The following is a 115,343-nucleotide window of genomic DNA, read 5'->3' as shown; positions in this document are numbered from 1 at the left end:
AGCTGATCGAAACCTCGGCGTCAATCCGGGGAGTGGAAGCGGCCGCAGCCGCGGCGGCTATGCCGACTCGCGGCAAGGAGAACGCTGCGGGCGGAAGGATCCGGAGAAATCTGGCCTCAGGAAAGAAAAAAGAGGAACCTGCAAAATAGTGCAATAGAGAGACAGAATGGTAACGATAAGAATGAAATGACAGAAAAACGGGGGTACGCGACATGGTTGACTTGTCAGACGGATATGTTGGATCTTCCTGTGTGATAAAGGCCAAAAACAATGATTTAATCACCATGGGGGTCATGCACCGGATTGGAAAGAATTTTATTGATATCGGCAGTTCGAGAAATGAACTTCCTTCCATACCGTATAATCTACTGGTCAAGATCGAGATTTATAACACACAGATCGGTTTTAAAGTGCTGATTGGGCGTGTTTATTTATCATCTCCAAAGCTGGCCCGTGTGATCGATTTGAACGAGGCGACAAATGATGAGCGCAGGGAGTATTTCCGTATCAGTACCAGGGACACGGGTGTCATCTATAACTGCATGCGAGGGGATGATATCCTCGATATGGAAGAGGAATCCACAGACTATAACGGTTTAAAAGTACATCTGGTAGACATCAGCCTGGGCGGACTCATGTTCCGCAGCCGGGAGGTGTTTAAGGTGAATGACCGTTTTAATATTGTGATACCTGCCATGGGAGACTCTATGCTCTTTACCTGTGAGGTGCGCAGAAGCGTGGACCGTCCGGATGGGGAATTTGGGTACGGCTGTGAGTTTATGGAGATGGCCACGAAGCAGGAGGATCTGCTTTACCGGTATATTTTGAAGCGGCAGAGTGATCAGTTGAGACGGATTCGGTAGATAAAAAGGACGCAGTGCGGGAAACGATAGGGCTGGCTGATTACGGACCTGTTAAAAAGGTGTGGCGGCTATGATAAATGGGCGTTAGTCTGGCAGGCAGGAGGAAGCGTAATAGATGGGAAAGAAGAAGCCGGAAGACCGGAAGGTGGTTAGAAACCGGCGGGTTATGATATATACATTTTTACTGATTTTTATGCTTCTGTATATTTCTGCGCATTTTACTGTGCAGGAGCGGAAGACAGCGGAGGCGAAAAAGAGCACAGAAATTGTGGCTGAAGCGGCGGTGGTTGATGGTGATAAAATGCTGGCGGCGTGTCCTGAAGAGGTTGTTACCGGTGATAATGCTGTAAAAAATGATATCAGGGAAGATGGTACCAGAGGTAACGAGATAGAGGAATCTGTGGATTCAGCAGATTATGAAATGGAACGGCAGGAAGAATTGGTAATTAATCCGGAAGATATGTGGTGTCTGATCCTGACAAATGCTGAATACCCGGTTCCGGAGGATTATGCGGTAACACTGAAAGATGTGCCGGGAACGGATCAGAAGGTAGATGAAAGGATTTATGAACCGCTGATGAATATGTTAGAGGCCATGAAGGAAGAAGGCCTGTCCCCTGTGGTATGTTCTGGTTACCGGACGCTGGATAAACAGGAGAAGCTGTTTAACAGAAAAGTCTCCGCTTATGTGAAAAAGGGCCGTTCGAAGGAAGAATCGTATACGCTGGCACGCCAGACCCTGTCAATACCCGGATCTGGAGAACACTGTCTCGGGTTGGCAGTTGACTTTTATACCCGGTCCTATCACCAGTTGGAACGGGCATTTGAGAAAACTCCGGAAGGAAAATGGCTTCGGGAACACGCACAGGATTATGGATTTACTCTGCGATATGATGAGGGAAAAGAAGAAATAACAGGGATTGGATATGAGCCGTGGCATTTCCGCTATGTGGGAATTGATGTGGCTCGGTATTTGAAGGAGCATAATCTGTCACTGGAAGAATTTTATATTGAAGAGAGCCTTTATGGATAGAGTGCACAAAAATCAAACTGATTTTTGTGCACTTTTACGATGAAGGAAAAGGTAAAATCGTCCGATATATATTACAGAGTGGAAAAGATGGTATGTTTTGGAAGCTCGGTCCGGTGTCAGACAGGGCCCGTCCGACATTGGAGATACTTATTTATTATGAGGGACAGGGAAGTCCCAATATAAAATTACATGGAGGTAATATTATGAGGATTCAGCACAACATTATGGCACTCAATTCCAACAGACAGTTGGGCGTAAACAACAGTGCAGTAGCAAGATCACTGGAGAAGTTATCTTCCGGTTACAGAATTAACCGTGCAGGTGATGATGCAGCAGGTCTGGCAATCTCGGAGAAGATGAGAGCGCAGATTAAGGGACTGGAAGCAGCAAGCGATAACTCTCAGGATGCTATTTCTTTAGTTCAGACAGCAGAAGGTGGATTACAGGAAGTTCATTCTATGCTTAATCGTATGACAGAACTGGCTACTAAGTCGGCAAATGGTACATATACTGATGATGTTGACCGTAAAGCTTTGCAGGATGAGATTTCCGCATTAAAAGATGAGATTAACCGTATTGCCGATGGTACCGACTTTAATGGAATAAAGTTGCTGGATGGTACGATGGGTGTTGGGACTACAGGTGCTCACCAGAACTTTACAGCTGCTGATAGTTTAAGTAACTTCGGCTGGACTATTTCTGGCGGAGAAGGTGTAAAAGTTACAATTGGGTCTGTAGCTAGTACTGGTACTAAGAGCGTGGTAGCAGGTTGGGGGGCAGATGGAAACTTAACATTAACTATTGATGCAGCTACTGGTGATAAAATTACACAGGAAGATATTAATGCGGCATTAGCAAAAGTTGCGGCGCCAGAAAGCGGAAAAGATTTAAAAATTGCGCTTGATAACGATATTACTATGACAGGTAACTCCACATTGAAGGCAAGTATTACAAGCCAGACTTCAGCAAAAGCATCACTTGCAACATCTGTGGATAGAACTGCCGGAAGTGGTATTGTTCTTACAGCTACGAAAGCGGGAGTTAATAACAGTGTTTTGGCAGTTACGAATACTGCAGGCGATCCAGTGGGAGCTACGGCTGCTGCAAACGGTGATGTAAAACTTAATCTTGATGCATCTAAATCATATTCTGCAAGTGAAATTAACAAGATGTTATCAGATGCTGGCGCAGAAATGAGGATAAGTTTTGATGGTAATAAAACTGGAGCAGATATTTTTGCTGTAGATTCTGGAACAGCACATCAATTACAGCTTGGTCAAAATGGAACGGCAGGAACGGGATTATCTGCAGGCGGTGGACTTACTCTGCAAATTGGCGACACGAATGAAATTTATAATCAGTTGGAGCTTAGCATAGGTGACATGCATGTTGATGCCTTAGATTTAACATCAGTAAATATTAGTACTAGAGATGGTGCTTCAGATGCCATGGCCAAAATAAAAACAGCCATCAACACTGTATCTACCAGCCGTGGTAAACTTGGAGCTATTCAGAACCGTCTTGAGCATACCATCAACAACTTAGGAGTAACCACAGAGAACATCACTTCTGCAGAGTCCCGTATCCGTGACGTAGACATGGCAAAGGAAATGATGAATTATACCAAGAACAGCGTGCTGGTTCAGTCTGCACAGGCGATGCTTGCACAGGCAAATCAGCAGCCACAGTCTGTATTACAGTTATTACAGTAATAAATGAAATTCTTTATTGTAATTGTTAATGTAACAGGAATGTGAACTATAGTTTAATCGTATTATTATAATCCTAAAAACGGGAGTGGTTTGTTTAAAACAGGCAGCTCCCGTTTTGAGGATTATTATTGTTTAAATACTTTTACATCAGAGTGAGATAAACATAAATGCTGTTTTTCTGATATACTATATGTTTAAATATTACATGTCAAAGTTAATTGATATTCCTATGATATATTTGGGTTATCCAGTCTATTTAAAAATTATTATGCATTATCAGCATTTCCCCTATCTGCAAGTCTGTCCAGTCCGGATGCTCATGAATCAAGTCTACCACTTCTTTTACATAGGAGTAATCCAGTTCCAGTTCATCAGAGATAATTTGTAAATTTTTCTTCTTAATGTATTTTTTCCTGATTATAGCTACAATCTTAGCTTCTCCGTGAGTCCGTCCCTCCACTCTTCCCGCCTCAATCATTCCCAGTATTGCCTCACACATATTGATTTTCCCCCTTTCATCCCTATATTCATTCTTCATAAGTTCCAGTTCTTTCGAACCGGTTACCGTTGTTATGACGTCAAAGGCCTCCTCGTCCATTTTTTGAAACCTTTCTTTGTTCTCAAATGTAAATTTTTGTTCTTCAGCAGGGTCGCCGGAGCGTTGAATAAATCCGAATACTTCACGTAAATCGGTTTTAAATCGATCGATATCATGAAAACTTCTGATTTCGAGGACGTGTATTTTGTAATTGTTTAAGAAAACTTTCAGTTTATCCGGCAAGGTTTCGTATTCCATGATTTGATAGAGTTCTTTCGCACCATCATAAGGTTTGTCACCATAATAAATGCAGATGGTGATGACTGGGTAAACCTTATCGCGGATAGAGAAGCCGCCCAGAAATTCATCGCCATGTAAATCTTTTCTGTTCCGGTGATGCTTCTGGATTCGACGCATCTGTTTATCGTAACCAGCTGCGTCTTCCAGCATAATTCGAATGGGCATGGCGTGATGCACTCGATCCTGATTTTCAAGGCCAATGATGGCAAATCCCAGACCCAATACTACTTTTCTTACAGAATCCCGGTATTTCTGAATCTTAAATCCGTCTTTGATTTTTGATAAAAATCCTGTTATACGGGAATCCAGCTCCTGGATATCAGCGCCCGAAACAACCCGTTCTCCGCCAAATATAAAGCCATTAATTAAATCCGCATAGCGGTCCTCGTCTTCAAAGTAACGAACCAGAGAAATATCCTTTTGCCCCATAGAATTCCCCTTTCCTGTTTGGCAGGGAAATAGATCGGCAGACTCCTGGCACATGGCAAGCAAAATAAAAACATTTTCTGGTTTTGTTTTATAAAATACCGTAAAATGCAGCTGTCAGCGGGCCTTTTCCCAGTAACCATTTTTGAAAATACCCGGCGATACTGCCGGTATATGAAATATCATGATTTGTGTATTTGGCAGATGAAATGCCAAAGATAATGTAAACATAAGTATATTATACCATAATTAAGAGTAAAATACAATGGCTTTTGTTATTATTTTAAACGTAATTTTATAAGACATTTTATTTTTTCCTATATTTAGAGTGAAAATATTATCGTGCTATATTTCAAATTTCTGGAATTATCTATCATTTCTCATCTGCCTATCTGCCCATCAGCGCATCTCTCCTCTCAACATTTAATTTTTCTATTCCTGCAGGCCGCCGCTATAACTGGACTGGTTATTTTCATACGCTCTGGGTATTTATGACCAGTCCAATATTTGTTATACTTCACTGTAATAAGAATACATATAAGGAGGATTTGATAAATGAAACGAATTATTACTCTACAGGATATATCCTGTGTTGGCTGCTGTTCTATTACCGTTGCGCTTCCTGTTATTTCTGCTATGGGAGTGGAATGCGGTATCCTCCCAACGGCGGTGTTGTCCACGCATACGATGTTTAAGAATTTTACCTGTAAGGACTTATCCGATCAGATTGCGCCGATCTCCCAGGCATGGAAGACGGAACAGATTTCATTCGATGGTATTTATACCGGTTACCTTGCATCTGCGGAACAGTGCGGGCAGATTTGCGATTTCTTTGATCAGTTTGCCACTGGGGATAATCTGGTGCTGGTTGATCCGGCTATGGCGGACAATGGAAAGCTATATCCTGCATTTGATGAGAATTTTCCAACGGCTATGGCGAAGGTTTGCGCGAAGGCGGAAGTGATTCTGCCCAATATTACGGAGGCCAGTCTGCTTACTGGTATGCCTTATCGTACGGATTATGATGAGGCTTATATTCGGGAAATGCTGGAGCGGCTGTTGGAACTGGGATGTAAAACTGCTGTTCTGACCGGTGTCAGCTTTGAACCTGAAAAATTGGGAGTGGCCTATCTGAATCGTGACGGAGAGAGCTTTTCCTACTTTACTCATCGTTGTCCTCAAAGTTACCATGGAACTGGTGATCTTTACTCATCTGTGGTATTGGGCGGTGTAATGCGTGGATTGAGCCTTGCGAGCGCGTTGGCACTGGCTGCAGATTTTGTCGTTCTATGTATTGAGGCAACCGCTGCTTCCGGCAGCTCCAGATGGTATGGCGTGGAGTTTGAGTCTCAGATTCCGAGGCTGTGCGAAATGCTGGAGAAACACCTGAAGGAAGTATAAGTGTGCCAAAACAAGCGGTAAATACCTCTTACCGGAAGAAAAATCCAATTGTATGTTTTCCTGTTTCTTGCTATAATAACAATAATGTCATATTGTGTGGAAAATTGTAAGTTATGGGGGAATTCTCATGGCAGCTACCATTGCGTTGTCAAATCAAAAGGGCGGTGTCGGTAAGACGACATCGGCGTATGTGCTGGCCTCGGTATTTAAGTCAAAAGGCTACCGGGTACTGGCGGTGGATATGGATCCACAGGGGAATTTAAGTTTCAGTATGGGCGCTGAAACAGATGGCTGTGCAACGATTTACGATGTTTTGAAGGGAGAATTAAAGCCTAAGTATGCGGTTCAGAAATCGTCTTTGGTGGACCTGATTCCTTCCAATATTTTGCTCAGCAGTATTGAACTTGAATTTACAGGGGCAAGAAGAGAGTTCCTTTTGAAGATGGCCCTGGATTCGCTGAAGCCCTATTACGATTACATATTTATTGATTCTCCTCCGGCATTGGGAATTCTGACGGTAAATGCATTTACAGCAGCTGATTATATTTTGATGCCGATGCTGTCGGACATTTTCAGCCTGCAGGGAATTATGCAGTTAAACGAGACAATTGAACGGGTGAGAAGCTACTGTAATCCCGATATAAAGGTTTTAGGGGCTTTTTTAACGAAGCATAACCCGAGAACCCGGTTCAGCAGAGAAGTGGAAGGCACGCTTAATATGGTGGCTGCTGATTTGGATTTCCCGGTCATGAACGCCTACATCCGGGAAAGTGTGGCACTTCGTGAAGCCCAGTCGCTGCAGAAATCAGTGCTGGAATATGCTCCTGCCTGTAATGCAGTAAAGGACTATGAGAAACTGGCGGACGAACTCTTCCAAAGGGGGCTTGAAGCAAATGGCTAAGAGCAGATCAGAAATAGATAAAGAGATGATGTACCGGAAGATTATGCCTTCTGCCGCGAAAAAGGGAGGAAATGTCGTTGACGGGGCAGATGAAAGCGCCGTCACCATGGAAGCGGGAGCTGCCGGTCTTATGGGAAATATACCTCCCGTTCCGACTGCCGCCAGTATGGCGAAGGCTATTCGCCGGCCAGCTGTTTCCATGCCGGTAAAGGTAGAACAAAATATGGTTCTGGTCAACCTGATGGAGGAACTGGTGATATCGAAGCTGGATGCGACACTCGACCGCTTTAACTGCTGCAAATGCGATAAGTGCAAAAAAGATATTGCTGCGCTGGCATTGAACCGCCTGAAACCGCACTATGTGGTTATGAATGAACAGGATGACGAACGCAGAAGAAAGAATGAGGAGATGTTCGCCTCAGAGGTGACCAGCGCACTGATTCAGGCAATCCTGATGGTGAAAAAGGAACCTCGCCACTAAACCACTTTAAAACAAACTATCCTATAAAACCTTACTAAACCAAACTATCTCAAAAACGAACCAGTCAAACGGCGCCGGCCTTAGAATTCATTCTCAGAGCCCTCCCGCAGCAGCAGGTTCGTTTTTTTATTCATAAAAGTACGTCAACCCGCCAATAAATTCAAAAAATCTAAAAAAATATCCCTCAAACTATAAAGTTTCCGGGATACCGTCCGATAAATATTATAGAGTTAGCAGAACAATCAGTGAGAGAAAGGAAGTCGGGGATATGGATGTGAAGGTTACGAGGAATTATTCCGTTTATCAAAACGCGGTAAACAGTGGCAGGCATGCAGAAAAATCCGTTTCTGTCCCGGCATCGGCCGATAAAAAAATGCGTGGTGACGCCATCTGCATCAGCAGTGATGGCGCGAAAAAGAGCGAAGCATCGTCATTTGCGGCGACGCTTAGGAAGTCCATGGACGAGGGCGCCCCGGCGGATAAGATCGCGGCGTTAAAACAGCAGGTGTCCGAAGGCACGTACCAGGTGTCGGCGGAACAGATTGCGAAAAGGCTGATGAGCGGTTTATAGAGAGGGAAAAAAATTGGAAGAGATAATTCGTTTTCTGACGGAATATACAGAAATGCTTGAAAAAATGGAACAGAAGCAGGTGGAAAAACTGGGGCTTCTGATGACAAAGGAACTTGACAAGATCGAGGAATCCATCATGATGCAGCAGGCTATGGATAAACAGCTTCAGAATATGGAGCAGAGACGTCAGGAACTGTTTGAGAGAATGGGGCTTACCGGAAAGACGCTGCAGGAGGTCGCGGAGTCGTGCGGCGGAGAGGAACGGAAGCAGCTGACAGACTTATACCGGCGTTTGGATGGGGCGATCGGTAATATCCGTTTTTATAATGAAAAGGCGGAAAGCCTGGCAAAGTCGGAACTGGAGAAGATGGGACTGGACGCGCGGATGGTGGGAAATCCAACCGGCATCTACGGGAAGACGGTGGGACCCAAAGGCCAGCGGTTTGAGAAAAAGGTCTGATGGGGGACCGGTATAGGAGAGTGAAGAATTGAGACCGACATTTATGGGGCTGGAAACGGCCAAACGCGGGCTGATGGTGAACCAGAAGGCTCTCGATATCATTGGCAACAACATCAGCAATATCAATACAAAGGGCTATACGAGACAGCGTCTCGATACCGTTTCCGTACAGGTTTACGGAAGCGACAGGTTCCAGTACAGCTCCATACCGCTGGCTGGCCAGGGCGTGGACGCAAGCGGTGTGAGCCAGATCAGAAATCCCTATTTGGACACGAAATTCCGGGAGCAGTATTCGGACGTGGGTTATTTTGACCAGAAGGCCGCTGTTATGGAGCAGATGGAAGGTATCTTGAGTGATCCGGAGGTGGAAGGGACCGGTATCAAGGATGCACTTACCGTGCTTTCTCAGGCGCTGGCGGATTTCAGCCAGCATCCGTACCAGGAGACCAACGCCAATATCGTGCTGAATGCATTTAAGGGCATTACCCAGGTGCTGAATGAATACGATACCAACTTAAAGAGTCTGGAGGAAATGACGAAAAATGATCTGTCTATCGCTGTGGATGACATTAACACGAAGTTAAAACAGCTCAGCGATTTGAATAAGTCCATCGCCCACGAGATATTTGTCAACGACGATTACGACGGCGTGAACTACGGTCCGAATGATCTTCTGGATCAGAGAAATACCATTCTCGACGATTTGTCACGATACGGGAAGCTGGAAGTCATTTCACTGGATCAGGGAAGAATTCAGGTGAAGCTGGGCGGGAAGCTGGTGGTCGACGCCAACGGCGGAAATTACAGCAACGATGCGGTGAGAATCGGACTGGACGGAACCTCGCTTTCCTGGGGAGACGGGACGACGGCCAATCTGGGGGCCGGAGCGATCAGGGGATTCGAAGATATGCTGACCGGCAATAATTCATTGAACGCAGGAATTCCCTACTATGAGCGCAAACTGGACGATTTCGCGCAGACCATGGCAAATGTATTTAACAGCATGGTTCACGAGGATGATCCGAATAAGCCGGGACCGTTTAAGACGCTTATCCAGGGGGATTTTAATGGAAAGGTCAGCGCCGGCAATATCCGGATCAGTGATATGTGGACAAAGGATTCCGCCTATATTATCCGAAAAAAGAATCCGGATGGAGATCTCGATAATGAGGATATTCTCGCCATGAAAGCGGCTCTGGAGAAGGATTTTGAGTTCGGGGAAGGCAGTGACAAATTCACGGGGACCTTCAGTGAGTTTATCACAGGATACACCAATACACTGGGAACCGATAAAAAGACCAATGACTCCAGGCTTAAGGCGTCTCTTGCAATTGCGGAGAGCGTGGAATCGGACCGCATGGGAGTATCGGGAGTGTCACTGAACGAAGAAGGCATTAACATGATGACCTATAACAAGGCATACTCGGCACTGGGAAGACTGATGACAACCATGGATGAACAGCTGGATATGATTATCAACCAGATGGGGTTGGTAGGAAGGTAAAGAGGGGCATATGAGAATTACAGAAAATATGATGACGGCAATGTATAACAGGAATCTCCAGAGAAATGTAGCGAATCTGGCGTCCTCAAACCTGAAGCTGACTTCTCAGAGGCAGTATAATCACGTTTCCGAGGACCCGGCCGCCGCAGCCAAGGCATTTACCGTGCGTGATCAGATCGCCAGGAGCGAAGAACATATCAATACAGTAAAAAATGCAGTGGGAGAGCTGGACACGGCGGATTCCAATATTGCAACAATTAATTCAATACTGGAGACCGTTTTCGAGAAGGCAACCAGGGCGGGCGGCGCCAGCAGCCAGGACAGTCTGGATGCGATTGCCGAGGAGCTGGGAGGACTGAAGGAAGAGATTCTTCAGACCATGAATGCCAGATATGGAGATAAATTCCTGTTTTCCGGTTCGGCAAACGGCGACGCGCCATTTACGCTGGACGCAGACGGAAATCTGCTGTTTAACGGCAAGGCGGTAGACGCCTATGATCCGGAAGATCCGGCTACTCATTTCAATGAAAACAAACCGGTTTATCTGGATATTGGCTTCGGAACCTACGCCAGCGGCACGAACACGGCGGGAACCGGAATCCGGATTTCCACATCGGGTGTCGATGTGCTGGGCTACGGTACCGATGATCAGGGACTCCCCAATAACCTGTACAGCCTGATCGGGAAGATGGAAGGCCAGTTGAAGGACGGAGATAAGAGCGGTGCCATGGACACGCTCACACAGCTTAAGAAGAAGCAGAGCAATATATCGATAGCAACCTCTGAGATCGGTACAAGGGAAAAGCTTTTAGACCGCACGAAGGATCGTCTGGAGAGCGGCCTTGTCAATCTCAAAGAGACCCAGAAAAATCTGGAGGCGGTAAGCGTGGAGACGGAGGCCGTTAATAACAAGTCTTATGAAACTGCCTGGATGGTAACTTTGCAGCTTGGATCCAGCATCATACCACCCTCGATTTTTGATTTCATGAAATAATATCAGGAGAAGAGGTGTCATAACATGAATGTATTGAAAATTACGACAACGCCCATCAGGTTGTCTATGACGTCGCAGCGGGCCAGACTGGACAGCGAGATCCCAGACCCGGAGATCGGCATCATACAGAACCCGGGGCGCCTGAATATGAAATCTGAAAATATTAAAGTAAATATTGATACCTCACGTTCCAGAGACAGCATGGGATTTAAGACGGCCAGGGGACTGATGAGCGATGCGGCCCAGGCGGGGCTGAAAGCCGCCGCCGATGCGACAGCCCAGTATTCGAGAGTCGGCAACCAGATGATGCAGATTCAGGATGGGGTCACCGTGGCGGATATCATGAAAAATCAGATGCTCGCGCAGACGAATGTGACGACAGGAATCGGATTTATCCCTTCCGTGGGAGCGGATATTTCCTGGACTCCGGCGGATCTGGCCATTGATTTCGCACCGGCCTCCGTGAATTTTGAGCCGAAGGTACAGAAGACGGAATCGGTCTACGTGCCAGGCGAGCTGAATGTAAATGTGGAGCAGTATCCAAGAGTGGATATCGAGTACATAGGTGAGCCCATGTACGTTCCGCCGAGTGCAAATCCGGCTTATGAAGAATAACATGGTGAAAGATGCGGAGGGAAAAACTTGAAGATAGAGACAAGAGATTTTGGAATCCTCGAAATAGAAGAGAAAAATATCATAACGTTTAAGCAGCCGATCTTTGGCTTTGAGGAGTTCACCCAGTTCGTTCTGGTCAATGATTCCAACATGGGAAATGGAATCTGCTGGCTGCAGTCGATTGAACAGAAGAGTGTCTGCTTTATCATGCTGAATCCCTTAGAGGTAAGGCGGGATTACGCACCGGTGGTCATGCAGGACGTTCTGATCATGCTTCAGGCAGTGCCCGAGGACGATTTAGACTGCTGGGTCCTCATGGTCATAGGGGAAACCTTCCGCAAATCTACAGTCAATTTAAAGAGCCCGATTATCATCAACCACAAGACGAATCTGGCGGTACAGGTGATTCTGGAACAGGATTACGCCATACGACAGCCCATTTTCAATGAGGAAGCGGGGGATGACGTATGCTGATACTATCCAGAAAAAAGGGCGAATCAATCAAAATCGGCGACGATATCGAGATATTCGTTACCGAGGTAAAGGGAGACAAGGTGCGTCTGGGAATATCGGCTCCGGAGGATATGAAGATCTGCCGTACAGAGCTGTATTTGACGGTTGAGAATAATAAAGAGGCATCGGATAAGGTCGATTTATTAAAGGTGTTCCAGCTGTCCAGAAATTTACGGGCAATGACGGCCGAAGAAGAGGAAGAGAAGCAGGAGGAAAATCATGGAGATGCTTGATGAGATGCGGAAACTTCTCCATGAGAAGAAAGCCTGCTTTCTTCAGTATGAGGAGGAGACCAGCCGCATCGCCTCGCAGGAATACAGGGAGGCGGAAGAGTTTGAGGCCGGGATTGCAGCCCGGCAGCGCCTGATCGAAGAGATAGACGGGATTGATGAGCGGATGAAGGCGATGAAGCATTTTTCTCCGGAGGGCAGGCGGCTCTATGAGATTTCGAAGAACAGATGGGATTTCAGGACGTTAAATGAAGAGGAACAGGCACTTTTTTCGGAGGGGCAGGAAATCTTCCGTGTGATATCGAGAATACAGGAGCTGGAGCCCGGCGCGCGGGCCGAGATGGAACGGGTCAGGGATCTTCTGCAGGAGAAAATCAGGAAGAACAACACAAATACAAAATTTACAGGATATTTAAAACAGATGGACCAGGGAGCGAAGGGCATGCTCTATAATCAGAAAAGATAGGGGGAGGCGCGATGTCATCGACGTCATCGATTAATACCGTCAGCAACAGCGGCAATAAAAACTATATAGCGGGGCTTGCCTCCGGCATGGATACGGAAAGCATGGTACAGAGCATGCTGTCAGGAACCCAGTCCAAGATCGACAAGCAGACCGGACTAAAACAGCAGCTGGAGTGGAAGCAGGATATCTACCGCAGCCTCATAACGAAGATCAATACCTTCAGCGATAAGTATTTCTCTTATTATGGAAGCGGCGACACGAACCTGATGAGCAGCAGCTTATACAATACCATGACCGGTGTCAGCAGTTCGTCGAATATCAAGGTCACATCGGTTTCAGGAAATGCGGTCAGCAGCATGAAGATTGATTCGATTGACCGTCTCGCCACGGCCTGTACTGTGAAAACGGCGGGAAATGTGACCGGAACACCGGTTGGCAGCGGCGCGGATTTAAGGCAGTTTACAAATGGCAGTACATATTCGTTCTCCGCTACGCTGGATGGGGTGAATCGTACAATCACATTTACGGCAGGTGCAAATGATACGGACACGTTAAAGAATATTAACCAGGCGCTGTATCGGAATTTCGGTACTGCGGTTGGTATGAAATATACACCGGCATCGGGAAGCAATAGCGGAACCATGGAATTAGTGCAGTTGGATGCAGCGGGAAATCCAACCTCCAATTCTGTGGACTCTTCGAGAAGAGTGATTATTCAGTCCTCAGGAGATGCGGATACCGTGAAAAATCTTGGATTTGGGACTGGATTCTCCAATAAGCTCGATTACGGAACTTCCCTGAAAAATATGAACTTTGCCAATAAACCCCAGGGCGGGAGATACGAGTTTGAGATTAACGGTGTGTCAATCAAGGGGCTGACGGATAATTCCACGCTGAGCGATGTCATCAGTGCCATTAATAACAGCGATGCGGGAGTGAAAGTGTCGTATTCTTCAGCGGCGGATAAGTTTATTATGGAATCGACTTCGACTGGTGCGATATCAAATATTACGATGAAGCAGACCTATGGAACTCTGCTTACTTCAATGTTTGGTGTGGAAGCTACCGGAGTTCAGTCCTCTCTTTTTTCAAAGGAGCTGACGGGAAGCACTGCAATCGGTTTAGACGAGGTCAGGAGAGTATTAAACAGCGGAAATGATGAGAAGCTGGTGTTTCAGGTCGATGGAAAAGATGTAGAGATTACGCTGGAGGGGAAAACCGGAAACAGTAAATATGAGACCTCACAGAGTGTTTTAGATGCGATTAATTCACAGCTGGACCGGAAATTTGGGACAGAGGCGGTACGATTTAGTACAAGAGAAAATCCTGCTGTGCCTGGAACCGATATGGTGGTGTTGACGTCTGCGGAACATAGGGTTGGTTTTACTGCGGATAATTTGACCAAAGGATTTGCGGCCAGTCTCGGATTCGGCGCGGGTGATAACCTGTTATCCGGGTCTGATCCGGTAGGGCTGCGGGGCAAAATTACGGTAAAAGGAACCGCAGGAGACGTAACAATTGATTTAAACAGAAGTATTGATTCACTGGTTCAGAAACTGAATGCAGTGGCAGGAGTCAGTGCCTCCTTCCAGGATGGAAGGCTTAATATTACCGGAACTTCCGGTCCTCTGGAAATTAAGGCAGGCACAGATTCTACGGGAACGGACAGTGAGGGGAAAAAGTCGCTTAAAGCCCTGTTTGGTTCGGAAAATATTTCTTTGGTGCAAACGGCTCGTACCGTTCAGTCCAATGTAGTGTCACCCAGGCCCAATTCTGGATCCATTCAGATTACTTCACCGGATGGCACATTGCAGGTCATTGATCTGTCCGGTTCGAACGCGGATACGGAGATTGTGAATGCGATTCAAGCTGCATCCGGAGCCAGTGTGACATTTTCGAATGGAAAACTGGAAATCTCAGGCGGAGGAGGCAGTGTCTCCATATCCGGCACGGATGATGCGACAGACCAGTACATCAAAGATTTATTTGGTACGTCTGTTTATACTTACGACCCGAAAATGACCGCCCAAATCACCGCTGGCCAAAACGCTAAAATCACCGTCGACGGCATTACCATGGAGCGGAATACCAATACCTTTGAATTGGATGGAATTACCATGGAATTAACGGGCACTACCGGTGCCGGTGACCCCCCAATTAGCTTGACTACGTCTCGGGATACTGATAAAATAATAGATAGTTTAAAGAGTTTTGTAGAAGATTATAACACTCTGATTGAAGAGCTGAACAGCTATGTGGCGGAGGAGGCAACCTACAAGAAGTACGCCCCGCTGACAGACGCCCAGAAGAAAGAGATGAGCGACCGGGAGATCGAACTCTGGGAGGAAAAATCGAAGAAGGGGCTTCTTCATAACGATTCCAACGTCTCCAGCTTTTTGAGTGATATGAGAATGGTGCTTTACAGCAGTGTAGAGGACGCGGGGCTTGCGCTTTACGATATCGGGATCGAGACCTCCGATAGCTGGCGCGACAATGGCAAGCTGATCATCGACGAGGAGACGTTAAAGTCCATGGTGGCGACGAATGCTGACAATATCCGGAAGCTTTTTACGGATAAGGAGCAGGGCGTCGCGGTAAAGCTGCAGGAGGCGATCAAGGAAGCTGCGAATGTCAGCAGCGGAAGTCCGGGAAGCATGGTTCGCTACGCGGGTACCAAGGATGTGCTGATTACCAGCAACACGATCTATGATGAGATGAAGCGCATATCCGAGACACTGTCGAAGTTAAATACCAAGTATGAACTGGAGAGGACCCGTTACTGGAAGCAGTTTAACGCCATGGAGCAGGCCATTTCCAACATGAACAGCCAGAGCTCCTGGCTGACCCAGCAGTTCTCATCATGATAAAGGAGTAATCATTATGCAAAACCCATATGCAAGATATAAAGAACAGTCTGTCATGACCATGACACAGGGCGATATGATCAATCTGCTGTTTGACGAGGTGATCAACCGCTTGAACAAGGGGCTCGTGAGCCTGGAACAGAACGATTATGAAGGAAGCAACGCCCATTTTAAGAAGGCGCAGGCTATCGTCACCCACTTATCAACCACACTGGATCACCAGTATGAGGTGTCGGGAGGGCTGGCTTCCCTTTATGAATATTTTAACTATCAGATCCTTCAGGCGAACATTAAGAAGAGTCCGGAACCGGTGGAGGAAGTCCTCCCCATGATTACCGAACTGAAGGAGGCATTTTCCCAGGCGGATAAGCAGGTTCGGATGGGACATACCGGATGAGATAAGGAGCGTACATATGCCATTATTTGAGGACGCAGCGTTTCGGGCGCTGCAGAGCGGGCTGGATGCGATGTGGCTGAAGCAGCAGGTCGCCAGCCATAACATCGCTAACGTGGAGACACCGGATTTTAAGGCGAAAAAGGTGGAGTTTAAGCAGGTCTTAAAAGAGGCGGCAGATGGGAACGGTCCTGTGTACCAGGCGGTTGTCGGTACAGATAACGACACGGAGGCCAGGCCGGACGGGAATAACGTACAGGTGGAAAAAGAGGAACTGGACTTATGGAAGGCGTACACCGAGTATTCAGCGATGACGTCCCGGATGTCGGGAAAGCTTTCCACGCTCAGATATGTGATTAACAATACGGGTAAATAAAAGGAGCGGCTTATGGGGTATTTGGATTCTCTCAATATAACGGGTTCGGCCCTGACAGCAGAACGGTTCCGCACGGATATCATCCTGCAGAACCTGGCGAACCAGAATACGACAAGAACGGCAGAGGGAGGCCCCTACCGTAGGAAACAGGTGGTGCTGCGGGAAAATCAGCTGGATTTTAAGTCCGAGCTGGGTAAGGCTATGACGAAGGCAGACCGCGGCGGAGTCTATGTGGAGGAAGTGGTGGAGAGCCAGAATCCTCTCGTTCCGGTGTACGATCCGGATCATCCAGACGCCAATGAGGACGGGTATGTCATGATGCCGAACGTGAACAGCGCCGAGGAGATGGTGGATTTGATGGCCGCCACCCGCGCCTATGAGGCCAATGTGACAGCGCTGAATATTGCAAAGAGCATGGCATTAAAAGCCCTGGAGATTGGTAAATAACATGAAGAAACGAAGAGAAGAAGGAGGCGGTCAGGAGTGGTTAAATACCTACGCGGATATGATAACCCTTGTCCTGACCTTCTTTGTACTGCTATACAGTATTTCCAATGTAAATATCAGCAAGCTGGAAGAGATCGCGGCGGCGATGCAGCGTCAGCTGGGAATTGAGACAACCAGCGACTTAGAGGATGTACCGCAGGATCTGAAGTATCCCAGCATCAGTGAGGGCGCCAATGCCCCGGAGGGAGAAGGTTCCCAGTTTAACACCGGCAGCGGAGCGGGATCACAGTCTGCCTCATCTCTGGCCATGGCCGATATGGCGAAGGACATCCAGTCGTATTTCCAGGTGGAGAATCTGGATGCCGTTGTCTCCGACAGCGAGAACGCGGTCTACATACGGTTTAAGAATGATCTGCTGTTCGCCCCGGACAGCGCGGTCTTACAGGAGAACAGCAAATCCATGCTGGAGGCTCTGGGAATCATGCTGAGGGACAGACAGGATGAGATTATGGCCATCTATATTAACGGGCACACGGCTCAGGCGGCTAATTCCCTGATCAACGACCGGCTGCTTTCCTCTGAACGCGCCGATAACGTGGCGATCTACCTGGAGGAGAATGTCGGGCTGGAACCGAAGAAGCTGATCTGCCGCGGTTACGGCAAATACTACCCCATTGCGGACAACAGCACGAAGGAAGGGCGGGAGATGAACCGCCGGGTGGACATGATCATATTGGGAAATGAATATAAGGTTTCTGAGGATAACATAGACGGTATGGAGACGATGGATCCGCTGTTTCCGGTCGACATGCCGGCAGATATGAGCGGGGGACAGGAAGGTACAGCACAGTGATAAAGACATACGATTTTAAATCGCCCAAGAAATTTACAAAAGAGCGCATGAGCACGGTGGAGAACTTATATGACAGTTTTGCACGTGCTCTTGCACCGTATCTGACGGGACTGATGCAGTCCTACTGCGAAATAAGCGTAACGGGTATTGTGGAGAGACGGTATCAGGAATTCAGCAATTCAGTTCCTGACCGGTCTCTTTTTGGCATGATTACCCTAATCCCTGACAACAAGGATTATAATGAGGCTCCTCTGGTGCTCGAGGTGGACACCAGACTGGCCTTTTTCATGATTGAACGCCTTCTCGGCGGTGCAGGCACGGAGTATGAGCTGAGCCGTGATTTTACAGACATTGAAAAGGCGATTCTCCAGTATTTGCTGGGAAAGATCACGGAATTTATCGGTGACTCCTGGAAGGAATATCTGGACGTGGATGCGGCGCTGACCGGCCTTCAGACGAATCCTCACCTGCTTCAGGTGAGCGCGCCCGAGGACGTGGTGATACAGGTGGAGCTGGAGGTGCTGATCGACAAGCTTTCGGCGGTATTAAATCTGGTGATGCCGGCGCCCAATGTGGAGGAGCTGACTTCGAAGTTTGGGTATACCTACGCAGTCAGCCAGAAGAAGGACGAGGCGAAGCAGCTGGCCAAGAGAGGCTATATCGAGCAGCATCTGCTGGAATCGGAAGTGGAGCTGCGGGCGATTTTCCACGAATTTTCTCTGGATGCCCAGGATATTCTCCAGCTTCAGCCGGGGGACGTAGTGCCTCTCAATAAAAAAGTGGACAGCAGCATTGATATTTACGTGGAAGACGTGGCCTGCTTCGAGGCGAAGCTTGGCCATACGAAGCTGCGCAAGGCGGTCGAGATTAATAAGGTATTATAGCCGGGAGGAAGAGTATGGGATATTTGGATCAGGAAGCGTTGACAGAGCTTTTGGAAATGGAAGCGGTGCCTGTCTGCAATACGCTGGCTTCTCTTCTTGGCAGGAATGCCAGGGCGACGGTGACAGAGCTTGGCGAGACGGATATGGAGGCCCTGGTGGAATATCTGCCCCATTTCAATGTGGTGATCGAGGCAGAACGGACGGCTGAGGGGCTGCGTGTTCCGCAGCTGTACGTATTTGACAGGGCGGATATGGTGAAGATCTCCAATTTTATTATGGGGCTGCCGGTAAATACGGAGAGTCCGCTTGACGAGATCGCTTTAAGTACATTAAAAGAGGTGGCGTCCCAGTGTATGGGCGCGGCCATGGATGATCTGGGTGATTTCCTGGGGCGTGAGATGGGCGAGGTTCTGACCCGTGTCACGGCATTTGACAGTGCGGAACGGATTCTGGATACGATCCGCCGGTGGGACAGGGAGGAGCAGCTGGTGCTGATCCGCCTCCATCTGGAGATCGACGGTGTTCTGGCGGCCGAGGTCATTGGAATCGCCACGGAGGAGCTTCAGGAAATCTTCGGAATTCCGGTCATGGGACAGGAGACGGCAGCAGAGGAACCGGTGCAGGCGGAGGATCTGGCTTTTAAGAAAAAAGAGAAGACGGTATCGTTCCGGGAAGTGTCATTTCCGGAATTTAAGTATGTGCCTGTGGACAATCAGGTGGAAAACATCGGTGAGGAGAGGAAAAAACTCCGGGATATTACGCTTGACGTGTCTGTCCGCATCGGCGGCACGGTCTGCAGCGTAAAGGACATTCTGGCCCTGCAGAAGGGGCAGATTCTGACACTGGATAAGCAGGCGGGTTCGCCGGCTGATGTGGTGGTCAATGGTAAACTGATAGGAAAAGGCGACGTTTTAGTGACAGATGAGAAGTTTGCCGCAAGAATTATTGAGATAGTCGGCAAGAGGGATTAATATGGCGGTTCTTAAAGTGTTATTTTATCTGATTGTACTGATACTGGTTCTCGTTCTGGCATACATCACCACAAGGATGCTGGGGAGAGGGATGAACGGAAGGCAGCAGTCCGGCGATATGAAGATTCTGGACCGCCTGGCAGTGGGACGGGACAGCTACCTGATGATTGTCGATGTTCAGGGACGGATTCTGCTTGTGGGAGTATCTCCGGCCGGTATCACCAGACTGGAGGAACTGGAGACTTATGAGAAAAAGAGTCCGGCGGAGGTTTCGCCGGACTTTGCGTCTGTATTTACGGAGCAGCTCAAAACGCTGGTCAAAAAAGACGGACGGCAGCAGGACGGAAGACAGAAGAGAAACGGGAGAGACTTATGATGAAGGGGAAAAGGAAAATTGCCAGGGGACTTCTCTGTCTGGCGGCATTTATCAGGGTGTCCGCGGCATGCGGACAGATCGCATATGCGTCGGATATCTCTCTGACACTGGAGGGAAGCTCCGGAAGCGGAAAGCCCATGGATATGCTGGATATCATGTTCCTGTTTCTGTTTCTGGCTGTGGTGCCGTCTCTGCTGATTATGATGACGAGTTTTACCCGGATTATCATTGTTCTCTCATTTCTGCGCAATGCGCTGGGCACACAGCAGTCTCCGCCTAACCAGGTGATGATCGGACTGGCTCTGTTTCTGACGCTGTTCATCATGAACCCCGTGTTTGCCAAGGTGAATACGCAGGCTTACGAGCCTTATAAGGCAGGGGAGATCACGAGGGAAGAGGCGTTTACCCGGGCACAAGAGCCGATGAAGGAATTTATGTTAAAGCAGACGGAGAAGAAGAGTCTGGATCTGTTTCTCTCCATCTCAAAGTCTGAGGTACCAGATGTGTCGGGAGGACCGGAAGCTTACATGAAACTGGGGCTGACGGTGCTGGTTCCGTCCTTTATTTTGAGTGAGTTAAATAAAGCGTTCACCATGGGATTTCTGATCTATATCCCATTTTTGATTATCGATCTGGTGGTGTCCAGCACCCTGATGTCTATGGGTATGGTGATGCTGCCGCCTACCATGATCGCACTGCCATTTAAGATTATGATGTTTGTTCTGGTAGACGGCTGGAGTCTTGTGATCAAGACGCTGGTTGCCGGATTCCGATGATGAGGGGGTACATAGTATGACTGCGGACCAGGTGATGGAAGTGATGAAGGAAGCCATGATGGTTGCATTTGAAATAGCAGGGCCGCTGTTAATCGTCAGCATTGTCGTGGGGCTGATCGTCGCTATTTTTCAGGCGGCGACGCAGATTCATGAGCAGACGCTTACGTTTGTCCCAAAGCTTCTGGTGATTGCGCTGGTGCTTCTGGCGCTGGGGTCCTGGATGTTTAAGGTGATGGACGAGTTTGTGGTGGAGCTGTTTGCGATCATGGCGTCGCTCTAACGCGGGGAACAGGCGATGGACAGCGGCGTTTTAGAGTATTTCGATGTGTTTTTGCTGGTATTTGCGCGGATGGGCGGGCTGATCTTTGTCCATCCGGTGTTTGCCAGGAGGGGGATTCCTGCTATGGTGAAGACCGGCCTGGTGCTGACGCTCAGCCTGGTGATCGCGCCGGCGGCGGCTCAGGGAGTTACCGCCATACAGGCCTACAGCACCTTTCAGATGGCGGAGGCTCTGATCCGCGAGGTGATCATGGGGCTGGTGATCGGAAGCGTGTTCCAGCTGTTTTTCTATATGGTTTACGTGGCAGGAGATTTGATGGATACGGTGTTCGGACTGTCCATGGGCAAGGTCATGGATCCGGCGGGAGGTGTCCAGACCGCTATCTTAGGACAGTTTATCAATGTGTTCTTTTTTCTGTATTTCTTTGCGACCGGCTGCCATCTTTTGACGGTGAAGCTGTTTGCCTATACGTATGAGGTGATACCCGTGGGGGCGGCCAGACTGGTGACTCAGGATATTGCCTGGTATCTAGTGAGTATATTTGGCAGTGTTTTTCTGATGGTGATCAAGCTGGCCCTGCCTTTTGTGGCAGCGGAGTTCGTGCTGGAGGTGTCCATGGGCGTGCTCATGAAGCTGATTCCCCAGATTCACGTGTTTGTTATTAATATCCAGTCAAAGATTCTGCTGGGTATTTTATTAATGATGCTGTTCGCGCGTCCGATTGGGGCGTTTATTGACTCCTATTACGGGATGATGATGAGTGAGGTACAGAAGGTCATGATGATGTTCGCATCATAGGGCGTACCAGGTTTTATTCTGTATACAGAAGGGAGTGATGAACGTGGCGGCAGACGAAAAGACTGAGAAAGCCACCCCGAAACGGCGGCAGGACGAACGAAAAAAAGGAAATGTATTTCAGAGCAACGACGTCATCGCCGTCTGTTCTCTGCTGGTGCTGTTTAATTCCCTGAATGCGCTGGCCCCCAAGATCTACCGCACGCTGAAGACGGCTATGGAGCTGTTCTTTTCTTATGCGGCCTCCACGACGCCCCTGGCGGCGGACGATTTGTCCGACAAGCTGTTAAAGGCCATGCTCCTGTTCGGACAGGCGGCGCTTCCCTTGCTTTTTATCGGAGTGGCAGTCGCAGTGGTCACGACGTTCTTTCAGACCAGGATGTCATTCTCCACGGATGTCATGAAGTTTAAGATGGACCGGATCAGCCTTCTAAAAGGCTTTAAACGGATGTTTTCCATCCGCTCGGTGGTGGAGCTTTTAAAGGCGCTGATTAAGATTACCATCCTGGCCTGGGTGATTTACAGTTATATAGAGGGGAGAATCCACGAGTTTGCACGTCTGATGGACGGTACGGTACAGGCGGCTTTCGTGTACGTCGGGGACACTGCGGTGTCACTGGTGAACACGGTGGGGGTCGCCTTTATTTTTCTGGCCGCCTTCGATTACTTATACCAGTGGTGGGAGTATGAGAAGAATCTGCGCATGAGCAAGCAGGAAATCAAGGAAGAGTACAAGCAGACGGAGGGCGATCCGCAGATCAAGGGACGGATTCGGGAGAAACAGCGCCAGATGGCGTCCATGCGTATGATGCAGAATGTCCCGAAGGCGGATGTGATCATCAGGAACCCGACCCATTTCGCGGTAGCGCTGGGATACGATTCCAATGCGAACCGGGCTCCCGTGGTACTGGCGAAAGGCGCGGATCATCTGGCGCTCAAGATTGTGGAGGTCGGTGAGGCCAACGGAGTTTATATTATGGAAGACAAGCCGCTGGCAAGGGGGCTGTATGCCAGTGTTGAGGTGGATATGGAAATTCCTGAGGAATTCTACCAGACCGTAGCAAAGGTGCTGGCATTTGTTTATAAGCTGAAGAAGAAAGACATCTGATCCCGGAGAAAGGTATTGATATTCGGGGAAAGGTATTTGATTTCGTGGATAACCGTGATGGAAAAGAGGAGTACTGTGGATAACACCATGATTTTATTCGACAGAGTGACAAAGACATATGGAACGGGTCAAAAAGCCCTCGACGATGTGAGCCTTCAGATTGAAAAAGGGGAGTTCGTCTTTCTGGTGGGGAACAGCGGAGCCGGAAAGACGACGCTTCTGGAGCTGATCCTGAGGGAGACGGAGGCGGACCAGGGAAATATCGTGGTGAACGGCATCGATTTGAGGCAGCTGAAGGAGCGGCAGGTGTGCCGTTACCGCCGGTATATCGGCATGGTATTTCAGGATTTCTGCCTGTTTCCGGATTTTACGGTCTACGAAAATGTGGCATTTGCCCAGCGTGTCATCGAGGCGGACCATAAACGTATGCGGAGCCGGGTCATGGAGGTCTTAAGCCAGGTGGGCCTGGAGAAAAAGGCCGGATGTTATCCGGGACAGCTCTCCGGCGGGGAAAAACAGCGGACGGCCCTGGCGCGGGCGGTGGTAAACCAGCCGGTCCTTCTTCTGGCCGATGAGCCTACGGGAAATCTGGATCAGAAGAACGCGGAAGAGATTATGCGCCTGCTGGAGAAAATTAACCGTCAGGGTACGACTGTGCTGGTGGTATCCCATAACCAGGAGCTGGTGAAATACATGCACAAGCGTCAGATCGCGCTGCGGTATGGCAAGGTGATCAAGGATAACAGCAGGGGAGGTCTGATGTATGGCTTTTAGGACGTGGCTGTATTTATGCCGGCTGGGCTTTAAAAATCTATGGCATAACAAGGTTTACACGGCGGCCTCTGTTCTTACCATGGCGGCGTGTATTTTTCTCTTTGGCATCTTTTATATTGCAGTCTTAAATCTGGACGGCGTGCTGCAGAAGACGGAGGAAGAGGTCTATGTGGCCGTGTTCTTCGAGGAGACGGTAGCACCCGAACGGGTGGAGGAGATCGGGGGGTTAATCCGAAAGAGACCGGAGGTCGTAAGAACGGTCTATACTTCCGCGGATGACGCCTGGGAGGGCTTTCGAAATGATTACTTCAAGGACGGCGAGGTGCTGGATGGAATCTTTGATGGGGACAACCCGCTGGCGGCGTCCAATCACTATCAGGTCTACATCGGAGGGATCGAACAGCAGGAGGGCTTCGTGGAGTATGTGAAGAGTCTGGAGGGAGTCCGCAAGGTGACGCACTCGGCGGATACGGTGCGTGCGCTGCTGCGTATCAAGACGGTCATATCAAGGCTGATTGCGGGGAGCGCGGCGATTCTGCTCCTGATCTCCATCTTGCTGATTCACAATACCCTTTCTGTCGGTATTGAGTCTCAGAAGGGGAAGACCAGAGTCATGCGGCTGATGGGAGCCAGAGAAGAGTTTATCAGTGTGCCGTTTCTGGTAGAGGGTCTCGTTATGGGGCTGGCAGGAATGTGCATCCCCCTTTTTCTTCTGTTTGCAGGGTACCGCTGGGGGCTGGAGCTGGTGGCGGCCGGGCTTAATCTGTATGGCGGCGCAGTGAGTCTGCTGCCGCCGTCGGAGGTGTTTCCGAAACTGACCCTGGCGTCTGTGTTTCTGGGGCTGGCGACGGGAATTGCGGGGGGCTGTTCGGTAATGGGGAAATTGAAGAAGTGAGTAAATCAGCGGCAGGATAACCGGAGCAGGTTCCCTGCCGCTTAAAATATGATTGACGCCGGAGTATATATGTAGTATGCTGAATCTATCGTTTCGCACGGACATTCTGTCCGCGAAAATCTGATAATCTATATTTTAACAAGTCAAAAAAATTATCCCAATGCAGTGAAGAGATTGAGTAGAGGTGGGTGATGCGGTTTGGTGAATTAGGATGGATACACTTGAATCTGTTGTCGTATTAAAATATAATAAAAGGAGAACGGTATGAGTGAAATTGCATATCAGAATAAGGACGTTACAGCGAAAGTGATGGCCGAAACCCTGAAAGGAAAAAGTCTGGCGGCGTTCGGACTTCCGCACTTGAAGATCATGGATATTCTGCCGACGAATCTGCCTGCCATTGAGAGCAATGAATTAAGGCTGGCGAGAAATTTGCCGGAGAAGGAGGAGCAGTTAAAGGTTCTGGCGGGAATTTTAACCTTTACAGATAAAGTGATTGATAAAATGTATGCCAAACGGCTGAAGGAGGAGATGCAGATGACACTGGTTGGACAAATGCTTATGGATGAGGGAATTCAGAAGGGCAGAGAGGAAGGCAGAGAGGAAGGCCTCCGGGCTTTGATTCAGGATAATATTGAGACCGGGATTTCCAGAGAACAGATCCTTGAGAAACTGCAGAAAAGGTTTCAATTGAGTGAAGCTCAGGCAGAAGAGTATTACAACCGATTTTCAGAAGAGTCATGAATGGAAGGGACTTCCATGATAGAAAGTAAATAGAAGGAAGGCGGTATTTTTGGCGTTTGTTGAACTTAAGGACGTGAGAAAAAGCTATCATATGGGCGAGATCACCATCCACGCGGTGGACGGAATCAGCTTTACCATAGAGAAGGGTGAATTCGTGGTAATCGTGGGTCCCAGCGGTGCGGGAAAGACCACGGTGTTAAATATTCTCGGAGGGATGGACACTGCCACCTCGGGGGAAATCCGGGTGGACGGCGTCAACATTGCATCATATTCGGAGAAGAAGCTGACGGGTTACCGGAGGAATGATATCGGCTTTGTATTTCAGTTTTATAATCTGCTTCAGAATCTGACAGCTCTGGAAAATGTGGAGCTGGCGCTTCAGATCTGCAAAAATCCCCTCGACGCGGAGCGGGTTCTGATCGATGTGGGACTGGGGGAACGGCTTAATAACTTCCCGGCGCAGCTTTCCGGAGGGGAGCAGCAGCGGGTGTCCATTGCCAGGGCGCTGGCGAAGAATCCTAAGCTTCTGCTCTGTGATGAGCCAACGGGGGCGCTGGATTATCAGACCGGAAAGGCTATCTTGAAGCTGCTTCAGGATACCTGCAGGGAGAAAAAGATGACGGTGATTGTTATCACCCATAATTCGGCGCTGGCGCCGATGGCTGACAGGGTGATACAGATAAAGAACGGAAAGACGGGGAGTATTGTGCTGAACGAAAGGCCGCTTTCTGTGGAAAAGATCGAGTGGTAGGGGAATATACGTGTAAGACCGGCTGGAGCGGACTGCTGGTAGAGACTGCTGGAATGGACTGATGGATCGAGGGCGGATGGTGTTTGAATGAAGAACGCAAAACGCAAGGACTTTATGGTGGAAATAGGGCGCAGCATGAACCGGTTTTTATCGATTCTTTTTATTGTTGCGCTCGGAGTTGCGTTTTTTGCGGGAATCCGCTCCACAAGACCAGACATGGAGCTGTCCGCCGATGCCTATTATGATGAAACGAATTTGATGGATATCCGCATAGTCGGTACCCTGGGCCTGACGGAGGATGACGTGGAGGCGGTGCGCCAGCTCCCGGAGACGGAGTACGCGGAAGGCGCCTATACCACAGATGTGCTCTGCGAAGGCGCGGACCGGGAGAAGACTGTGCGGATTTTTTCGATGAGCAGATCGATCAACCAGTTTACACTGCTGGAGGGCCGGATGCCGGAGCGGGCCGGCGAATGCATGATGGACAGGGGAAAGGCGTATCAGGGACAGTTCGCACTGGGGGACACGGTAAAAGTCTATTCCGGCACGGATGATGCGCTTTCCGACACGCTGAAATACGATACGTTTACGATCGTGGGTATCGGCATGTCTTCCCGGTACCTGTCTCTGGAACGGGGGACGACGACCATCGGAAATGGAAGTCTCGATACTTTTATGGCTGTAACACCTGATAATTTCAGCATGGAGGTATTTACCGACATTTATGTCCAGACGAAGGAGGGAAAAGCTTTTCTGTCCTATTCGGATGAGTACCAGGACTATATGGACCGCGTAACGAAAGAGATTGAGGATACGCTCTCAGAACCGCGTTCTGCCGTACGGTACCGCGAGGTGACAGACGAGGCGAACCGAAAGCTGAATGACGCCAGAAGAGAGCTGACGGAAAAGACGGCGGAGACGGACCGGAAGCTCGACGACGCGGCCCGGCAGATCGCAGACGCGCAGAAGAAGATCGACGAGGGAAAGACAGACATTTTAAAAGGACGGGCGGATCTGGAAAAGGGAAAAAATGATTTAGAAAATGCAAAAAACGATCTGGAAGACGGAAAGCGGACGCTGGCGGAAAAGGAGCAGGAGTTAGAAGACGCCAAAGTGACACTGGCGGAGAAAGAACAGGAACTGGAAGACGGGAAAGTGACGCTGGCGGAAAAGGAACAGGAGCTGGAGGACGCCAGGAAGGAAGTTGCCGACAAGGAACAGGAGCTGGAGGACGCCCGCAGGAAATTCGACGAGGAGCTGCCGGGAGCCCGTATGGAACTGGATGACGGATGGCTGGATTACGAGATCGGGCTGGAAGAATACGAAGAGGGAAAGGAAGAGCTGGAGGAACAGCAGGAAACCCTGAAGGAGGGCTGGAAAGAGTACCGGAAGAACGCGCCGGAGGTGGAACGGAATTTAAAGAAAGCTTTAAATGGGCTTCTGTCCATGGGCATTCCCCTGGATATAACGCCTTCTGAGATCGGCCGCATCCAGGTGGAGGACTTTGAGATTGATGCGTATGCGCCTTATCTGGAGATGATACCAGGCGGTGAGGGGGCGCTTCTGGTGGAAGGAGTACATACGATACAGGCCTCCTATCAGGAACTGACTTACGGTGACGCGGCCGTGAAAGAAGGAAAAAAGGAGCTGGCGAAGGCGAAGAGGGAGCTGGCAAAGGGGAAAAAGAAGCTGGATCAGGGCGAGATGAAGCTGAAAAACGCCCGGCGCAAGCTGGATGAGGGAGAAGAACAGCTGGCGGATGCCCGACAGAAGATTATAGACGGCGAGCAGAAGGTGACGGATGCAAAACAGGATATTGCCGATGGTGAGGGAAAGATCGCAGATGCTCACCGGGACATTGCCGATGGGGAAGTGAAGATCGCGGATGCCCACTGGGACATAGCAGACGGAGAGGCAAAGATTCCAAAGGCGGAGAAGGATATCGCAAAGGGTGAGGCGGATATTGAGGAGGCGCAGAAGAAGCTGGACGACGGCGAGGCGGATTTGGCGGAGGCGAAGGTCAAGTACGAGGATTCCAGGCAGGAGGCGGAGGAAAAGATCGCGGATGCGGGTAAGAAGATTGACGACGCCCAGAAGGACATTGACGATATCAAGGAGCCGGAGTGGTACGTGCTGGACAGAAACGCGATCCAGACGTATGTGGAGTTTGGCAGCGACGCAGAACGGATCGGGGCGATCGGGAAGGTATTCCCCTTTATTTTCTTCCTGGTGGCGGCTCTCGTCAGCCTGACCACTATGACCCGTATGGTGGAGGAACAGCGGCTGCAGATCGGAACGCTAAAAGCGCTGGGATACGGGAAATGGAGCATTGCCTCCAAGTATATCGGCTACGCCCTGGCGGCCACACTGGCAGGAAGCATTCTGGGCGCGGCGGCGGGAGAGAAGCTGCTTCCCTACGTCATTATGACGGCGTATTTTATCCTGTATGAGAATCTTCCGGTTATGCTGACTCCGTTTAACCTCTATTACGCGTTTCTGGCCTCCGGTCTGGCTCTGGCGTGTACGGTTCTGGCAACCGTATTTTCCAGTTACAAGGAGCTGCTGTCGTCCCCGGCGGCGCTGATGCGGCCTGTACCGCCGAAGCAGGGAAAACGGGTGCTGCTGGAATACGTGACACCGCTGTGGAAACGGCTTAAGTTCATACAAAAGGCCACTGTGCGCAATTTGTTCCGCTATAAAAAACGATGCCTGATGACAATCTTCGGTACCGGCGGATGCATGGCGCTGCTCCTGGTGGGGTTTGGTTTAAATGACTCCATTTCCACACTGGGAGAGAAGCAGTATAACGATATCTGGACGTACGATGTGCTGGTACAGACAGACGACGAGGCGGATGAAGCGGAGCAGAAGGCGCTCCGGTCCTTTATCTCCCAGGGAGATGTGGACGCGTGGCTCCGGGTGGAGGAAACCATCCTCGATGTCTCGGAAGGCGATGTGACGAAGGAAGCCTATTTATTTGTTCCGGAGGACTTGGAGGAGGTGGACCGGTTCGTCCACCTGCGCAGCAGGGAGAGCCGGGAGGCGTATGTTCTGGATGACGACCACGTGCTGATTACGGAGAAAATGGCGGGGCTGTTGAATGTGAAGGAAGGCGATACCATTTATCTGAAGGAGGATGAGGGGGTGCTTTATCCTGTGGTGGTGGGAGGAATTGCAGAAAATTATCTTCATCATTACGTGTATATGACACCGGCTCTGTATGAGAAGGTCTATGGAAAGGCGCCTGAGTATAACACCATGTTTCTTGATATAAAGGATTTGAATGAGGAGACGCAGAACCGGCTGGGGACGGAGCTTCTGTCTTTCGATTCCGTGATGACGGTGACCTTTATCGGCACAATGCGGGGACAGATCAGCGATATGCTGGACAGTCTGAATGTGGTAATCTGGGTACTCATTATATCGGCGGGGCTTCTGGCCTTTGTAGTGCTCTATAACCTGAATAATATCAATATCAACGAGCGCCAGCGGGAACTTGCGACAATGAAGGTGCTGGGATTTTACAATCCGGAGCTGGCGGCCTACGTATACCGGGAAAATATTATGCTTACCATACTCGGGAGCATGGTTGGCATCGTGATGGGATATTTCCTGCACCGCTACGTGATGACCACGGTGGAGGTGGATATGCTGATGTTCGGGAGGCAGATCAGACCTATAAGCTACGCTTATAGTGTTTTGATGACTTATGCGTTTTCCGCGTTCGTAAATCTCGTCATGTATTATAAGCTGAAGGGAATTGATATGGTGGAATCGCTCAAGAGTGTGGAATAATCACGTTTTTTGTGTTATACTAAGGGCACTTAATAAAAAAACAGACCGGAACACCCCGGCAGGATGCGTCCGGCCCGAGGTGTTCCGGTCTGTGAAAGAACAAAAACAGAGGAGAAGCATTATGAAAAATACGGCATTAGTGATTATGGCGGCAGGCATCGGAAGCCGGTTCGGCGGCGGAATCAAGCAGCTGGAGCCGGTAGGACCCAGTGGTGAGATTATCATGGACTATTCGATTCATGACGCGCTGGAGGCCGGATTTAACAAGATCGTGTTCATCATCCGGAAGGACCTGGAGGAGGACTTTAAGGAGATCATAGGGAGACGGATCGAGAAGATTGCCCCTGTAGAGTACGCGTATCAGGAACTTACCGATCTTCCGGCTGGATATGAGAAGCCCGCAGACAGGACGAAACCATGGGGAACGGGCCAGGCGATTCTGTGCGCGAAGCAGGTGATCCATGAGCCGTTTATCGTTATCAATGCGGACGATTATTATGGAAAAGAGGGATTTAAGAAGATCCACGAGTACATGGTGAATCAGATGGATACGGAATCGGAGGTATTCGATATCTGCATGGGCGGATTTATCCTGGGAAACACATTGAGTGAAAACGGCGGAGTTACCCGCGGAGTATGCCAGGTGGACGATAACGGCGTGCTGGTCGACGTAACCGAGACGTATGAGCTTCAGAAGGACGGGGATGTGGCGAGAGGCCGTGACGATGACGGCAATCCGGTGGAAGTGCCGATCGGCCAGCATGTGTCCATGAACATGTGGGGACTCGCCCCGGCATTTTTAGAGGAACTGGAGCGCGGATTCCCTGTGTTTTTAGACGGCCTGAAGGAGGGCGACATCAAGACGGAGTATCTGCTTCCGAGGATTATCGACCGTCTTGTACGTGCGGGACGTGCCCGCGTGACGGTTCTGGAGACACCGGATAAGTGGTTTGGAGTTACTTACCGGGAAGACAAGCCAACGGTAGCGGCGGCGATTAAGGAGCTGGTAGCAGACGGCGTTTATCCGGAGAAGCTGTTCGAGGATTAAAAAGAGTTAGAAAAGGGTGCGGCAGGATGTGGATTTTGTTCATTTGTATCTGAGAAAACAAAATCTGAAGCCTGCAGCACCTTTTTTATCATCTTAAGGCAAAAAAGAAATGATTTGGAAGAGACGCCAGCCGGATTAACGGTTTAGTTCCGTATTATTCAGAATACTTCCCAGCAGCTTTCGGTCGGATTCCGTGGTGATGATTTCCGAGATTTTCTTCTTGTTGAACTTCTTTAAGATGCTGTGTACCTGGGATTTTACCGTGCTCATCTCCACGCAGCGCATCTCGCAGATCTGGCGTTTATTATAGCCGGTGGAGAGCAGATATAAGGTATCCAGCTCCTTTGGCGTCAGGGTGGAGAGGATGTTGAGCATGAAGAGAAAGCTGCTTTCATAAGTCTTGACCCGGCGGAATTCGCTGCGTATTTTGTCCGCGATCTCCGGGCGGATGGGGGACTGGCCTCTGTAGGCGGAGGTGACCGCGTTTACGATCTCCTCGTTGGAAGCATTTTTTAAGACGTAGTCGCAGGCACCTAAACGGAAGGCGGAAAAGACCAGCTCATCCTCCTCGTAAACCGTCAGGATAATGATCTTGATATCCGGCATCTCGGCCAGGATTTCTCCCGTGGCGCGGATTCCTGCGTCTTTGGCTTCCATCTCGATGTCCATGAGAATGACGTCGGGATTCAGTTTTCGGGCGGCTTTGCACGCCTCCTCTCCCGTTCCCACTTCGGCCACGACCTCGATCGCGGGACACTTCTTTAAGACCGCCGCATACCGTTTGCGGATGGGGGCCACATCTTCTGCAATAAGTACTTTTATCTTTTCTTCCATGAATGAAACCTCTTTTCCTATTTGGGGCGGATCTGTCCGCACATTGTCAGTGAATTTCAGACGCGCTCCGGTGTGATGTTCGGAAGCAGGACCTCCACGGTAGTGCCGGCGCCCAGGGTGCTGTTTACGACGATCTTTCCCTCGTGCGCGTGAATGACCTTATAGGTCAGAGTCAGTCCGATTCCCCAGTGTTTGGAATAGGGATGGGAGGAGTAGAAGGGAAGAAAGATGCTTTCTAAATTCTCCTTCGATATGCCCTTTCCCGTGTCCCTGATGTCAATCGCAATCCATTGTCTGGAGCTGCCGAGCGTAACGGCCAGCTCCTTTTTATCGTCCGGTGTGTCCTCCATGGCATCGATGGAGTTCTTGATGATGTTGTGAAGCGCCTGTTCCATGTAGACCGGATCCACCATGGCCAGAATCGGCTGGGGCGGAAGGTTCAGCTGGACATTTATGGACTCCAGCTCATGGGAGAAGATGGCGAGCGTCTCCCGGATCAGAGTCTGGAGAGAGTACTGCTTTAAGCTCAGCTCGCTGGTCTTGGTGCTCCGATGAATTTCGTCGATCCTTCCATAGAGCGTTTGACAGCGCTTCAGGATGCTGTCCGTCGTCTCCTTTACCCCATTCCCATCCTCTGCGTTTAAGGCCAGCGTCTCCACCTCGGACTGGATAGCCAGAATCTCATTTTTAATGTAGTGGCAGAAGATCTTCGATGTCGTCTCGGAGGAGCTGATTTCCTTGGAGATACTTAGCTCCTTGAGACTGGCCTGTCCGGAAAGCCGGGTAAGCATGTAGGCGCAGTAGGTGATGACGGCTGCGGCCGGAACCAGAATATAGGGCAGCGCCCGGTAAATGAAGGCATTGCTTCCGAGCTGCAGGGAACGGTAGGAATAAGTTCCTGCAATTCTGGAAACCTTTAAATAAAAGTCCGGTGAGGAAGAGATAAAGTAAATGTATACAAATGCCAGGGTGGCGTAGCTGATGGCCAGAAACAGGTGGTTATAGCGGAACAGCTTCAGCTTCGGTGCTTTGATAAACGCAGCCAGGAGCCCCAGAAAGCACAGGAGAATGACCGCAGTATTGATGGTGTGTGTGACTGCATATATTCTGTCCTCTAAATAAAGGTACTGCTGCACCGTCAGACGGGCCGGGTATAAGAAGTAGTAGGCCTTTAAATTCGTATAGGGATCATAGAGGATGAACTGCAGCAGGCAGTAGCCCCATACGACCCGTTTAACCGCCTTTTGAACCCGCAGGGAAAACGGCTCGTAAAAATGGAAGACGAGATAAACGCTGATGATTAAGATGCTTAAGCTGGAGGCATTCATAATCCGTATGATGTTGCTCTTGCCAATATCGATGAAGAACAGCCATCTCCACAGGAAGTCGGGAAGGTAAAAATAATCCTTAATGAGATTATAATAGTAGGTATCCTTTGAAACGTAGAGAATGATGCTGCAGAGTGCTGCGAAGTACGGCAGAATCAGAATCATGAGAAAATCATGATTTCCTTTCAGCCTCTGAACCAGTGTAAACAGAATCAGAATGAACAGTAATAACAGCAGATAGAACATAGTTTACCCCTCCCTTCCATGGCTAAATAGTAACACAAATCATTCCCGGTGAAAAGGAGGATAAAATTTCAACCTGTCCGGGGGTGAGAATACGTGATATCGTATGGGTATCAGAAAACAGGAGGGGATTTGAAATGAAGTTAAGAAGATTGAGCGCGGTACTACTGGCAGCGGCACTGGCAGCGGGAACACTGGCCGGATGCAGCGGGGGAAAAGAAGCGGGCACAGAGGCGGCTTCCGGTGAGAAAGTGAATTTAAAGTTCTATATCTGGAGCGATGGAGAAAACTACACGAAAGAGATTGTGGACAACTACAACAAGAGCCAGGACAGTGTCAATGTGGAAGTGATCAGCATGCCGAACGAGACGTACGACGACAAGCTGAAGGTCATGCTGTCCGCGGGAAGCGACGCGGATTTAGTCAATGTCCGTTCTTTGGACCAGGTTATGCAGTTTAAGGAAGCGGGCGCCATGCTGGATATCACGGATCTGGTGAAGAACAGTGACCTGGATATCAGCAAGTTTGGTTCCATGTGGGATACCTGCTATCCGGATGGCGTGATCACCGCACTTCCCATGAGATCCAGCTGCTGGATGCTGTTCTATAACGCAGATATTATGAAAGAGGCCGGCATTGACATGTCGAAGCAGATGACGTGGTCCCAGTATGGGGATATTGCAAAACAGCTGACAAGCGGAGACGGCACGAAGTACGGCGGCTGCTGGGTGGACTGGAATATCTACCAGTGTATCGGAACCCAGAAGGGCGTTTACTTAAATGACGACGACATCTCTGCGGTAAAAGACGGGCTGGCTACCCTGGGCAGATTCTTCCTGGAAGATAAGTCCCACGTGCCGTTAGCAGAGGTAAAAGCCAACGACAGCCAGTATTTATCCGACTTTGAAAACGGCAGAGTGGCCATGCTTCCCAACGGCGAGTGGCTGATCAATATGCTGATGACAGACGAAAAAGACGGCAAGACGGATGTCAACTGGGAAGTTGCTCCGCTTCCGGTTCCGGAGGGCGCGGACCCCGGCGCAACCTGGGGGGCATTCCAGTTCGCGGCGATTCCAAAGGATGCCAAACACCCGCAGGAGAGCTATGATTTCTTAAAATATTTATGCGGTGAGGGCGGTTCCGAGGTTCTTCCGAAATACGGCATGCTCCCGGCGTACGGCGGCGATGCGGCCAAGGATGCATTTGACGAGGTGGTCGGCAAGGAAAGCGTATCTTCTGTAGCTTTTAATTCCAAGAAGATTCCGGAGGCGCCTTCTTATGAGAAATACAACGATTTAAAAGTTGCATTTGCAGAGAATGCGGAATTATATCTGTACGGGGAAAAGACGCTGGAAGAGACCATGGATAAATTTGAGCAGCAGAGACAGGACATCATGAGTAAATAATCTGTCAGGCATGAATTTCGATACACGCTCTGACTGACAGATGCGGCATGGGGAAGCAATCGAAGATCTGATTGTTTCCCCATATGTGTTCAGCCGACACGCGCTAGAGAGGATATGGATATGGAAAAGAATAATAAGATTAGGAAATACATAAAAGGATATCTCTTCATCCTTCCGAATTTCATCGGTTTTTTCGTCTTTATGGCACTCCCCATCATCATGGGGCTGGTGATTTCCTTTACGGATTACAACGGATTCAGCCAGTTTAATTTTGTGGGGCTGAAAAACTATATCGACATGTTCCACGATGAATATTTCACGGTATCGCTGAAGAACAATCTGGTCTACACTCTGGTGACGGTGCCGGGAACCATCGTGTTTGCGCTGCTTTTGGCCGTGGGTGTCAATAAGGGGATTAAGGGAAGCAGTCTCTTTAAGACCATGTTCTTCCTCCCTAACATCAGCTCTATGGTTGCGGTCGGTATAGTCTGGGCCATGATCTTCAACCCGACCCAGGGACCTTTAAACCAGGTGCTGATGGCCCTCGGCGTGGCAAATCCGCCGCAGTGGCTGTCCGCGACGAAGACAGCGCTGGGCTCTGTCATGGTGGTGGCCATCTGGAAACAGGCGGGGTACTACATGATCATCATACTGGCCGGTCTGCAGTCCATACCGAGCCAGCTCTATGAGGCAGCTTCCATTGACGGTGCAAACAGCGTGGAAAAGTTCTTCAAGATCACACTGCCCATGCTGTCCCCGACCATGTTCATGGTCACCATTTTAAGCATCATCAACTCCTTCCAGGTGTTCGATCTGGTCAATATCATGACGCAGGGAGGACCGGGGCGCTCCACCAATGTTCTGGTTTACCGCATCTATCAGGAGGGCTTCCAGAAGCTGCAGTTCGGATATGCGTCCGCAATGGCATATTTCCTGTTCATCATCATCATGGTTATAACCCTGATTCAGTTCCGAGGACAGAAGAAATGGGTTAATTACATGTAAACCGGGGAGGGAAAAGAAATGATGACAAAATCGTATAAAACAAAGACGAAGGTATCAAACGGCATTCTGTTTGTGGTCATGCTGCTTTTGGGAATCTGCATGATTATCCCGTTTGTATGGACCCTGTCGTCTTCCTTTAAAAATAACAATGAAATTTTCGCCTACCCCATCAAATGGATTCCGGAGGTATTCCGGTGGTCCAATTACGCGGAGGTATGCGAGCGCATTCCGTTCGTTACATACTATTTAAATACTTTAAAACTGGCGGTGATCGTCACCGCCGGCCAGGTGATCACCTGTTCCCTGGCAGCCTATTCCTTTAGCAAGATGCAGTATCCGGGCCGGGATAAGATATTTCTGTGCTATCTGGCAACGCTGATGGTCCCGTGGCACGCAATCATGATACCGCAGTTCTTAATCATTAAGACCCTGGGACTGAACGACTCTCACTGGTCCCTGATCCTGATCAATATATTCAGCGCGTTCGGTGTGTTTTTACTCCGTCAGTTCATGATGGGGATTCCGGAGGAACTGTCCGAGGCGGCCAGAATCGACGGGGCCGGAGAGCTGAAGATCTATTCTCAGATCGTATTTCCCATGTGTAAGCCAGGGCTGGCGACGCTGGTCGTATTCACATTTAACTTTATGTGGAACGACTATATGGCCCCGATGATTTACCTGACATCCGATAAGCTTAGAACCATTCAGATCGGCCTGGCCTCCTTCCGTACCCAGTACGGCTCGGAGTACGGCCTGATTATGGCAGGCACGGTGTGCGCCCTGATTCCGATGCTGCTGATCTTCATTGTTGGGCAGAAATATCTGGTGGAAGGAATCGCATTCTCCGGTTTGAAGGGGTAAAACGTATGGCATTTTCTGATAAGGTATCGAAGATTTTATATGGCGGAGATTACAATCCGGAGCAGTGGACGCCGGATATATGGGAACAGGACATGGAACTCCTTGAGCAGGCCGGAATCGATGTGGTGACGTTGAATGTCTTCAACTGGGCGTCACTCCAGCCGTCAGAGGAGACGTATGACTTCGCGGAGTTGGATGCGGCGGTGAAGCGGGTGACGGAACAGGGGATGGCCATCTGTATGGCCACCTCCACCGGGGCTCATCCGGCGTGGATGGCCAAACGGTATCCCGAGGTCCTGAGAACGGATTTTGAAGGCCGCAGGAGGAAATTCGGAGGCCGCCACAATTCCTGTCCCAACAGCCCTGTATTTAAGCAGTATGCAAAGCGGCTGGCCGGGAAGCTGGCGGAGCGCTACCGGGAACAGAAGAATATCGTGCTCTGGCATGTGAGCAATGAATATGAAGGCGCGTGCTACTGTGAAAACTGCGAGAAGGCGTTCCGTGTCTGGCTGAAAAAGCGTTACGGAACCATTGAAAATCTGAACCGGCTGTGGAACACGAGATTCTGGGGGCATACCTTCTATGACTGGGATGAGATCGTGGCTCCCAGCATGGTGAGTGAGCATTTCGAGGAAGCCAGAAGCATGTATCAGGCCATAACACTGGACTACAAACGGTTTAATTCGGACAGCATGCTGGCCAATTACCGGGCGGAGGCGGAAGCCATCCGGGCGCAGATCCCGGACGCCTGCATCACCACCAACTTCATGGGCGCGTATAAGCCGCTGGATTATAAGAAATGGGCGGCCAGCCTGGATGTCGTTTCCTGGGACAACTATCCGGCGGAGGGGGCCGATCCTGCCGCTATTGCCATGAACCATGATCTGATGCGCGGACTTAAACATGGCCAGCCCTTCCTCCTGATGGAACAGACGCCCAGCACCTGCAACTGGCTGAATGACAACCGCCTGAAACGTCCCGGCGTCATGCGGCTCCTCAGCTATCAGGCCGTGGCCCATGGAGCGGACACGGTGATGTTTTTCCAGATGAGGCGCTCCAGAGCGGGCTGTGAGAAGTTTCACGGGGCCGTCATCGACCACGCAGGCCATGGAAATACCCGTGTGTTTAAGGAGTGTCAGGCTCTTGGAATGGAACTGAAGGCACTGGGCAAAGAGGTGGTCGGAGCCCGTGTACCGGCAAAGGCGGCGCTGATCTTTGACTGGGATACGTGGTGGGCGCTGGAGTGCTCGGCAGGTCCCAGCGTGAGGCTTAAATATCTGGAGGAGCTTCAGAATTACTATCGGGCCCTTTCGAAGCTTCACATTCCGGTGGATATAATCGGTATGGAGGACGGCTTTTGTGGATATGAACTGATAGCCGCTCCGCTTCTGTATATGGTGAAGGAGGGCGTCTCCGGGCGGCTGGAGGAATTCGTGAGGGCCGGAGGGACAGCAGTTTTTTCTTATTTAAGCGGATATGTGGATGAGAATGACCAGATTACTCTGGGCGGTTATCCGGGAAAACTCAGGGAACTCACCGGAATCTGGGTGGAAGAGACCGACTCCCTGCCGGAAACGGAGCAGAATTCGTTCTGCTATGAAGGGAAAATCTATCCGGCCGGACTGCTGTGCGATATTATGCACACGGAGGGGGCGGAGGTGCTTGCCCGTTACCGTGAGGACTTTTATGCAGGCACTCCCGTTATCACCAGGAACCAGTACGGAGACGGTCTGGCCTATTACGTTGGAACACGGTCCGGAGGGGACTTCTATCTCAGGTTATTCACGGATGTGTGTAAGGAAAAGGGGCTGCGAACAGCCTCCCATGATACGGTGGAAACGGCGGCCGCCTTATCCGAAAAGGGAATCGAGATGACTGTGCGTAAAAAAGACGGCGTGGAATACCTGTTTTTATTGAACCATTCCGGGAAGAAACAGGAGCTGGCGGTCTCTGTCAGCGGAACGGATTTGCTGAGCGGGAGGGAGATCTGCCGTGGAGAGGTGTTTTCGGTTGATGCGGCGGGGGTTATGCTGGTGAGAGTGTTAGAGCGTGTCTGAAGCGGCATATTGAGCCCTAATTCAGTCAGCTGCACGCTTTAGTATAATAGAGATGAGGACAGGAAAATGGAGCAGAGACAGCTGATAGATTTGTTAAATGATATGAGCCTGGAGGAGAAAGCAGGACAGCTCTTTCAGGTAACCGGTGACTGGTTTGACGGCATGGAAGCGTTGGAGCAGACAGGGCCGGAGGCGGAGGAGACCGCCAGGATCAGGAAAAGCTACAGCCATCTGGCCGGTTCTGTGCTGGGGGTCTATGGAGCAGCCAATATAAAAAGGATTCAAAGCGCATATATGGAACGGCAGCCGCACCATATTCCCCTGCTTTTTATGCTGGATATTATCAATGGGTATAAGACCATCTATCCGATTCCGCTGGCACAGGGCGCCATGTTCGATCCGGAATTTGCGGGCGACTGTGCGGCCATGGCGGCGAAAGAGGGGGCGGCGGGCGGGCTCCATGTGACATTTTCCCCTATGGTGGATCTGGTGCGCGACGCCAGATGGGGGCGCGTGATGGAATCCACGGGTGAGGACGTGTATCTAAACAGCCTGTACGCGAAGGCAATGGTGGAAGGCTATCAGAGGCAGCAGGGCGAAACGGATTTTCTGGCCTCCTGCGTCAAGCATTTCGCGGGATACGGCGCGCCGGAAGGCGGGCGGGAATATCAGACGATGGAGCTATCAGAGGAGACATTTCATGAATTCTATCTGCCTGCCTATGAGAGCGCCGTAAAGGCCGGAAGCAGATTGGCTATGACCGCGTTTCAGACGGTAAACGGGATACCCGCAACCGTAAACAGGGCGCTGCTCCGGGATATTCTGCGCGGTGAAATGGGATTTGACGGCGTACTGATCTCGGATTACGCGGCGATCGGAGAGACGGTGGTTCACGGTGTCTCTGAAGACGGGGCGGATGCCGCGCGCCGTGCGCTGGAAGCGGGAGTCGATATCGATATGATGTCCGGCGTATATCCGGAGTATCTGGCCGGACTGGTAAAAAACGGAACGCTGGCTGAGGCACTTCTCGACGAAAGTGTCCTGAGAGTTCTGGAGCTTAAAAACTGGCTGGGACTGTTTGAGGATCCCTTCCACGGAGCCGACGAGGCGAGGGAAGCCCGCACGTCTCTCTGTGAAGAGCACCGGAAGCTGGCGTATGAAGCGGCGGTGAAATCCTTCGTACTGCTTAAAAATGAGGACGCCATCCTGCCGCTTTCCCCGAATCAAAAGATCGCATTTATCGGTCCCTACACCGATTCTCAGGATATGCTGGGCAGCTGGTCCTTTACGGGAGGCGCCGAAACCGGGGCGGTAAAGACCATACGGCAGGCAGCGGAAGAAGCGCTGGCCGGCTGGTCCGTGACGTACCATACCGGCTGTCCCGTACTGGCTCCGGGGACGGTGCTGGAGGGCTTTGACCGGTATAAACCTTTCAGCGCGCCGCGGGAAGAGACAGACCGCTGGAGGGAGGAGGCGCGAAAGGCCGCAGAGGAAGCCGATGTGGTGGTCATGCCCCTTGGCGAACACTGCTTTCAGTCAGGGGAAGCCGCAAGCCGGGCATTTATTGAGATTCCAGAGATCCAGCAGGACTTATTCCGCGCAGTTTCCGAAGTAAATCCCAATGTGGTGGCGGTGATATTCAGCGGCCGGCCTCTCGATCTGCGCGTTATTTCTGAGCGGTCCAGAGCCGTGCTTTCTGTGTGGATGCCAGGTATGGAAGGCGGCCGGGCGATTATCGATGTGCTGACCGGAACGAGAACGCCCTCGGGAAAGCTTCCCATGAGCTTCCCTTACTGTGTGGGGCAGGTACCGGTTCATTATGACAGCCTGATGACGGGACGGCCTTACCGAAAGGGAAAGCCGGAACGGTACGTCTCCAGGTATCAGGACATACCCGCCGATCCGCTGTATTCTTTTGGGTATGGACTGACCTATACGAGCATGGAACTTTCTGAGGTCCATCTGAGCAAAGACGAGCTGATGCCGGGGGAAGAGATCGAGGCGTCTGTGACCATAAAAAATACAGGGAAGCGGGAAGGAACCGAGACGGTTCAGCTCTATCTCCGCGATGTAACCGGCAGCACAGCGAGGCCGGTGAAGCAGCTGAAGGGCTTGAAACGCGTCACACTGCAGCCGGGAGAGGAGGCAAAAGTGGCTTTCTACATCGGGGAAGACCGTCTGAAATTCTTTCAGAAACCGGGATTATGGGACAGCGAGGCGGGTGCATTTCTCGTCTTCATCGGAACGGACAGCAGGACGGAGCATTCGGCGCCATTCTGGCTGAAAAAACAGGAAGCACCAGAAAATACTTGAGAGGCAGGAGGCAGTGGAAAACCATGAGAACCGTATTGATCCTTATGGATACATTAAACAGAAGATTTCTAAAATCCTATGATGAGAATGCGGAGGGGATTACGCCGTGCATGGATGCATTTGCAAAGGAGGCAGTCCGGTTTGATAATCATTTTATTGCCTCCGCCCCCTGTATGCCTGCCAGGCGGGATATTTTTACCGGACGCATGAATTTCCTGGAACGCGGGTGGGGAGGAATGGAGCCCTTCGACCGGACGCTTCAGGGAGAACTGCGGAATCATGGAGTCTATACCCACATTACCACGGACCACGCCCATTACTTTGAACTGGGTGGGGAAAACTACTGTTCCCTGTTCGATACCTGGGACTACCACCGCGGCCAGGAGAATGATCCCTGGATTTCGAGGGTGAATCCCCCATTCGGAGAGCCGCAGGCCTACGGCCGCAAATCGGTCCAGCATCTTTTAAACCGGCAGGAATATGCGCGCGGGGAGGAGACGTATCCGACTCCGGCCACCTTCCTGTCCGCCTGCCGCTGGGCCGAGGAGAACCGGGGAGCGAATGATTTCTTTCTGATGGTTGAGGCGTTCGACCCTCATGAACCGTTCGATGCACCGGACGCCTACCATGAACTGTATGGGGATGATTACAGCGGAAAGGAGTTCAACTGGCCGGGGTATGCGCCTGTCACAGAACCGGAGGAGGCCATATGCCATCTGCGGAAATGCTATCTGGCGACCATGACCATGGCGGACCGGTGGCTGGGCCGTTTCCTCGATGCCCTGAAGGAAAATGGGCTGTATGAGGATACCCTGGTGATCCTGACCACGGATCACGGTCATATGCTGGGAGAACACGGATTTACCGGAAAAAATTATATGCACGCGTATAATGAGATGGCCCACATCCCCCTCTTCGTGAAAATGCCTCAAGGAGAATGTGCCGGAGAGCATAGAAAACAGCTGACCCAGAACATCGATCTGATGCCGACAATATTGAAGCACCACGCTGTTCCTGTTCCGGAAACCGTAAAGGGAAGGGATTTGTCAGAGATGATTCTCCGGCACACACCTTCCCGGGAAGCGGTAATCTATGGCTGGTTCGGCCGTGCGGTCAATGTATACGACGGCCGCTATACGTATTTCCGGGCGCCTGCGAGGCCGGACAATAAGCCGTGTTACCAGTACTGTGCCGTACCGACGACGCTGTGCCGGTTCTTTGGTGAAGAGTACGCGATGGAAATGGAGATGGGGCGTTTTCTTCCCCATACGAGATACCCGGTTTACCGGATACCGGTTCACAATGAAACGGACTGTATGGGGGATTTAAGCTTTATAAGAGACTCCTGCCTCTGCGATCTTGAGCAGGACTACGCCCAGGAGCATCCCATAGAGGACGAAGAGTTGGAGGCGGCCATGTGCAGGAAGCTGGCCGCGGAAATGAAAGAGGCCCAGGCTCCGTTGGAACAGTATGAGCGCCTCGGGCTGTCGGAAAGGGGGATTTGAGGAAATGGACAGAAAGCCCAACATCATCTTTTTCTTTTCTGACCAGCAGCGCTGGGATACGGCCGGATGCTACGGCCAGCGTATGCCGGTGACCCCGAATCTGGACAGACTGGCAGAGGCGGGCGTCTGCTTTGAAAATGCCTTCACCTGTCAGCCGGTATGCGGCCCTGCGCGGGCCTGTCTCCAGACCGGGATGTATGCCACGGAACTGGGCTGCTACAGGAATAACATCGCCCTGCCTCAGGGGGAAATGACTCTGGCCCACTACTTAAAAAAAGCCGGATACCGGTCCGGATACGTGGGAAAATGGCATCTCGCCTCCACCGGCGGTGATTCCAATGAACCGCTGGAGCCCGGTGTGGAATACGTCTGCCGGGGAGTTCCAAAGGAGCGGCGGGGGGGCTATGACGATTACTGGGTCGCCTCGGATGTGCTGGAGGCCACCTCACACGGTTACGGCGGCTTTCTATTTGACGCGGAGAACCGGCGGGTGGAGTTTGAGGGATACCGGACTGACGGGGTGACCGGTTTCGCCCTGGATTATATGAGGACATGGGATAAGAATCAGCCGTATTTCCTGTTCCTCTCCCATATTGAACCCCACCATCAGAATGACCACCGGCGCTTTGAGGGGCCGGAAGGCTCGAAGGAACGGTTCGCAGGATTTAATGCGCCAAAAGACCTGGCATTTGCGCCCGGAGACTGGGGAAGTGACTGGCAGACCCAGTATCCCGATTACCTGGGGTGCTGCAGCCGTCTGGACTACAATCTGGGGAGAGTTCTGGCGTGTGTGAAGGAAATGGGGCTTGAGGATGATACGGTCATTATTTATGCCAGCGACCATGGATCCCATTTCAAGACGAGGACCGTGGAATATAAGCGGTCCTGCCATGATGGCAGCATTCATATTCCGCTGGTGATATACGGAAAAGACGCCTCCGGCACCGCATTTCTGGGCGGAAGGAGAGAAGGGGGGCTTGTCAGCCTCATCGATCTGCCGTCTACGATTCTGACCATGGCGGGGGTGACAGTACCGGAAGGCATGAAGGGCCGTCCGATTCAGGCGCTGTTGGACGAGAAGAAGCGGGAGACGTGGCGGAATGAAGTGTTTCTGCAGATCAGCGAGAGCCAAGTGGGACGGTGCATCCGGACGGAACGCTGGAAATACAGCGTCCGCGCGTACGACAGGAAGCCATGGCTCGACGCGGGAGCGGACACGTACCGGGAAGAGTATCTATACGATCTGGAACAGGACCCTGCTGAACTCGTGAATCTGGTCTGCTCGCCAGGGCACGAGGCCGTGCGGGCGGAAATGAGAACCAGGCTGATCCGGAGAATGGCGGAGGCCGGAGAGAGGGAACCGGTGATTCTGCCGTCATTCGGCCACACCACCATCTCTCTGGGGGCGCTGGCAGTGCTGGAGGACCTCGTCTGCCATCCGTTTACCTCTGAAATGATGAAAGAACTGCTTCCGGAAGGACTGGTAGAGAGCAAAAGCTGGGAACGGGTCAGAAAAATGCGTGTGAAGGAGGCTGCGTAAACCGTTTTAACGCCTGGCGGACAGGAATTTACAGACCGGCTGCTGGAAGAGATGGAGAAGCTGGAATTTGGATGGAGACAGGAAACAGGTAAGTAAAAACCGAGGAGGAACCATGGAATTTGTAAGAGTAAAGGGAAATGAATTTATTTATCAGGGACAGAGCATCCGGTTCGCCGGGCTGGGCATCGGGAGCTGGCTGAATCTGGAACACTTTATGCTCGGAATCCCGACGCCGGAAAAGCAGATGAAGGAAGCATTTACAGAGGTGTTCGGACCGGCTCGGTCAGCCCGGTTCTTTGATGATTTCGTCTGCTCCTTCTGTACGGAGGAGGACTTTAAGCTTTTGAAGGATACCGGCATCAACCTGATCCGCGTGCCGTTTAACTACAGACTGTTTCTGGATGATCAGAATATGGAGCTGCGGAAGGAAGAGGGATTTCGCTATTTTGACCGTCTGCTGGGCTTCTGCCGCAAGTATGAGATCTATCTTCTTCCGGATCTGCACAGCGTTCCGGGCGGGCAGAATCCGGACTGGCATTCTGATAATCAGACGGGAACGCCTGCGTTCTGGCATTACGATGTATTTCAGCAGCAGATCATATCCCTGTGGCGGGATATTGCCGCCCGTTACAGGGATGAGCCGTATCTGCTGGGATACGATCTTTTAAACGAGCCGTTTCTCATGCCGGCGGCGGACGGAAAGCTTCAGCAGTTTTATGAGAGGGTGACGGCTGCGGTCCGCGAGGTGGATGAGAACCATATTATTTTCCTGGAGGGGGATTCCTTTGCCATGGATTTCTCCTGTTTAAAGGAAATCAGAGATGAGCAGACGGCGCTGACCTTCCATTTCTATCCCACCGTTTGGGAGGCAGACTTATGTGATCCGGGTTATCCGCGGGGCGAAAGGCAAAAGGTGTTTGAACAGCGTTTCCGTACCATGCTCGACGGCCTGCTGCCCTTTAACCGTCCGCTGCTCTGCGGCGAGGCAGGGTACGATATTGCGGGGCACAGCCTGGAGCATGTGATGGAGATGGTGGAGGACACGCTGGGCTTATTCTGCCGGTATGGCGTATCCTGGACCTTATGGTGCTATAAGGATGCGCAGTTTATGGGGCTGGTATACCCGCGGGATGACTCAGAATGGATGAGCTTTGCAGTGGAAATGCGGACAAAATGGACCCATTACAGGGAAATGGAGATGGGGAAGTCTCTGGTGGAGACCATGTGTGCCCTCTTTCCGGGGGAGGTCGATGAGGAGCTGAAATACAGGCTCCAGTTCCGCCAGCGCGCGCTTCTGTATACGCTTCAGAAGGAACAGCTATTAAAACCGCAGCTTCAGGCCTGGGGCTGGGAGAGAATCAGTCGTATGCCGGATTCTTTTCTGTTTGAAAACTGCGGTTATTATAAAGAGTATCAGAAGCTTTTGGCTGTTTACGCCAAAGCGCTTAAGGAGAGCGGGAGGGGAACGGAGATGGCGGACCGCCGCATACATGCCCTTTAGCTTCTGCGGAGGTATTTATCGCTGGCTGATTCTGTATTTGCGGGCGAAGTCTACGGGGCAGTAGGACAGCTTTGCCTGCCTCAGGCCGGGATCACCCAGATCATCCTCGCGGTTTATCAGGACGGCGTCGGGAAATTCGTGGATGAGAAACTGCTGGTTGATGAACTGGTACAGGCCTTTTATCTCAGGATTGGCTTTCTCAATGTGTATGACAGCCATCTGCTCCAGGGGATTGCAGCTGCCGATGGTAAATGCCTCCAGAGTACCGTCTATATAGACTCCGGCCATTGTGATATCGAGGAGAGAGCAGCAGCGCAGAATCTCATGGATGCCCAGAATCTCATGCTCCAGCTGGCCTTCCATGCGCTCTTCCCTGGCGACACCCCAGCGTGCGAGAAAACTCTTGATCTCGGCACCGTCCGCACAGGTCAGCCTGCGGTATTCGAAGCGTCCCTCCCAGGTCCTGACGAAGGAGTTGACCAGATTTTTCTTCTTGTGCAGCTTTCGGCCGGCGAGAGAACGAAGGGCATCTCCGGAATATAAGTAGTCACGGGCATCCTCCAGCTCTTCGACATCGAATTCGTCCTCCGGCAGGTTCAGGAGGCGGACAGCGGCCTCGTCGGCCAGGAAGATATTTAGCTTTAATCCCAGGGTTTGGTTAAAATAGTCCTTCAGCACGTCGAAGGAATGGGGCAGGCAGGCCGCTTTACAGATGGGAAGGGCCGCGTACTCCTTTCCGTCCGCGGCAATACGAAGGAAGATCGTATTATCATCTCCGACCGCATAGCGTACCTGATAGTAATCTTTCCAGAGGAAAAGGCCTAAGAATACGCTGTCGCAGGTCTTGTTTTCTCTGAAGGTAAAAAGGGGTGCCAGCGTTTTCAGCGCGCTGGAGTCCAGATCTTTAAATTGCAGTTCCATATAATTCCTCACTTTATCGTTCAATGTTCTTGCTATTCTCCTATCATTTCCAGATAAGGCATTTGCCATTCTGTAATTATGTGGACAGCCTGATTTTCCAAAAGGCCATTATATGACAAAAGTGCGATGAAATCCACTGCTTTTTTATGGCAGATCATTCAGAACGGCAGATTGGCCTGTCCTGGTATAACGTATCACAAGGACTTATGATACGTTATACCAGGAGGCGTTGGGGCGGAAATACTGGCAAACAGAGCAGCAACAGGAAAAAATTCGTTTTTTCCCATCACATCCCGATAAAATGCGCATAAGATGGTTATGTATAGAAAGAAGCAGGGAGTGATAACCGCTGTGCAGGATAATTTAGAGCATACTTATGGGAATAACTTCCAGGTGCTGGAGCCGTATATGCTGTACGGAGACAGAAGCGCTATGGAGAATCTGCCGAAGATGCAGAGGGAACATATGTTACAGGATTTAGAGTATCTGCAGGGAATGTATCCGGGACATATGAAGCGGATTCAGGAATATGTGATGGCAGCCTGCGATCGTCTGGATTATAAAAACAGTCCGCTGTATGATGAATTTCCGGACCGCCTGATGGTGAATCAGGTGTGCGATTCCGTATGCCGCCAGATTCTGGAGGACGGAATTATAAACGGAGCAGAGCTTGGACTGCAGAATACATCGGAACAGCCGGGAGAAGAGACTGCGGAAACGGTAGAAGAAGTGGAAGAAGTAGAAGTGTACGAGGTAAACAGCGTGAATACCCAGGATGCGGATTGGAGAATGCAGCAGGTAGTACCGCAGACTCCGACGACATGGGGCCCGCCGTCAGGCCAGCGCCCACCGTCAGGTCAGCGCCCGCCGCAGGGACCACCGCCGTGGGGCCCGCCACCCGGGCCGCAGCCGCCACGCCCGCCGCAGCCGCCACGCCCGCCGCAGCCACCGCGTCCGCCGCAGCCGCCACGCCCGCCGCAGCCGCAGCCACCGCGTCCACCGCAGCCGCCACGTCCGCCGCAGCCACCGCGTCCGCCGCAGCCACCGCGTCCACCGCAGCCGCCACGTCCGCCGCAGCCGCCACGCCCGCCACAGCCGCCACGCCCGCCGCAGCCGCCGCGTCCACCGCAGCCGCCACGTCCGCCGCAGCCACCGCGTCCGCCGCAGCCGCAGCCACCGTGGGGGCCGCCGCCATGGGGACCGCCGCCACGTCCGCAGCCGCAGCCGCGTCCGCCGCGCCCGCCTCAGAATCCGGGAAATAACTGGCTGAATGATATTGTAAAGATTCTGCTTTTGAATGAGATGCATCGCAGACGGTGCCGTACAGGGTTCTGTTTTTAAAGCTTCGCTTTTCTGAAAGAGTCACCTCCTGGACTGACCTTGGATAACGGATCAGGGATTACGGCAGCAGGATATGGGATAAGGCCCGGGATTTCCTTTTATTACAGGATATCCCGGGCCTTATTCCGTGTTACGTCTGCGAAGCTGATCGTAGATCTGCTGCCGTTGCCGCCGCCGTTGCCGCCGCCGTTGCCGCCGCCGTTGCCGCCGCTGTTGCCGCCGCCGTTGCCGCCGCCGTTGCCGCCGTCATTGTCGCTGTTATTTCCGCCGCTGTCACGTCTCTGGCGGAAAGCAATGTTCAAACATGCTCTAAGTGTGAAACAGGTGCGGAAAGGTGAGCTGCCTTCCCTTCCATATATTCTCTTTCCCCTTCAGCAAAAAGAGTGTGTCCCCCTTTTCTTCCGAGGGAACGCAGGTGTCCCCGGATACTGGCGAAAAGCCCAGATCTGCAAATGCAGTGTCTTCTTTTGCCGCCGCGGAGAGAATGGCATCCAGTTCCTGATGGGGATCGCAGAAGATATCGTAACACGTCATTACCGTATCTTCATACTCGGCTATTATAACCGCATCAAATTTTTTCAAATAAAATATACAGTTTTTCATAAAACTGATAGAATAAAACATTAGAAGCTCAAAATTGTTTACGACTGTCAGCTGTGAAAAAGGATTGGATTTCAAATAGCAGGAACGAAGCAGTTCCCTGTCGGCACCGCATTCCATATTCAGCCTTCTCATGCCGCCGGGATTGGGAATCACCGGCCGGCGGAACTGATACGTGGATTCCCTGATAAAGCCAAATCTGGGATAGAAGTCCAGAACGGAGTCATTGGCAAAGAGAAACATGGCATCGCACCGGTCCCTCCAGTCTTTTAAAATCTCACTGATCAGAATACGCGCCAGCCCTCTGCCCCGGTATTCCGGATCCGTCATGACAGTCCCCAGCTGCACATACCTCCGCATTTCCCCATTCCACAGGATATCCATGGGGTTGACGGATACATTTGATATCACTTTCGTCCCGTCGCGCAGCGCGTAAGGGACATTTTTGTCAGTCCAGAACCCCTGGCGGTACCATTCTTCAAACGTAAATCCGAATGTTTTCGCCGTCAGTTCATTGTAGGACGCCCGAACCGCGTCGTTTGTCCTCACAGACTTGTCCAGTACATAACGGTCAGTCATCATCCCATCCTTTCCGCGCAGTGCAGCACAATGGCACATGCGCCGGATTAACTCGTTGTTATCAACCGCGCTTCAGAAACCAGAGTCAGTTTTTTGCTGCGGCTTTCAGACTTATAGTATAGAATCCGGATCATGTGATGTCAAATATTTTATGTATATGGAATGTAAAATGGCCATCCGCTGCAGATTTCACCATCTTCCCAATTTTTTTCTTAATTCCTCCCTGATTTGTGGAACAATGTTCCTTTTTTTCATCTCCGCAATTATTTTTTCGAATTCACCTTTTGGAGCAGGCGGCATCACCGTGTCACAATACCTGTCCACACATTCAAATTCCTGCAGCAGCTCCCTTTCCTCTTTTGGTGTGAGTTCCCCTGTGTTTTTTCTTATCATGCCGTATCAATCCTTTCTATATCACTAATATATTACATAAACGGACAAAATATGACTGGATTAAAACAGTAAATGAATAATGCTCCGTATATAGAGCAATTATAGAACCTGGATACGATAGAATCAATTGAAAATGTTCGTTATAAGGAGCAAAACTGGATGGAGCAGAAGATTAAACAGGATATTGTAATCGGTTATAATATCAGAAAATTACGGAAACGGGCGGGGCTTACACAGGAACAGACTGTGGCGCGGCTGCAGCTGATGGAGTGCAATATAACAAGGGGAAATTATGCGAAAATCGAAGTCGGCCTGGCGAATATCCGTGCCACGGAAATGATGGCGTTAAAACGAATATTCGGAGCTGACTACAGCGAGTTCTTTGTACCGATTCCGGATCAAAGAAAATCCTGATATTTTCGGAGAATGCCGGCTTTATCCCCCTTCCCGGCTGCAGGTTAATAAAGTTTTAAGTTGTAGTTTTGTTGGATATTGTATAGAATAAAAGGGAAACATAGGGAAAATAGAGGAAGTCTGACATGAAACGATTAGGGAAAAAGATAGGAATACTATTTATTATATTTATTGCGGCGATCGCAATCTACTTTGTGTGGAATCAGAAAAGAACGGAAAAACCTGACTCCATTGTTTATACTGCCATGGATGAGGCGGCTCTTCCGGTGGTCTCGGCCACCATGTTCGGGAGAGACGTTAATTTTCTGCACGGTTATACGCAGGATATGAAGCAGGCGGTGGCGAGAGATTCGCTTACCGTCCTTCCGTCTGACCGCGCGTTAAATATCCGGATCGCGGACTTTGGCGGCAGCATACGCGGCATCAGTTACGAGGTGAGAAGTCTGAATCTGGAGCGCCTCGTGGAGCGCACAAGCCTGACTGAATGGGATACGGCGGATGGGAAGACGACGGCTGTGCTTCCTATTCAGAATCTTCTGTCCAAGGACAGGGAGTATTTGCTGATTCTCTCTCTGGACACGGCGGAACAGGGCGAGGTCCGCTATTACACCCGTATTCTGTGGACGGACAATGAGAATGTCAAGGATATGATAGATTTCGCCGTAAACTTCACCACGAAGACCTTTGACTACGATCAGGCGAGAGAGCTGACGACGTATCTGGAGACAAATGCGACGGAGGACAACAGCTCTCTGGGTCATGTGACCATACGATCCAGCTTTTCCCAGCTTACCTGGGCCGGCCTGGACGTGAAGCCTGTTGGGGATATCCGTGTGACGCTGAAGGATTTAGACGGAATTATGTGTACTGTCCGCCTGGATTACCAGTTGACGAGGACCGCGGAAAACGGAATCAACGAGCTCTACGAGGTGGAAGATGATTTCACCATGAAGTGGGACAGCAAGCGCATTTATCTGATGGATTTTGAGCGAAATACCAACCAGGTTTTTTCCGGACAGCGCGATCTGTTTTCCGGCAAGCGTATTATGCTGGGGATCATGAATGACAGTGAAGTCCGGACGGAAGCGAGCCCGGATGGACGCCATATTGCATATGTGGTCAACAGAGACTTGTGGTCCTATGACCAGTCCTCCGAGAAGGCAGTCAAGATCTTCTCTTTCCGCAGCGGCGACGAAGATGAGATCCGTAATGGCTACGACCAGCACGATATCAGGATTCTGTCCATCGGCGATAACGGCGATGTGAATTTTATCGTTTACGGATATATGAACCGGGGGATTCATGAGGGGGCCATGGGAATCGCCATGTACCAGTACAGCAGCGACGAGAACGCCATCAAAGAGAAATTCTTTACGCCCGTGACCCAGTCCTTTGAGATGCTGAAGGATGACATCGATAAGCTGGCTCATCTGGGAAGCAACGGTATGCTGTATATGATGGCGGACCACGCCGTCTACGGCATCGATTTAAACAGCAACGAATACATGGTTCTGGCAGATTCCCTGACGGATGGAAGCTTCGCGGTAAGCAGAAGCGAACGGCGTTTCGCATGGCAGGAGGGTAGTGATCCCTACGGCTCCAGGGTGATCCATCTGATGGACTTAGACACGGGAAGCAAGAAGGAGATTACCGGGGAAGACGGCAGTCTCTGCCGGCCTCTGGGCTTCGTCGGTGATGATTTCATCTATGGACTGGCGCGGGAAGGCGATATGTGGATTGAAAACGGACGCGTGAAGGATGCCCCCATGTACCGCCTGGAGATCATGGATGATATGGGAGCGATCGTCAACCAGTATGAGTATCCCGATACGTATATTGCCGATGTGGAGGTAGAGGAGAACCGGATTCGTCTGACGAAGATCGCGGGGACCGGAGACCAGTCCTATACGAAATTAAAAGATGATATAATTGTCTGCAATGAGGAGCTGAAGGAAGATCCGTTAAAGGGGATCGGCTGGTACGCATCTGAAGACCGGAGAAAGCTGTATTTTGTGCAGCTCGATAAGGAGGCTGCGTCTCACGACGTGAAGGTTTCCGTACCGAAGAAGATGGCGTATGAGTCCGCCGAGGTGGTGGAGTTAAAGTCAAATGCGGGGCCATCGGAAAGCCTGTTTTATGCCTATGGCGCCGGCCATTATCTGGGAAGCAGCCGGAGCTTTACGGAGGCGCTGAATCTGGCATACGATAAGATGGGCGTGGTGACGGACAAAAACCAGGAGATCGTCTGGAACCGTGTAAACCGTTCGCCAGCCCGCAGCATCAAGGATCCGGAGAACAAGGGAGCCCTGCTGATCCGCCATATGGACGAATTCAGCGGAAGCATGCATTACGATGACGGAATCCTGATGCTGGATGCCCGCGGCTGTATTTTAAATCAGGTTCTGTACTTTATCAGCAAGGGCTGTCCGGTGGCCGTCTATACGGAAAACGGCGGTTACGAGCTGATCAGCGGATACGATCAGTACAATGTAACCATTTACAATCCGACGACAAAGGAAGCCCGTAAAATGGGCTTAAACGACGCCTCTCAGTATTTTTCAAATGTCGGAAATGACTTCGTCTGCGGCGTTTTTACGGAATAAGAAAGTGCGTTCTCTTTACAAATCCGCAGGATATGTTATAATCATTAAAGACACAAAAGAAAAACTTAATAAATTTGTAATAGATTAGATCATAATCAGAGGTGTGGAATGGAACAATATATTATGAAAGGCGGCAATCCGCTGGCTGGAGAAGTAACCATCGGCGGAGCCAAGAATGCTGCCCTGGGTATTCTTGCTGCTTCCATCATGACGGATGAAGACGTTGTTATCGAGAATCTTCCTGACGTCAGGGATATCAATGTATTACTGGAAGCCATCGAGGAAATCGGAGCTGATGTTGAGCGTATTGACAGACATACCGTCCGTATTAATGGGAAGTACATCCACGAAGTTTCCGTGGATGACGAATATATCCGTAAAATCAGAGCCTCTTATTATTTTATCGGGGCTATGCTGGGCAAGTATAAGAGCGCTCAGGTACCGCTGCCGGGCGGCTGCAACATCGGCAGCAGGCCGATCGACCAGCATTTAAAGGGCTTTCGTGCGTTAGGTGCGGAAGTGAAGATCGAGCGCGGCGCGGTGATTGCGCATGCCATCGATTTAGTTGCCAGCCATATCTATCTGGATGTGGTCTCTGTGGGTGCGACCATTAATATCATGATGGCGGCAACCCTTGCAGAAGGACAGACCATATTGGAGAATGTGGCGAAGGAACCACATGTGGTTGACGTGGCGAACTTCTTAAACAGTATGGGAGCCAATATCAAGGGCGCCGGTACGGATACCATCCGTATCAAGGGTGTAAGAAAGCTTCACGGCACGGAGTATTCCATTATTCCGGACCAGATCGAGGCGGGCACCTTTATGTGCGCTGCGGCGATTACCCGCGGTGACGTTACCGTAAAGAATGTGATACCGAAGCATTTGGAGGCTATTTCAGCCAAGCTTCTTGAGATGGGCTGTGAAGTGGTGGAGTTTGACGACGCGGTGCGCGTGGTAGGCAAGACACTTCAGAGACATACCGATATCAAGACACTGCCGTATCCGGGATTTCCGACCGATATGCAGCCGCAGATGACGGTGACACTTGCGCTTGCGGAAGGCGCCAGTGTTGTAACCGAAAGTATCTTTGAGAATCGTTTCCGCTACGTAGATGAGCTGTCCCGTATGGGCGGCAACGTAAAAGTAGAAGGCAACGTAGCCGTTATCGACGGCGTCAAGAAGCTTACCGGAGCATCCGTGAACGCGCCTGACCTGCGTGCGGGAGCGGCGCTTGTGATCGCGGGACTTGCAGCGGAAGGCTATACGATTGTGGAAGAGATCGGATATATACAGCGTGGTTACGAGTGCTTTGAAGAAAAGCTTCAGGGGCTCGGCGCGATGATTGAAAAAGTGGATTCCGAAAAAGATGCGAAGAAATTCAAATTGAAGGTCGGATGAGTGAGTTAGACCAGCAGTAAGGGAAAAAGGGAGGAGCGCTGTGTTGAAAACAGATCATTTGATTTTCAATACGGCCGCTCTTGTTATGAATCGATATAAAAATCGTGCAGAAACAGGATTGCAAAATTTGGATAATCGTGCTATACTGTGCAAGGTAAGGGGCATTGGCGCAGCTGGGAGCGCGTTCGCTTCGCATGTGAAAGGTCGTGGGTTCGAATCCCATATGCTCCACGGTAAAGGTCTGGTAGATACCAGGCCTTTTATTTTTGTGCTGAACTTTTTAACAGCAGGTTCGGATTTTGCTTTTTCTGCTTTACGTGAAAGGGTCCGATTTTTCTTGCCTGTGCAGAAAGCTGTACGTGGAAATGCTTTTCTGTGCGTTGCAATAAAGAGAGTGTCACATCAGCCGATATCGTTGGTGTGACACTCTCTTTTTTTGCCTATTTCACTCTGTCAAGCAGGGCCAGTGCGCCCTGATAGTCAGCCTGTTTCTCCAGCAGTCCCCGGAAGAGTCCGGCTGCTTTCTCCTTTTCACCCAGTCCCAGAGCTCCGAGCGCCCGCAGATAATTGCAGTACTGTGTGCTGCGCAGCTGGATATTATCCTGGAAAACCTCAATTTCAGGAAGGGATACGGCAAAAAAGTCATAGGCTGCCTCATCAAATAAATGTTTTTCTCCATAAAAGATCAGCTGATGGAATGCCTTTCTGGCGGCTTCGGGCCGTCCCAGCTCAAGATTTGCCAGACCCTGGTAGAAAATAAAGTCTGAAGGCTGATCGTTATAGTATAGTACGCTTCCCGGTTCCTGAGGACCCGAGGCGGCCAGGAGAAAATACTCAGTGGCTTTTTCTTCTTCTTTCATTTGACGGTAAGCGATTCCCATGTAATAGTGGGCTTCATTGTCAGGCACGTTGGGCAGCTTTCCCTCACCCAGGTTTTCCGGATAGGAGAGCGTCGCCGTCAAACAGGTCAGGGCATCGTGAGGGCGTCCTGCCTCCAGCTCCCGGTGAGCCAGCCGGATCAGCGCATAACGGTACTGGGCGCTTGCCTTTCCTTCTCCGCCTTCCCATGGATGGAAACGGTGGGTACAGAGCGCATCCAGGGCAGTTTCCCATTTCCCGGTGCAGTTCAGCAGGGTAATATAGCGCAGATACAAATCGTCCCGGTCATGGACCAGATCAGGGTGGGACTCCAGCCGTTCCAGCCTCTCTGTGTTAGACTGGTTCAGTCTGGCCGCCAGCTGGTCGTATTCCAACAGAAAACGAGGATAATCAGGATCAATGGCGCAGGCCGTTTTCATCTCCTTTTCAGCCCTGGCCCCATCCTGCAGCTTGTTATAGCAGGCAATGGCCAGATTCCGGTGGGCTAAGGCTAAACCGTCTTTCTGTTCTACGGCTTTCTCCCAGTGTGCGATTGCGGATTCATACTGTTTCTTATCGTATAACAGGTTTCCAAGGTAGTAGTGAGCCATGGGCGCCTCAGGCAGTAACCCGACCGCTGTTTCCAGAATACGTATTTCCTCCACACGATTGGGGAAACAGTAGTCCGGCGAGGCCGCTTCCGCCTGGGTGAAGCAGGATATGGCTTTATCCGGATCGTTCAGTCTGGTATGGATATAGCCCTGATAGTACTGACACATGGGATTGCTGTCTTTGCAGGCATTGAGAACACAGAGCGCATCCTCATAGAAGCCGGCATTTACATAGTCCAGGGAGACCTCCAGGTAATTGTGGGATTCTCCGCGCATCTTTTCTTTCCAGTAGTCAAAACGGCCGTCATATACAGCCTGTTCATAAAGACAGCTCATATAAAGCGGATCGATCTCAAGACTTTCCTTTAACAGGGCGGAGGGATCCAGTCCGAGCTTACGGAGGAGAGCCGCTTTTAAGGATCGGGCCTTCATATTATGCCAGTTTCTGAGCATGGACTTAGAGGCAAAATCCAGTGCATCCTCGTACGCCCCCTTCTCCGAGGCCAGACAGGCCAGCCAGTAAAAGGCGGAGCTTTGTGTTTCCGCACTCCAGGTGGCCTTATAGAAGGCATCGTAAGCCTCTTCCTTCTGTCCGTCGGCCATCAGGGCCAGACCCAGGTTAAACCAGCACTCTCCCGAATAGGGATTCGGATTCTTCCACGTCTGCTTTTTAATGGCAGCCCGGAAATAAGGGATGCTGTCTTTGATGCGTCCTCTCTTATAGAGCAGAAGACCGTAGCTGTTGTTCAGACGGATATCCGTGGAATCCCTTTTCAGCCCCTCCAGATAATAATCCGCAGGTTCAAAGGTGGCGTGACGGTACTGCTCCAAATGAGTCCCGGCCAGATACAGCTCTTCCGTGGACTTCATTTCCTCCGGGGATTTCATCGGTTCCGCTGGCTCTGGTATCGGCTCGGGCTGTTTCTCATAGACGGTGTATTCCACTAATACTTTATTCCCGCAGGAAACCGTCACGGTGCAGCCGCTCAGCCTGTCCGGCGCGGGGAAGGAAGCTGCGTAGCTTGTTTCCGGGCTTAAGTCTGCGGTGTTCTCATAAAGAAGGGCCCGGGGATTTTTCTGTGTAACCTGGATTTTTGCCTGTTCATATACACCGGTCGTGTAAACTTTTAGAACGGCAGTCCCATCCGTGCCTTCAGACAGGCTTACGGCTGCCTCTCTGGTGGCGTTTCCTACCCGTCCCACCCCTTTATAGGGCATGAAATACTGTACAAAAGCCTTTTCCTCGTGAGGCTTCAGCCATGTAAAATCAGGCTGATTGTCGGTGAATACGCCGGTCATCAGCTCAATATAGGGTCCGTCGGTTTCCGTTAAATTCCTGTCCCAGGTACGGCCGAAGTCGCCGTTTCCCCAGGTCCACTGTTTTTTACCCGGAGAGACATGGTGATCCGCGACGTGGAGCAGTCCCGCTTCCAGATTCTCATCGTAATTTCCGATAAAATCATAATCGGAGTGAGCGGCCATGTAGGATGTCGGAACCTTTACATTCTTATAGCGGGAGATGTCCACTCCTGCGGAATAGTCGCATTTGTAATACTCACCGGTGGCGATGGGAAATGTGGAAACAGCCCGTTTTCCATGGTCCATGACGGCATGAACATCAGGAGGAAAGACAGAAAACGTATCATCATTAACCGGAACCGCGGGATTTGCCCACCACAAAAAGGTCTGGGGAAGATCCGTATGATTATAAAGCTGGCCTTTGATTTCAATGTAGGCCTTTCCTGGATAAAGGGAGATAGCGGCCATCCCTTTTGTGCCATACATCTTGTCCGTCTCACCGACATATATGGTGCAGGAACCGTCGTCATTGGAGGTAAATGTATAATCGACTGGTGAGTAGGTGGATGGCCTGTGATGCTGGGGCCAGTTAAACTCGATTCCGCCGGAGATCCATGGTCCGGTGAGCCCGACGAGGGCGGGTTTGATCACATGATTGTAATAGACAAAATCGTACCCGTTCGTCTTATCATAGGCCCTCTGGATTCTGCCGCCCAGTTCAGGAAGCACACAGACCTTTAGATATTCGTTTTCCAGATATACAGCACGATAGGATACATCCTTTTTATCGTCCAATACTTTTTCAGTGACAGGCAGGGGATATACCTTGCCTGTGCTTCCCTGATAAGCTCTTTTTTCAATAAATAAAGGACTTTTTTCCGGAGGAGCCATCGAATAGGTAGGGATGATACAATCCTCCTCCCAGATTCTTACATGTTTTGCCATAAATGAATCCCTCTTTCTACTTTATTATACCGTTATTTTATCATGGCAAAAATAGAAATAGAAATGCCTTATCATGAATAAAGATGGACAATATTCCGCAAATATGATATTCTCGATTCATGGATAATTTTATGGGATGGAAAAGAGACGGGTTTAAGGGAGAGCGGATGTTTGTGCTTCCTACGGAATCCTTCCGGGATTATGTGGAGCATCCTCAGGTAAGAAGAATGTATCTGACCGATGTGGGATTTTTCCCCTGTGCGGCGCACCATTACCGGGAGAGAAGAGATGGAATTGAAGAATTTATCTTCATTTACTGCACGGAGGGCAGTGGTACCATTGAAGTAGCGGGCAGCAAATATGTGCTCCATGAAAATGAGGCGTTCTGTATTCCGCAGTTTACGGGACACTGTTACTATGCGTGTGAGGAAGATCCATGGAGTATATTGTGGGTGCATTTTAAGGGAGAGGACGTCCAGTATTTCCCCCTGATGGAGTATCGTGTGGTAAAACTGAATTCTCAGAATGCTACGAACCGCATGCTGTTTCTGTTTGAGCTGCTGTTCCGGGTTCTGGAGGCGAACTATACTCTGGGCAATTTCATCTATATTTCACAGGTTCTGTCCCTGATTCTGGCGGAGACCTACGACCGGGAAAAGCACAATTCGACCCAGGAACAGAACCGGCACGTGACCAATGTGATCCGGTATATGTACAGGCATTTGAATGAAAATCTTACGCTTAAGATGATCGTGGATGAATTTGAGCTGTCCAGGAGTTATCTGAATTCTATTTTTCAGAAATATACCCGCCATGCGCCTCTGGACTTCTTTATACATCTGAAGATGAAAAAGGCGTGTGCCATGCTTCGCACCACCGACATGTACATCTATGAAGTGGCTCAGAATCTGGGGTACTCAGACCAGTATTATTTTTCCCGTGTATTTAAAAATGTAGTGGGGATGTCGCCGAAGGAATATAAAAACAGCGACTATTTTCATTATAAAGAATGACGGGTCTGGAGGGAGGAATGCTGCGTGAAAGTAAACGAAAACCGGATCGCGCCGGAATCGGAATATTTTGTTTATTCTCCCAGTGCGGTGGCGCGAAATACATTTTTCTATCCAATATGCACCGGACACTTTATTTATGAACCCCATTATGAGCTGCGCAGGACCTCCTACGACAGCTATTTGCTGATGTACGTACAAAAAGGGCAGTTTATACTGGAATATGAGGGGAAAAAGCAGACGGCCGGTATGGGCAGCTTTGTCCTCCTGGACTGTTACCGCCCTCATGCCTATTACTCAGACACGGGATGGGAGAGCATCTGGTGTCATTTTGACGGGCAAATGGCCAGGGCGTATTACGATCTGACGGTGTCTTATCTGGGTAATATTTTTACGCTTGTCGATGATTATCCTGTGCTGAATAAGATGACAGCCATTTATCAGACCTTTGCAGAGGGAAGGCCCATACGTGAGGCGCTGTTGTCCAAGCAGCTGACCGACATCTGGACCGCTCTTCTCCTGGATCAGGCGGAGCGGCCCGGATCCAGGAAGGTTGGGAGAGTCTCCGTGTGGGACGGGGATTCCATTGGAATGGAAAATGTAATTTCTTATATCAATGAGCATTTTACCGGAAAAATTACGATTCAGACGCTGGCCGAACAGGCGATGCTCAGCCAGTACCACTTTATCCGCATGTTTAAGAGCTATACCAGTTTTACGCCTCACGAATACATCGTAAATATCAGAATCAGCGCGGCAAAGTATATGCTGAAGAACACCGGCCTTTCGGTTAAGGATATTGGCCTGGACGCGGGCTTTCCCAGTGAGAGCGCGTTCTGCACGGCTTTTAAGAAGAAAATGGGGATTACACCTACGGAGTACCGCAACAGCATGGCGTAGGGAATAACCGCATTTTTTTGAAACAAATTCCGCAACATTAGGAAATACTTCTGCTTTTGTTTATAGTATAGTAAAAACAGTTGCAGCAGTTACAGAAAAAGGCTTAAGTATTTCAGCAGAAGGAGCGGGACATGTATTATTCATTAGAGGGGAATTGGAAAGCGGTTTTAAGCGACGGAACAGAGGGGGATATCAGACTGCCGGGAACGTTGGATGAAAACAGGCTGGGGCATAAGGATCTGGGGCTGAATCAGTGGCATTCTGACGCAGAGAATGGCGGCGGAGGGTTTAATCCCGATGCGCCCATAGCCACGCGTTTTACCAGAAAGTATACGTATGAAGGAGAGGCGCTTTTTTCCCGCAGAATATCCTTTAAGCAGGAGGATGGGGAACGGGTCTTTCTGGAGGCGGAGCGCTCACGCTGCCTGAAATTGCTGGTGGATGGCAATGAGGTGCCTCATTTTATTCCGGCCTCCATCAATACGCCTCAGGTGTTTGAGGTGACGGGAATGCTGGGTGAGGATACAGAGCTGACCCTTGTTTCGGATAACAGCTATCCCGGACTGCCCCATGATGCCATTGTATTTTCCTCGGCGGCCACGGACGAGACACAGACAAACTGGAACGGAGTTCTGGGATACGTGAGGCTTCGCACAGAAAAAGAGGTCTTTTTATCGTCGCTGCGGGTATACCCTGTGCAGCAGACCCTTACGGTGGCAGCCGATCTGTCTGTGAGTGGGATGGGGCTGAGGGCTGGCACGGGAATGGAGGATGGATCCGGTACGGCAGACCGTTCGGGAATGGCGGACGGTTCCGGCACGGCGAACGGTGCCGGTATGGAGGAAGGCACGGGTATGCCGGAGGCGGACGGTGCATGGCATGGGACGCTGACGATTCGGTCCGAAGCTCTGGCGGAGACGTGTATTACCACTCCCGTCACGTTATCGGAAGGCATGAATGAGATCAGAATAGAGGGACTTCCCCTCGCTGAACATGTAAAACGCTGGGATGAATATGAAGGAAACTTATATGAACTGTCGGCACTTCTGACCGGAGATGTAGAAAAAAGGGTGACCTTTGGTGTGCGGGATTTCGGGGATAATGGAAAGGGAAGGCTCGCTCTGAATGGGAGAACCATTTTCCTGCGAAGCGAGGCAAACTGCGCGGAATTCCCGGAAACCGGATATACGCCTATGACGGAAAATGAATGGACGGACATTCTGAATACTTACAAGGCTTATGGAATTAACTGCGTCCGTTTCCACTCTCACTGCCCATCGGAAGCGGCGTTTGCGGCGGCTGACCGGCTCGGTATGATGATGCAGCCGGAACTGTCCCACTGGAATCCCAATGACGCCTTTGAGTCCGGGGAGAGCTTTTCCTATTACCAGCAGGAGCTTGCCCTGACGATCCTCTGGCTGGCCAATCATCCCTCCTTTGTCATGCTTACCTTTGGCAATGAGCTGTGTACCGGCGAGACGGGGCGTGAGCGGATGAGCCGTATGCTGGAGCAGGCGCGCGCTTTGGACAGCACGCGGCTGTACGCGAACGGATCCAACGTACATTATGGAAGAATTGGCTGTGATCCGGACAGCGGCTTCTATACATCCCAGTCCTATTTTGAGGCGCCTCTGCGCGGAACCTTTGCAGGAGAAGCAGAGCCGCAGAAGAAGACCGGGCGTATCCGCGGATATATTAATAATCAGTACCCCAATACCAGAACTAATTATGACGCTTCGATGGAGAAACTGCGGCAGACATTCCAAAAGCCTGTGTTCAGCTTTGAGGTGGGGCAGTTTGAGGTTCTTCCGGATTTTGAGGAGCTGACCGCTTTCCAGGGAATTTCTGATCCGGCAAATTTCCGTATAATCCAGGAAAAAGCGGACATGCTGGGGCTTTCCCCTGTGTGGAAACGGTATGTGGAGGCATCGGGGGAGCTTTCCCGCATTGGATACCGGGAGGAGATAGAAGCAGCCATGCGCACGAAAGAGCTGTCCGGGATTTCGCTCCTGGGGCTTCAGGATTTCCCGGGACAGGGGACGGCGCTTGTAGGCATGATGAATTCCCATATGCAGCCCAAGCCATATCCCTTTGCCAGACCGGAGCTGTTCCAGTCCTTCTTCAGAGACCAGCTTCCTCTGGTACAGATGGAAAAATATACATACTGCGCGGACGAAGTGCTGAAGGCGGACATTCTGGCGGCAAATTTCGGCAAAAAGGATATCTGTGAAAGACCGGCATATGAGTTAAAAGGAAGCGGAATCTCAGTAGAAGGGACTCTGCCTGAGGCTGACTGCCGGATGGGAGAGCTGAGCCATGCCGGGACATTGGAAATTCCGCTGAATATGGTTAAAAAAGCAGCCCGCCTCGATTTGACCGTAAGGATTGGAGAGATGAGCAATACATATCCGGTATGGGTTTATCCTGCCGAAAATCCAGTGTGTCCTGAATCCGTCTATGAGACAGAGCGTCTGGACAGCAGGGCGAAAGAAGTTTTGGAGGCAGGCGGGCGTGTGTACCTGACACCGCCTTCCAGAGAAGAGAATCTGCCCCACTCCATTCGGGCTCAGTTTACTACAGACTTCTGGTCTGTCGGTAATTTCGCCGCTCAGGAGGGCGGCATGGGGCAGCTCATTGATGAGAAACACCCTCTATTTGAGGAATTCCCTACGGAATTTCATACAAACTGGCAGTGGTGGCCGATGGCCGGCCAGAGGGCGGTCATTCTGCCTCAGCCGATGAAGGCGATTATCACGGAGATGGACAGCTATGCCTATATGCGTCCCATGATCCAGCTGATGGAATGCCGCTGCGGGAACGGAAAACTGATGCTTTCTTCTCTGGGACTGCAGGAGCTGCAGCAGTACCCCGAAGCGAGGGCGCTTCTGTCTGCCATTTACCGTTATATGGACTCAGAAAGATTTGATCCTGAACAGAGTATGGAGGCGGAGATCATTGAGGAACTGGTAAGATAAATATAGTACGCGGTATTTAGTGGAAAAGGGCTGTCTCCCGGATTATGGGAGATGGCCCTTTTCTGATTGTGGTGATTCGTGCAAAGAGGGGGAACACGATCGTTTATAATGCTAAAATAGTAAGAAAAATATCTTATAAATAAGCAGAATGACGAATAAATGACACTTTTAAAAAATGGAGCAGTGTAAAATAATCCATCAAAAGGAAATATACATCATTTCTGTTGTGCATAAATGATGATATACTTGTTTTATTAAAAGCAGGCAGGAGCCTTCAGGGGTTCAGCAAAAATTAAAAAAATGGTAACTGTTGACAGGCTTTACAAGCCGCTGCACTAAGCGTCCAAAGGGCACCTGAAGAGTGACAGCGGCATGTATCGCACGTAAGAGACCAGAATGCGGCCTCTAAGTGCTCGGAACGAGGAGAAGGAAAGGAGTAATTGTTATGAAGAAAAGAATGTTTGCTATTTTGCTTACAGCGGCCATGGTGATGACGTCTCTCAGCGGCTGCAAAAGCTCTGACAGTGGTGACAGTAAAAAAACGACGGCTGCGGAAGAAAGTACATTATCTGATACCAGGGGCGGAGACGGGGAGGAAGTGACTCTGACCATCTGGGACTGGGACGAAGCTCATCTGACTCATATGACGGAGTGGTATCATGAGCGCCATCCAAATGTAAATTTTGATACACTGGTAGTCTCGACAGACGATTACTTCCAGAAGCTGCAGAGCGCTCTGGCCAGCGGAAGCGGCGCCCCCGACATTATATTGAGTGAGATCGGTTACAGAGGAAAAGTGTTCGATTTAGGTATTCTGGATGACCTCTATAAAGAACCGTACAATGTAAAAGCGGATGAGATGTTTGACTTTGTTACCCAGCTGGGAGCAGGGCCAAACGGTGAACTGTACGGCGTGGAACAGCAGATCTGTCCGAGCGGTTTTGCATACCGCAGGGATCTGGCCAAGGAATATTTGGGAACGGATGATCCGGACGAAATAAGCGCCATGATTTCCGACTGGGACAAGGTATTTGAAGTTGGTGAGCAGATCAAGGAAAAGAGCGGCGGCAAGGTAACGATATTCCCTGGAATGACGATTTTTCTGAATGGTATTTTAGTGAATCAGAATGTAAGCAATTATATTGATGGAGATACGGTGGACCTTACAGGACGGTATCAATCCGTTCTGGAAACGGCAGCCCGGTTTAACCAGGCGGGACTTCTGGGAAAACAGGAGGATAATACACCGGCATACAATAACAGCTATTCATCGGGAGAGATTATGTTCTACCCCTGCGCTCCATGGAGTGTAAAGTGGGGAATTGCCAGCAACGATCCCAATGGTTCCGGTAACTGGGGACTGACCAAGGCTCCGGGAGATGGATATACATACGGCGGCACATCGGTAAGTATTTATTCAGGAAGTAAAAATAAAGAAGCTGCATGGGAGTATATCCAGGAAGTCTACTGTACAGGAGACGGTGTGAAGGAAGCATACGAGCAGTATGGCTTCATGACAGGCTTCAAGGCGCCATATGAAGATGAGAATTCCTATTTCTTCTCAGAAAAAGGACAGTATGATGATTTCTTCGGCGGCCAGAAGCTGGCTGATTACTTTATCAATACAATCGCCGTTACGACTCAGGGCCAGGTTCAGACCAAGCATGAGGCGAATGTGAAGACCGCTCTGAGAAGTGTGGCTGCCCAGATGACTGCCAATTCATCCATGACAGCGGATCAGGCTCTGGAAATACTGAAAACAGAGACCCAGACACTGATTCCGGGCGCGACCTTAAAATAGAACGATTAAGGGAAAGCTGCCGGGAATGGCAGCTTTCCTGATTATCACGGCGGCTCATGCCAGTATACTGGTAATCGTTCAAACAGGAGCAAAATGTAAAATGCACAGATTGGAGCCAATCATGAATAAAAAGAAAAAAAGTGCCCTGCATAAAGCGGGTAAATGGCCTTATCTATTTTGCCTTCCCTTTCTGTCTGCCTATTTTCTGTTTAGCATGTTTCCCATGCTGTATTCTCTGAAAATCAGCTTTTATGACTGGAATGGTTTCGGGGCAAAGACCTTTGTGGGAATAAAGAATTACCTGGATCTGTTTACCAAAGACCCTCTGTTTCTCAAATCTCTTGGAAATACGATTATTTTAATGGCGTTTTCCACTCCCATTACCGTGCTGCTTGGTTTAGGCGTTGCCTATCTGCTCTTTGATATTGGGCGGGGCAAGAGAATCTATCAAACCGTAAACTTTTTCCCGTATATTACAACGCCTGTGGCAATCGGCTTCATCTTTTCTTACTTATTCGACTGGCAGTCGGGATACGTAAATAAGCTGTTGATCTGGCTGGGGGCTTTAAACGAGCCGTTTTTCTGGCTTGGAAGTGAGATCGCTTCTAAAGTAATTATAGTGATCATGATTGTGTGGCGGTATCTGGGATACTACATGACCATTTATCTGGCGGCGATGACGTCCATTTCGTCAGAGGTATACGAGGCCGCGGCTGTAGACGGAGCCAGTAATTTTAAGATATTTACAAAGATTACCGTGCCCATGCTGCGCAATACGACCAGATTCTTAATTATCACATCCCTGATCGGCGGCCTGCAGATGTTTGAGGAACCAAAGCTTTTATTCAGCGGATGGGCTTCTCTGGGGAACGGGCAGACCGGAGGCCCTGGCCACACGGCTCTTACTACCGTATGGAAATTCTTTAATGACGCATTCAGTCAGGATTCCAGACTGGGGTACGGTTCCGCCATGGCCTACACACTGTTTGTCATAATCATGCTGTTTTCTGTGGTTGGCTTCAGACTCAGCAGGGGAAAGGATGGGAAAGGTGAATAATAAAGCAAGAAGACGTATAGGTTCCGTTGTAAAACAGCTCCTTCTGATTTTTATGACACTGATCATGTTTTTCCCGCTCTACATCGTATTTATCATGGGTACCTATTACAGTGAAGATATATTTAAGGCAATGCCGATTCTGCCGAGCAGCTATCTGCTGAATAATCTTCGCATGGTCATCTCGAAGGGGTATTTTCAGGCGTATTTAAACTCTATCATCGTTTCTGTCTGTTCAGTAGCGATCAGTGTGCTCATTTCCACGATGATTGGCTTCGCCCTTGCAAAGTATAATTTCAAAGGGAAAAAAATCATCTTTGGGTTTGTCATGGCTATTATGATGATACCCGGACAGATTTCACTGATCGGCTACATGCTGGAAATGAGAACGCTGCGGCTTTCCAGTACGCTGCTTCCGCTGATCTTCACATGGGCGGCTCATCCGCTGGGCGTGTTTCTCATGACTCAGTTTATCAGTGACGGAGTACCGGATGAACTCCTGGAATCGGGACGGCTGGACGGCTGTTCGGAGCCGGGCATCTTTTTCAGGCTCGTTGTTCCCTGTGTGAAGCCGGGGATTCTTACACTCTCCACACTGGTATTTCTATGGTCCTGGAACAATTACGTGCTGCCGGTTATCATGATTAACAAACAGGAACTCTTCACGATTCCGCTGATGGTAAATAACCTGTCCAATTCCTTCAGAAGCGACTATGGCGCCATCATGTGCGCACTGGCGCTGTCTGTTCTGCCCATGATCGTGATCTTCAGCCTCTGTTCCAAAACATTTATTAAAGGAATAGCGGCAGGCGCGGTAAAAGGGTAGTGGGAACATTATAATATAAGGAGCAAAAATTATGGCATTGGAAAGAAAAAGCTTAAAAAACTGGAAGTTCAATCTGGGAGAGGAAATGATCTGTCCGGAACAGGCGGCAGAAGTGTCGGTTCCTCATACGTGGAATGTGGAGGAAGGGACAGAGGATTACTGGGGAACCGGGTGGTATGGTTATACCTTTATCCCGGAAGAGGACTGGAAGAATAAGAGAGTACAGATACTGTTTCACGCGGTCTATCATGACGCCTGTGTCTGGCTGAACGGCGAGGAAGTGGTCTGCCACCAGAACTCCGGTTATACGCCGTTTGCGGCAGAGCTTACGGATTATCTGAAGTTCGGGGAGGAGAATCTGCTTTCGGTGAAGGCGGACAATCGTTTCTCTCCTGACATGCTTCCTTATGAAAGGAGCTTCGACTGGGCGAATGACGGAGGTCTGATCCGGCCGGTGGAACTGCTGGTTACGGGCGGAAGTTTCCTGACCAGTCCCCAGGTGACGGCCAGGCCTGTGATTACGGTAAGTGACTGCCGCCAGGACGGAGGCAGCGCCGTATTTGGCTTAAAGGCCGGAATTAATGGGAGTACGTCTGAGCAGCATACTCTGGAATGGGAGCTGTACGAGGGCTGCGATGGTGCAGAGACCCTGAAGACCGAGGGCTGCGAGGTATGCAGGGGAAGCCAGGCAGAGATTTCCGGGAGACTTCTGGATTCTATAAGATTTTGGCATTTCGACAGTCCCAGCCTCTATACGCTGAAGCTGGTGCTGAAGGCGGAGGGCGCTGTTACAGACCGGCAGTCCATTGTCTTCGGTTTCCGGGACATTCATGTGAGGGGCAGCCAGATTATACTGAATGGAGAGCCGGTCCGTCTCGCCGGTACGGAGTGGATGCCGGGCTCAGACCCCGCATGTGGAATGGCAGAACCCAAAGAAGCGCTTGAAAAAATGCTGCTCTGCCTGAAGGAATCCAACAGTATCCTCACCCGCTTTCACTGGCAGCAGGATGATTGGGTGTATGACTGGTGTGACCGGCATGGTATGCTGGTGCAGGAGGAGGTTCCCTTCTGGGGGGCGACTCCTTCCGTAGCAGGGGAGCAGCAGTGGAAAATATTTAAGGAACAGCTTCAGGAAATGGTAAGTGCTCACCGGAATCATCCCTCTGTTTTTGCGTGGGGTGTCGGAAATGAGCTGGATGGCCAGGCGGAGGAAACGATCCAGTACATCAAGGATGCAGTGGCTTATACCCACCGTATGGATCCGGACAGGCCGGCAAACTACGTCTCTAACTCGATTTTCAAAGCTCCCGCGCTGGACGGAACTGCACACGGGGATATCATGATGGTCAATGATTACATCGGAACCTGGCACGGAGATCTGGATCAGTATGGAGAATGGGACCGTATTGTTGCTGCCAATCCGGATAAACCGGTCATACCGTCTGAATTTGGCCTGTGCGAACCAGCCTTTTCGGGGGGAGACAAACGAAGAGAAGAGATTTTCCTGGAAAAATTAAAGTGCTATAGGAGCTATCCGAGTATTGCAGGAACCATTTATTTCTGCCTGAATGACTACCGGACCCAGATGGGGGAAGACGGTGAAGGAAAATGGAAGAAGCGGGTTCATGGTTCCGCCGGGCTTAAGGGAGAGCCGAAGCCTTCCTATTACGCGGTGCAAAGAGAGTATGCTCCGGTAGAGGTATCCGTCCAGGAGGGTGAGATTACTCTGATATGCCGGGATACTCTTCCCTGCTATGAGGTAAAAGGATACCGGATGAGAATCGGGACACAGATGCTTGATATTCCGGATCTGAAGCCGGGAGACCGGTGGTGTGTGCCTTTGAAAGGGATCGGGGCAGAAGAAAGAATTGAAATATTCCGGCCAAATGGCGAACGGGTTAAGTAAGGGGAAATGGAGAAAGAGGCCATCTGATGGCTTCTTTCTCCATTTCTTCTTTTGTGAACTGTACCATGGCCTCCTTATTCCAGCCAGTGGTGGCCAAAGGTGTTTAAGAGCATTTCCGCCTCCCTGGGGCCGCGGGTTCCGGGGAGATAGGGGTACAGCGGCAGATTCCGGGAGGCCGCAAGCTGTTTTAGCTGTTCAATGTAGTTCCAGCTGATCTCGATCTGATCCCACTGGGAAAACCAGGAACGCTCGCCTTTGATGCAGGCGGTGAGGAGCCGTTCGTAGGCCTCCGGTGTATTGACCTGATTTTCTAAAATACAGTTCTGACAGAAATCCATGCTGGCGGTCATTACCTCTTCTGAATCGCCCGGCCGTTTGATGTTGAACCGGAGATAGATGCCTTCCGTCGGCTGAATCTTGATCAGAAGAATATCGGGCTCTGTTTCGGGATTGGGGCGGCGGAAGATGACTGCCACCTCGGTTTCACGCAGTCCGGTCTTCTTGCCGGTGCGGATATAGAAGGGCGTCCCGTTCCAGCGGTCATTGTCGATAAAGAGACGCATACAGGCATAGGTCTCCGTACCGGATTCCGGGGATACCAGAGGTTCGCTTCGGTAACCGTCGTACTGTCCCAGGATGAGGGACTGCTCCAGATCTTCCGGCGTCACCAGCTTAAGTGCCCTTAAGACCTCCAGCTGCCGCGCGTGCATCTCCTCGCTTGTAAATGCGCCGGGCCGTTCCATTGCCAGAATGGACAGTATCTGAAACAGATGGTTCTGCACCATGTCCTTGAGGGCTCCGCTGGCATCGTAATAGCCGCCGCGGTTTTCCACCCCCACGTCCTCCAGCGCGGAGATTTCCACTGCTTCGATCATTTCCCCGTTCCAGGCATTTGCGAAGACCGGGTTGGAAAAACGGATTGTCTGTATGTTTCGTATCATTTCTTTGCCGAGATAATGGTCGATGCGGTAGATGTTTTCCGGGCCAAAGCACGATTCCAGCTGGCGGTTTAACTCTTTCGCCGAGGAAAGTGTTTCTCCGAACGGCTTTTCAATGATGATTTTTCCTTCTTTTAAATTGGAAAACGTCTTCAGACCCGCCGCAATGACGGAAAAAAAGCGGGGGGCGACGGCAAGATAGAAGATATGGGACGCCGCCTGCATTGCCTCATACGATTGTTCCAGTCCTTCATAGGCCGTCCCGTCGGAAAAATCCATCCGGTAATACTCCAGATGCCGGGCAAAGTCTGCAAAGGACTCCTCCGAATAGGGGAGGCGGGAGAATCTGCGGATCCAGTCCCGGGCCAGGGCGGTATAGGAGGCGGTATCGTAATCACGGCGGCCGATCAGAAGGATTTTGCTGCGGGCGGGCAGCTTCCTGGTCCGGCTCATGGTATACAGAGCCGGAAGCAGCTTGCGAAAGGTCAAATCGCCGGTACCGCCGAAGATGGTAATGCAGGTGTCATACTTCATGGCCGGCCCTCCATTCGTGATGGAATATGCCTTTCCTGTCAGTGCGCTCAAAGGTATGTGCGCCGAAGAAGTCGCGCTGCGCCTGAATCAAATTTGCTCCGGACGCCTTCGCGCGGAAGCTGTCTAAATACGAAACTGCGTTAAAGAATGCCGGAACAGGCAGACCAGAGGAGACGGCCAGGCCTGTGGTCTTCCTTAAATTCTCCTGGTACCGGTTGATACGGGATAAGAAGAAGTCGTCGAAGATCAGACTCTCCAGCTCCGGATCCTTTAAAAAGGCTTTGGTAATGTCGTTTAAAAACTCGGCCTGAATAATGCAGCCGGCGCGGAAGATGGAAGCGATGGTGCCGAGGTCTAAATTCCAGCCAAAACGGTGGGAGGCATCCTGCATCAGCGAGAATCCCTGGGCGTATGCGATGATTTTACCCGTATAGAGCGCCTCGCGGACCATTTCTGCAAAAGCCTGCTTGTCTTCGACGGCCGTGACGGCTGGGGAATGGATGAGGGAAGATGCTTTTTGGCGCCGCTCCAGATGGTTTGACATGACGCGGGCATTGCAGGCAGCGGTGATCATGGAGATATCGACGCCCTGTTTCAGGGATTCGATGCTGGCCCAGCGGCCCGTTCCCTTCTGTCCCGCACTGTCGAGAATATGATCGATGATATCCCCGTCAGCCATGTCGTCGGCTTCGAGGAAAATGTCGGCGGTGATTCCGATGAGATAGCTGTGCAGTTCTCCCTCGTTCCAGGTGCGGTAGATGTCCGCCAGCTCCCGGTTGGTAAAGCCGCCGGCGTACTTGAGCAGGAGGCAGGATTCGGCGATCAGCTGCATGTCGGCGTATTCGATGCCGTTATGAACCATTTTTACGTAATGTCCGGCGCCCTCAGGGCCAATATAGGCGCAGCATGGTTCATTTTTTGCCTTAGCGGCAATGGTTTCGAGGATCTGATGAACCGATTCATAGGCTTCACGGGAACCGCCGGGCATGATGGAAGGGCCGAACCGCGCGCCTTCCTCCCCTCCGGATATACCGACGCCGAGGTAGCGCAGCCCCTTTTCTTTCAGCAGCGCCGCGCGGCGGTTCGTGTCTTCAAAATAGGAATTACCGCCGTCCATGATAAAATCACCTTCATCCAGAAGCGGAATCAGCTGATCGATCACGGCATCCACGGGCGCGCCGGCCTGAATCATCAGCATGATCTTTCGGGGCCTTCGAAGGGCGGAAACCAGTTCGGGCAGACTGAAAAATGGGATCAGATTATGATGCGGATGTTCTTCCATGACCTTCTGCGTGACTTCAGGACTGCGGTTATAGCCCGCCACCAGGAAGCCGTGATCAGCCATGTTCAGGGCGAGGCTGCGCCCCATGACGGACAGGCCGATCAGGCCGATGTCCAAAAGCTCGGGAGTGGATTCTGTCTTCTTTAAATTTTCTTTCATAGATGTACGTTCCTTTCTTTTTAAAATGTCAGCAACAGGTGACGGATTCGCTTAGACCGGCGGGGCCAGGACCACGGACACGGCCTCGGGAGCAGGGACTCTGGAACATAGTTCGGTAAGCATGCCGGTGTCAGGATCCAGCCGGAAGCTTACCAGGCCGCCTTCATAGCGGTTGACTGCGAGCAGAAATTTACTGCCACCGGTGATTATGAAATCTCTGGGATAGCTGCCGCCGCTTTCCGTCTGCTGAATCATTTCCGCCTCAAAGCCATGCAGCCGGTAAACGGTGATGAGGTCCGCGTGCCGGGTTGACAGATAGAGAAAGCGTTCATCGGGAGAGAGGCGGATGGCCGCGGATATGGCGGCCGGAGACCAGACTCTGCCCTCCGGAAGCAGCTTTTGTACGCTCTTTAATGTGAACTGGGGGCCGTCTCCGGCCTCGTACAGGAACAATTCATTGGAGAGTTCGCTGACGAGGAAAAAACGTTTGCGGGCCTGGTCGAAGACGCCGTGTCTTGGGCCGGTGCCCTTCGGGAACGTGATGGAACCGGCTTCTGCAAAGTCGCGGTCCATATCGAACAGCAGGATCCGGTCACGAAGAAGGCAGGGAACCATCATAATGCGGCCATGAAACAGAATCTGGTGACAGCCGGCTTTATATCCGGTCTCTATGCGTTTGTAAAGGGTGATGCCGCCAGGTTCTTTCCGGTAAATGAGGATGCTGCCCTCATGGTAATTAGCCGTATAGATAAATGCGTCATCCTGAATGACGTAACAGGCGCTTCCTGTCTCCTCGAATAATTCGCCTGTCAGCCGCGGGCGCTCTCCTGCGGTATCAATAAGGCAAACACCAGCTTTCCCGTCTTTTACGATGGGGGAGGCGAGCTGCCCGTGATATAGGGACAGGTATTTGGAATCGGGTGCTGTATAATACAATTCCGGTCCGGTTATGATACCCGTATCAGAATCAAACTGAAAACGGTAAATACCGTCACTTTGCGCAGAGAAGTATGTTCCGAGATAACCATTTTGTACTTGCAAACTTTTGCCTCCTGACTTATAATAAAATATGTAATAAAAATAGTTACAGTTTCTAACTGTTATTATAATGATTACAGTTAAGGATGTCAATGGTTTTTCCTATAATTTCGATGGGAAAGGAGGAGATTAATACGATATCACTCATTTGGGAGTATTTTGGCAGTCATATGGGAGACTATCTTACCGTGCTCCGGGAGCACGTGGTGATCAGTCTCATGGCGCTGGCCATATCCGTGCTTCTGGGAATATCCATAGGATATGTCTGTGTCCGCACTCCAAAGCTGGAAAAATGGCTGGTTGGGACATTTCAGACCCTGCGTATCGTTCCCAGCCTGGCGATCCTGATTCTGCTGATTCCATTGCTGGGAACAGGAGTGAAACCGGCTCTGGCAGCGCTGGTATTGCTGGCGGTTCCGCCCATACTGCTCAATACAGTTACAGGGTTGACGGAAGTGCCGGATTTTATGCTGGAAACGGCGAGAGGATTGGGAATGACAGAAAAGCAGGTGATGTTCCGCGTGAAGTTTCCGATGGCATTTCCCCTCATCATGACCGGTGTGAAGACCGCCATGATCGAGATCGTGGCCAGTGCCGCCCTTGCGGCTAAGATCGGAGCGGGCGGGCTTGGCGGCCTGATATTTACCGGCCTGGGCTTAAACCGCCTGGATCTGCTTCTGGTGGGAGGCATCTCCGTGGCTCTGCTGTCCCTTGCATCGGGAGCGATTCTGGATGGAATCGAAAAAATGCTGACGCCGTATCTTAGGACGGCGCCGCGCAGAAGGAATATAAGAGAGAGAAAGAGAGGAATCATATGAAAACACAGAATAGAATCAAGAAAATAGCTGCCCTGGCTCTTGCCGGCGTGATGGCGGCAGGACTGACCGCGTGCGGGGGATCCGCTTCCGGAGGGGAGACCATCCGGGTGGGCTCCAAAGATTTCACTGAGAGCCTGGTGGTCTCGGAAATCTATGCGCTGGCCCTGGAGAATGCCGGTTATAAGGTGGAAAGAAAACAGGATATCGCGGGATCGGTCGTTCATACATCCCTGATTAATAATGAGATTGATCTGTATCCGGAGTACACGGGAACTGGTCTGCTTTCGATTTTACAGATGGACATGATAACGGATCCGGAGGAAGTATACCGGACGGTTAAGGATGAATATGAGAAGCGTTTCAGCGTGACATGGCTGGATTATTCGAAGGCGAACGACGGACAGGGACTGGTGATCCGGACGGATGTGGCAAAACAGCTGGGGATCAGCACCATTTCTGATTTACAGGAGCATGCTCCGGAACTGCGCTTTGCCTCTCAGGGTGAATTTGATGCGAGAGAGGATGGCCTCCCGGCGCTGGAAAATAAGTACGGCACTTTTGACTGGAAATCCAGCCGTGTATATGACGGCGGCTTGAAGTATGAGGTGCTTTTAAATGGAGAAGCCGATGTGGCGCCTGCCTATACGACGGAAGGGCAGCTGGCAGAGAAGGACAAGTTTATGCTTTTGGAAGACGACAAACAGGTGTGGCCTCCGTATAATCTGGCTCCGGTGGTCCGTGACGACACACTCGCAAAGAATCCCGAGATTGCGGATATCTTAAATAAGATCAGCGCATCTCTGGACACGGATACGGTTACCGCGCTGAATGCAGAGGTAGATGTGGACAAACGGGAGTATGAGGAAGTCGCCCGGGAATATTACGATACGATTAAGTAAGGAGAGGAGGGACTCATGTCTCAGACTGCCATTGAATTTCAGAATGTAACGAAACAATTTGACAATGCCGCCCTTCCTTCGGTGGATCAGGTCAGCCTGACCATCGAAGAAGGCGAGTTTATAACGATTCTCGGATCATCTGGAAGCGGAAAAACCACTCTTCTGAAGATGGTAAACCGCTTATATGAGCCGACAGGCGGAAAGATATTTCTGTTTGGCGAGGACATATCCACGGTGGATGTGGTAAAGGTGCGCAGACGGATCGGTTACGTCATACAGCAGATCGGCCTTTTTCCTCACATGACCATAGCGGATAACATCTCCGTGGTTCCCAAACTGCTCAACTGGGATAAGAAACAGACCGTCGAGCGGGTGGATGAGCTCCTTAACCTGGTGGGACTCCTTCCGGAGGAGTTCAAAAACCGGTATCCATCCCAACTGTCCGGCGGCCAGCAGCAGCGTGTGGGGCTGGCCCGGGCGCTGGCGGTGAATCCGAAGATTATGCTTCTGGATGAGCCGTTCGGAGCGATCGACGCGATCACGCGCATGAAGCTGCAGGATGAGCTTCTTCGAATCCACGGAGGGCTTAAGAGGACCTTCCTGTTCGTGACTCACGATATCAACGAGGCGTTCAAGCTGGGAAGCCGCGTGATTGTGATGAATGAGGGAACGGTCAGGCAGTTCGATACTCCCGCCCGTATCGTGAAGAATCCGGCGGATGACTTTGTGGCCTCCCTGATCCGATCGGCCAGGGAGCAGGAAGAATTCTGGAGGATGACCATTGATTGAATATGCGTTAAAATATCCCGAGAAACTGTATGGGGCGCTGGGCCAGCATCTGGTACTGGTCGGCGTCACGCTGGTGCTTTCTCTGGTGCTGGCGGCCGTGCTGACCGTCTGCGCCATGTATTATAAGACCGTGTCGAATGCCCTGGTCCATCTGTTTTCCGTAGTCTATTCGATCCCGAGTCTGGCCATGTTCGCCATGCTGATTCCCGTGACAGGGCTGGGAACGAAAACGGCTTTGATTGTACTTACGCTTTATAACCAGTACCTGCTCCTGCGCAATTTTACGGCAGGCTTAAACGGCGTCGATTCCGCCATCATTGAGGCGGCCGCAGGAATGGGGATGACGACCATGCAGATCCTGTTAAAGATCCGCCTGCCTCTGGCAAAACGGTCCATCTTTACAGGAATCCGCCTCGCCATTGTCTCGACTACCGGAATCGCCACGATCGCGGCTACCATCAACGCCGGCGGTCTGGGCACAATCCTTTTTGACGGCCTCCGGACGCTGAACGTGGTGAAAATACTCTGGGGAACCGTGTTGTCCGCAGGGCTGGCCATCGCGCTAAATGCAGGGCTGGAGCGGATTGAGAGGAGACTTTAGACGGCGGCGTGCGGTCAGCTGTTCACGCCGTCATCCGGTTGGCTCCGGCTCCCGAACGAACTGTATTCCGACAGGCGTCGTATGGAGGTGGCGTACTCGGAAGGCGTCATCCCCGTCAGCTTCTTAAACTGTCTGGAAAAGTAGTGTACCGAGGTATAGCCGAGCCGGTCCGATATCTCAGTAAAATTCAAGTGATTGTCGCGGATCAGCTGTTTGGCTGTTTCGATCTTCATGGAAGAGAAATAGTCGATCACCCCGCACCCGTGCGCCTCCCGGAAAATCTTCTGGAGCTGGGAACGCCCTGTCAGCGTATCGTGGCAGATGGTATCGATGGAGAGACGCTCTCCGATGTGTTCCTCCATGTAGCGCACGATCCGGCTGTAGGCGTCGCTCTTAATGCGGACCTCCGGCTGCCGCCGGGGCCCGAACTGTCCCGGATTCTCAAAATATCTGCGGTAGAGATGAATGATCAGTTCCTCCAGATAATTGGCGATCATCTGCTCCGCCCCGAATGCCGGAGGGGCGGACTGCCGTACCAGTTCTTCCTGATAAGGGTCGTCCATCCGGCCGGAAAATGCGTTGCGGGCTTCTATAATAATTCTCGCCAGCAGTTCCCGTTCCGTCTCTGAAACGGTGAGCATTTTCCCCTCAAACGCCTTCATGCAGGGGGAATGACACTCAAATCCAATAACCACCAGGTTCGGCGCCACTTCCCCGTTAGTAATGATGTTATGGAATTCACCCGGTTTGTGGAAGATAATATTTCCACGTTTCAGAGGGACTCTTTTCTCTCCGGCCATTACGTCAATCACGCCCTTGTCCACACAGACAAATTCCCAAAAATCATGACTCTCACCCGGAAATGAGAAATTACTCATATATTCGAAATAGTGTATGGAAATGACTTTGCGTACAACGGCGCTGGTCCGGAGCACCGTACTCTTGTATTCCATGAACGCCTCCTTTCAGACTGTACGTACCATTCACAGCCCGCGCCACCCCTGTTTCCCGCCCTGTCCCGGCTGGCTCATGCTCTGTTTCCAGTTCCGGTTTCGGGGATAAGCACTTCTAAACGTGCAGAATTTTTCTAAAAGCCAGTGAAAATACCCAAACTCGCTGCGCTCAAACAGGTGGGTATTTCCCCTGAACGAAAAATCCTGCGCGTTAAGAATTGCTAATCCCCTGCAAAGTCACAGGAAACGGAGCATGAGCCAGCCGGGACAGGGCGGGAAACAGGGGGTGCGCGGGCTGTGAACGGTAACGGCTGTACCTGTGTGAAATGTGAAACGACTCCGTTTCGTGTTTACAGTATATCATATTCTGTGGTAAAATAGTAAAATGTGTACGATAATGCAAATAAAATAGCAGATAGTGCAAATATATTTTCCTGTGTATTCACTATACTGGAGTTAGTAAAACGTGTTCGGCAATCAAGTCACTACGGACTGCCGGGGCGAGTTGAAAATAAGGAGGTAGTTGCGATGACTAAGAAACCAGTTCTGGTAATTATGGCAGCAGGGATGGGGAGCCGTTACGGCGGTCTTAAGCAGATTGACCCGGTAGACCCATACGGTAACAAGATCATTGACTTTTCTATTTACGATGCGGTGGAAGCCGGATTCGAGAAGGTGGTATTCATTATTAAGAAGGCCATCGAAAAAGAGTTTAAGGAGCAGATCGGAGACCGCATGGCGAAATACGTGCAGGTGGAATACGTGTTCCAGGAGCTCGATAAGCTGCCGGAGGGCTACAGCGTACCGGAAGGCCGTGCGAAGCCATGGGGAACGGCTCATGCGATCCTGTGCTGCAAGGATGCGGTAGACGGACCGTTTGCAGTGATCAATGCCGATGATTACTATGGCAAGAGCGCATTTAAATCCATTTATGACCAGCTGGTTGAATATTCAGACAACGAAAAGTATCAGTACACAATGGTGGGCTACAAGCTTTATAACACTTTGACAGAGAACGGACATGTGGCGCGCGGCGTCTGCACCACGGACGAGAGCAGTCATCTGGTGGATATCCACGAGAGAACCAGAATTGAAAAGCACGGTGACATCGCGGAATTTACAGAGGATGACGGTGCGACCTGGACGGAACTTCCGGAGGAGACCATCGTTTCCATGAATATGTGGGGCTTTACGGCCAGTGTCTTAAAGGAGATCGATGCCAGATTTGCCGCCTTCTTAGATCGTGAACTGCCAAAGAATCCGATTAAATGCGAATATTTCCTGCCATTTGTGGTAGATGAACTGTTAAAAGAGGGGAAAGCCGACGTGACGGTGCTGAAGAGCATTGACCGCTGGTATGGAGTTACTTATAAAGAGGACAAGGAAACGGTTGTGAACGCCATAAAGGGGCTCAAGGAAGCCGGATTCTATCCAGAAAAATTATGGGAGGAAGCGTGATGGGAGACGCACAGTGTGGTAAAATCAGAGAGGCCATCGACCTTTTAAGCTTTGAAGGGGAACCGATTTCCTGGGAACGTTACGGAAGCGGTCACATCAATGACACGTTTCGGCTGGTATGCAGAGACGGGGAGAAGGAGCATTTATACATACTCCAGAGAATCAACCATGAAATCTTTACCGATCCGGTGTCTCTGATGAGAAACATCGCCGGCGTCACTTCCTTCCTGCGTGAGAAAATCATCGCACAGGGCGGTGATCCGTACCGTGAGACATTAAACATCGTAAAATCCAGAGACGGCAAAGATTACGTGACAGACAGCGACGGAAATTACTGGAGAGGTTACTTATTTATCTCTGGCGCCACCTGCTTTGACAAGGTGCGCAATCCAGACGACTTCTACCAGAGCGGTAAGGCGTTCGGCCATTTCCAGCGTCAGCTGGCCGAATATCCGGCAGAAGAACTGACGGAGACAATTGTAAACTTCCATAACACACCGGTCCGTCTGGAGACATTTAAGAAGGCGGTGGAAGAGGATGTGTGCGGACGCGCTCATCTGGTGGAAGAGGAGATCAAGTTTGTCATGGACCGCGCCGATGAGGCCGGAGCTGCCATGAACATGCTGAAGGAAGGAACGCTTCCGCTCCGCGTAACCCACAACGATACGAAGTTAAACAATATCATGATTGACGATGTTACGGGTGAGGCCCTGTGCATCATCGATCTGGATACCATTATGCCGGGACTGTCCATTTTCGATTTCGGCGATTCCATCCGTTTCGGTGCCAATACAGCCGATGAGGATGAACCGGATGTCAGCCTTGTTTCGCTGTCCCTTCCGCTGTATGAAATCTATACAAAGGGATTCCTGGAGGGATGCCAGGGCAGCTTAACCCAGGCGGAGCGCGATATGCTCCCTATGGGTGCAAAACTCATGACCTTTGAATGTGGTGTGCGTTTCCTGACTGATTTTCTGCAGGGTGATACGTATTTCCGTATCAGCCGTGAGAATCATAACCTGGACAGAACCAGAACCCAGTTCGCTCTCGTCGCCGACATGGAGAAGAAGTGGGCCGATATGGAAGCGATCGTGTGTAAATATTAAGGATATCAGGAGGAAAATAAATGAGAATTTTAGTGACCGGAGGCGCCGGATATATCGGAAGCCATACATGTATAGAACTGCTGAATCAGGGACAGGAAGTCGTTGTTGTCGATAATTTATGCAACTCTTCAGAGGAATCCTTAAACCGGGTAAAACAGATTACAGGAAAAGATGTAACCTTCTATAAGGCAGATTTACTGGATAAGGCTGCTATGGAGGAGATCTTCAGCAAAGAGACGGTTGATGCGGTGATTCATTTCGCCGGCTTAAAGGCAGTAGGCGAATCCGTGGCAAAGCCGCTGGAATACTACCATAACAATATTACCGGCACGCTCGTTCTGTGTGACGTGATGAGAAACCATGGCGTGAAGAAGATCATTTTCAGCTCCTCAGCTACCGTATACGGAGACCCGGCGTTCGTTCCAATCACCGAGGACTGCCCGAAGGGAAAGATTACCAATCCATACGGCCAGACGAAGAGTATGCTGGAGCAGATTTTGACTGATTTACATACCGCGGATCCGGAATGGAGCGTGATTTTACTCCGCTACTTCAATCCGGTGGGAGCTCATAAGAGCGGTCTGATCGGAGAAGATCCGGCAGGTATTCCGAACAATTTAACTCCATACATCACCCAGGTTGCCGTAGGCAAACTGAAGGAAGTGGGCGTATTCGGCAATGACTACGATACACCGGATGGAACAGGTGTCCGTGACTACATTCACGTCGTGGATCTGGCCATCGGTCACGTAAAAGCAGTCGATAAACTGGCTCAGTCCGAGCCGGACGTACGCATCTACAATCTGGGAACCGGCAAGGGCTTCAGCGTGCTTCAGATGATCGAGGCATTCTCCAAAGCCTGCGGAAAACAGATTCCATACGCAATCAAGCCAAGAAGACCTGGCGATATCGCCGAGTGCTATGCGGATGCGGCGCTTGCTAAGAAGGAACTGGGCTGGGAAGCAGAAAGAGGAATTGACGAGATGTGCGAGGATTCCTGGAGATGGCAGTCCAATAATCCGAACGGATACAGATAAGATTGATCCCGGGAAGAAGAGATTCTTCCCGGGATATTTATTTCCACGAGGGTCACGGTGACTCGTGGGCAGAGCTTGCGGGTGACCGTGACGGATTTTTCAGGCTGTCATACCACGCCTCGACCTCTCCCTGCGTTTTGCTGTTGATAAAAACGGTGTATTCCGGCAGACGAATGGCCAGTATAGGCCGGACATTCCTGTATATATACAGCCGGCATTCACCGGTTTGATTCCCGTAGAATTTGCCGAGAAGATAGTCGTTGGTGGCCGCGCCGTTGGTCCTGCGTAGCGGTTCTTCCGGGAGGCTGTCGAGGAGCTCCGCCTCCAGAATGTCGTCTCTGGAAAAGGAGATATTATACATTCCCGCGGTCACCTCCACGTTGGCGCCGCGGAGGGAAAGCTGCGGCTGCACAAAATCCATCCGCACAAAGACGGCGCAGATCCAGACGAGGAGAAGGATGGTCCCCGCCGTTATGGTGCCGGTTATGGCTTTTGCAGCCGGTTTTGCCATGTTCATGCTGAAGTTGGCGCTGCACATCCGGTCCTGAACGAAGAAACGTTTATCGTCAGGATTGCTGTACCAGCCATTTTTCCAGTACAGGTCATCGTCTACCAGGAGCGGTGAGCGGTCGGCAGACAGGATATCATTCCGTTTATTTTCCAGCCACAGGATGGAGGCAGTAATCAATACGATCACAGTGATCTGAATGGCCAGGAAGAGGAAGAATTCCAGTGTAGTTGTCGAACCGCGTACGGCCAGCGGAATCAGCAGAATGGCCATGGAGAGAAGCATAAGGTAATTGGAGGCGATCCACATCCCGGACCAGACACGCTTCGTTAAACGGTTGACTGCCAGATTGATCTTACTGTCATTGCTGTATACCACATTCTCCCGGTGACTGTACCAGACGTGTACGAACCAGAATATCGCTTCCATGAGAAGAACCGCGCCTGGCAAAAGAAAGCGCAGATAGCTGTCTCCGAAATATTCCCGGAGATGAGGAAGGAAAAACAGCGCCAGGATACTGGCCAGAATTACCGGTAAGTGCCACCAGTGGGAAAACGGCAGCTTTTCAGACACGGAGGAGACTGAGGTATCCACGATCACCGTCCGGACGGGCTCGCCTACAATCCATTTCTTTGATACTTTCAGGCTATACATGCGGCGGTGGGCAAAAAACAGGAGCCCCATGGACACGACACAGAATTCCAGGAGCCAGAGTGTCCAAACGATCATAAAGATGGAAAGATGCCCCAGGGAGAGAAGCGCGGCTCCCGTTCCGGCAGCCAGATTAATGATGTAAAAATTCCGGTTTACTTTCCTGTAATGAGCGGTCAATGCAGCGGTGTCTTTATCCAGAACCGCCGATTCCGGGACATGGACACCAAATATCATGCCTTCCCGGTAGCGGTGTTTTCCGCCGTATACTGCGGCAAAGATTCCCACGATGCTCCAATCTGTGATTAAGAAAATGACTAATAGCGCAATATCCATGTCTGTCCTCCGTTGTTTCTGTCAGTGCCCTTATGAATGTGGCTTTATGAGCGTATCCTTATGAATGTGTCCTTATGAGTGTGTCTTTATGATGGCTCGATCGCCGGTTCCATATGCGCAAAAATTTCTTCGCAGATCGTCAGAAATTCCTTCTTATCCATTCCCTTTAAGCAGGCTTCCGCTCCGATCAGCTCCAGCTCTTCCTTTAGTTTTTCACGGTACTGTAAGGTCGTGTCCTTCATCGGACGTACGGTCGCGCCATTTCTCCGGTCTATCTCGATAAAGCCTTCCGCACGGAGAATCTGATAAGTCTTGTTTACCGTCATGGTGTTGACGCCCGCATCGAGGGCCAGCTGACGTACCGTGGGAAGCTTTTCACCGACTTTCAGTTCCCCTCTTCCGATTCCGGTAACAATCTGGTTTCGCAGCTGGACGTATATGGGGACAGTGCTGGCCGTGTTCAGACGAATAATCATGGAATAACCTCCTTTCTGAAATAAGTATTATTTGTATTATATATAGTAATACAAATAATACTTATTGTCAATAGAAATAGAAATAGAAATAGAAATAGAGACAGAAACAGAAATAGAAATAGAGACAGAAACAGAAACGGCCGCCGGACAATTCCGACGGCCATTCGTATGACTGTTACAGGGTTGGATAAACCAGCTCATGCAGGAGTTTAGGGAGCTGTTCTTCCATGGTTTCATCGCCAAACTGGCAGGTGCCGACGTTCTTGTGACCGCCGCCGCCGTATTTTAACATCAGGCTTCCGACATCAAGAGACGCGGTGCGGTTTAAGATGCTGTAACCGACTGCGACAGAGCAGCCGATGCCGCCCTTTCCATTGACGATCCATGCGGAAATATTCTGCTCCGGATACATGCTGTAGATCAGGAAACGGTTGCCCGTATAGATGGGATCGACTCCCCGCAGGTCTGAGATGATCACATCCTGTTCCACTCTGGTATGTTCGGAAATCATGGCCATGAATTTCTCTGTCTGCTCAAAATAGACCTCGATCCGCTCCTGTACATCCGGAAGATTTAAGATTTCCTCGGTGTTCATGGTGCGGCAGGCGTCGATCAGACGCTCCATTAACTGGTAGTTGGAGATCGTAAAGTTCCTCCAGCGTCCCAGGCCGGTTCTCGGGTCCATCAGAAAGCCGATCAGTATCCAGCCCTTCGGATTCTGGATTTCATCAATGGTGAGGTGACCGGAGTCCACCTTGTCCACGGCCTCCATCATCTCATTAAAATGAGAGAAACGCTCATTTCCGCCGTAGTATTCGTAGATAATCCTGGCACAGGAAGGGGCCAGACGGCTCTCTCCTTTGTATTTGCCTTCCAGCTCGAGCCTCTCGAACTCGCTGGAATGATGGTCGAACCAAAGGCCGCAGCCTTCTACAAAGGGGACATTTGCCAGACAGTCATCCTCTGTGATCTCGACGAGACCGTCCTGTAAGTCCTTCGGATGAGCAAATTTCCAATGGTCGATGACGCCTGCCTCTTTTAGAAGAGCGCCGCAGACGAGACCATCAAAGTCAGAACGTGTTACTAATCTCATGGTTTCATTTCCTCCTGCTTTTGACATTTTCGTACATTTTATGTAATTACTGTCTCTATCATATCACTTTTGAGGGCGGATGAACAGTGAATAAAAAAGTTTGCATCCTATGGAAAATACTTGACAAGGCTCCCTTCATACGATAATATTAATATCGCAACAGAAGTAACAGGAAACAGAATAACAATTGAAAAGTACGTAATATCCCTTATTCAGAGTGATGGAGATAAAAGGATCTGTGAAGTCACGGCAACCCCGGCCTGAATGGCGCACATTGGTGTGCAGTCAGGAGAGGGCGGAAGGTGCCAACCTGAGCGAGAAATCGAGCAATAAGAGGATTTGATACATGATTTATCAAGTCCGCATTGCTGCGGGCTTTTCTTTTTGTTATTCCCGCGGACAACGAGTCAAAGTCAAGCTTGTTTGAATTTGGCGACTGCCGCGAGGGTTGGAAAACCGGCAGCTGGCTGCAGGTTATCTGACTCCCCCATGTACATAAGGAGGAAATGACAACATGGAGAAATTATTATTTACATCCGAGTCCGTGACGGAAGGCCATCCGGACAAAATGTGCGACCAGATTTCCGATGCGATTCTGGACGAGATGTTAAAGCAGGACCCGATGAGCCGTGTGGCCTGTGAGACTTGCTGTACCACAGGTCTTGTACTGGTTATGGGTGAGGTGACCACTCACGCATACGTGGATATCCAGAAGGTAGTCCGCGAGACGATTCGCCAGATCGGCTATGACCGCGCGAAATACGGCTTTGACTGTGATACCTGCGGTGTGGTCGTATCCCTGGATGAACAGTCCCCGGATATCGCTATGGGCGTAAACAAGGCTCTGGAAGCGAAGGAACACACGATGTCTGAGGCTGAGCTGGATGCAATCGGCGCCGGCGACCAGGGCATGATGTTCGGTTTTGCCAGCAATGAGACGGAAGAGTATATGCCTTATCCGATCGCCCTGGCACACAAACTGGCGCTCCAGCTGACGAAGGTGCGCAAAGACGGCACATTAAAGTACCTGCGTCCGGATGGAAAGACTCAGGTTACGGTGGAATACGATCAGAATGGCCGTCCGATCCGCCTGGAAGCAGTGGTTTTATCGACCCAGCACGACGAGGCCGTTACCCAGGAGCAGATTCACAAGGATATCAAAGAGTATGTATTTGACGCTATTATCCCGGCTGATATGATCGATGAGGAGACCAAGTTCTTCATCAACCCGACAGGACGTTTCGTTATCGGCGGACCGCAGGGAGACAGCGGACTGACAGGAAGAAAGATCATCGTAGACAGCTACGGCGGATATGCGCGCCACGGCGGCGGCGCCTTCTCCGGTAAGGACTGCACCAAGGTAGACCGTTCAGCGGCTTACGCGGCCCGCTACGTGGCTAAAAACATGGTGGCTGCAGGTCTGGCGGATAAATGCGAGATTCAGCTGTCCTATGCCATCGGTGTGGCACATCCGACTTCCATCATGGTGGATACGTTCGGAACAGGTAAGTTAAGCGATGATAAACTGGTTGAGATCATCCGTGAAAACTTTGACCTCCGTCCGGCGGGAATTATCCGCATGCTCGATCTTCGCAGACCACTTTATAAGCAGACTGCCGCATACGGACATTTCGGAAGAAATGATCTGGATCTGCCGTGGGAGAAGCTGGATAAGGTGGAGCTATTGAAGAAGTATTTATAAATGGAATAACGCGATCACTCCAGTGTCCGGCCGGGGTGGGAAACAAGTGAGAAAAGACAGGTGAGAAAGAATTGGCAAAGCGTTTCAAAGCGCTTGAAAGATTCTTTTTCACCTGTTTTTTTGCGTGTTAATCCGTCTGGGAGTGACAAGTGACTATCCTCTGGAGCGCCGCCGCGTGACTTTCCGCCATGAATATGTTATAGTCAGCTTAACAGATTATTAGGGGAAAATAAGGGATACATGAGCGTACAAGGACGTATGGTATCCATGAGAATGGAGGAATCGCAATGGGCTGTGACATACATCTCTTTGCAGAAGGGTATACCGCCGATGTTCGTGATAACGCGCTCTGGAACAGGGAGCCCGGTAACCGGCGCTGGAAGAACATCGAACACTGGTATCGGGACGATGTGTGGGCGGATTTAAGGATTCAGGGCGATGGCGGCTTCAGCCGTCGTGATTTGATCGATGGGCACCGCGATTATGGGTTGTTTTATCTGCTGGCCGGAGTCCGGGGAGAAGAGGAGGAAAGCTCCTGGCCCCCGATTGCGAAGCCGCGAGGCCTGCCGGAGCAGATGGACGACCTGGTTTTTCGGTATGAGACAGACGAGATGGAGATCGGAAGCATTGACTGCCACGATCTCTCCTGGCTGACGCTGCGAGAACTGAAGGAAAGCGGCTACGGAGGCCGGATGCCGTTAAAAGGCTGGGTCAGGGAAGAGGACTACGAGAAAATGCTGGAGTTTGATGCGGCCGGGAAACCTTACCAGCTGGCGTTCATCGATGAAAAGAGCAAGGAGACACCGGAGGCCGGGCTGGTCTGCCGGGAATGGCTGGGGTACTTAAATCTGAACCTGACCATGCTGATCAGCCGGCTGGAGGCGCTGAAAGAGGAGTGGAGAATCAAAAGTGATGATGAGGTACGCATCGTGTTCTGGTTTGACAATTAGAGAAAGGCGGTGAGACCGGTTATGCCGGCATACTTTAGTGTGGTTTTTCAGTTTCGGAGAAAAGAGCTGTATCCCGGTTTTGTATCAGATTTTTACCGGGATCTGGGGCAGGCAGGATTTGTATTTCAGAGCGGATGCTATGAGGCAGAAAACATGAGTTTTGAAGAACTTGTCCGCTATAATCAGGCACGCCTGGACGATAATTTTGAGTTGGGATACGAGGAGGATGGCAGGAATGATTATAAGCAGGTCTATTTCAGCCATTCGGAATATGAGGAGGTCCGGGGCTTTTGGATGAATTTCCGCGGAATCCAGGAAATCCGTTTTTGTCTCCTTATTCCGGAGTGGGAGATGATGGAGTGCGAAACGATGGAGTGCGAAACGCTCTGGTATTTTAAAATGAAAAAACTCGCTCCGGTACAGCGCATGGCAGTATCGATGTGGTCCCGGGGCAGTGCGGCCGCAATTCAGACGGAACTGGAGCTGGATGACGGAGCCGTGAGAATGAGCGCACTCCAGGGCGGAGCAGAACCGTCAGTCAGACCATTTGCAGTGATCCCGGCCGCATGCGGCGGACATGCATACGTAAATCAGTACACGGTTCGGAATCTGGAGGCAAACGGCCTTCTGCTGACCGATGAAATGATGACAGAAGGGAACGGCAGTTTATAAAGGGACAGGCAAATTTTATAATAGTTTTATAAATGCGGTCTTCATTCTGTGTTATAATATTTTTGTATAAAATGGAATACTATAAGCAGAGGAGAGACGCACGTTGTGAAACTAAAATTAAGAACACGTCTGGCGGTCGCTTTTGTGATCATTACCGTGGTGCCGCTGGCGCTGATTTACGCGGTTGTGGCGGGACTCAGCAATTATCAGATGAAATCGTTCCGCAAGGCGTATAATTTAACAGAGCAGGTAAATCTCTTTTCCGGCAATTCCCTTCAGATTTTTAACCGGATGACGCAGGTTGAACAGAAAGAAATCGAGAAGATTTTAGACAGCAGCCCGGAGAAGTTTAGTGATATGGAATATATGCAGAAGCTGAATGAAAAGCTGTCGAATAAATATGCATATATGATTGTACGAAAAGACGACCAGATCGTATTTGACGGAAACAGTCATGTGACCCAGGAGCTCCTCGATCAGCTGCCCAAGTATGAAGACGTGGACAGCAGCATTGACGGAGCCATCTATCTGGATGGGGATACGCAGCATCTGGTCAAGCAGATGGATTTCCTTTACCCGGATGAGGGAAAGGGCAGTGTGTTCATTGTATCCAATGTAGATGGACTTCTTCCGGAGATCAAGGCCATGATGGCGGAGATGCTTCTGGCGGTAATTCTGATCATCGTGTTTACGGACGCGATCCTGATGATGTGGGTCTACAGTTCTGTGGTACACCCGCTGGGGCGGCTCCAGGAGGCCACGAAGAAGATCAGGGATGGCAATCTGGATTTTGCACTGGAAGTGGAGAATGACGACGAGATCGGCCAGCTGTGCCAGGATTTCGAAGAGATGCGCATGAGGCTGAAGGAGAACGCGGAAGAGAAGATCCAGTATGACAAGGAAAATAAAGAGTTAATCAGCAATATTTCCCACGATTTGAAGACCCCGATCACGGCCATCAAGGGTTACGTGGAAGGAATCATGGACGGAGTGGCGTCCTCACCGGAGAAGCTAGACCGGTATATACGGACCATTTATAATAAGGCGAATGACATGGATAAGCTGATCGATGAGCTGACGTTCTACTCGAAGATCGATACGAACAAGATCCCGTATACATTTTCCAAGATCAATGTGGCAAGCTACTTCAGAGACTGTGTCGATGAGGTGGGGCTGGAGATGGAAGCGAGAAATATCGAACTGGGATATTTCAACTATGTGGACGAGGACGTGATGGTCATCGCCGACGCGGAGCAGATGAGACGTGTCATCAACAATATTGTCAGCAATTCAGTGAAGTATATTGACAAGAAGAGCGGAATTATTAATATCCGTATCAAGGACGTGGGAGATTTTATCCAGATTGAGATTGAGGATAATGGAAAAGGCATTGCGGCCAAAGATCTGCCCAACATTTTCGACCGGTTCTACCGGACAGACTCTTCCAGGAACTCCTCTCAGGGTGGAAGCGGTATCGGGCTTTCTATCGTAAAGAAGATTATCGAGGACCACGGCGGAAGGATCTGGGCGACCAGCAAGGAAGGTATAGGCACAGAGATACACTTTGTGCTAAGAAAATATCAGGAGGTTATTGCAGAATGAGCAGGATACTGATTATTGAAGACGAAGAGAGCATTGCAGAGCTCGAGAAGGATTATCTGGAACTGAGCGGCTTTGAGGTGGAGATTGAGAATGATGGAGAAGCCGGACTTACGAAGGCTCTTCATGAAGATTTCGATCTGCTGATTCTGGATCTGATGCTTCCGGGCGTGGATGGATTCGAGATCTGCCGTAAGGTCCGGGAAGTGAAGAACACCCCGATTATCATGGTATCTGCGAAAAAAGAGGATATCGATAAGATCCGCGGCCTGGGACTGGGCGCCGACGATTACATCACGAAGCCATTCAGCCCAAGTGAGATGGTGGCCCGTGTCAAGGCTCATCTGGCCAGATACGAAAGACTGATCGGAAGCGGAACTCCGGATAATGAGATTGTCGAGATCCGCGGCCTGAAGATTGACAAGACCGCGAGACGCGTGTGGGTCAACGGAGAGGAAAAGAGCTTTACGACAAAGGAATTTGATTTGCTGACCTTCCTGGCACAGAATCCGAACCACGTGTTTACCAAGGAAGAGCTGTTCAGCAAAATCTGGGACATGGAATCCATCGGAGATATCGCCACAGTCACGGTTCATATTAAGAAGATCCGCGAGAAGATCGAGTTTAATACGGCGAAGCCGCAGTATATCGAGACGATCTGGGGCGTGGGGTACCGGTTCAAGGTGTAAGACGGGGCGATAACAATGAAGGAAAAACTATATGAAATACCAATGAATGACGCGATGGATGCGGATGACGAATGTCCATTCTGCTACGTGGAACGGAAGACGGAGCAGGAGTTAATGGACTTTGTCCTGGGTTCCTGTGCCTCGTATATGGAGAGCGATACGAGGGAAGCGACGGACAAGGCGGGATTCTGCCGGGTCCATCAGAAGAAGATGTTTGATTATGGCAATGCACTGGGGAACGGATGGATTTTAAAGACGTATTATAAGAAGCTGATTCAGGAGATGAAGTCCGAGTTTAAGGATTACACCCCTGGAAAGACCTCGGTGATGGACCGGATCACGGGAAAAGCCGGCAAACGGGAAGGCGGAAATCCCATTGAGAAATGGGTGAACGAAAAGGAGCGGACCTGTTATATCTGCGACCGTTTTCATGAGGTCTATGAGCGATATATCGCCACATTTTTTCATCTGTACAAAAAGGACGCGGCTTTCCGGGAAAAGGTTAAGAACGGAAAGGGCGTCTGTCTCCACCATTTTGCAGAGCTGTGTGCAGGGGCGGACCGGTATTTAAACGACGCCGAACGCAGGGACTTTTATCCCATGATCTTTGATGTGATGCAGCGCAACATGGAGCGCCTGTCCGCGGATGTGGACTGGTTTATTGAAAAATACGATTACTTAAACCGTGATGCAGACTGGAAGCAGTCCAAGGATGCCATTCAGCGGGGCATGCAGAAGATCCGCGGCGGATATCCGGCGGATCCGGTTTACCGGATGAAATAGGATATCGGATGTGCCGAACAGGAGATAGAGTATGTCAAATAGAATATAGAATCTGCTAACCGGAATTGGATCTATGTAACGGGGCGTTGTAAAACAGAGGAGTAACCATCTGTTTTACAACGCTCCATTTTTGTGCCTTAAAACAGAAAGGTGCCGTAAAATCACCAAAACCGGTAATTGGGCGATCTCCGATCCTAATAAGGAAGAAAGCCGGCGTCCGGTCAGAACGCCAACGCTGCGTTGAACCTGTCTTTTCTATACGGATCGTAAAAACCGTCGCTGATATCCCAGCCCTCGAATTCCTCCGGAGCGAACAGCAAATGCTCCGTTCTGTGGGACCGGATGGGAAGCTCTCCGATCAGTACACTCTTTTTTGCCACCCGTAACAGTTCCTCCGCAGCCCTCTGAGCGTATTCCTTATCATCAAAATAAAGAAATACGCCGTAGCAGATGACCTTGTCAAAGGTCTTGTCTTTAAACGGCAGATTGGCGGCCTCGCCGACCAAAACCGGATTGTGCAGCAGCTCGATGTGGCGTCTGACAAGTGTAGGGGAATAGTCGATGCCTGTATAATCGCAGTCCAGATACTGGGCCAGTGCTCCGGCGCCGCATCCGACCTCCAGTACCTTATCTTCCTTCTGAATATCGAGGCGGCGGCTGATCTCAGCAGCCACCTCTTCCATATCAACCTGAGTGCGCTCGTATCCGTCGAAGGCCAGAAGATCCTCTATGCCGCCCTCAGCCCTTCCCTTGCGCGTCCAGATCTGCTTCCAGGTTTCTTCTTCTGCGGGTATGATCTGCCCTGCCTCCGTTTGTATGATGGTGTGATTTGTCTCTGATTTCCTGCTGATGTTCTCCAATTCGTTCATGATTGGTCCTCCTTAAGGTGTGCACTGGAATAAAGATATTGTTCAAAAATATAATAATTTATAAATTATTGAACATCCTAACAGCAAAAAAGCAGTTTGTCAATAGCATTTTACATTAAAATATTTTTACGCCTTTTTCTTTTCCTTCATAATCAGAAAGATACTGATACACATAGCCGCCAGTTGTGAGACCGGTACTGAGAGCCATGTTCCGCCGATCCCTGTCATTTGCGGCAATATGAGCAGCAGCAGGAACAGGATTATTACTTCCCCATAGATCATAATGTAGGCCTGCAGGTCTTTGTCCGTAGCGTAGAAATAGGCTGTCGTCACCCTGGATATGCTGACAAATAAGTAACCGCTCAGGAATACAGGGAGAATATCTGCAACGCGCGCTGTAATCTGGGGAGAGGCGCCGAACAGCGCGGCCGCCTGTCCCCGAAGAAGAAACAGCACTCCCATACACAGGAGTGAGACCGCAGCGGCAAAGCTATACGCCAGGTTACGGAACTGCTTTGTACGGTCGTGACGGCCCTCACCGTAGGAGAGGCTGATCAGCGGCTGACAGCCGTCACTGACACCCTGAAGCAGGAGGATGATGATGGCGGAAATATAGCTGACCGGCGCATAGCAGGTGACGGCCGCCGCACCGCCTACCAGGGCCGCGCTTTTATTGATCAGGATCAGCGTGATATTAGGTGAAAATGTGAGTCCGAAGGGAGAGAGCCCTACCTTCAGAATCGTTTTGAAGAGAAAGGTACCATCTTGTCCAAAACGGAGCAAAGGTTTCTTCTTTTTGGCAATGAAAAATGCCACGCACACCAGAAAGGTTACCGCCTGTCCAATAACCGTCGCAACGGCGGCTCCCATCATGCCGAAGGGAAGATGCCATACGAACAGGTAATCGAGAAATATGTTCGTTAAAAAACCTGCGATCATAGCGGCCATGGCCGAAACCGCGCCTCCCATATTGCGAATGAAGGGAACGAGCCCCGTTCCCAGAACCTGAAAAATGGCTCCAAAAGCAATATAAAGAATGTACTCCTGCGCCAGCTCCCCAATCGTGCCAGACGCTCCAAAAAAGCGGAGGACCACAGGGGCGCTTAACAGCAGCAGCGCGGATAAAAAAATTCCGGAAATGGTCAACATAATGAGAGACATACCGAAATACTGGCGGCCCCTTTTATGATTTTCCGTGCCGGCGCTGATGGCGTACTGGATTGCGCCGCCCATGCCGATTCCGGTGCCGACGGCCTGTAAAAAAGCTGTCAGCGGGTATGCAATATTGACTGCGGCCAGGGCGCTGTCGCCCAGGGCGTTGCCGACGAAAAAACCATCGGCGATGGCATAGACGCCCGACAGCGCAAAGGCCAGCATGGACGGAATGACGTAGTGGAAAAATTCTTTATGCAGTTTCATTTGAGTCTGTCTCCTTAAATAGTTTGTTATAGAGCGCGGTGCTCTCTAACAGTGCTCTGGCATTCTCCTGGCCCATCTTTTGCCAGACGGACCTTTCATGGGTCTGAAGATCGGAAGCCGTGGCTTCCATAAATAACCGGCCCGCGTCAGTCAGCAGAATGACCTTGCCCCGCCGGTCTTCCTCCGAAGGCACAAGTGTAATCCAGGCGCGCCCGGCAAAGTTTTTCAGGATGGTGTTGACCGTCTGTTTCGGAAGCTGCCAGTGGGTGCAGATGTCTTTCTGAAGACAAGGGCCGTCCGGCTCCATGATGGAAAGGATAACCAGGAGTTCATAATAGGACAGACCGCGTTTTTTGGCCCATTCTTCGTACAGGGCGCTGGTTTCCCGCCAGAGTACGGTGTAGTGTTTTAGCTGTTCTGTCAGAATATCGTACATGATTGAGCTGACCTCCGTTTTATAGATTAATAGTCCGATTACGGACTAATCGTAACATGCAGTAAGAATTTTTGTCAAGGAAATATTTTCTGAATTTTTTTGTTTAGATGGTTCTGGATTTTGTTTGTCGGGCAAAGGTAAAACAGGGGATTTTCAGAGTTGGGATTTGTGACTTGCGGTAGTTTCTTCTATGATATATAATGGGGCGGAAGAGGTGCTATGAAATGGAAGAGATATTTTGAAGAGAAAGAGATAGGATGATAGGAAAGAAATACATAAAGTACTGCGATAATAGAAAGGATAGGGGGTATCGCCGATGCGTGAACTCGAAGTTCAGCTTTCAAAAAAGGATATTCTGCGCATGATGTCGGATATGAGGCTTAAGAAGGACGGGATGAAGGAGTCAAAGATCCAGGCTGTCATGCTTATCATTGCCGGAATATCCCTGATCTACACCGTGGGTGTTGTGCTGCTCGGCGGTCATGACCCATCCATTCTCTGGTGGATAACCGATCTGTGTGCCGGAATCGGGCTGTGGCTTGGTTTTGCCGTGATAATCACGATTCTCATTAAAACGGTTCAATACTTCAGAATCATAAAAGGCCCGCTTATGCACCGGCAGCTGGTACGGTTCGGAGAACATCGGATTGAGATGTGTACGGAGGAAGGCGTAAGCTGTTATCCTTACGCCTCCATTTTATATGCGGAAAAAACGAGGCATCAGATCCTGGTTTATATGAAACGGATTGGGACGGTAAAGACTCTGCTGACACTTCCGGATTCTGCGTTCACCGGCGAAGCCGAAATGGACTGCTGCCTCGCCTTTCTGCAGGAAAAGCAGCAGCAGGAGGCCTTTATGGATCCTCTGGACCAGCAGGCGGAGATCATATGCCCTGAAGAACAGGTATATTCCTTTGCATTTATTCAGGAGGAGGCAGAATGGCTGGATGTGCTGACTGCAGGCAAGTATTATATGATGCGGACGAGGTATGCGCTTAAAATACCAGAAAGCATGACTGTGATACTGTCGTTGTTACTGCTTACAGGCGTTGGAATCTTATCATTTATACGGGACAGAGATCCGGTGGCTGCTGCGGTTTATGGTATTTTTATTATTCTGTTTATTGGTATGGCTTATCAGATATTTTACAGCAGGAAATGGATTTACCGCGGCGTAAAACGAGCCTTAAAACGCGGTAAAACTGTGCCGGACAGGACTGGCCGCCAGGTAATTTCCTTCGATCGGTCGGGAATCAGCCTCTGTACGGATACGGAACAGTGGAACCTGACTTATCCCACAATTTACAAGGTGGTGGAGAGCAAAAAAGAGGTATTTATTTTTACGAAAGGTCCGTATTTTTTGAATATTCCAGTTTGGGCATTTCAGGCAGAGAGGGAAAAGCTGGAGGTCCTGAACTACTTAAGAACGCGCGGAATTTGCGTGTTACAGAAAAATATATAGCCGGGATATCATGGATATAAAGAAAACTCCTTGACATGAAAAAATATTTCTGTTATAGTTTAAACTTGTGAAACGAGAGGATGAAGGTCTGAAACGTATACCTGACACCTCTCGTTTTCTTTGCGAAAAGTGTGTGTGCGGCCGTCGGCAACAGGTGAACCCGGCAGGCCTAGAAAGGACTTATTTATTTATGGAGACAATGAGATTTGATGAATTACAGCTAGACGAAAGAATTCTGCGGGCAGTTGCGGACATGGGATTTGAGGAGGCTTCGCCGATTCAGGCGCAGGCGATTCCGGTACAGATGGAGGGCAGGGACATTATTGGCCAGGCTCAGACAGGAACCGGTAAGACGGCCGCATTTGGTATTCCGCTGTTACAGAAAGTGGATCCGAAATCCAAGAAACTCCAGGCGATCGCCCTGTGTCCCACCAGAGAGCTTGCAATTCAGGTGGCTGACGAAATCCGTAGATTAGCAAAATATATGCACGGTGTCAAGGTTCTTCCGATTTATGGCGGCCAGGACATTGTAAAACAGATTCGTTCCTTAAAGGATGGTACCCAGATTATCATCGGAACACCGGGCCGTGTGATGGATCATATGCGCCGCAAGACGGTGAAATTTGACCATATTCATACCGTAGTTATGGATGAGGCTGACGAGATGCTGAACATGGGCTTCTTAGAGGATATGGAGACCATTTTAAGCCAGCTTCCGGAGGAGCGCCAGACTGTGATGTTTTCCGCTACCATGCCTCAGGCGATTGCGGACATTGCGCACAAGTTCCAGAAGGAACCGGTGACTGTGAAGGTGGTTAAGAAAGAACTGACTGTTCCGAAGGTAACCCAGTATTATTATGAAGTAAAGCCGAAGACAAAGGTAGAGGTTATGTGCCGTCTGTTAGATATGTACGCACCAAAGCTTTCCGTTGTGTTCTGTAATACGAAAAAGGGCGTGGACGAACTGGTACAGGCACTTCAGGGACGTGGCTATTTCGCGGAAGGTCTGCACGGTGATTTGAAGCAGATTCAGCGTGACCGCGTTATGAACAGCTTCCGTAACGGCAGAACCGATATTCTGGTGGCCACCGATGTGGCGGCCCGCGGAATTGACGTAGACGACGTAGAAGCCGTATTTAACTACGATCTCCCGCAGGATGACGAGTACTACGTACACCGGATCGGCCGTACCGGTCGTGCTGGCCGCGAGGGTATTGCATTCAGCTTTGTGGTTGGAAAAGAAGTTTATAAGCTTCGCGATATTCAGCGTTACTGCAAGACCAAGATCATTCCTCAGGCGATTCCTTCCCTGAATGACGTGACAGGCATTAAAGTCGATAAGATTTTAGAGAATGTGGCGGATACCATCGAAGAATCCGATTTAAGCGAAATGATTAATATTCTTGAAAAGAAGCTTCTGGAAGAAGATTATACTTCCCTGGATCTGGCAGCCGCGCTGTTAAAGATGATGATGGGCGAAGAGAGTGAGGACATTGTCGACACAAGAGAACCACGCTCTCTCGATGATTTAGACAGCTATTACAGCGGAGGAAGCCGTAATGGTAACGGACGCGGAAGAGGCAGAAACAGCGGCGGCCGCGACAGCCGGTATGACAGCGGCCGTGAGGATATGGCCCGTCTGTTCATCAACATCGGAAAGAACCAGAACGTGAAGCCGGGTGACATCCTGGGAGCCATCGCAGGCGAATCAGGCATGCCGGGCAAAATGGTCGGAAGCATCGATATGTATGACAAGTATACATTTGTAGAAGTGCCGAGAGAAAACGCTGATGCAGTGTTAAAGGCCATGAAGGATGTAAAGATCAAGGGTAAGAATATTCACATGGAAAAGGCGAACGGCGGCAAGAGCAAATAAAACGCCGGGGCGAATTGGCGGCAGTAGGCCGGTGAAGTCTGGCTGGCGGATAGATAGAGCAGTTGATGAAGAACTGATAATTAGAATCGTAAGAAACGGTTGTGTAAGGGCGTAGTGAAGTGCGCTCGTATACAGCCGTTTTTGATATGAATCAGTGGTTTGGAGGTCTGGTTTGGAGGTCTGATCTGGAAGAATGATGATGCTGTGTAATTTTGATATTTGGCAGGGACGGAGATATTTCTTGCGTATTGAAAGGAAAGAGGATAGAATAAAACTTAGCTAAAAGAAATTTATATATGCTGGAATTAATTCGAATCGTATAGAACAATCGGGGAGAACGATTAATATGGAATGGAAAAAGAATGACAGGATTCAGGTGACAATAGAGGATATGGGAGATACAGGTGAAGGAATCGGCAAGACCGATGGTTACACCTGGTTTGTGAAGGATGCAGTGATTGGAGACGAGGTGGAAGCCAAGGTAATGAAGACAAAAAAGTCTTATGGCTTCGCCCGCTTAGAGAAAATCATCAATGCGTCGCCAAACCGTGTGACGCCGCGGTGCCCGGTGGCCCGCCAGTGCGGCGGCTGTCAGCTCCAGGCAATGGACTACAAAGAACAGTTAGCTTACAAAGAACGGAAAATCTATAATAATATTACACGAATCGGCGGATTTGATGAGGTTCCGATGCTGCCCATCATGGGGATGGACGAGCCATGGAGATACCGCAATAAGGCACAGTTTCCCTGGGGACTTGATAAGGGCGGTAAGATTATAACCGGATTTTATGCAGGCCGGACCCATGCGATCATTGAAAACGGGGATTGCCTGCTGGGGATTGAAGAAAACAGAGAGATACTGAAGATAATCAAAAATCATCTGGAACGCTGCCATATAAGGCCATACGATGAGGCATCCCATTCAGGCTTAATCCGTCATACCCTGATTCGAAAGGGGTTTCATACCGGCGAACTGATGGTATGTCAGGTGATCAATGGAAAAAGCCTGCCCCATCAGGATGAGCTGACTGAGCAGCTGTTAAAGATACCGGGAATGACGAGTATTTCAGTCAACATAAATCGTGATCAGACCAATGTGATACTTGGAAATGAAGTCATCAACCTTTATGGGCCGGGTTATATTACGGATTCGATCGGCGGAGTGAAATACCGCATTTCCCCGCTGTCATTTTACCAGGTAAATCCGGTGCAGACGGAGAAACTCTACTCCACAGCCCTGGAATATGCGGGACTGACCGGCGGAGAAACCGTGTGGGATTTATATTGTGGGATCGGTACCATATCATTATTTCTTGCACAGAAGGCGAAGAAGGTGTATGGCGTGGAGATCGTGCCGCAGGCCATCGATGATGCCCGGGAGAATGCCAGGATTAATGGGATAGAGAACGTGGAGTTCTTCGTCGGAAAAGCGGAGGAGGTACTGCCCCGGGAATATGAGAAGAACCAGGTATATGCCGATGTGATTGTCGTGGACCCACCGAGAAAAGGCTGTGATGAGGTCTGCCTGGATACGATCGTGAAAATGGGACCGAAGCGGGTGGTCTATGTCAGCTGTGACTCGGCTACGCTCGCGCGGGATATGAAGTATCTGGCGGAGAGAGGGTATGAGGTGGTGAAGGTGAGAGGGTGTGATATGTTTCCGCATAGTGGGCATGTGGAAACAGTTGTATTGATGTCACGCCAGAAAGCTTGATTTTACTAGGGTTTATCAGCGATAACAAAACCGCCTACTCAACCTAAAGTGTGTTTTTGCGTTTGTGGGAACATATCAATACATTTTCATGAGTATTTTATATTTAATGAGGTTGAGTTGACAAGATAGATATATTAAAGAATTTGGGAGGAGAATAAAATGAGCAGGGTTACTCCGGTATATAGAACAGAAGATGAAGTTCGTGATGAGGCAAAACTGATTTTAGGCTTTGATAAAATTGAAGATGGTATTAAACAAGGAACAGGACAGATTACTACATTTAATCAGTTGGGATTTCAGGGAGTGAATAGAAAGCCTGATGGTTGGTACCTTCCAAAAGACAGAAGTATGCCGGCAATAATTTTGGAAACAAAATCAGAGAAAGAGGATTTATCAAATCGAAAATGGGTGCAGGAGTTGTTTGATAATATCAAGGTCGTTGACGCCCAATATGATAAAATCATTGGAATTCTTTACAATGGACAGGATATTCGTGTTTTTAAATATTATGAGGAATTGACGAAGTTATCTAAACAACTGCAAGATAAATCATATTATTTGTCTGTTTATAATCAAGAAGCAGTTGATAAACAGGCTATTTATAGGTTAACTGCGAAAATCAATAATTGTCTTCATATTCGTTTCGGTATTAAAAATTTATATCATAGAATGATTTTTACAGCGTGTGCATTGGTAGCAACTAAGGAAGGTGCTACGCTTGCAAAGAGCATGGATTATAATGACTTCCATAATGCAATCCTTAATCAATTGAATAAATCATTGAGAGAGAGCAAAAAGAGAAATAATAAATTACAACTTTTGGCTGATATTTATACTAAAATTGAAATGAATTCTCCTGATAATCAGACGGCTATTGATGATTTCATCGGATGGGTGAAAGAAATTTCTGGTTATGTTACATCGGACAATTGGAATGGCGAAGATGTTATGGGGATTTTCTTCAATGAATTTAATAGATACAAAGCAAAGTCAGAGAATGGTCAAATCTTTACCCCTGACCATGTGACATCTTTCATGTATCGTTTGATTCATTGCGATATGAATGACAGAGTTTTAGATGCAACGTGTGGAAGTGGAGCATTTCTTGTGAAAGCAATGTGTAACATGATTAAAGAAGCTGGTGGAATCAATACGGAAAAGGCTGGTTACATTAAAGATGTACAATTGTTTGGTATTGAATGGGATAAAGAAATTTATGCTCTTGCGTGTGCTAATATGCTGATCCATAAAGACGGAAAAACAAATTTGGAACAGTTAGATACAAGAGGCCAAGAAGCGTGTGATTGGATTAAGAGCAAAGATATTACAAAGGTCTTAATGAATCCACCATATGAGCGAAAATATGGTTGTATGCAGATTGTTCAAAATGTTCTTGATAATGTTCCGGCACATACAGAATGTGCATTTATTTTACCTGATAAAAAACTGGAAAAAGATTTTACAGATAAAAAGATTGGCAATAAATTATTGAAAAATCATACGCTGAAAAAGATTATCAAGTTGCCTGAAAATCTGTTCTTTGGTGTAGGAATCACGACAAGTATTTTTATCTTTGAATCAGGTGTTGCACATGATGAAAAAGATATTTTTGCTTGCTATATCGAAGATGATGGACTTGAAACTGTTAAGAATCAGGGACGACAGGATATTAAAGGAAGATGGCAAGCGATTGAAGATAAATGGGTGAAAATCATTGAAAATCCAATTTGCAATGAAGCAAATGATGTTCGTGATTTTATCCAAGTAGTTAATCCAAAGGAACATTTATCATATCAGATGCCAGAGAAACCTTTTGAAATTTTTGAAGAAGATTTTATTAAAACACTGATGGATTATGAGATGTTCAAGCAAGGAATTGATGCTAAAGAATTTGGAAACACATTGCTTCAAAAAGCAATGTACAGTAGTCATGTCGAATCTGATGAAAACGGTGTTAGAATCACCTTAAAGGATGGTGATGTTGATGAAAAAATTTGACACATCGAAATGGGGGGAATTTAGGTTAATAGACATTTTGAAATGGGAAACACAAAAAGAAATTAATCCGAGATTGATCCTTAATAGCATTGATGGCGAAGAGCAATATGCCTTTATTGGGCAGTCGTCTGTGAACAATGGCTTAATATCATATGTTAATATCGGAAAGGAAATGTTAAATAATATTGAATCAAAACCATTGTTACTTATTCATTCCAATAATCACGTTGTTGTTTATGTGGATAAACCGTTTTATTTGAAGGATGGTCATGGTGCGACTAGCGTGTTGAGTTCAGAAAATCTAAATGAAAAGAATGCGATGTTTCTTATTTCTGTTTTAAATTCTTCGCTAGATAGGGTTTTTGACTACGATATGAAAGCAACTAAAATAATGTTGAAAAATCATAAAATAAAATTACCAGTAACAGAGAGTGGTAAAGTTGATTGGGAGTATATGGAAGAATATATAGAAAAACTTGAAGGAAAAGTTACTGCTTCGTTAATTGTGTTAGATAGAGCAAAACATATTCCTAAAAAGAAAGCTGATTTTTCTGATTGGAAAGACTTTGGTGTTGTAGATTTTTTTGATTTGTCATTGCCGAAGGGAGATATTCAAGTTAAAGGTTTAGATGATGGTGACATTGCTCTTATAACTCCAAGTAATACAAATAATGGGTTAATTCAACGAATTCCACGTAATAGTGAAAGTACGTTGTATGATGCTGGTTGTTTAACTGTTGATATGTTTGGAAATGCTTATTATCACGAAGAAGATTTTTTTGTTACAGCACATGGTCATGTAAATGTTTTAATACCTAAAATTAGTATTAGTAAAGGCGTTGGATTATTTATTGCAACAGCTATAAAATCTATGTTTATACAAAAATATGGGTTTAAAGACATGTGTACTCAAAAGGTATTAAAGCGTGAAATGATAAAACTTCCAATCACATCAGATGGTGTTCCAGATTGGAATTATATGGAACAATATATGGAACGATTGCAAAAAAAAGCGGAGCAACTTATCACTTGCTTTGGTTGAAAAAATATGGTCATAGAATATGTTCATGATATCAAAGCAAAGATAGTTTAATCTAAAATACTTTATGAGTCCATTGCAAAAATTGCAGGTCTGGTAATTATAGTAGATATGTTCCCGCAAGCAGACAAAACTCGATGGATATGTTTCCGCCGACAAGCAAATGCGAAAAACACCGTTGATATGTTTCCTTGAACCTACAATGGAGAAAATCGGCAAAAAAAGGCGATATGACATTTATTCTATCCTCTCGTGCCATGTGGAGACCGCCGTGCTTCTCGTGCGGAAACCTTGATTCTATGGGCGTTTGCGGGATTATTTGGGGAAAATAGAGTTGTGTTTTTAAGGAAAGTGAGATGGATAAGTTCTCGTATGGGCGGGGACGGGGATAACGCCGGATAGTTCAAAAATGAGAGTTTTGTTGGGCAAAAGATACAATCTGGCAAAACCTTTACTATTTGGAAAAAGATATACTCTATGGCAAAACCATGGGTCAGGCTTTTCTTTTATATTCGAGCACATGTTCCTGCCATGGGCTGTTTATATTATATGTAGTAAATTAAAACTTTCCAGATAATAGAATTTCGGAGGATTATCTGTGGGGAAAAGACGGAACAGTTTCAATAAGTATATAATGAGTGGTGTGGAAATATGATTGTCTCTGATAGAGAAAGATACCTGGCCTGTACATTTGCGACTACTCCCTGTACCCCTCCCTGCTTTGAAATCAAGAGTATAGATGCCATAACGGTGTCTTGTACTTTTCATCACTTTGATATATCTCAGTCTTTTGCTAATGAATAACTCTGGCTTCTTTTCTTGTGAAGTTTTGTTGAATTTAAGTAAAATGTTCATTAAAATAAGAAATGTATTAAGAATTTCTACGAAGTAAAGATATGGGGGAAATATGAATACAAAAGAAAATTATACATATAACCAATTTTCGAAGAAAACGGTACGACATAAGGCTATTATGCATGCTGTTGAGACATTGACTTTTAAAAGAGAGAAAGCATGTTGCGTTGAACGAAATTATGTTCGGAAAATATATGATTATTATAATTTATCAGAAGATATTAGTAAAGACAAGCCTAATGGAATTTGAACTTAATATGTACAGCATTAAAAAATAACTATAAATCTATAATTGACAAGAAGAAATCGACGGATTGTGGGGGGGAATCGTATTGGATAATCGAAATCAAATGGGAAAGAATAAAGATGGAGTTGTATTTCCAGTTGCTCCAAAACTTTCCGAGATGAGTGATGCTTACTTGAAATTTATAGAAGAAGTGAAAGCAGAAATCCTAAAGCAGAAGATTTCTGTTGTATTGAATGCAAATTCCAGTATGATCTGCCTTTATTGGAACATTGGCAGAGCCATTCTGAAAAAACAAGAAGAAGGCTGGGGAGCTAAAGTAATTGACCGCATGGCTAAGGACTTAAAGGACGCCTTTCCTGAAATGTCCGGATTTTCGCCAAGAAATATAAAATATATGCGGAAATTTGCCGAGAGCTGGCCTGATTTTGAAATTGTGCAACGGGGCGTTGCACAAATACCGTGGCGAACCAATATTTCCTTAATGGATAAACTGAAAGATGAAGAAAGTCGCATTTGGTATGCACATAAAGCAATCAAAAATGGATGGAGTAAAACTATCTTGGACTTGCAAATAGAAAGTAAATTGATGGAACGTTCGGGAAAAAGCGTAAATAATTTCCCGGCAGCACTTCCGCCAGTGGACTCTGATATGGTCAATCAAGTATTTATAGATCCCTATCTGTTTGATTTTCTTGGAACTGATATGCCTCGGAGAGAAGTAGAGATCGAGAGTTAGAGTAACTGTGCAAGAGCTCGTTGCATAGTTAGAATCGTGTTATGCAGAATACAATTTGTAAGAATAAATAAACTATACTTTGCTTATTTTAGCCACTGATATTTATAAAATTGAGTCTATCGATTTTGGTAAGTGGTTTTCTTTTGCCAAGGATATCCAAAAACGATTCAGCAATAAAATTCATGCTTGATATAAATACGGTTCTAACAGAGCGGTAATGCAGAAATAACTGCTGTAACTGTGATGAATTTTACGGAAATATTAAGGCGCGAATGGCAGAGTCATACGACTCAGGCTATAAAAGGGAGAATAAACATGAACAAGGAAGCTTTCACCAATAAAACAAGGGAGGAATTAATCAGTGGCGCAATACGTGAGTTCAAATCCGTAATTGACTTTTATCGTATGGAATATTCTGAGAATCTAATTTTACTTTTTAACGATTTAGGGTATCTACTGCTTTGCCGGTTAATTCATGAATATGGAACAATTAAAAAATGGAAACGTGACAATTCTGATTTTCGAAGAGAAGGAGATTCTTTGGGAGTTAAGGATTTTTCGCTGCAGTCGGCAGAGGAGATCACTTCCTATCTCAATAAGCTGGAATACAACTTTCGGGTTGCGACCGAATACGAAGATCAATTGGCATTTCTTAAGAATTATAAGCTGACAATAAAGAAAAATTCAGTTATGCGTCCGATTCTGGAGATCGTCAATGAATTGTATGAATTACAAGACAGGTCAGGGGGTACAGACCTGTTATATGATGCCGTGCAGAGGATCTTAGAATTATGTATAAATAACAAAGCAGAGAAAAGCAGATATATTTTACCGGATGAGATAATAAAGTATTTGGCACAGATATTGGATGCAGAACGGAAATTTACAAATACAGACAGAAAAGTATCCATACTGGATCCTCAGTACAGCTCAGGAAATATGTTGACTGCAGCAAGCGGTTATTTTAAAAATTCTCAATTATACGGTTTTGAAAGCGATAACAGCTTGAAGATTTCCGCTCAAATCCTTTTTATCCTTGCAAATATTGATGTTAATACGGGAGAAGAAAACTTTCTGACGAATCGCCTTGAAAAACGATATGATATTGTGCTTGCCAATCCATCCTTTACGAATGATCCAGTGCCTGAGAATAGTAATGTGTATGAGCCTCCACTGCCGGAAGAGCTTGGGCATATCAACGGAAAATACAATCTGTTTATTGTTCGCACCTTACAGGCGTTGGAAACGGAAGGACGTTCTGCGATTATCGTTCCTGACAACTTTCTGTTCTCATCTAAAAAAGAAAATATGGAAGTGCGCAAATGGATACTAAATACATATTTGGTAGAAGCGATTCTATCGTTGCCGCAGGATACATTTTTTACAAATGCAACAGTGGCTTCCAGTATTTTAATCATTAGTAATCCCATGATGCTGGGCGGTTGGAAGGATAGAATGCCGTACCTGTTCTTTTATCAGATGAAGCCGGATAACAGCGACGGGGAGCCGGGAAACTATGATGAATTACTATATGTGTGGAACAGGCGTGATGAGTATTACAAACAGTGGGTGCAGTTGTCTGAAAGAAGTTTGTTGGAGAATTACAACAATATAAAGACGCCTGAAGAGTGGGACAGGGTTTATTTCTGGTTTGCTGACAGAAAGACAGTGAAGGAATCAAAATGGAACATGCTTCCGGGGTTTTATCAGCCGCCTAAGAGACCGGAATTAGAGTTTGAGGCTCCTGAAATACTGCTTCATGATGTGATTCAGGAACAGAAAGAATTGCTTGAGGCTCTGGAAAAACTTCTTGAGGAGGTTGAGAGCTTATGATAAACTGGCAGCGAAAACTGTTAAAGGATATAGTGGTTCGTTGGATCAAAGGATCTACGCCTGAGCGTTCCCATAAGGAGTATTATACCAATAAACCAGGAATTCCCTGGGCCAGAGCAGGCGATTTAAACGGTGGAATTCTAGTGAATACGGAGGAGTATCTGACTGCCGAGGGGGCAGAACAGATAAAAGGGTGGGTTCCGAAGGGAACCGTGCTTTTATCTGTCTCTGGTACCATAGGTAAGACAGCGATTGCGGGAATCGATTTGAAAATTAATCAGGCAATCCAGGGGATGATTTTTGATGAGAGTATGATTCTGGCAGACTATGCATACTATTACTTCCAGTTTTATAAACCATGGTTGGAGGAAACGGCGAATGCAGTCACAATACCGAATCTGACAAAAAATCAGTTGGAGAATACAGCTATCATTTTTCCATGCCTGGAAGAGCAAAAGTGTATCGTCAATGTAATGAAGCATTGGGAGAAACTGCCTGGATGGCAACAAAATGGGATGATGGAAGTAAAACGGGCCATATATGGTGTTATGCATAAACGGCTCGGATATTTGATGGATATCCGTAAAATGGAACGACTAAAAGACTGCGATTCAATTAAAGTGTTAGCAGGACGTTCCATTAAGAAAGAGGAAGGAAACGTAAGTGTGCAGTATATCAATTCGCTTTATGATACGGAATGGTCCATGACAGCTGCAAATGAATATCCGGCAGTTCAGTGCACGGATATAGACCGAAACCGGTATTTGTTAAGGAAAGATGATTTACTGTGCGGACGAATCGATGGAGGCAGGAGTGTTCATTTTGTTCTGGTGATGGAAGATATGGATGAGGTAGTCTGGGGCAGGAATATTTTTCGGGTCAGAGTAAGCAATGATTGGATACGACCGAAATTTTTGCTGGTATGGATGCATTTTTGTTCGACATACCTGGGAGAACTGTTAGGCTGGGATAAGGCGGTTTCCGACGCGTCTTTTATCGGCAATATTCCCATTCCATCAATCCCGCTTTCTGAGCAGGACAGATTTGTGAAAATAGTAAATAAGATGTTAGAGGTTCAGCACAGGCAGGCAACGGTATATAAGAAGATAGAGAGACTTTTTCAGTCGCTTTTGGCTGCTTCTTTTACTGGGAATCTGACAAGGCGGTATCGTTTGGTTCATCTTTTGGATGAGCCTGACTATGCTGCCATTTTGAGGCATTACCGTGCGAAAGGGATGCAGCAGATAAATGGAGAGGTACCAGCAGGTTCCGGCAGTTGGTATCAGGAGTTTGATCAGGAAAAGAGGGAATTAATCAGGCATTTGTCTGTCTTTCAGAAAGAAATTTTACGGATTTACGTTGTATCCAAAGTTCCGATGCCGATTCATATCGCGCTTAAAAGAATCGGTATGAGTGATCAAACCATTTTAAGAGGATCTTCTATTCAGGATGCGATTACAACCGTAAAATTGTTGGAAGGTCTGGGATTTCTCGAAAAAACGATTCCTGATAAGATAAATTTCTCCGGAAGAGCGGTTGTGGACTCAAGAGGAGAACCAATCACGATTCAGAAATATCAGGCTTCTCATGGAAGCTAGGAGGGAAAGATGAAACTGGAATATCTGTATGTGGATGGATATAAGGGGTTAAAAGAGCTGTCTATTTATTTTAAGGAGCAGTCGTCTCCTGTATCAATTGATTTTCTGATCGGTCGGAATGGTTCCGGCAAATCAAGTGTGATTGAAGCACTCGGCCTGATTTTTACACGTATTATGCAGGATGAACTGCCTGGATTTCACTTCGAAATGAAATACCGCATGCGAGACGGAACCGATATTTATGTAAAACCGGAGGAGAAAAACATTTACGATGAGACTGGACGGCGGCGAAAACTCTATATCGAGATCGCGAAATACGGAGAAGTAAGTCAGGTTTCTTCGATCCCGAATGAGTATTTGCCCGATCGCATCATTTCCTATTGCTCTGGAGCTAACAATTCTATGGAGGAAATATTAATTACATCACCAAGGGAATCCCTGGCCAGTGATCTCTACGATCTTTCGATTTTGGACGAAGAAGATCAGGATCATGAGGAGAAAAATTTGGTCTTAAGTTTTTATGAACAGCTTGACAGCAGTCCGCGCGTTATTTATCTGGATGCTGTCACATCGAAAATTGTTTTGCCTGTGATGTATGCTGTCTTACCTTTGGAAATGCAGGGAAAAAATATCGAATCGGAATTGAAAAACTACTGTGGACTGAGAAAGAAGCTGGCCAGCCGATTAAATATGAATCTGATTCCGGTGGCATTTTCGTTTAAGGTTTATGATGAGATGCTGGGGCATGCCATCGACACACCGCAGATCGGTATGCTGCGGCAGCTTATGTCGAGCGGCCACAACAACAAGAAGGGATTAAGCGACTGCATCGTGAACCGGTCATCATCGAACCGGTTGGATGACGATGGAAGTATAGCCACGGAAACAGTGGTTGTGTTCCGGTATACAAAGTATGATCAGTCTGATAATGGGACGTATTATCATCCTGGATTGCAGAAGTATTTTGATGGGAATCCGTTTGTGTTGATGTCGGCATTATTAACCGCATATCGGGAAGGGATTATAGGTGATATCCATTTTTCTTTCAGAAATGGGGAGGAAAGGGGGCTCTATGGAATGGAAGCGCTGAGTGATGGTGAGTTGATGTGGCTGGCACGTACAGGCCTGGTTTTACTGGCCCAGAGACACTGCGGAGAAAATACGCTCTTTCTGTATGATGAACCGGATGTTCATTTTAATGATGATTGGAACAGGGATTTTATAAAAGTCTTATATGATCTAAGCCACAGAACATGGAATGAATTCCTGATAGCGACTCATTCAACGTTGATTTTGACAGACGCCATGTATGAACAATTAAATCTTTTTGACAACCGCTCCGGCGGAAGAACGGAGGTTTGTAACGCAGGAACTTCTACATTTGCCGCTCAGAGAGATGAAATTTCAAAACTGATTTTTGATACGGAACCGATCGGAGCATATGCCGCCGATGCGGTAAAGCGCATGATGGGTGAAAATAATCTGGATAAAATGAAAGAAAATATAGGAAGATTAGGCCCCGGATATCAAAGGTTCCGCCTGTATGAACAGTTGTATTCCATGTTAGATGAGAAACAGGACTGAGGTGATACTATTTTTTGGGAGATAGATAAGGACAACCATGAAGCTGATTTAAACTGTATTAGTGAATATCTGCTGTCTGTGTTTGAATTTGCTTCAGTTTCTAAAAGCACCGTATTTGATAAGACAGAATGGCTTTCATTCTCACCCGTAAACGGGAAATGGATTTATGAGCTTTATGAAAAGGATGCGGAGAATGGAAAACCGATGCGGCAGGCAGTCGAACGCCTTTTTGCGATGAGTATGGAAGAAAGGGAAACGATTTATACGGCCATCGCTCATGATATGAAATTTGCGGAGGACCCTGCGAATGGTTTTCAATTTGAAAGTATTGGATTAGAGAAAGGCGCACAAAGCGTGATAAGTGATTTTTTTCTGTATTTTTACAATGTAGTGTTATGTTCAGCACATTTTGCACTACAGGGTCTCACAAAAGATAAGTTCGGCAGAGCAGATTTTGCGCAGGAATATTTTAGCGGTAAGAACAAGAAAATAAAATATATTTGCCCTGTTTGTTTACAAACAACCACAAATGCAGAAAGAGAAGACGATATCGAACATTATTTTGCAAAAGCGTGGATACCCTGTCTTGCGCTCCATCCTTATAATCTTTATTTTATCTGCCCCGTCTGTAATGAACGGTACAAGAGTATGAAGCGTGTTTTTCATGATGGAATTATAGATGTGCGCAGGGTATTCCTACCTTATATTGATACCATCAGAGACAGGGTAAAGATAGAATTTATTCACGAAGAGGAGAAAGACCGGATCAGCCTGGAACCTGCCGACGAGAGTGAAACATACATAAATGAAAAAATAGATTCGTTCAACCAACTGTTTGACCTTGAAAACCGCTGGTCTGGTTTCATGGAATACTATTTTGAAACGAGATCCAGCCTATACAAATCTCTGGATTTCAGTGATATCGATGAGTTGAAAGAAGAGATGAGGAGAGATTTGAAAAAGGCGGCGTGTTTGGCGGTGAACCGGCCGGAAACATATTTGGAGACAAAATATTTGGAGTGGATTTATGGTTCCCAGCTGAAGGCCTTTTATTCAAATATGGTACAAAAAGACCGCAATACAGTTGTTATTTAAATCTAAAAAACTTGTATAAAATTTATTCAGGAGGGAGAATAATCGTTGAAGTGCAATAACTGCGGCGGGAAAATGGTCAAATGGAAATACCTGAATTCTGAGGAAATGGAAACTTATTTATTGAGTGAAGAAAAACGGTCAGACAGCGTAGGTACATATGAAGAATGGCTCAGGTCACTGCATACGGATGAACTGGTTTTAACTTCCTTAAAAAGAATAAATTTAAGCGGGGTAAAAGAGAAGTATTATGTAAGGGTAATAGAAAAGACAACAAAAAACGGTATAAAACTGAAGCATCTTACAAAAATATTCTGTTATGGCACAGGGGAGGTCAGATATGAGGGGGAAAGCAGATTTGCTCCAACTGCAATCTATAAGGTACTCCCGATTGATGAAACGATCGACAAAGTCATTCGAAATTACTGCAAAGATGAGGTTAATTTTGACATTGATGTATTAAATAACCTTATAACGAAAATAAAAAAAGATTGCGATCAGGGGGATCAATAAGATGGCGTCTGGTGTGAATTTAAAAGAGTTTACATTAGCCGTGGATCAGGCAGCACAGAAAATGGACCAGGGGCTGCCGCAGCTTTTGATTCACAGTATTGCGCGGAAAATACCGGAAGAGAGGGCGCAGGCGCTGTATGATTATTTCTCGATTTCGTTTTTTTTAAATATCAGTCTGGAGAACATGCTGAGTCTGGGAAAAGAAGAATTGGAAAATTTACCGAAGTTCTGGGAGATGCGTCCGCCAAAGAGGCAGTCCTGCGCAAGTATTGGCAGGCGTTTCCACGGCATTCTGCATTTCATGCAGAACTGAGAGAAAATGGGATGAAAGATACACGGAAAAATAAGACAAGATGACAGTAGGGAGAATTTACATGGCATATAAACCGGAATTATGGGCGGAAGCTAAGAAAAAATGCAGACTTGGAGTGAAAGAAATTGAGATGGCGAAAGAAATGGGATTAAACCCCAGGAGCCTGATTAAGAATATACCAAATCCAAAGGAACAATGGAAACTTCCCGTCAAGGATTGGATTCATGAAATGTATGAGGAGAGGCAAAGAAAAAAGAAAGGGTGATACGGATGCTGGAACCACAGGAAGTGAATGTTCAAGCCAGGAAAAAAGAAAAAGAAAATATGAAGTTCCGTGCATTTTTAAAAAATCACGGGGATGAAGAAACCCTGGATAAGCAGTTTTTAGAATTACACCAGAAGCTGTTTGACGGTTATGACTGCAGTAAATGTCGGAATTGCTGTAAAATGTATGCGGGAAGTATTCCGAGAGAGGATATAAGCAAAGATGCGGCTTACCTGCATATGACAGAGGAAGCCTTTATCAAACGGTATCTTTGCCGGAATTCTATTACAGGAGCATATGAGACCATACATAGTCCCTGCGATTTTTTGCAGGAAAACGGCGAGTGCCTGTTAGGCGAGTGTAAACCGGAGAACTGTGTAAAGTATCCCTATACGGATCAGCCGGAACGTTTATGGAGCCTGTATAGCGTCCTGGAGGCTGTAGAAGTATGCCCGGTAGCTTTTGAGATTTATGAACGGCTAAAAAAAGAGTACGGTTTTAAGGGAAACAGATAAAGAAGTAAACGTAAATTGGCTTTATGCTTTTCTCTTTTGCTGCAGATTTGGGTATGGTGGGCGTGTCGAAATTAAATCTCAACCCCATGAAACCCCAAAAAATTCCGCGCCGCCCGAGACAGCGGATACTCCTTATTAACAATAAATGCGCTGGTAATAAACAGATTGTCATCAGAAAAATGTTTCACTGCCAAATCCTTAATATGCTGAAAGTCGGCGGTTGTCAGTGAGGCCAGCGCGATGGTGCCGAAGGATCTGGCCCACTCGATGGCGGTCGCATTGGAGGAGGTAATGATAGAGATATTCGGCGCAAGCAGGCGGTGGCCAAAGGAAGATCGGACCAGGTCCAGGCAGTCAAAGGGAACCGCCAGCGGGTAATCTGCCAGTTGAGCGATATCGAGAATATCACCTTTTTGCATCAGAGGATGATCCGGTTTACAGATAGCGACGATCTCCTCTTTTTCATAGGGGTAGACGGCCAGGGAGGCATAGCCGGGGAGGCTGGAACGTATGAGGCCGATCTCCGTTACGTGGTTGAGGACATTGGGAATCGCAAAATCACTGGGAATTTCGTAAAAATCAAAATTTACATTAGGGTATGCCGCCCGGAAATCATCGAAAAGGTGGTGCAGAAAATAGGCGGAGTTTCCCGCAGGGATTGACAGCTTTAGCAGTTCGGAAAAAGCTGTCTTTTTGCTGTGTATCTCGTTGTGAAGTTTCTCCTCGGCCTGACAGATCTCTCTGGCATGCAGATAAAAGACTCGCCCTGCATCGGTCAGTTCCAGTTTGTGCCGGTTTCGGATTAGCAGCTTCGCCCCATAATAGGCTTCTATATTTTTTAGCTGATTGCTCAAAGATGGCTGAGCGATCAGCAATTGATTCGCCGCGGCCAAAATACTTCCGCATTCCACAATCGTAACAAAATTTCGGTAAGACTCTAAAGTCATAGAGCAAACCTCCTTACTAATATAATAAAAATATTATATAAAATATGTAAAAATGATAGTTTTATTATATTAAAAAATATGCTACAATGCAAATTGTTTTTAAAAATACATGCTTATAAAAGATATAATATTTATAAGCAATACTAATTAATGAAAATAAGGGGGACTAAAGATTACGATGAATGCTTTACTGACAGATTTACTTGCCGTATTTGGTGTTGTTTTGAACGCGCTTCCTCAGGGACTTTTGGCGCTGTCATTTGGATTTGCAGCTGTCCCGACGGCGATGGCGTTTTTTATTGGAGCAGCAGGGAATGTAATAACGGGAAATGTGGCGCCTATTTCATTTCAGGCGGAGACCATAACCTATGCGGGAACCAGCGGCAGGAACCGCTCGGAGCGGTGTACCATGATCTTTATAGGTGCGGTTATTCTTGCGGTGGTCGGCGCTTGTGGGATGCTCACAAAAATTGTGGATTTTATTGGGACAGATATTGCGAACGGAATGATGGCCGGCGTGGGACTGATCTTGACGAAAGCGGCTGTCAACATGGTGAAGGAAGATCACATTGCCGGCGGAGTGTCGCTGGCTGCGGCTGTTATCACCTATCTTTTGACCAGATCCAGTGCCAATACGCTGGTTTATACAATTGTTATTTCGGTTATCGCTTCCAGCATTGCTTCCGCGGTTCTGAATAAAGAAAAGAAGAATATTGTTATTGCCGACGATAAATTTAAGCGGCAGAAATTTACGATAAACGGAACAGTTATTTTTGGAGCACTCGGTATGGTATGCTTAAATATCGGGTCCAACATTTCCTTTGGGGCGATTACTGCCAGCATGGCGGGGGCAGATACTTTTAATGTGGATCATTTAACCCTGATCTCGTCCCTTGCGGACATCGGCTCCTCCTTCTTCGGCGGCGCACCGGTTGAGTCAATTATTTCCGCTACCGCAAATGCGCCCCACCCGGTATGGGCCGGAGTTGCGATGATGGTAGTGGTAGGCGTGATTCTTTTAAGCGGCCTGCTTCCGAAAATCGGCAATTACGTTCCGTCCTCGTCCATTGCAGGCTTTCTGTTTGTGCTGGGCCTGTTCAAGACATTTGTGCTGGATGCGCCTGCGGCGCTTGCGGTTAATCCGGCAGTGGGCGGAAGTGCACTCGTTGTCACGGCAATCTCCAATCCGTTTCTCGGAATGCTTGCCGGAATTGCAGCCAGAATTCTTGGCATGTAAAGGAGAAAATCATTGATGAAAAACTATGAACTAAATCTATTTGGTGTAAAACGGGAACTGCCTTTTATTGATCTGGAGGATAATCTGGCATTTGCAAGTTTTGTCATTATGGGGGATACGGAGCTTATTATGGCCTGCGCGCCTAAGCTTGCCGAGAAGATCGGGGATGTGGATGTCATTATAACCGCGGAAGCCAAAGGAATTGCGCTGACCTATGAAATCAGCAGAATTCTTGGAAAAAAGGAATTTATTGTTGCAAGGAAAAGCATCAAATCCTATATGAGCGGAGTCGTGTCGGTGTCGGTACACTCCATTACGACTTCAGGAGAGCAGCACTTGTACCTGGACGGCCATGATGCAGAGAGTCTCAAGGGGAAAAAGGTGTGTATTGTGGATGACGTCATTTCCACCGGAGAATCGCTTTACGCGCTGGAGGCACTGGTGGAGAGTGCCGGGGGAATCGTCACCAAAAAGGCAGCAGTGCTCGCAGAGGGAAATGCGGCGGAGCGGGATGATATTATCTTTTTGCAGAAACTGCCGCTGTTTCAGAAAACGGAAGATGACGGATATGAAATTAAGGAGTCATAAGGGCAGAAGAAGCTTCAAATAGGGTATAGATAGACGGCATATAAAGGCAATATATAAAGAATAAAAAAGCAGATATCATATCATTCCAAGGGGAATGGATCATATCTGCTTTTTATAATAAAACAATTCATAAAAGCATGCTTTGATGAAATTGAAGGAATCTCTTTACAACAGCAATCCAGGCAGTATAGAAGAAACAAAAATATACATTGATTATAAGCAAAAACGCCTTATAATAGAGCTTAAGACGATTCAAAACCAATAACAGGAGGTATTCTTGTGACAGACAGATTGGAAACAGACCGATTGATTCTCAGACCATGGGATGAGGCGGACGCGGAGTACTTATACAACTATGCAAAGGATGACAGAGTAGGCCCCATCGCAGGATGGCCGGTACATACAAGCGTGGAGAACAGCCGGGAGATCATTAAGAATGTCCTGTCGAAGGAGGGAACGTATGCCGTTGTCTTAAAGGAGACCATGCTCCCGGTGGGAAGTATTGGATTGATGGCTGGCAAAGACAGCAATCTCAATATTCCCGATACAGAAGCGGAAATCGGATACTGGATCGGAGTTCCTTATTGGGGCCAGGGGCTGATTCCGGAAGCGGCACGCGAACTGATTCGGTACAGTTTCGAGGAACTGCATATGGAAAAGCTGTGGTGCGGATATTTTGATGGAAATGAGAAATCACGCCGTTCTCAGGAAAAGTGCGGCTTCCTTTTTCACCATACCAATGAAAATATTCACTGGGAACTGATGAATGATACCCGCACAGAACATATCAACTGTATGACAAAGGAACAGTGGGAAAAGACAAATACACAGAGAGTTCAGGTAAAGTCATGATATTTCAGCTGATGGGATTAACGGCGCTGCTCCTCTTTTATGGGGTTTATTTTGGAAAAATGGCAGCGCAGAGAAAGCAGGGTATCCAGACCGATCACATTGCCAAAGGCGGAAAAAAGGGACGTCTGTTCCGGGTGGAAATGACCATGAAGGCGGCGACTTATGCGGTCCCTGTTGTGGAAATCATAAGCCTGCTTTCCGGAATCAGCCGGATGCCGGATTTGATCAGATATTTTGGGGCGTTGGCAGCATTTGCCGGAGCGGCGTGTTTTGCAGCTTCTGTTTATACGATGCGGGACAGCTGGCGGGCCGGGATACCGGAAGGCGATAAAACGGAGATTGTGACGACTGGAATCTACAGTATGAGCCGCAATCCTGCATTTTTGGGATTCGATCTGGTGTATATCGGCTTGCTGCTCATGTTTTTTAATCCGGTGTTACTGGTATTTTCGATTTTCGCAATGGTGATGCTGCACATGCAGATTTTGCAGGAAGAAAAATATATGGCAGATACATTTGGCAGCGAGTACGAGAAATACAGAGAACACGTTTATAGGTATATAGGGTCGAAATAAAGGTATGGAGGAAATACAAATGAAACGTGAAATGGGTATAGCGAGATGCGGGCTTGCCTGCTGTCTGTGTTCGGGGAATGAAACGTGCGCAGGCTGTAATTCCGGGGAATGTCCGGACCGGGACTGGTGCGAGAATCGGAACTGTTCCATGGAAAAAGGAATTGAAGGCTGTTACGTCTGTGACGAATCCTGTTCCAAAGGGCTGCTGGGCAAAATAAAACCGCTTGGATTCCGCACATTTATTCAGCGATACGGCGTGGAAACGCTGCTGGACTGCCTGGAACGCAATGAAAAGAATGGAGTCCTGTACCACAGGGAGGGCATTAACGGAGATTACGATGATTTTGAAGATGTGGAAGAACTGATTTCCTTTATCCAGTCTGGAAATAAAGCGTAACGATGGTATACAGGGAGAATCAGAGAGGAACTGCGGTATGAGCCTGAACAGTGCCCGGACTGACAGCGTATAATTTATGGCTGTCAGGGAGAAAATAACAGGGTAACAATCAATTTCAGATCATTCATAGGGGATGTATTTGCAGCTGCAAATATATCCTCTTTTTACAGAAAGGAGGTGATCCTGTGGACAATCATAAAAATATACCCAATAGGTTAATCAATGAAAAATCGCCTTATCTGCTGCAGCACGCTTACAATCCCGTGCAGTGGTATCCCTGGGGCGGGGAAGCGTTTGAGAAAGCAGTGCTTGAGGATAAGCCTGTTTTCCTATCTATTGGGTACAGCTGACTTGTCTGCATGGAAGTACATGTCACTGGTGCCATGTGATGGAACAGGAATCATTTGAAAACAATACAATCGCGGAGCTTTTACTGATGTGTGATAAAGAAGTAATAGAAGTGTAAAAAATTTTGCCGTTCCTATCCGGCACATGAGGTATGTCGGATAGGTCGGGCGGTTATTCGGGCAAGTCCACCTTGCCAACAAAAGAATAATAAATCTCAATGTCCTGCCTACGGGTCTTGTTCTCGTCATAGCTGCACTCATGCACAACGATTTTCTCTACAAACTCCCGCAACAGAGTAGGGGTAAGTTCTTCAAAGCTGGTATGCCGCCGAACAACATTCATAAACTTTTCTGCGTTCACGGTGGCTTCCTGTGCTTTGGAAAGCTCCGCTTGGATAGCAGCGGCTCTTTCTTTCAGCTCCCGTTGTTCTGCTTCATAGTCTGCCGACAGCTCTGTGAAACGCTCGTCTGATATGCGCCCGGTCACGCTGTCCTCATACAGCCGCTTGAAAATAGCGGATAACTCGGCTATGCGTTTCTCGGTGGCTTCCAGCTCCTTTTTCTTGGCGGCGTTCCTGCGCTTGCCCCCGTCCTCGTTCTGCTCAATCAAGAGCTTCATAAACCGGGCTTCATGCTTTGCCGCATAGCTTGTCACTTTCCGCAGATTGGAGAGTACGCCAGCGGTCAAGAGGTCGGTGCGGATAAAGTGCGCCGTACAGTCATGGGTGCGTTTCTTGTAGTTGCCGCAGATATAACAGTCCTGCTTGCGCTTGTCCGTCTGGTATCGCTGCTGATA

At 48.9% G+C, this 115,343-nt stretch carries 107 protein-coding genes, 1 tRNA gene and 1 riboswitch (1 of these 109 running past the window's edge); of the genes, 88 read left to right on the top strand and 20 right to left on the bottom strand.

Going from position 1 to position 115,343, the window contains the following annotated elements; translation table 11 throughout:
* The 4 genes from H8S80_RS25930 to H8S80_RS25915 all read left to right on the top strand — a co-directional run.
* Window positions 1-149: the 3' end of an EscU/YscU/HrcU family type III secretion system export apparatus switch protein gene (locus H8S80_RS25930; protein WP_117633024.1), read on the top strand. 238 nt of this gene lie to the left of the window's left edge; the window shows 149 of its 387 coding nt (coding positions 239-387); its start codon lies off the left edge, out of view; its stop codon occupies window positions 147-149.
* Window positions 150-212: 63 nt separating this feature from the next.
* Window positions 213-863, top strand: coding sequence for a flagellar brake protein (locus H8S80_RS25925; protein WP_002605098.1), 651 nt, complete (start codon window positions 213-215; stop codon window positions 861-863).
* A gap of 115 nt (window positions 864-978) precedes the next feature.
* Window positions 979-1,896 carry a M15 family metallopeptidase gene (locus H8S80_RS25920; RefSeq protein ID WP_117633023.1) on the top strand — a complete coding sequence of 306 codons (918 nt, stop codon included), beginning with the start codon at window positions 979-981 and terminating at the stop codon, window positions 1,894-1,896.
* A 203-nt stretch (window positions 1,897-2,099) separates the two neighbouring features.
* Window positions 2,100-3,608 (top strand): flagellin N-terminal helical domain-containing protein, encoded by a 1,509-nt coding sequence (locus H8S80_RS25915; RefSeq protein ID WP_117633060.1) that lies wholly within the window; start codon window positions 2,100-2,102, stop codon window positions 3,606-3,608.
* 256 nt (window positions 3,609-3,864) lie between these two features.
* Here the strand turns inward: H8S80_RS25915 and H8S80_RS25910 are convergent, their stop codons facing one another.
* Complete coding sequence (locus H8S80_RS25910; RefSeq protein WP_117633022.1) at window positions 3,865-4,875, bottom strand: transposase; 1,011 nt, start codon at window positions 4,873-4,875, stop codon at window positions 3,865-3,867.
* 552 nt (window positions 4,876-5,427) lie between these two features.
* Between H8S80_RS25910 and H8S80_RS25905 the strand changes: the two genes are divergently transcribed.
* The 29 genes from H8S80_RS25905 to H8S80_RS25765 all read left to right on the top strand — a co-directional run bounded on the left by H8S80_RS25905 (window position 5,428) and on the right by H8S80_RS25765 (window position 31,139).
* Window positions 5,428-6,273, top strand: a complete 846-nt coding sequence (locus H8S80_RS25905) for a pyridoxamine kinase (protein ID WP_117633021.1) — start codon at window positions 5,428-5,430, stop codon at window positions 6,271-6,273.
* A gap of 127 nt (window positions 6,274-6,400) precedes the next feature.
* Window positions 6,401-7,174 carry a ParA family protein gene (locus H8S80_RS25900; RefSeq protein ID WP_002605093.1) on the top strand — a complete coding sequence of 258 codons (774 nt, stop codon included), beginning with the start codon at window positions 6,401-6,403 and terminating at the stop codon, window positions 7,172-7,174.
* Complete coding sequence (locus H8S80_RS25895; protein ID WP_117633020.1) at window positions 7,167-7,655, top strand: late competence development ComFB family protein; 489 nt, start codon at window positions 7,167-7,169, stop codon at window positions 7,653-7,655. Before H8S80_RS25900 ends, H8S80_RS25895 begins: the two co-directional genes overlap by 8 nt.
* A 268-nt stretch (window positions 7,656-7,923) precedes the next feature.
* The gene (locus tag H8S80_RS25890; RefSeq protein WP_002605091.1) at window positions 7,924-8,226 is read left to right on the top strand and encodes a flagellar biosynthesis anti-sigma factor FlgM; all 303 of its coding nucleotides are present in this window, start codon (window positions 7,924-7,926) and stop codon (window positions 8,224-8,226) included.
* A gap of 13 nt (window positions 8,227-8,239) precedes the next feature.
* Window positions 8,240-8,686: a flagellar export chaperone FlgN gene (flgN, locus tag H8S80_RS25885; RefSeq protein ID WP_002605090.1), complete on the top strand. Its 447-nt coding sequence runs from the start codon at window positions 8,240-8,242 to the stop codon at window positions 8,684-8,686.
* A 28-nt stretch (window positions 8,687-8,714) separates the two neighbouring features.
* Window positions 8,715-10,190: a flagellar hook-associated protein FlgK gene (flgK, locus tag H8S80_RS25880; RefSeq protein WP_117633019.1), complete on the top strand. Its 1,476-nt coding sequence runs from the start codon at window positions 8,715-8,717 to the stop codon at window positions 10,188-10,190.
* A gap of 10 nt (window positions 10,191-10,200) precedes the next feature.
* Window positions 10,201-11,184, top strand: a complete 984-nt coding sequence (locus H8S80_RS25875) for a flagellin N-terminal helical domain-containing protein (protein WP_117633018.1) — start codon at window positions 10,201-10,203, stop codon at window positions 11,182-11,184.
* 24 nt (window positions 11,185-11,208) lie between these two features.
* Window positions 11,209-11,799 carry a DUF6470 family protein gene (locus H8S80_RS25870; protein ID WP_025531622.1) on the top strand — a complete coding sequence of 197 codons (591 nt, stop codon included), beginning with the start codon at window positions 11,209-11,211 and terminating at the stop codon, window positions 11,797-11,799.
* Window positions 11,800-11,826: 27 nt separating this feature from the next.
* On the top strand, window positions 11,827-12,273 hold the full coding sequence (gene fliW / locus H8S80_RS25865) for a flagellar assembly protein FliW (protein ID WP_002605086.1): 447 nt from the start codon (window positions 11,827-11,829) through the stop codon (window positions 12,271-12,273).
* Window positions 12,267-12,545, top strand: coding sequence for a carbon storage regulator CsrA (gene csrA / locus H8S80_RS25860; RefSeq protein WP_025531624.1), 279 nt, complete (start codon window positions 12,267-12,269; stop codon window positions 12,543-12,545). The genes fliW and csrA overlap by 7 nt, the downstream gene beginning before the upstream one ends.
* Entirely contained in the window at window positions 12,532-13,008 is a 477-nt protein-coding gene (locus H8S80_RS25855) for a hypothetical protein (RefSeq protein WP_002605084.1), read from the top strand. Before csrA ends, H8S80_RS25855 begins: the two co-directional genes overlap by 14 nt.
* Window positions 13,009-13,019: 11 nt before the next feature.
* Window positions 13,020-15,872, top strand: a complete 2,853-nt coding sequence (gene fliD / locus H8S80_RS25850) for a flagellar filament capping protein FliD (protein WP_117633017.1) — start codon at window positions 13,020-13,022, stop codon at window positions 15,870-15,872.
* A gap of 16 nt (window positions 15,873-15,888) precedes the next feature.
* A complete protein-coding gene (gene fliS / locus H8S80_RS25845) occupies window positions 15,889-16,269 on the top strand; it encodes a flagellar export chaperone FliS (protein WP_002605082.1) in 381 nt (126 codons plus the stop codon).
* Between the two features lie 16 nt (window positions 16,270-16,285).
* Window positions 16,286-16,642 carry a flagellar basal body rod protein FlgB gene (locus H8S80_RS25840; protein WP_002605081.1) on the top strand — a complete coding sequence of 119 codons (357 nt, stop codon included), beginning with the start codon at window positions 16,286-16,288 and terminating at the stop codon, window positions 16,640-16,642.
* 12 nt (window positions 16,643-16,654) lie between these two features.
* The gene (flgC, locus tag H8S80_RS25835) at window positions 16,655-17,089 is read left to right on the top strand and encodes a flagellar basal body rod protein FlgC (protein WP_002605080.1); all 435 of its coding nucleotides are present in this window, start codon (window positions 16,655-16,657) and stop codon (window positions 17,087-17,089) included.
* A gap of 1 nt (window position 17,090) precedes the next feature.
* On the top strand, window positions 17,091-17,942 hold the full coding sequence (locus tag H8S80_RS25830; RefSeq protein ID WP_117633016.1) for an OmpA/MotB family protein: 852 nt from the start codon (window positions 17,091-17,093) through the stop codon (window positions 17,940-17,942).
* A complete protein-coding gene (locus H8S80_RS25825) occupies window positions 17,939-18,826 on the top strand; it encodes a flagellar motor switch protein FliM (protein WP_029467113.1) in 888 nt (295 codons plus the stop codon). The genes H8S80_RS25830 and H8S80_RS25825 overlap by 4 nt, the downstream gene beginning before the upstream one ends.
* 14 nt (window positions 18,827-18,840) lie before the next feature.
* The gene (locus H8S80_RS25820) at window positions 18,841-19,797 is read left to right on the top strand and encodes a FliM/FliN family flagellar motor switch protein (protein ID WP_117633015.1); all 957 of its coding nucleotides are present in this window, start codon (window positions 18,841-18,843) and stop codon (window positions 19,795-19,797) included.
* Between the two features lies 1 nt (window position 19,798).
* Window positions 19,799-20,173: a flagellar biosynthetic protein FliO gene (gene fliO / locus H8S80_RS25815; protein ID WP_002605076.1), complete on the top strand. Its 375-nt coding sequence runs from the start codon at window positions 19,799-19,801 to the stop codon at window positions 20,171-20,173.
* 137 nt (window positions 20,174-20,310) lie between these two features.
* Window positions 20,311-20,949: a flagellar type III secretion system pore protein FliP gene (gene fliP / locus H8S80_RS25810; protein WP_390472970.1), complete on the top strand. Its 639-nt coding sequence runs from the start codon at window positions 20,311-20,313 to the stop codon at window positions 20,947-20,949.
* A gap of 16 nt (window positions 20,950-20,965) precedes the next feature.
* Window positions 20,966-21,229: a flagellar biosynthesis protein FliQ gene (gene fliQ, locus H8S80_RS25805; protein WP_025532318.1), complete on the top strand. Its 264-nt coding sequence runs from the start codon at window positions 20,966-20,968 to the stop codon at window positions 21,227-21,229.
* A 15-nt stretch (window positions 21,230-21,244) separates the two neighbouring features.
* A complete protein-coding gene (locus H8S80_RS25800) occupies window positions 21,245-22,027 on the top strand; it encodes a flagellar biosynthetic protein FliR (protein ID WP_002605073.1) in 783 nt (260 codons plus the stop codon).
* Window positions 22,028-22,070: 43 nt separating this feature from the next.
* A complete protein-coding gene (flhB, locus tag H8S80_RS25795) occupies window positions 22,071-23,132 on the top strand; it encodes a flagellar biosynthesis protein FlhB (protein WP_025532319.1) in 1,062 nt (353 codons plus the stop codon).
* Between the two features lie 57 nt (window positions 23,133-23,189).
* A complete protein-coding gene (gene ftsE, locus H8S80_RS25790) occupies window positions 23,190-23,906 on the top strand; it encodes a cell division ATP-binding protein FtsE (RefSeq protein ID WP_117633059.1) in 717 nt (238 codons plus the stop codon).
* Complete coding sequence (locus H8S80_RS25785) at window positions 23,896-24,801, top strand: cell division protein FtsX (protein ID WP_117633014.1); 906 nt, start codon at window positions 23,896-23,898, stop codon at window positions 24,799-24,801. The genes ftsE and H8S80_RS25785 overlap by 11 nt, the downstream gene beginning before the upstream one ends.
* Before the next feature lie 264 nt (window positions 24,802-25,065).
* Window positions 25,066-25,545, top strand: coding sequence for a hypothetical protein (locus H8S80_RS25780; RefSeq protein WP_117633013.1), 480 nt, complete (start codon window positions 25,066-25,068; stop codon window positions 25,543-25,545).
* Window positions 25,546-25,636: 91 nt separating this feature from the next.
* The gene (locus tag H8S80_RS25775; protein ID WP_051079379.1) at window positions 25,637-26,296 is read left to right on the top strand and encodes an ABC transporter ATP-binding protein; all 660 of its coding nucleotides are present in this window, start codon (window positions 25,637-25,639) and stop codon (window positions 26,294-26,296) included.
* Window positions 26,297-26,383: 87 nt separating this feature from the next.
* Window positions 26,384-30,091, top strand: a complete 3,708-nt coding sequence (locus H8S80_RS25770) for an ABC transporter permease (RefSeq protein ID WP_117633012.1) — start codon at window positions 26,384-26,386, stop codon at window positions 30,089-30,091.
* A 121-nt stretch (window positions 30,092-30,212) separates the two neighbouring features.
* Window positions 30,213-31,139, top strand: coding sequence for a nucleotidyltransferase family protein (locus tag H8S80_RS25765; protein WP_002605066.1), 927 nt, complete (start codon window positions 30,213-30,215; stop codon window positions 31,137-31,139).
* A 135-nt stretch (window positions 31,140-31,274) separates the two neighbouring features.
* On the opposite strand, the gene H8S80_RS25760 is transcribed toward H8S80_RS25765, so the two are convergent.
* Entirely contained in the window at window positions 31,275-31,973 is a 699-nt protein-coding gene (locus tag H8S80_RS25760; protein ID WP_117633011.1) for a response regulator transcription factor, read from the bottom strand.
* A 56-nt stretch (window positions 31,974-32,029) separates the two neighbouring features.
* The gene (locus H8S80_RS25755) at window positions 32,030-33,547 is read right to left on the bottom strand and encodes a sensor histidine kinase (RefSeq protein WP_117633010.1); all 1,518 of its coding nucleotides are present in this window, start codon (window positions 33,545-33,547) and stop codon (window positions 32,030-32,032) included.
* A gap of 134 nt (window positions 33,548-33,681) precedes the next feature.
* Here H8S80_RS25755 and H8S80_RS25750 point away from each other — a divergent pair, with 134 nt between their 5' ends.
* From H8S80_RS25750 to H8S80_RS25715, 8 genes are all read left to right on the top strand, one after another.
* The gene (locus H8S80_RS25750) at window positions 33,682-34,950 is read left to right on the top strand and encodes an ABC transporter substrate-binding protein (RefSeq protein WP_117633009.1); all 1,269 of its coding nucleotides are present in this window, start codon (window positions 33,682-33,684) and stop codon (window positions 34,948-34,950) included.
* Window positions 34,951-35,070: 120 nt separating this feature from the next.
* Window positions 35,071-35,955 carry a carbohydrate ABC transporter permease gene (locus H8S80_RS25745; RefSeq protein ID WP_002605062.1) on the top strand — a complete coding sequence of 295 codons (885 nt, stop codon included), beginning with the start codon at window positions 35,071-35,073 and terminating at the stop codon, window positions 35,953-35,955.
* 18 nt (window positions 35,956-35,973) lie between these two features.
* Window positions 35,974-36,816, top strand: coding sequence for a carbohydrate ABC transporter permease (locus H8S80_RS25740; protein ID WP_117633008.1), 843 nt, complete (start codon window positions 35,974-35,976; stop codon window positions 36,814-36,816).
* 5 nt (window positions 36,817-36,821) lie between these two features.
* Window positions 36,822-38,873 (top strand): beta-galactosidase, encoded by a 2,052-nt coding sequence (locus H8S80_RS25735; protein ID WP_117633007.1) that lies wholly within the window; start codon window positions 36,822-36,824, stop codon window positions 38,871-38,873.
* A 66-nt stretch (window positions 38,874-38,939) separates the two neighbouring features.
* A complete protein-coding gene (locus H8S80_RS25730; RefSeq protein WP_117633006.1) occupies window positions 38,940-41,186 on the top strand; it encodes a glycoside hydrolase family 3 N-terminal domain-containing protein in 2,247 nt (748 codons plus the stop codon).
* A gap of 23 nt (window positions 41,187-41,209) precedes the next feature.
* Window positions 41,210-42,691 (top strand): sulfatase, encoded by a 1,482-nt coding sequence (locus H8S80_RS25725; RefSeq protein WP_117633005.1) that lies wholly within the window; start codon window positions 41,210-41,212, stop codon window positions 42,689-42,691.
* Window positions 42,692-42,695: 4 nt separating this feature from the next.
* Window positions 42,696-44,231, top strand: coding sequence for a sulfatase family protein (locus H8S80_RS25720; RefSeq protein WP_117633004.1), 1,536 nt, complete (start codon window positions 42,696-42,698; stop codon window positions 44,229-44,231).
* Window positions 44,232-44,343: 112 nt separating this feature from the next.
* Entirely contained in the window at window positions 44,344-45,732 is a 1,389-nt protein-coding gene (locus H8S80_RS25715; RefSeq protein WP_117633003.1) for a glycoside hydrolase family 5 protein, read from the top strand.
* A gap of 15 nt (window positions 45,733-45,747) precedes the next feature.
* On the opposite strand, the gene H8S80_RS25710 is transcribed toward H8S80_RS25715, so the two are convergent.
* Together H8S80_RS25710 and H8S80_RS25705 are read right to left on the bottom strand one after the other, a co-directional pair.
* Window positions 45,748-46,653, bottom strand: coding sequence for a DUF2156 domain-containing protein (locus H8S80_RS25710; RefSeq protein ID WP_002605055.1), 906 nt, complete (start codon window positions 46,651-46,653; stop codon window positions 45,748-45,750).
* A gap of 652 nt (window positions 46,654-47,305) precedes the next feature.
* On the bottom strand, window positions 47,306-48,019 hold the full coding sequence (locus H8S80_RS25705) for a hypothetical protein (protein WP_187049077.1): 714 nt from the start codon (window positions 48,017-48,019) through the stop codon (window positions 47,306-47,308).
* A gap of 25 nt (window positions 48,020-48,044) precedes the next feature.
* On the opposite strand from H8S80_RS25705, the gene H8S80_RS35175 reads away from it, so the two are divergent.
* Window positions 48,045-48,332 carry a disulfide bond formation protein B gene (locus H8S80_RS35175; RefSeq protein WP_181988057.1) on the top strand — a complete coding sequence of 96 codons (288 nt, stop codon included), beginning with the start codon at window positions 48,045-48,047 and terminating at the stop codon, window positions 48,330-48,332.
* On the opposite strand, the gene H8S80_RS25695 is transcribed toward H8S80_RS35175, so the two are convergent.
* Both H8S80_RS25695 and H8S80_RS25690 read right to left on the bottom strand, forming a co-directional pair.
* Window positions 48,304-49,176: a GNAT family N-acetyltransferase gene (locus tag H8S80_RS25695; RefSeq protein ID WP_181988053.1), complete on the bottom strand. Its 873-nt coding sequence runs from the start codon at window positions 49,174-49,176 to the stop codon at window positions 48,304-48,306. The genes H8S80_RS35175 and H8S80_RS25695 overlap by 29 nt on opposite strands.
* Window positions 49,177-49,362: 186 nt before the next feature.
* Window positions 49,363-49,566 carry a hypothetical protein gene (locus H8S80_RS25690; RefSeq protein ID WP_002605051.1) on the bottom strand — a complete coding sequence of 68 codons (204 nt, stop codon included), beginning with the start codon at window positions 49,564-49,566 and terminating at the stop codon, window positions 49,363-49,365.
* 159 nt (window positions 49,567-49,725) lie between these two features.
* Between H8S80_RS25690 and H8S80_RS25685 the strand changes: the two genes are divergently transcribed.
* The 4 genes from H8S80_RS25685 (at window position 49,726) to H8S80_RS25670 (ending at window position 54,215) form a co-directional block, all read left to right on the top strand.
* Window positions 49,726-49,980, top strand: a complete 255-nt coding sequence (locus H8S80_RS25685; protein WP_002605050.1) for a helix-turn-helix domain-containing protein — start codon at window positions 49,726-49,728, stop codon at window positions 49,978-49,980.
* A 125-nt stretch (window positions 49,981-50,105) separates the two neighbouring features.
* Window positions 50,106-52,583 (top strand): hypothetical protein, encoded by a 2,478-nt coding sequence (locus tag H8S80_RS25680; protein ID WP_117633485.1) that lies wholly within the window; start codon window positions 50,106-50,108, stop codon window positions 52,581-52,583.
* A gap of 108 nt (window positions 52,584-52,691) precedes the next feature.
* A complete protein-coding gene (gene murA / locus H8S80_RS25675; RefSeq protein WP_002605048.1) occupies window positions 52,692-53,984 on the top strand; it encodes a UDP-N-acetylglucosamine 1-carboxyvinyltransferase in 1,293 nt (430 codons plus the stop codon).
* Between the two features lie 158 nt (window positions 53,985-54,142).
* Window positions 54,143-54,215, top strand: a tRNA-Ala gene (locus H8S80_RS25670).
* A gap of 209 nt (window positions 54,216-54,424) precedes the next feature.
* Here the strand turns inward: H8S80_RS25670 and H8S80_RS25665 are convergent.
* The gene (locus H8S80_RS25665) at window positions 54,425-57,697 is read right to left on the bottom strand and encodes a tetratricopeptide repeat protein (RefSeq protein ID WP_117633486.1); all 3,273 of its coding nucleotides are present in this window, start codon (window positions 57,695-57,697) and stop codon (window positions 54,425-54,427) included.
* A gap of 131 nt (window positions 57,698-57,828) precedes the next feature.
* On the opposite strand from H8S80_RS25665, the gene H8S80_RS25660 reads away from it, so the two are divergent.
* The 7 genes from H8S80_RS25660 (at window position 57,829) to H8S80_RS25630 (ending at window position 68,169) form a co-directional block, all read left to right on the top strand.
* Window positions 57,829-58,710 carry an AraC family transcriptional regulator gene (locus tag H8S80_RS25660; RefSeq protein WP_243008036.1) on the top strand — a complete coding sequence of 294 codons (882 nt, stop codon included), beginning with the start codon at window positions 57,829-57,831 and terminating at the stop codon, window positions 58,708-58,710.
* A gap of 24 nt (window positions 58,711-58,734) precedes the next feature.
* Window positions 58,735-59,607, top strand: coding sequence for an AraC family transcriptional regulator (locus H8S80_RS34900; protein ID WP_117633487.1), 873 nt, complete (start codon window positions 58,735-58,737; stop codon window positions 59,605-59,607).
* Window positions 59,608-59,738: 131 nt separating this feature from the next.
* Window positions 59,739-62,582 carry a DUF8487 domain-containing protein gene (locus H8S80_RS25650; protein ID WP_117633488.1) on the top strand — a complete coding sequence of 948 codons (2,844 nt, stop codon included), beginning with the start codon at window positions 59,739-59,741 and terminating at the stop codon, window positions 62,580-62,582.
* Window positions 62,583-63,027: 445 nt separating this feature from the next.
* Complete coding sequence (locus H8S80_RS25645; protein WP_002605042.1) at window positions 63,028-64,383, top strand: ABC transporter substrate-binding protein; 1,356 nt, start codon at window positions 63,028-63,030, stop codon at window positions 64,381-64,383.
* Window positions 64,384-64,504: 121 nt separating this feature from the next.
* Window positions 64,505-65,440: a carbohydrate ABC transporter permease gene (locus tag H8S80_RS25640; protein WP_002605041.1), complete on the top strand. Its 936-nt coding sequence runs from the start codon at window positions 64,505-64,507 to the stop codon at window positions 65,438-65,440.
* Window positions 65,424-66,263, top strand: a complete 840-nt coding sequence (locus H8S80_RS25635; RefSeq protein ID WP_117633489.1) for a carbohydrate ABC transporter permease — start codon at window positions 65,424-65,426, stop codon at window positions 66,261-66,263. Before H8S80_RS25640 ends, H8S80_RS25635 begins: the two co-directional genes overlap by 17 nt.
* Window positions 66,264-66,294: 31 nt before the next feature.
* Window positions 66,295-68,169: a glycoside hydrolase family 2 protein gene (locus tag H8S80_RS25630; protein ID WP_117633490.1), complete on the top strand. Its 1,875-nt coding sequence runs from the start codon at window positions 66,295-66,297 to the stop codon at window positions 68,167-68,169.
* Between the two features lie 74 nt (window positions 68,170-68,243).
* Here H8S80_RS25630 and zwf read toward each other — a convergent pair whose 3' ends face one another.
* Genes zwf through H8S80_RS25615 form a run of 3 tightly spaced genes read right to left on the bottom strand, consistent with a single transcriptional unit; the run spans window position 68,244 to window position 72,123 of the window.
* Window positions 68,244-69,641 carry a glucose-6-phosphate dehydrogenase gene (zwf, locus tag H8S80_RS25625; RefSeq protein ID WP_117633491.1) on the bottom strand — a complete coding sequence of 466 codons (1,398 nt, stop codon included), beginning with the start codon at window positions 69,639-69,641 and terminating at the stop codon, window positions 68,244-68,246.
* Window positions 69,631-71,082 (bottom strand): NADP-dependent phosphogluconate dehydrogenase, encoded by a 1,452-nt coding sequence (gene gnd / locus H8S80_RS25620; protein WP_117633492.1) that lies wholly within the window; start codon window positions 71,080-71,082, stop codon window positions 69,631-69,633. Before gnd ends, zwf begins: the two co-directional genes overlap by 11 nt.
* Window positions 71,083-71,133: 51 nt before the next feature.
* Entirely contained in the window at window positions 71,134-72,123 is a 990-nt protein-coding gene (locus H8S80_RS25615) for a lactonase family protein (protein ID WP_117633493.1), read from the bottom strand.
* Window positions 72,124-72,212: 89 nt separating this feature from the next.
* Between H8S80_RS25615 and H8S80_RS25610 the strand changes: the two genes are divergently transcribed.
* The 4 genes from H8S80_RS25610 to H8S80_RS25595 are packed head-to-tail and all read left to right on the top strand — an operon-like array spanning window position 72,213 to window position 75,227.
* On the top strand, window positions 72,213-72,938 hold the full coding sequence (locus H8S80_RS25610; RefSeq protein WP_243010386.1) for an ABC transporter permease: 726 nt from the start codon (window positions 72,213-72,215) through the stop codon (window positions 72,936-72,938).
* Entirely contained in the window at window positions 72,935-73,837 is a 903-nt protein-coding gene (locus H8S80_RS25605; protein WP_002605034.1) for a glycine betaine ABC transporter substrate-binding protein, read from the top strand. Before H8S80_RS25610 ends, H8S80_RS25605 begins: the two co-directional genes overlap by 4 nt.
* A gap of 15 nt (window positions 73,838-73,852) precedes the next feature.
* Complete coding sequence (locus tag H8S80_RS25600) at window positions 73,853-74,626, top strand: ABC transporter ATP-binding protein (RefSeq protein ID WP_117633494.1); 774 nt, start codon at window positions 73,853-73,855, stop codon at window positions 74,624-74,626.
* Window positions 74,619-75,227 (top strand): ABC transporter permease, encoded by a 609-nt coding sequence (locus tag H8S80_RS25595; protein WP_002605032.1) that lies wholly within the window; start codon window positions 74,619-74,621, stop codon window positions 75,225-75,227. The genes H8S80_RS25600 and H8S80_RS25595 overlap by 8 nt, the downstream gene beginning before the upstream one ends.
* A 14-nt stretch (window positions 75,228-75,241) precedes the next feature.
* On the opposite strand, the gene H8S80_RS25590 is transcribed toward H8S80_RS25595, so the two are convergent.
* Complete coding sequence (locus H8S80_RS25590) at window positions 75,242-76,180, bottom strand: AraC family transcriptional regulator (RefSeq protein ID WP_002605031.1); 939 nt, start codon at window positions 76,178-76,180, stop codon at window positions 75,242-75,244.
* A gap of 528 nt (window positions 76,181-76,708) precedes the next feature.
* Here H8S80_RS25590 and H8S80_RS25585 point away from each other — a divergent pair.
* Genes H8S80_RS25585 through galE form a run of 3 tightly spaced genes read left to right on the top strand, consistent with a single transcriptional unit; the run spans window position 76,709 to window position 79,781 of the window.
* Window positions 76,709-77,638 carry a nucleotidyltransferase family protein gene (locus H8S80_RS25585; RefSeq protein ID WP_002605030.1) on the top strand — a complete coding sequence of 310 codons (930 nt, stop codon included), beginning with the start codon at window positions 76,709-76,711 and terminating at the stop codon, window positions 77,636-77,638.
* Window positions 77,638-78,744 (top strand): phosphotransferase enzyme family protein, encoded by a 1,107-nt coding sequence (locus H8S80_RS25580; protein WP_002605029.1) that lies wholly within the window; start codon window positions 77,638-77,640, stop codon window positions 78,742-78,744. The genes H8S80_RS25585 and H8S80_RS25580 overlap by 1 nt, the downstream gene beginning before the upstream one ends.
* Before the next feature lie 20 nt (window positions 78,745-78,764).
* Window positions 78,765-79,781 (top strand): UDP-glucose 4-epimerase GalE, encoded by a 1,017-nt coding sequence (galE, locus tag H8S80_RS25575; RefSeq protein WP_002605028.1) that lies wholly within the window; start codon window positions 78,765-78,767, stop codon window positions 79,779-79,781.
* Window positions 79,782-79,833: 52 nt separating this feature from the next.
* Here galE and H8S80_RS25570 read toward each other — a convergent pair whose 3' ends face one another.
* The 3 genes from H8S80_RS25570 to H8S80_RS25560 form a co-directional block, all read right to left on the bottom strand.
* A complete protein-coding gene (locus H8S80_RS25570; RefSeq protein WP_117633495.1) occupies window positions 79,834-81,276 on the bottom strand; it encodes a hypothetical protein in 1,443 nt (480 codons plus the stop codon).
* A gap of 86 nt (window positions 81,277-81,362) precedes the next feature.
* On the bottom strand, window positions 81,363-81,752 hold the full coding sequence (locus H8S80_RS25565; protein WP_055653185.1) for a GntR family transcriptional regulator: 390 nt from the start codon (window positions 81,750-81,752) through the stop codon (window positions 81,363-81,365).
* Between the two features lie 175 nt (window positions 81,753-81,927).
* Window positions 81,928-82,845 carry an exopolyphosphatase gene (locus H8S80_RS25560; protein ID WP_117633496.1) on the bottom strand — a complete coding sequence of 306 codons (918 nt, stop codon included), beginning with the start codon at window positions 82,843-82,845 and terminating at the stop codon, window positions 81,928-81,930.
* A gap of 205 nt (window positions 82,846-83,050) precedes the next feature.
* Window positions 83,051-83,181, top strand: a riboswitch (SAM riboswitch).
* A 178-nt stretch (window positions 83,182-83,359) separates the two neighbouring features.
* Here H8S80_RS25560 and metK point away from each other — a divergent pair.
* The 6 genes from metK to H8S80_RS25530 all read left to right on the top strand — a co-directional run bounded on the left by metK (window position 83,360) and on the right by H8S80_RS25530 (window position 89,240).
* Window positions 83,360-84,547 (top strand): methionine adenosyltransferase, encoded by a 1,188-nt coding sequence (gene metK, locus H8S80_RS25555; protein WP_002605024.1) that lies wholly within the window; start codon window positions 83,360-83,362, stop codon window positions 84,545-84,547.
* Window positions 84,548-84,834: 287 nt separating this feature from the next.
* Window positions 84,835-85,497: a hypothetical protein gene (locus H8S80_RS25550; RefSeq protein WP_117633497.1), complete on the top strand. Its 663-nt coding sequence runs from the start codon at window positions 84,835-84,837 to the stop codon at window positions 85,495-85,497.
* Between the two features lie 21 nt (window positions 85,498-85,518).
* A complete protein-coding gene (locus H8S80_RS25545; RefSeq protein WP_117633498.1) occupies window positions 85,519-86,169 on the top strand; it encodes a hypothetical protein in 651 nt (216 codons plus the stop codon).
* A gap of 105 nt (window positions 86,170-86,274) precedes the next feature.
* Complete coding sequence (locus H8S80_RS25540) at window positions 86,275-87,771, top strand: sensor histidine kinase (RefSeq protein ID WP_002605021.1); 1,497 nt, start codon at window positions 86,275-86,277, stop codon at window positions 87,769-87,771.
* Complete coding sequence (locus tag H8S80_RS25535) at window positions 87,768-88,457, top strand: response regulator transcription factor (RefSeq protein ID WP_002605020.1); 690 nt, start codon at window positions 87,768-87,770, stop codon at window positions 88,455-88,457. The genes H8S80_RS25540 and H8S80_RS25535 overlap by 4 nt, the downstream gene beginning before the upstream one ends.
* 15 nt (window positions 88,458-88,472) lie before the next feature.
* Window positions 88,473-89,240: a DUF6062 family protein gene (locus tag H8S80_RS25530; RefSeq protein ID WP_029467140.1), complete on the top strand. Its 768-nt coding sequence runs from the start codon at window positions 88,473-88,475 to the stop codon at window positions 89,238-89,240.
* 221 nt (window positions 89,241-89,461) lie between these two features.
* Here the strand turns inward: H8S80_RS25530 and H8S80_RS25525 are convergent, their stop codons facing one another.
* The 3 genes from H8S80_RS25525 to H8S80_RS25515 form a co-directional block, all read right to left on the bottom strand.
* Window positions 89,462-90,109 (bottom strand): class I SAM-dependent methyltransferase, encoded by a 648-nt coding sequence (locus H8S80_RS25525; protein ID WP_181988054.1) that lies wholly within the window; start codon window positions 90,107-90,109, stop codon window positions 89,462-89,464.
* 126 nt (window positions 90,110-90,235) lie between these two features.
* A complete protein-coding gene (locus H8S80_RS25520; protein WP_117633499.1) occupies window positions 90,236-91,528 on the bottom strand; it encodes an MATE family efflux transporter in 1,293 nt (430 codons plus the stop codon).
* Window positions 91,515-91,964 carry a MarR family winged helix-turn-helix transcriptional regulator gene (locus H8S80_RS25515; protein WP_117633500.1) on the bottom strand — a complete coding sequence of 150 codons (450 nt, stop codon included), beginning with the start codon at window positions 91,962-91,964 and terminating at the stop codon, window positions 91,515-91,517. The genes H8S80_RS25520 and H8S80_RS25515 overlap by 14 nt, the downstream gene beginning before the upstream one ends.
* Window positions 91,965-92,280: 316 nt before the next feature.
* On the opposite strand from H8S80_RS25515, the gene H8S80_RS25510 reads away from it, so the two are divergent.
* The 15 genes from H8S80_RS25510 (at window position 92,281) to H8S80_RS25440 (ending at window position 109,604) form a co-directional block, all read left to right on the top strand.
* Window positions 92,281-93,426: a YcxB family protein gene (locus H8S80_RS25510; RefSeq protein WP_117633501.1), complete on the top strand. Its 1,146-nt coding sequence runs from the start codon at window positions 92,281-92,283 to the stop codon at window positions 93,424-93,426.
* Between the two features lie 190 nt (window positions 93,427-93,616).
* Entirely contained in the window at window positions 93,617-95,302 is a 1,686-nt protein-coding gene (locus H8S80_RS25505; protein WP_117633502.1) for a DEAD/DEAH box helicase, read from the top strand.
* Window positions 95,303-95,648: 346 nt separating this feature from the next.
* Window positions 95,649-97,016 carry a 23S rRNA (uracil(1939)-C(5))-methyltransferase RlmD gene (rlmD, locus tag H8S80_RS25500; protein ID WP_117633503.1) on the top strand — a complete coding sequence of 456 codons (1,368 nt, stop codon included), beginning with the start codon at window positions 95,649-95,651 and terminating at the stop codon, window positions 97,014-97,016.
* A gap of 159 nt (window positions 97,017-97,175) precedes the next feature.
* Entirely contained in the window at window positions 97,176-99,014 is a 1,839-nt protein-coding gene (locus tag H8S80_RS25495) for an HsdM family class I SAM-dependent methyltransferase (RefSeq protein ID WP_117633504.1), read from the top strand.
* A complete protein-coding gene (locus H8S80_RS25490; protein WP_181988055.1) occupies window positions 99,001-100,056 on the top strand; it encodes a restriction endonuclease subunit S in 1,056 nt (351 codons plus the stop codon). Before H8S80_RS25495 ends, H8S80_RS25490 begins: the two co-directional genes overlap by 14 nt.
* Window positions 100,057-100,960: 904 nt before the next feature.
* Window positions 100,961-101,158 (top strand): hypothetical protein, encoded by a 198-nt coding sequence (locus H8S80_RS25485; RefSeq protein WP_117633506.1) that lies wholly within the window; start codon window positions 100,961-100,963, stop codon window positions 101,156-101,158.
* Window positions 101,159-101,240: 82 nt separating this feature from the next.
* Window positions 101,241-101,891 carry a DUF1016 N-terminal domain-containing protein gene (locus tag H8S80_RS25480; protein WP_243008038.1) on the top strand — a complete coding sequence of 217 codons (651 nt, stop codon included), beginning with the start codon at window positions 101,241-101,243 and terminating at the stop codon, window positions 101,889-101,891.
* Window positions 101,892-102,206: 315 nt separating this feature from the next.
* On the top strand, window positions 102,207-103,724 hold the full coding sequence (locus tag H8S80_RS25475; RefSeq protein ID WP_181988056.1) for an HsdM family class I SAM-dependent methyltransferase: 1,518 nt from the start codon (window positions 102,207-102,209) through the stop codon (window positions 103,722-103,724).
* Window positions 103,721-105,322 carry a restriction endonuclease subunit S gene (locus tag H8S80_RS25470; protein WP_117633508.1) on the top strand — a complete coding sequence of 534 codons (1,602 nt, stop codon included), beginning with the start codon at window positions 103,721-103,723 and terminating at the stop codon, window positions 105,320-105,322. The genes H8S80_RS25475 and H8S80_RS25470 overlap by 4 nt, the downstream gene beginning before the upstream one ends.
* A 9-nt stretch (window positions 105,323-105,331) precedes the next feature.
* Entirely contained in the window at window positions 105,332-106,906 is a 1,575-nt protein-coding gene (locus H8S80_RS25465; RefSeq protein WP_117633509.1) for an AAA family ATPase, read from the top strand.
* A gap of 78 nt (window positions 106,907-106,984) precedes the next feature.
* Window positions 106,985-108,001, top strand: coding sequence for a hypothetical protein (locus tag H8S80_RS25460; RefSeq protein WP_187049076.1), 1,017 nt, complete (start codon window positions 106,985-106,987; stop codon window positions 107,999-108,001).
* Window positions 108,002-108,046: 45 nt separating this feature from the next.
* Entirely contained in the window at window positions 108,047-108,511 is a 465-nt protein-coding gene (locus H8S80_RS25455; protein WP_117633511.1) for a hypothetical protein, read from the top strand.
* A gap of 1 nt (window position 108,512) precedes the next feature.
* Window positions 108,513-108,824, top strand: a complete 312-nt coding sequence (locus H8S80_RS25450; RefSeq protein WP_117633512.1) for a hypothetical protein — start codon at window positions 108,513-108,515, stop codon at window positions 108,822-108,824.
* A 61-nt stretch (window positions 108,825-108,885) separates the two neighbouring features.
* Window positions 108,886-109,089, top strand: a complete 204-nt coding sequence (locus H8S80_RS25445) for a hypothetical protein (RefSeq protein ID WP_117633513.1) — start codon at window positions 108,886-108,888, stop codon at window positions 109,087-109,089.
* A gap of 5 nt (window positions 109,090-109,094) precedes the next feature.
* Window positions 109,095-109,604 (top strand): YkgJ family cysteine cluster protein, encoded by a 510-nt coding sequence (locus H8S80_RS25440; RefSeq protein WP_117633514.1) that lies wholly within the window; start codon window positions 109,095-109,097, stop codon window positions 109,602-109,604.
* 71 nt (window positions 109,605-109,675) lie between these two features.
* On the opposite strand, the gene H8S80_RS25435 is transcribed toward H8S80_RS25440, so the two are convergent.
* A complete protein-coding gene (locus tag H8S80_RS25435; RefSeq protein ID WP_117633515.1) occupies window positions 109,676-110,551 on the bottom strand; it encodes a LysR family transcriptional regulator in 876 nt (291 codons plus the stop codon).
* Between the two features lie 178 nt (window positions 110,552-110,729).
* On the opposite strand from H8S80_RS25435, the gene H8S80_RS25430 reads away from it, so the two are divergent.
* The 7 genes from H8S80_RS25430 to H8S80_RS35170 all read left to right on the top strand — a co-directional run bounded on the left by H8S80_RS25430 (window position 110,730) and on the right by H8S80_RS35170 (window position 114,666).
* Window positions 110,730-111,788 (top strand): guanine permease, encoded by a 1,059-nt coding sequence (locus H8S80_RS25430; RefSeq protein WP_025529996.1) that lies wholly within the window; start codon window positions 110,730-110,732, stop codon window positions 111,786-111,788.
* Window positions 111,789-111,803: 15 nt separating this feature from the next.
* On the top strand, window positions 111,804-112,376 hold the full coding sequence (locus tag H8S80_RS25425; RefSeq protein WP_117633516.1) for a phosphoribosyltransferase family protein: 573 nt from the start codon (window positions 111,804-111,806) through the stop codon (window positions 112,374-112,376).
* A gap of 279 nt (window positions 112,377-112,655) precedes the next feature.
* A complete protein-coding gene (locus H8S80_RS25420) occupies window positions 112,656-113,228 on the top strand; it encodes a GNAT family N-acetyltransferase (RefSeq protein ID WP_117633517.1) in 573 nt (190 codons plus the stop codon).
* Complete coding sequence (locus tag H8S80_RS25415) at window positions 113,225-113,803, top strand: methyltransferase family protein (protein ID WP_117633518.1); 579 nt, start codon at window positions 113,225-113,227, stop codon at window positions 113,801-113,803. The genes H8S80_RS25420 and H8S80_RS25415 overlap by 4 nt, the downstream gene beginning before the upstream one ends.
* A gap of 19 nt (window positions 113,804-113,822) precedes the next feature.
* On the top strand, window positions 113,823-114,200 hold the full coding sequence (locus H8S80_RS25410) for a DUF3795 domain-containing protein (RefSeq protein ID WP_117633519.1): 378 nt from the start codon (window positions 113,823-113,825) through the stop codon (window positions 114,198-114,200).
* Window positions 114,201-114,385: 185 nt separating this feature from the next.
* Window positions 114,386-114,550 carry a DUF255 domain-containing protein gene (locus H8S80_RS25405; RefSeq protein WP_080633338.1) on the top strand — a complete coding sequence of 55 codons (165 nt, stop codon included), beginning with the start codon at window positions 114,386-114,388 and terminating at the stop codon, window positions 114,548-114,550.
* 38 nt (window positions 114,551-114,588) lie between these two features.
* Complete coding sequence (locus tag H8S80_RS35170) at window positions 114,589-114,666, top strand: hypothetical protein (protein WP_412300765.1); 78 nt, start codon at window positions 114,589-114,591, stop codon at window positions 114,664-114,666.
* 53 nt (window positions 114,667-114,719) lie between these two features.
* Here H8S80_RS35170 and H8S80_RS25400 read toward each other — a convergent pair.
* Window positions 114,720-115,343 (bottom strand): DUF4368 domain-containing protein (locus H8S80_RS25400; protein ID WP_187049075.1); only part of this gene is annotated, 624 nt, incomplete at its 5' end.

This window comes from Hungatella sp. L36 (assembly GCF_014288035.1).
This window is presented reverse-complemented; position numbering and strand designations above follow the sequence as displayed.

Coding starts and splice junctions, on each gene's coding strand:
- H8S80_RS25890 (WP_002605091.1), top strand. CDS start 7,924: ATGGATGTGAAGGTTACGAGGAATTATTCCGTTTATCAAAACGCGGTA.
- H8S80_RS25915 (WP_117633060.1), top strand. CDS start 2,100: ATGAGGATTCAGCACAACATTATGGCACTCAATTCCAACAGACAGTTG.
- H8S80_RS25900 (WP_002605093.1), top strand. CDS start 6,401: ATGGCAGCTACCATTGCGTTGTCAAATCAAAAGGGCGGTGTCGGTAAG.
- fliP (WP_390472970.1), top strand. CDS start 20,311: ATGGATATGCTGGATATCATGTTCCTGTTTCTGTTTCTGGCTGTGGTG.
- H8S80_RS25740 (WP_117633008.1), top strand. CDS start 35,974: ATGATGACAAAATCGTATAAAACAAAGACGAAGGTATCAAACGGCATT.
- H8S80_RS25450 (WP_117633512.1), top strand. CDS start 108,513: ATGGCGTCTGGTGTGAATTTAAAAGAGTTTACATTAGCCGTGGATCAG.
- csrA (WP_025531624.1), top strand. CDS start 12,267: ATGCTGATACTATCCAGAAAAAAGGGCGAATCAATCAAAATCGGCGAC.
- H8S80_RS25665 (WP_117633486.1), bottom strand. CDS start 57,697: ATGGCAAAACATGTAAGAATCTGGGAGGAGGATTGTATCATCCCTACC.
- H8S80_RS25415 (WP_117633518.1), top strand. CDS start 113,225: ATGATATTTCAGCTGATGGGATTAACGGCGCTGCTCCTCTTTTATGGG.
- H8S80_RS25605 (WP_002605034.1), top strand. CDS start 72,935: ATGAAAACACAGAATAGAATCAAGAAAATAGCTGCCCTGGCTCTTGCC.
- metK (WP_002605024.1), top strand. CDS start 83,360: ATGGAGAAATTATTATTTACATCCGAGTCCGTGACGGAAGGCCATCCG.
- H8S80_RS25925 (WP_002605098.1), top strand. CDS start 213: ATGGTTGACTTGTCAGACGGATATGTTGGATCTTCCTGTGTGATAAAG.
- fliS (WP_002605082.1), top strand. CDS start 15,889: ATGCAAAACCCATATGCAAGATATAAAGAACAGTCTGTCATGACCATG.
- H8S80_RS25895 (WP_117633020.1), top strand. CDS start 7,167: ATGGCTAAGAGCAGATCAGAAATAGATAAAGAGATGATGTACCGGAAG.
- H8S80_RS25490 (WP_181988055.1), top strand. CDS start 99,001: ATGAAAAAATTTGACACATCGAAATGGGGGGAATTTAGGTTAATAGAC.
- fliQ (WP_025532318.1), top strand. CDS start 20,966: ATGACTGCGGACCAGGTGATGGAAGTGATGAAGGAAGCCATGATGGTT.
- H8S80_RS25735 (WP_117633007.1), top strand. CDS start 36,822: ATGGCATTTTCTGATAAGGTATCGAAGATTTTATATGGCGGAGATTAC.
- H8S80_RS25610 (WP_243010386.1), top strand. CDS start 72,213: ATGGTTTTTCCTATAATTTCGATGGGAAAGGAGGAGATTAATACGATA.
- H8S80_RS25685 (WP_002605050.1), top strand. CDS start 49,726: ATGGAGCAGAAGATTAAACAGGATATTGTAATCGGTTATAATATCAGA.
- H8S80_RS25905 (WP_117633021.1), top strand. CDS start 5,428: ATGAAACGAATTATTACTCTACAGGATATATCCTGTGTTGGCTGCTGT.
- H8S80_RS25800 (WP_002605073.1), top strand. CDS start 21,245: ATGGACAGCGGCGTTTTAGAGTATTTCGATGTGTTTTTGCTGGTATTT.
- H8S80_RS25470 (WP_117633508.1), top strand. CDS start 103,721: ATGATAAACTGGCAGCGAAAACTGTTAAAGGATATAGTGGTTCGTTGG.
- H8S80_RS25755 (WP_117633010.1), bottom strand. CDS start 33,547: ATGTTCTATCTGCTGTTATTACTGTTCATTCTGATTCTGTTTACACTG.
- flgC (WP_002605080.1), top strand. CDS start 16,655: ATGGGGTATTTGGATTCTCTCAATATAACGGGTTCGGCCCTGACAGCA.
- H8S80_RS35170 (WP_412300765.1), top strand. CDS start 114,589: ATGGAACAGGAATCATTTGAAAACAATACAATCGCGGAGCTTTTACTG.
- H8S80_RS25510 (WP_117633501.1), top strand. CDS start 92,281: ATGCGTGAACTCGAAGTTCAGCTTTCAAAAAAGGATATTCTGCGCATG.
- H8S80_RS25585 (WP_002605030.1), top strand. CDS start 76,709: ATGACTAAGAAACCAGTTCTGGTAATTATGGCAGCAGGGATGGGGAGC.
- H8S80_RS25550 (WP_117633497.1), top strand. CDS start 84,835: ATGGGCTGTGACATACATCTCTTTGCAGAAGGGTATACCGCCGATGTT.
- H8S80_RS25475 (WP_181988056.1), top strand. CDS start 102,207: ATGAACAAGGAAGCTTTCACCAATAAAACAAGGGAGGAATTAATCAGT.
- H8S80_RS25640 (WP_002605041.1), top strand. CDS start 64,505: ATGAATAAAAAGAAAAAAAGTGCCCTGCATAAAGCGGGTAAATGGCCT.
- H8S80_RS25830 (WP_117633016.1), top strand. CDS start 17,091: ATGAAGAAACGAAGAGAAGAAGGAGGCGGTCAGGAGTGGTTAAATACC.
- murA (WP_002605048.1), top strand. CDS start 52,692: ATGGAACAATATATTATGAAAGGCGGCAATCCGCTGGCTGGAGAAGTA.
- H8S80_RS25715 (WP_117633003.1), top strand. CDS start 44,344: ATGGAATTTGTAAGAGTAAAGGGAAATGAATTTATTTATCAGGGACAG.
- H8S80_RS25775 (WP_051079379.1), top strand. CDS start 25,637: ATGGGCGAGATCACCATCCACGCGGTGGACGGAATCAGCTTTACCATA.
- H8S80_RS25750 (WP_117633009.1), top strand. CDS start 33,682: ATGAAGTTAAGAAGATTGAGCGCGGTACTACTGGCAGCGGCACTGGCA.
- H8S80_RS25515 (WP_117633500.1), bottom strand. CDS start 91,964: ATGTACGATATTCTGACAGAACAGCTAAAACACTACACCGTACTCTGG.
- H8S80_RS25660 (WP_243008036.1), top strand. CDS start 57,829: ATGGGATGGAAAAGAGACGGGTTTAAGGGAGAGCGGATGTTTGTGCTT.
- H8S80_RS25870 (WP_025531622.1), top strand. CDS start 11,209: ATGAATGTATTGAAAATTACGACAACGCCCATCAGGTTGTCTATGACG.
- H8S80_RS25410 (WP_117633519.1), top strand. CDS start 113,823: ATGAAACGTGAAATGGGTATAGCGAGATGCGGGCTTGCCTGCTGTCTG.
- H8S80_RS25635 (WP_117633489.1), top strand. CDS start 65,424: ATGGGAAAGGTGAATAATAAAGCAAGAAGACGTATAGGTTCCGTTGTA.
- H8S80_RS25590 (WP_002605031.1), bottom strand. CDS start 76,180: ATGGAATACAAGAGTACGGTGCTCCGGACCAGCGCCGTTGTACGCAAA.
- galE (WP_002605028.1), top strand. CDS start 78,765: ATGAGAATTTTAGTGACCGGAGGCGCCGGATATATCGGAAGCCATACA.
- H8S80_RS25435 (WP_117633515.1), bottom strand. CDS start 110,551: ATGACTTTAGAGTCTTACCGAAATTTTGTTACGATTGTGGAATGCGGA.
- H8S80_RS25425 (WP_117633516.1), top strand. CDS start 111,804: ATGAAAAACTATGAACTAAATCTATTTGGTGTAAAACGGGAACTGCCT.
- H8S80_RS25720 (WP_117633004.1), top strand. CDS start 42,696: ATGGACAGAAAGCCCAACATCATCTTTTTCTTTTCTGACCAGCAGCGC.
- H8S80_RS25465 (WP_117633509.1), top strand. CDS start 105,332: ATGAAACTGGAATATCTGTATGTGGATGGATATAAGGGGTTAAAAGAG.
- H8S80_RS25855 (WP_002605084.1), top strand. CDS start 12,532: ATGGAGATGCTTGATGAGATGCGGAAACTTCTCCATGAGAAGAAAGCC.
- H8S80_RS25545 (WP_117633498.1), top strand. CDS start 85,519: ATGCCGGCATACTTTAGTGTGGTTTTTCAGTTTCGGAGAAAAGAGCTG.
- H8S80_RS25695 (WP_181988053.1), bottom strand. CDS start 49,176: ATGATGACTGACCGTTATGTACTGGACAAGTCTGTGAGGACAAACGAC.
- H8S80_RS25485 (WP_117633506.1), top strand. CDS start 100,961: ATGAATACAAAAGAAAATTATACATATAACCAATTTTCGAAGAAAACG.
- H8S80_RS25710 (WP_002605055.1), bottom strand. CDS start 46,653: ATGGAACTGCAATTTAAAGATCTGGACTCCAGCGCGCTGAAAACGCTG.
- H8S80_RS25600 (WP_117633494.1), top strand. CDS start 73,853: ATGTCTCAGACTGCCATTGAATTTCAGAATGTAACGAAACAATTTGAC.
- H8S80_RS25535 (WP_002605020.1), top strand. CDS start 87,768: ATGAGCAGGATACTGATTATTGAAGACGAAGAGAGCATTGCAGAGCTC.
- H8S80_RS25650 (WP_117633488.1), top strand. CDS start 59,739: ATGTATTATTCATTAGAGGGGAATTGGAAAGCGGTTTTAAGCGACGGA.
- H8S80_RS25580 (WP_002605029.1), top strand. CDS start 77,638: ATGGGAGACGCACAGTGTGGTAAAATCAGAGAGGCCATCGACCTTTTA.
- H8S80_RS25910 (WP_117633022.1), bottom strand. CDS start 4,875: ATGGGGCAAAAGGATATTTCTCTGGTTCGTTACTTTGAAGACGAGGAC.
- H8S80_RS25645 (WP_002605042.1), top strand. CDS start 63,028: ATGAAGAAAAGAATGTTTGCTATTTTGCTTACAGCGGCCATGGTGATG.
- H8S80_RS25680 (WP_117633485.1), top strand. CDS start 50,106: ATGAAACGATTAGGGAAAAAGATAGGAATACTATTTATTATATTTATT.
- H8S80_RS25440 (WP_117633514.1), top strand. CDS start 109,095: ATGCTGGAACCACAGGAAGTGAATGTTCAAGCCAGGAAAAAAGAAAAA.
- H8S80_RS25920 (WP_117633023.1), top strand. CDS start 979: ATGGGAAAGAAGAAGCCGGAAGACCGGAAGGTGGTTAGAAACCGGCGG.
- H8S80_RS25630 (WP_117633490.1), top strand. CDS start 66,295: ATGGCATTGGAAAGAAAAAGCTTAAAAAACTGGAAGTTCAATCTGGGA.
- H8S80_RS25505 (WP_117633502.1), top strand. CDS start 93,617: ATGGAGACAATGAGATTTGATGAATTACAGCTAGACGAAAGAATTCTG.
- zwf (WP_117633491.1), bottom strand. CDS start 69,641: ATGAAGTATGACACCTGCATTACCATCTTCGGCGGTACCGGCGATTTG.
- H8S80_RS25525 (WP_181988054.1), bottom strand. CDS start 90,109: ATGAACGAATTGGAGAACATCAGCAGGAAATCAGAGACAAATCACACC.
- H8S80_RS25570 (WP_117633495.1), bottom strand. CDS start 81,276: ATGGATATTGCGCTATTAGTCATTTTCTTAATCACAGATTGGAGCATC.
- H8S80_RS25560 (WP_117633496.1), bottom strand. CDS start 82,845: ATGAGATTAGTAACACGTTCTGACTTTGATGGTCTCGTCTGCGGCGCT.
- H8S80_RS25780 (WP_117633013.1), top strand. CDS start 25,066: ATGAGTGAAATTGCATATCAGAATAAGGACGTTACAGCGAAAGTGATG.
- H8S80_RS25745 (WP_002605062.1), top strand. CDS start 35,071: ATGGAAAAGAATAATAAGATTAGGAAATACATAAAAGGATATCTCTTC.
- gnd (WP_117633492.1), bottom strand. CDS start 71,082: ATGAAAGAAAATTTAAAGAAGACAGAATCCACTCCCGAGCTTTTGGAC.
- H8S80_RS25760 (WP_117633011.1), bottom strand. CDS start 31,973: ATGGAAGAAAAGATAAAAGTACTTATTGCAGAAGATGTGGCCCCCATC.
- H8S80_RS25840 (WP_002605081.1), top strand. CDS start 16,286: ATGCCATTATTTGAGGACGCAGCGTTTCGGGCGCTGCAGAGCGGGCTG.
- H8S80_RS25785 (WP_117633014.1), top strand. CDS start 23,896: ATGGCTTTTAGGACGTGGCTGTATTTATGCCGGCTGGGCTTTAAAAAT.
- fliO (WP_002605076.1), top strand. CDS start 19,799: ATGGCGGTTCTTAAAGTGTTATTTTATCTGATTGTACTGATACTGGTT.
- rlmD (WP_117633503.1), top strand. CDS start 95,649: ATGGAATGGAAAAAGAATGACAGGATTCAGGTGACAATAGAGGATATG.
- H8S80_RS25875 (WP_117633018.1), top strand. CDS start 10,201: ATGAGAATTACAGAAAATATGATGACGGCAATGTATAACAGGAATCTC.
- H8S80_RS25430 (WP_025529996.1), top strand. CDS start 110,730: ATGAATGCTTTACTGACAGATTTACTTGCCGTATTTGGTGTTGTTTTG.
- H8S80_RS25690 (WP_002605051.1), bottom strand. CDS start 49,566: ATGATAAGAAAAAACACAGGGGAACTCACACCAAAAGAGGAAAGGGAG.
- H8S80_RS25770 (WP_117633012.1), top strand. CDS start 26,384: ATGAAGAACGCAAAACGCAAGGACTTTATGGTGGAAATAGGGCGCAGC.
- H8S80_RS25820 (WP_117633015.1), top strand. CDS start 18,841: ATGGGATATTTGGATCAGGAAGCGTTGACAGAGCTTTTGGAAATGGAA.
- H8S80_RS25565 (WP_055653185.1), bottom strand. CDS start 81,752: ATGATTATTCGTCTGAACACGGCCAGCACTGTCCCCATATACGTCCAG.
- H8S80_RS25445 (WP_117633513.1), top strand. CDS start 108,886: ATGGCATATAAACCGGAATTATGGGCGGAAGCTAAGAAAAAATGCAGA.
- H8S80_RS25725 (WP_117633005.1), top strand. CDS start 41,210: ATGAGAACCGTATTGATCCTTATGGATACATTAAACAGAAGATTTCTA.
- fliD (WP_117633017.1), top strand. CDS start 13,020: ATGTCATCGACGTCATCGATTAATACCGTCAGCAACAGCGGCAATAAA.
- H8S80_RS25495 (WP_117633504.1), top strand. CDS start 97,176: ATGAGCAGGGTTACTCCGGTATATAGAACAGAAGATGAAGTTCGTGAT.
- H8S80_RS25520 (WP_117633499.1), bottom strand. CDS start 91,528: ATGAAACTGCATAAAGAATTTTTCCACTACGTCATTCCGTCCATGCTG.
- H8S80_RS25530 (WP_029467140.1), top strand. CDS start 88,473: ATGAAGGAAAAACTATATGAAATACCAATGAATGACGCGATGGATGCG.
- H8S80_RS25730 (WP_117633006.1), top strand. CDS start 38,940: ATGGAGCAGAGACAGCTGATAGATTTGTTAAATGATATGAGCCTGGAG.
- H8S80_RS25765 (WP_002605066.1), top strand. CDS start 30,213: ATGAAAAATACGGCATTAGTGATTATGGCGGCAGGCATCGGAAGCCGG.
- ftsE (WP_117633059.1), top strand. CDS start 23,190: ATGGAAAAGAGGAGTACTGTGGATAACACCATGATTTTATTCGACAGA.